Source organism: Amantichitinum ursilacus, assembly GCF_001294205.1.
Taxonomy (GTDB): domain Bacteria; phylum Pseudomonadota; class Gammaproteobacteria; order Burkholderiales; family Chitinibacteraceae; genus Amantichitinum; species Amantichitinum ursilacus.
This window is the reverse complement of the sequence record NZ_LAQT01000030.1, coordinates 1-87166: the sequence shown is the minus strand read 5'-3', so window position 1 is coordinate 87166 and position 87166 is coordinate 1. Positions and strand designations below refer to the sequence as shown.

The 87166-nt window shown below is 60.2% G+C and carries 75 protein-coding genes and 8 tRNA genes; 43 read left to right on the top strand and 40 right to left on the bottom strand.

Annotation, left to right across the window (positions count from 1 at the left end):
• Positions 1–45: 45 nt before the first annotated feature.
• Together WG78_RS17920 and WG78_RS17915 are read right to left on the bottom strand one after the other, a co-directional pair.
• Positions 46–122: transfer RNA gene (locus WG78_RS17920), tRNA-Asp, on the bottom strand.
• Between the two features lie 4 nt (positions 123–126).
• A tRNA-Val gene (locus tag WG78_RS17915) sits at positions 127–202 on the bottom strand.
• 220 nt (positions 203–422) lie between these two features.
• Between WG78_RS17915 and WG78_RS17910 the strand changes: the two genes are divergently transcribed.
• The 11 genes from WG78_RS17910 (at position 423) to WG78_RS17865 (ending at position 9398) form a co-directional block, all read left to right on the top strand.
• Complete coding sequence (locus tag WG78_RS17910; RefSeq protein ID WP_053939200.1) at positions 423–1313, top strand: type II secretion system protein N; 891 nt, start codon at positions 423–425, stop codon at positions 1311–1313.
• Between the two features lie 9 nt (positions 1314–1322).
• Positions 1323–3602, top strand: a complete 2280-nt coding sequence (gene gspD / locus WG78_RS17905) for a type II secretion system secretin GspD (RefSeq protein ID WP_083459330.1) — start codon at positions 1323–1325, stop codon at positions 3600–3602.
• Positions 3599–5068: a type II secretion system ATPase GspE gene (gene gspE, locus WG78_RS17900; RefSeq protein WP_053939198.1), complete on the top strand. Its 1470-nt coding sequence runs from the start codon at positions 3599–3601 to the stop codon at positions 5066–5068. The genes gspD and gspE overlap by 4 nt, the downstream gene beginning before the upstream one ends.
• An 82-nt stretch (positions 5069–5150) precedes the next feature.
• Positions 5151–5480 carry a PilZ domain-containing protein gene (locus tag WG78_RS17895; RefSeq protein WP_053939197.1) on the top strand — a complete coding sequence of 110 codons (330 nt, stop codon included), beginning with the start codon at positions 5151–5153 and terminating at the stop codon, positions 5478–5480.
• Complete coding sequence (locus WG78_RS17890; protein WP_053939196.1) at positions 5477–6058, top strand: SRPBCC family protein; 582 nt, start codon at positions 5477–5479, stop codon at positions 6056–6058. Before WG78_RS17895 ends, WG78_RS17890 begins: the two co-directional genes overlap by 4 nt.
• A gap of 32 nt (positions 6059–6090) precedes the next feature.
• Positions 6091–6999 carry a polysaccharide deacetylase family protein gene (locus tag WG78_RS17885; RefSeq protein ID WP_053939195.1) on the top strand — a complete coding sequence of 303 codons (909 nt, stop codon included), beginning with the start codon at positions 6091–6093 and terminating at the stop codon, positions 6997–6999.
• A gap of 138 nt (positions 7000–7137) precedes the next feature.
• The gene (locus tag WG78_RS17880) at positions 7138–7392 is read left to right on the top strand and encodes a FitA-like ribbon-helix-helix domain-containing protein (protein WP_053939212.1); all 255 of its coding nucleotides are present in this window, start codon (positions 7138–7140) and stop codon (positions 7390–7392) included.
• A 15-nt stretch (positions 7393–7407) separates the two neighbouring features.
• Positions 7408–7554 (top strand): PIN domain-containing protein, encoded by a 147-nt coding sequence (locus tag WG78_RS23180; RefSeq protein ID WP_236692073.1) that lies wholly within the window; start codon positions 7408–7410, stop codon positions 7552–7554.
• Positions 7555–7584: 30 nt separating this feature from the next.
• Positions 7585–7803, top strand: a complete 219-nt coding sequence (locus WG78_RS23175) for a PIN domain-containing protein (RefSeq protein ID WP_236692072.1) — start codon at positions 7585–7587, stop codon at positions 7801–7803.
• Between the two features lie 194 nt (positions 7804–7997).
• Positions 7998–9011 (top strand): acyltransferase, encoded by a 1014-nt coding sequence (locus WG78_RS17870; RefSeq protein WP_053939194.1) that lies wholly within the window; start codon positions 7998–8000, stop codon positions 9009–9011.
• A gap of 72 nt (positions 9012–9083) precedes the next feature.
• Positions 9084–9398, top strand: a complete 315-nt coding sequence (locus tag WG78_RS17865; protein ID WP_053939193.1) for a hypothetical protein — start codon at positions 9084–9086, stop codon at positions 9396–9398.
• Between the two features lie 10 nt (positions 9399–9408).
• Here the strand turns inward: WG78_RS17865 and thpR are convergent, their stop codons facing one another.
• The 10 genes from thpR to WG78_RS22960 form a co-directional block, all read right to left on the bottom strand.
• Positions 9409–9924, bottom strand: coding sequence for an RNA 2',3'-cyclic phosphodiesterase (gene thpR, locus WG78_RS17860; RefSeq protein ID WP_053939192.1), 516 nt, complete (start codon positions 9922–9924; stop codon positions 9409–9411).
• A gap of 68 nt (positions 9925–9992) precedes the next feature.
• Entirely contained in the window at positions 9993–13943 is a 3951-nt protein-coding gene (putA, locus tag WG78_RS17855; RefSeq protein ID WP_053939191.1) for a trifunctional transcriptional regulator/proline dehydrogenase/L-glutamate gamma-semialdehyde dehydrogenase, read from the bottom strand.
• A gap of 538 nt (positions 13944–14481) precedes the next feature.
• Entirely contained in the window at positions 14482–14709 is a 228-nt protein-coding gene (locus tag WG78_RS22855; RefSeq protein ID WP_053939190.1) for a hypothetical protein, read from the bottom strand.
• Between the two features lie 70 nt (positions 14710–14779).
• Complete coding sequence (gene recD / locus WG78_RS17845) at positions 14780–16804, bottom strand: exodeoxyribonuclease V subunit alpha (RefSeq protein WP_083459328.1); 2025 nt, start codon at positions 16802–16804, stop codon at positions 14780–14782.
• Positions 16791–20465, bottom strand: a complete 3675-nt coding sequence (gene recB / locus WG78_RS17840; RefSeq protein WP_053939189.1) for an exodeoxyribonuclease V subunit beta — start codon at positions 20463–20465, stop codon at positions 16791–16793. Before recB ends, recD begins: the two co-directional genes overlap by 14 nt.
• Entirely contained in the window at positions 20458–23886 is a 3429-nt protein-coding gene (recC, locus tag WG78_RS17835; RefSeq protein WP_053939188.1) for an exodeoxyribonuclease V subunit gamma, read from the bottom strand. Before recC ends, recB begins: the two co-directional genes overlap by 8 nt.
• Before the next feature lie 162 nt (positions 23887–24048).
• A complete protein-coding gene (locus WG78_RS17830; protein ID WP_152969282.1) occupies positions 24049–24342 on the bottom strand; it encodes a hypothetical protein in 294 nt (97 codons plus the stop codon).
• Complete coding sequence (locus WG78_RS17825; RefSeq protein WP_053939186.1) at positions 24339–25061, bottom strand: peptidoglycan recognition protein family protein; 723 nt, start codon at positions 25059–25061, stop codon at positions 24339–24341. Before WG78_RS17825 ends, WG78_RS17830 begins: the two co-directional genes overlap by 4 nt.
• Positions 25054–25629, bottom strand: coding sequence for a PAAR domain-containing protein (locus WG78_RS22220; protein WP_083459326.1), 576 nt, complete (start codon positions 25627–25629; stop codon positions 25054–25056). The genes WG78_RS17825 and WG78_RS22220 overlap by 8 nt, the downstream gene beginning before the upstream one ends.
• Before the next feature lie 249 nt (positions 25630–25878).
• Entirely contained in the window at positions 25879–26481 is a 603-nt protein-coding gene (locus WG78_RS22960) for a discoidin domain-containing protein (protein ID WP_053939183.1), read from the bottom strand.
• Positions 26482–26947: 466 nt separating this feature from the next.
• Between WG78_RS22960 and WG78_RS17805 the strand changes: the two genes are divergently transcribed.
• Both WG78_RS17805 and WG78_RS17800 read left to right on the top strand, forming a co-directional pair.
• Entirely contained in the window at positions 26948–27565 is a 618-nt protein-coding gene (locus WG78_RS17805; RefSeq protein WP_053939182.1) for a flavin reductase family protein, read from the top strand.
• 114 nt (positions 27566–27679) lie between these two features.
• Positions 27680–29092: a tetratricopeptide repeat protein gene (locus WG78_RS17800; protein WP_152969281.1), complete on the top strand. Its 1413-nt coding sequence runs from the start codon at positions 27680–27682 to the stop codon at positions 29090–29092.
• Positions 29093–29186: 94 nt separating this feature from the next.
• Here WG78_RS17800 and pulA read toward each other — a convergent pair whose 3' ends face one another.
• Positions 29187–32267, bottom strand: a complete 3081-nt coding sequence (gene pulA, locus WG78_RS17795) for a pullulanase-type alpha-1,6-glucosidase (protein WP_053939180.1) — start codon at positions 32265–32267, stop codon at positions 29187–29189.
• A 224-nt stretch (positions 32268–32491) separates the two neighbouring features.
• On the opposite strand from pulA, the gene WG78_RS17790 reads away from it, so the two are divergent.
• Both WG78_RS17790 and WG78_RS17785 read left to right on the top strand, forming a co-directional pair.
• A complete protein-coding gene (locus WG78_RS17790) occupies positions 32492–32800 on the top strand; it encodes a DUF1272 domain-containing protein (protein ID WP_053939179.1) in 309 nt (102 codons plus the stop codon).
• A gap of 313 nt (positions 32801–33113) precedes the next feature.
• Complete coding sequence (locus tag WG78_RS17785; RefSeq protein ID WP_053939178.1) at positions 33114–33659, top strand: glutathione peroxidase; 546 nt, start codon at positions 33114–33116, stop codon at positions 33657–33659.
• Between the two features lie 93 nt (positions 33660–33752).
• On the opposite strand, the gene WG78_RS17780 is transcribed toward WG78_RS17785, so the two are convergent.
• Both WG78_RS17780 and WG78_RS17775 read right to left on the bottom strand, forming a co-directional pair.
• Positions 33753–34958: an MFS transporter gene (locus WG78_RS17780; protein WP_053939177.1), complete on the bottom strand. Its 1206-nt coding sequence runs from the start codon at positions 34956–34958 to the stop codon at positions 33753–33755.
• Between the two features lie 123 nt (positions 34959–35081).
• Entirely contained in the window at positions 35082–35774 is a 693-nt protein-coding gene (locus tag WG78_RS17775) for an SOS response-associated peptidase (RefSeq protein ID WP_053939176.1), read from the bottom strand.
• Positions 35775–36038: 264 nt separating this feature from the next.
• Here WG78_RS17775 and WG78_RS17770 point away from each other — a divergent pair, with 264 nt between their 5' ends.
• Positions 36039–36374 (top strand): YnfA family protein, encoded by a 336-nt coding sequence (locus tag WG78_RS17770; protein WP_053939210.1) that lies wholly within the window; start codon positions 36039–36041, stop codon positions 36372–36374.
• A gap of 132 nt (positions 36375–36506) precedes the next feature.
• Here the strand turns inward: WG78_RS17770 and WG78_RS17765 are convergent, their stop codons facing one another.
• The gene (locus tag WG78_RS17765; RefSeq protein WP_161805146.1) at positions 36507–37247 is read right to left on the bottom strand and encodes a PEP-CTERM sorting domain-containing protein; all 741 of its coding nucleotides are present in this window, start codon (positions 37245–37247) and stop codon (positions 36507–36509) included.
• A 511-nt stretch (positions 37248–37758) separates the two neighbouring features.
• On the opposite strand from WG78_RS17765, the gene WG78_RS17760 reads away from it, so the two are divergent.
• Together WG78_RS17760 and pyk are read left to right on the top strand one after the other, a co-directional pair.
• Positions 37759–37833 (top strand) — tRNA-Arg (locus WG78_RS17760).
• Positions 37834–38036: 203 nt separating this feature from the next.
• Entirely contained in the window at positions 38037–39473 is a 1437-nt protein-coding gene (gene pyk, locus WG78_RS17755) for a pyruvate kinase (protein ID WP_053939174.1), read from the top strand.
• Between the two features lie 97 nt (positions 39474–39570).
• Here the strand turns inward: pyk and WG78_RS17750 are convergent, their stop codons facing one another.
• From WG78_RS17750 to flhB, 10 genes are all read right to left on the bottom strand, one after another.
• Positions 39571–41451, bottom strand: coding sequence for a methyl-accepting chemotaxis protein (locus WG78_RS17750; RefSeq protein ID WP_053939173.1), 1881 nt, complete (start codon positions 41449–41451; stop codon positions 39571–39573).
• Between the two features lie 437 nt (positions 41452–41888).
• Positions 41889–44087: a RelA/SpoT family protein gene (locus WG78_RS17745; RefSeq protein WP_053939172.1), complete on the bottom strand. Its 2199-nt coding sequence runs from the start codon at positions 44085–44087 to the stop codon at positions 41889–41891.
• A gap of 104 nt (positions 44088–44191) precedes the next feature.
• Positions 44192–44803 carry an ABC-type transport auxiliary lipoprotein family protein gene (locus WG78_RS17740; protein ID WP_152969280.1) on the bottom strand — a complete coding sequence of 204 codons (612 nt, stop codon included), beginning with the start codon at positions 44801–44803 and terminating at the stop codon, positions 44192–44194.
• Between the two features lie 5 nt (positions 44804–44808).
• Complete coding sequence (locus WG78_RS17735) at positions 44809–45855, bottom strand: MlaD family protein (protein ID WP_053939170.1); 1047 nt, start codon at positions 45853–45855, stop codon at positions 44809–44811.
• Complete coding sequence (locus WG78_RS17730; protein ID WP_083459320.1) at positions 45852–46664, bottom strand: ABC transporter ATP-binding protein; 813 nt, start codon at positions 46662–46664, stop codon at positions 45852–45854. Before WG78_RS17730 ends, WG78_RS17735 begins: the two co-directional genes overlap by 4 nt.
• A 4-nt stretch (positions 46665–46668) precedes the next feature.
• The gene (locus tag WG78_RS17725) at positions 46669–47781 is read right to left on the bottom strand and encodes an ABC transporter permease (protein ID WP_053939169.1); all 1113 of its coding nucleotides are present in this window, start codon (positions 47779–47781) and stop codon (positions 46669–46671) included.
• 19 nt (positions 47782–47800) lie between these two features.
• Positions 47801–48691, bottom strand: a complete 891-nt coding sequence (locus tag WG78_RS17720) for a MinD/ParA family ATP-binding protein (RefSeq protein ID WP_053939168.1) — start codon at positions 48689–48691, stop codon at positions 47801–47803.
• A complete protein-coding gene (gene flhF, locus WG78_RS17715) occupies positions 48684–50387 on the bottom strand; it encodes a flagellar biosynthesis GTPase FlhF (RefSeq protein ID WP_053939167.1) in 1704 nt (567 codons plus the stop codon). The genes WG78_RS17720 and flhF overlap by 8 nt, the downstream gene beginning before the upstream one ends.
• A gap of 149 nt (positions 50388–50536) precedes the next feature.
• Positions 50537–52669, bottom strand: a complete 2133-nt coding sequence (gene flhA / locus WG78_RS17710; RefSeq protein ID WP_053939166.1) for a flagellar biosynthesis protein FlhA — start codon at positions 52667–52669, stop codon at positions 50537–50539.
• A gap of 45 nt (positions 52670–52714) precedes the next feature.
• A complete protein-coding gene (flhB, locus tag WG78_RS17705; protein WP_053939165.1) occupies positions 52715–53854 on the bottom strand; it encodes a flagellar biosynthesis protein FlhB in 1140 nt (379 codons plus the stop codon).
• 150 nt (positions 53855–54004) lie between these two features.
• Here flhB and WG78_RS17700 point away from each other — a divergent pair, with 150 nt between their 5' ends.
• The 10 genes from WG78_RS17700 to WG78_RS17655 all read left to right on the top strand — a co-directional run bounded on the left by WG78_RS17700 (position 54005) and on the right by WG78_RS17655 (position 61470).
• On the top strand, positions 54005–55177 hold the full coding sequence (locus WG78_RS17700) for a flagellar hook-length control protein FliK (RefSeq protein ID WP_053939164.1): 1173 nt from the start codon (positions 54005–54007) through the stop codon (positions 55175–55177).
• A 473-nt stretch (positions 55178–55650) separates the two neighbouring features.
• Positions 55651–56181 carry a flagellar basal body-associated FliL family protein gene (locus WG78_RS17695; protein ID WP_053939163.1) on the top strand — a complete coding sequence of 177 codons (531 nt, stop codon included), beginning with the start codon at positions 55651–55653 and terminating at the stop codon, positions 56179–56181.
• A 220-nt stretch (positions 56182–56401) separates the two neighbouring features.
• A complete protein-coding gene (gene fliM / locus WG78_RS17690; RefSeq protein WP_053939162.1) occupies positions 56402–57418 on the top strand; it encodes a flagellar motor switch protein FliM in 1017 nt (338 codons plus the stop codon).
• Positions 57411–57857: a flagellar motor switch protein FliN gene (gene fliN / locus WG78_RS17685; RefSeq protein ID WP_053939208.1), complete on the top strand. Its 447-nt coding sequence runs from the start codon at positions 57411–57413 to the stop codon at positions 57855–57857. Before fliM ends, fliN begins: the two co-directional genes overlap by 8 nt.
• 5 nt (positions 57858–57862) lie before the next feature.
• Entirely contained in the window at positions 57863–58330 is a 468-nt protein-coding gene (gene fliO / locus WG78_RS17680) for a flagellar biosynthetic protein FliO (RefSeq protein ID WP_083459315.1), read from the top strand.
• 68 nt (positions 58331–58398) lie between these two features.
• Complete coding sequence (gene fliP, locus WG78_RS17675; RefSeq protein ID WP_053939206.1) at positions 58399–59130, top strand: flagellar type III secretion system pore protein FliP; 732 nt, start codon at positions 58399–58401, stop codon at positions 59128–59130.
• 13 nt (positions 59131–59143) lie between these two features.
• Positions 59144–59413, top strand: a complete 270-nt coding sequence (gene fliQ, locus WG78_RS17670) for a flagellar biosynthesis protein FliQ (RefSeq protein ID WP_053939161.1) — start codon at positions 59144–59146, stop codon at positions 59411–59413.
• 3 nt (positions 59414–59416) lie between these two features.
• Positions 59417–60211 carry a flagellar biosynthetic protein FliR gene (fliR, locus tag WG78_RS17665; RefSeq protein WP_053939160.1) on the top strand — a complete coding sequence of 265 codons (795 nt, stop codon included), beginning with the start codon at positions 59417–59419 and terminating at the stop codon, positions 60209–60211.
• Positions 60212–60354: 143 nt separating this feature from the next.
• Positions 60355–61161, top strand: coding sequence for a GTP cyclohydrolase FolE2 (gene folE2 / locus WG78_RS17660; protein WP_053939205.1), 807 nt, complete (start codon positions 60355–60357; stop codon positions 61159–61161).
• A gap of 117 nt (positions 61162–61278) precedes the next feature.
• Positions 61279–61470, top strand: coding sequence for a hypothetical protein (locus WG78_RS17655; protein ID WP_053939159.1), 192 nt, complete (start codon positions 61279–61281; stop codon positions 61468–61470).
• A 91-nt stretch (positions 61471–61561) separates the two neighbouring features.
• Here WG78_RS17655 and pgeF read toward each other — a convergent pair whose 3' ends face one another.
• Positions 61562–62326 carry a peptidoglycan editing factor PgeF gene (gene pgeF, locus WG78_RS17650; RefSeq protein WP_053939158.1) on the bottom strand — a complete coding sequence of 255 codons (765 nt, stop codon included), beginning with the start codon at positions 62324–62326 and terminating at the stop codon, positions 61562–61564.
• Between the two features lie 4 nt (positions 62327–62330).
• Positions 62331–63386 carry a 23S rRNA pseudouridine(1911/1915/1917) synthase RluD gene (gene rluD, locus WG78_RS17645; protein ID WP_053939157.1) on the bottom strand — a complete coding sequence of 352 codons (1056 nt, stop codon included), beginning with the start codon at positions 63384–63386 and terminating at the stop codon, positions 62331–62333.
• On the opposite strand from rluD, the gene WG78_RS17640 reads away from it, so the two are divergent.
• From WG78_RS17640 to WG78_RS17615, 6 genes are all read left to right on the top strand, one after another.
• Complete coding sequence (locus tag WG78_RS17640; RefSeq protein ID WP_083459314.1) at positions 63385–64185, top strand: outer membrane protein assembly factor BamD; 801 nt, start codon at positions 63385–63387, stop codon at positions 64183–64185. The two genes, rluD and WG78_RS17640, sit on opposite strands and share 2 nt — an antisense overlap.
• A gap of 88 nt (positions 64186–64273) precedes the next feature.
• Positions 64274–64349, top strand: a tRNA-Ala gene (locus WG78_RS17635).
• 139 nt (positions 64350–64488) lie between these two features.
• Positions 64489–64564: transfer RNA gene (locus tag WG78_RS17630), tRNA-Ala, on the top strand.
• 58 nt (positions 64565–64622) lie between these two features.
• Positions 64623–64698 (top strand) — tRNA-Glu (locus tag WG78_RS17625).
• Between the two features lie 48 nt (positions 64699–64746).
• Positions 64747–64823, top strand: a tRNA-Arg gene (locus tag WG78_RS17620).
• A gap of 38 nt (positions 64824–64861) precedes the next feature.
• A tRNA-Glu gene (locus WG78_RS17615) sits at positions 64862–64937 on the top strand.
• A 112-nt stretch (positions 64938–65049) separates the two neighbouring features.
• On the opposite strand, the gene egtD is transcribed toward WG78_RS17615, so the two are convergent.
• From egtD to WG78_RS17600, 3 genes are all read right to left on the bottom strand, one after another.
• Positions 65050–66060 carry an L-histidine N(alpha)-methyltransferase gene (gene egtD / locus WG78_RS17610; protein WP_053939156.1) on the bottom strand — a complete coding sequence of 337 codons (1011 nt, stop codon included), beginning with the start codon at positions 66058–66060 and terminating at the stop codon, positions 65050–65052.
• Between the two features lie 21 nt (positions 66061–66081).
• Complete coding sequence (gene egtB, locus WG78_RS17605; RefSeq protein WP_053939203.1) at positions 66082–67332, bottom strand: ergothioneine biosynthesis protein EgtB; 1251 nt, start codon at positions 67330–67332, stop codon at positions 66082–66084.
• 231 nt (positions 67333–67563) lie between these two features.
• The gene (locus tag WG78_RS17600; protein WP_053939155.1) at positions 67564–67989 is read right to left on the bottom strand and encodes a winged helix-turn-helix transcriptional regulator; all 426 of its coding nucleotides are present in this window, start codon (positions 67987–67989) and stop codon (positions 67564–67566) included.
• Positions 67990–68098: 109 nt separating this feature from the next.
• Here WG78_RS17600 and WG78_RS17595 point away from each other — a divergent pair, with 109 nt between their 5' ends.
• On the top strand, positions 68099–68974 hold the full coding sequence (locus tag WG78_RS17595; RefSeq protein WP_053939154.1) for an SDR family oxidoreductase: 876 nt from the start codon (positions 68099–68101) through the stop codon (positions 68972–68974).
• A 26-nt stretch (positions 68975–69000) separates the two neighbouring features.
• On the opposite strand, the gene WG78_RS17590 is transcribed toward WG78_RS17595, so the two are convergent.
• Genes WG78_RS17590 through WG78_RS17555 form a run of 8 tightly spaced genes read right to left on the bottom strand, consistent with a single transcriptional unit; the run spans position 69001 to position 77339 of the window.
• Entirely contained in the window at positions 69001–69954 is a 954-nt protein-coding gene (locus WG78_RS17590; RefSeq protein WP_053939153.1) for a LysR substrate-binding domain-containing protein, read from the bottom strand.
• Between the two features lie 27 nt (positions 69955–69981).
• Positions 69982–71214: a cytosine permease gene (locus WG78_RS17585; protein WP_152969279.1), complete on the bottom strand. Its 1233-nt coding sequence runs from the start codon at positions 71212–71214 to the stop codon at positions 69982–69984.
• Positions 71215–71256: 42 nt separating this feature from the next.
• On the bottom strand, positions 71257–71673 hold the full coding sequence (locus WG78_RS17580; RefSeq protein ID WP_053939151.1) for an allophanate hydrolase-related protein: 417 nt from the start codon (positions 71671–71673) through the stop codon (positions 71257–71259).
• A 40-nt stretch (positions 71674–71713) separates the two neighbouring features.
• A complete protein-coding gene (arcC, locus tag WG78_RS17575) occupies positions 71714–72673 on the bottom strand; it encodes a carbamate kinase (RefSeq protein WP_053939150.1) in 960 nt (319 codons plus the stop codon).
• A complete protein-coding gene (locus WG78_RS17570) occupies positions 72670–74106 on the bottom strand; it encodes a YlbE family protein (RefSeq protein WP_053939149.1) in 1437 nt (478 codons plus the stop codon). The genes arcC and WG78_RS17570 overlap by 4 nt, the downstream gene beginning before the upstream one ends.
• Positions 74103–75689 carry an acyl-CoA synthetase FdrA gene (gene fdrA, locus WG78_RS17565; protein WP_053939148.1) on the bottom strand — a complete coding sequence of 529 codons (1587 nt, stop codon included), beginning with the start codon at positions 75687–75689 and terminating at the stop codon, positions 74103–74105. Before fdrA ends, WG78_RS17570 begins: the two co-directional genes overlap by 4 nt.
• 50 nt (positions 75690–75739) lie before the next feature.
• Entirely contained in the window at positions 75740–76696 is a 957-nt protein-coding gene (locus WG78_RS23465) for an oxamate carbamoyltransferase subunit AllH family protein (protein ID WP_053939147.1), read from the bottom strand.
• Complete coding sequence (locus tag WG78_RS17555) at positions 76671–77339, bottom strand: cysteine hydrolase family protein (protein ID WP_053939146.1); 669 nt, start codon at positions 77337–77339, stop codon at positions 76671–76673. The genes WG78_RS23465 and WG78_RS17555 overlap by 26 nt, the downstream gene beginning before the upstream one ends.
• Positions 77340–77774: 435 nt before the next feature.
• Between WG78_RS17555 and WG78_RS17550 the strand changes: the two genes are divergently transcribed.
• From WG78_RS17550 to WG78_RS17525, 6 genes are all read left to right on the top strand, one after another.
• Entirely contained in the window at positions 77775–78857 is a 1083-nt protein-coding gene (locus WG78_RS17550) for an ABC transporter ATP-binding protein (RefSeq protein WP_053939145.1), read from the top strand.
• Positions 78858–78867: 10 nt separating this feature from the next.
• Complete coding sequence (locus WG78_RS17545) at positions 78868–79809, top strand: carbohydrate ABC transporter permease (protein ID WP_053939202.1); 942 nt, start codon at positions 78868–78870, stop codon at positions 79807–79809.
• Positions 79806–80648, top strand: a complete 843-nt coding sequence (locus tag WG78_RS17540) for a carbohydrate ABC transporter permease (RefSeq protein WP_053939144.1) — start codon at positions 79806–79808, stop codon at positions 80646–80648. Before WG78_RS17545 ends, WG78_RS17540 begins: the two co-directional genes overlap by 4 nt.
• Before the next feature lie 65 nt (positions 80649–80713).
• Entirely contained in the window at positions 80714–82030 is a 1317-nt protein-coding gene (locus WG78_RS17535; RefSeq protein WP_201782476.1) for an extracellular solute-binding protein, read from the top strand.
• A gap of 78 nt (positions 82031–82108) precedes the next feature.
• Positions 82109–83653, top strand: coding sequence for an arabinosylfuranosidase ArfA (gene arfA / locus WG78_RS17530; protein ID WP_053939142.1), 1545 nt, complete (start codon positions 82109–82111; stop codon positions 83651–83653).
• 41 nt (positions 83654–83694) lie between these two features.
• Positions 83695–84450, top strand: coding sequence for a FadR/GntR family transcriptional regulator (locus WG78_RS17525; RefSeq protein ID WP_053939201.1), 756 nt, complete (start codon positions 83695–83697; stop codon positions 84448–84450).
• On the opposite strand, the gene lepB is transcribed toward WG78_RS17525, so the two are convergent.
• On the bottom strand, positions 84440–85399 hold the full coding sequence (gene lepB, locus WG78_RS17520; RefSeq protein WP_053939141.1) for a signal peptidase I: 960 nt from the start codon (positions 85397–85399) through the stop codon (positions 84440–84442). The genes WG78_RS17525 and lepB overlap by 11 nt on opposite strands.
• Before the next feature lie 337 nt (positions 85400–85736).
• On the opposite strand from lepB, the gene WG78_RS17515 reads away from it, so the two are divergent.
• Both WG78_RS17515 and WG78_RS17510 read left to right on the top strand, forming a co-directional pair.
• The gene (locus tag WG78_RS17515; protein WP_053939140.1) at positions 85737–86180 is read left to right on the top strand and encodes a GNAT family N-acetyltransferase; all 444 of its coding nucleotides are present in this window, start codon (positions 85737–85739) and stop codon (positions 86178–86180) included.
• 33 nt (positions 86181–86213) lie between these two features.
• Positions 86214–86966: a helix-turn-helix domain-containing protein gene (locus WG78_RS17510; RefSeq protein ID WP_053939139.1), complete on the top strand. Its 753-nt coding sequence runs from the start codon at positions 86214–86216 to the stop codon at positions 86964–86966.
• Positions 86967–87166 lie beyond the last annotated feature (200 nt).

Genomic DNA, 87166 nt, shown 5'->3' with positions numbered 1-87166 from the left:
AAATAGAAAAAGCCGCTTTATAAAAAAGCGGCTTTCCTGGAATGCTGGCGGAGTGGACGGGACTCGAACCCGCGACCCCCGGCGTGACAGGCCGGTATTCTAACCAACTGAACTACCACTCCGCAGTGGTGGGCGATGACGGGGTCGAACCGCCGACATCCTGCTTGTAAGGCAGGCGCTCTACCAACTGAGCTAATCGCCCCTCGTCTTTCGAGAGGTGCGCATTAAAGCATACGCAAAAAGGGTGGTCAATTTTTTTTTGCAATCGGGCTGAAATATTTTTAGAGGGCGTTGCCTGATTGGCATGCGCCCAACTGCGTAACTCGGTGCGGGTAGCAACGAGCGCGCCCATTGCGGTATAAATGGCCCCTTATTCGCATAAAGATGTATTTCCGGTGAAAGCTTCAAGATTCCAATCCTTCATGGTGGCACGCGCTCCCTTATGGCTGGAGCTGGTGTTGCTGGTGGTGCTTGCATGGACGGGCGCAGGCCTGTTCTGGCAAATCTTTGCCCCGCATTCGCCGCAAGTGCGCCTGGCGCCACCGATCCAGCCTTTGCCGGCCCAGCAAATGGCGTGGAATAACGCGCCTGTATGGTTTGGCCAGGCCGCCGTCGCCACCGGCCCCACCACGCTGGCGGCGCAACTGATTGCGGTCATTGCAGGCGGCGATAGTTATAGCGCCGCCATCTTTACCGGGCTGGGCCCGGACCCCGTGGCCGCCAAGGTGGGCCAGGAACTGCAACCGGGCGTCAAATTGCTGAAGGTAACGCGCGACCACGTGGAAGTGGATAACGGCGGCCATACCGAGAATATTCCGCTGCAAGGCGCGGATGCCTCAGCGGCCGCAGCGGCGGGCGCGCAAACCGGCGACCCTGCGCAAATGCAGATGCAGCCGGTGATGACCAATGCGCCACCGGGCGGTGGCCCGGCCATCCCGCCGGGTATTCCAGGCGTTGAACCGGCCAAACCCACAGCGGCCGCCGCCTCCAGCGCTACGCAGGGCAGCAGCAGTACCGTCACACGCGGCCAGCTGGCTGCGGCCATGCAAAACGGCAATGTGGCCGATTGGGCCAAGGGCATCGGCAACGCCAATGGCGGCGGCATCCAGATTGATAACGCGGCCGCCCAGCCCTTTGCGGGCCCGCTCGGATTACAGAATGGCGATGTGCTGAAGTCGATTAATGGGCAGAACCTCAATACGACTTCGGATATCTCGACGCTTTACACGCAATTCAGTCAGCAATCGCAAGTTGCATTGGTGGTGGTGCGCCACGGCAGCAATTTGCGTTTGAGTTATCAGATTCAGCCTTGACGGACTTCCATGAAACCTCGTGTGCGCTCTTTGTTAATTGCTTGTTTGTTGGCCAGCCAGTTGGTCCAGGCGGCCGACAATACCGTGATGCTCAATTTCGTTAACGCCGATATTGAATCCACGATCAAGGCAATCGGCCTGATTTCGGGCAAAAACTTTGTCATCGATCCGCGCGTTAAAGGCACGGTCAATATCATTTCGTCAGAACCGGTGTCCAAAGACGCCGTGTATCCGATTCTGCTTTCCGCATTGCGCCAACAAGGCTTTACCGCGCTGGAATCCAATGGCGTGATCAAAGTCATGCCCGAAGCCGATGCCAAACAGCATTACAGCGCCACCGGCAGCGCGCATATGAAATTGAATGGCGACCGGATTGTCACCCAGGTGTATCCGCTTAAATATGAATCGGCATCGCAACTGGTGCCGATTTTGCGCCCGCTGGTCTCGCCCAATAATGCCGTGGCTGCATATGCCGCTGGCAATACGCTGGTGATTACGGATTACGCCGATAACGTGCGCCGGTTAAATCGCATTATCGAGAACATTGACCAGCCATCCTCATCGGACATTTTCCCGATTACCTTGAAGTACGCCTCGGCGCTGGATGTGGCACAAACGCTGGCCAAGCTGATGCCCGAAATCGCCATGCAAGGCGTTTCGCCCGCCAACCAGCTGGGCGAGGGCATACGTCGCAGCACGGTGGTGCCGGATTTGCGCAGCAATTCCTTGCTGGTGCGCAGCGAAAACACCGCCGTGGCCACGCAGATCAAACGCCTGGTGGCCACGCTGGATAGTCCCGGCGCGGCCGGTGGCAATATCCATGTGGTTTATTTGCGCAATGCCGAGGCCGTCAAACTGGCGGGCACGCTGCGCGGCATTCTGACCGGCCAGGATGGCGGCAACAGCAGCTCCAGCCAAGGCTTGTCCACCTCATCGACCAACAGCAGCGGCACCGCCGGCAGCACTTCCAGCACCAGCAGCACCGGTACGTCCGGCACGGGTAGCACCGGCGGTTTGTCGTCCAGCAACAACAGCAATAGCAATAACAGCAGCCAGAGCACCGGCACCAGCGTGCAGATTGGCGGCGCCACCGTATTGCTGCAGGCCGATCAAATGACCAACTCGTTGGTGATTACCGCGCCGGACAATATCTACAACAACCTGCGCAGCGTGATCGACAAGCTGGATGTGCGCCGCGCCCAGGTTTATGTCGAAGCCATCATCGCCGAAGTCAACGCCAGCAAGGCCAATGAACTGGGCGTGCAATGGGTGCTGGGCGGCTCCAGCTCATCGGCATCGGTAATTGGTTTGTCGTCGCTGTCGGGCGTGGGCACGCTGAGCAACGCGCTCGGCACCATCGTCACCGCCGCGGCCAGCAAGGATTACAGCTCGCTGCCAACCGGCTTTAACGTGGGCGTGGTCAATGGTTCGCTGACCGGCGACGGCAAGAGCCCCACCGTCGGCTTGTTGTTGTCGGCGCTGCAAAACCAGGGCGACGCCAATGTGTTGTCCACACCTAACCTGGTGACGCTGGACAACGAAGAAGCCAAGATCATGGTCGGCCAGAACATCCCGATCCTGACCGGCCAGACCGCCTCCAGCGGTTCCAATACCAACCCGTTTAATACCTATACGCGTCAGGACGTCGGTATCACGCTGGCGGTGCGGCCGCAGGTGTCGGAAGGCGGCGCGATCACCATGCAGGTGTACCAGGAAGTCTCGGGCGTGGATAGCACGGTCAATACGTCGGGCGGCGGCCTGGCCACCAAAAAGCGCACCATTGAATCGCGCGTATTGGTGGATAACGGCCAGACCATCGTGCTGGGCGGTTTGCTGGAAGATTCTTCGCAGAATGGCGAAAACAAAGTGCCGCTGCTGGGCGATCTGCCGTGGATAGGCGGCTTGTTCCGCTACCAGGCGCGCAACTGGTCCAAGACCAACCTGATGGTGTTTTTGCGCCCGGTGATCCTGTACGACAGCAAGGATACCGATTCGCTGACCAGCGACCGCTACGGCTATATCCGCGGCGTGCAGCAGAACTTCAAGATGTCGGATAGCGCCGCGCTGCCGGCCGTGCCGGATGTGGTGCTGCCTGATCTGAACGGCGCCGCACGCCTCAAAACCGGCAACACGCGTTACAACTCGCAAGATCTGACCGTGCCGGATACCACGCGGCCATCGCCGGATGATGCCTCGGGCGTTAACGCCACCACGCCATCGGCTGGCCCGATCCCGGCGCCCGCTGATGCGTCTAAACCGGCTGACATGACGGGGGCACCCGCCAAGTGAGCGCACGCCTGGTTCCTTATCACTTTGCCCGCGATAACGGCGTCGTCGACATCGCGCAGGAATTCGACTCGGTGCATGTGTTGATGCGCCGGGGTGCCGAATTGTCGGCGTTAAGCGAACTGCGCCGCGTGGCGCAACGCCCGCTGACCGTGGAGCTGGTGGATGCCGATGTTTACGACAGCCGCCTGACACAGCTGTTTTCCAATGCGGGCGGCGCTTCGGCGTCGGTGGCGTACGACCTGGAAAGCAATATCGATCTGTCGCGGCTGGCGCAAGAACTGCCTGAAATCGAAGATTTGCTGGAAACCGAAGACGACGCGCCCATCATCCGGCTGATTAACGCCTTGCTGACTGAAGCGCTGCGCGAAAACGCCTCCGACTTGCACCTGGAGCCGTTTGAAACGCGCTCGGTGGTGCGTTTTCGCGTCGATGGCAATCTGCGTGACATCCTTGAACCCAAGCGCGCGTTGCACTCGGCGCTGGTGTCGCGGATCAAGGTGATGGCGGGGCTGGATATCGCCGAAAAACGCTTGCCGCAAGATGGCCGCATTACGCTGCGCATTGCCGGTCGCCCGGTGGATGTGCGGGTGTCGACATTGCCCACCGGCCATGGCGAACGCGCGGTGCTGCGTTTGCTGGATAAAACCGCGGGCCGGCTTGATCTGGAAAAGCTGGGGATGGGGCGCGATACGCTCGATATCCTGCAAGGCATGCTCAACCAGCCGCACGGCATTGTGCTGGTGACGGGCCCGACGGGCTCGGGCAAAACCACTACGCTGTACGCCGCGCTGTCGCGCATGGATGCGCAAGTCGCCAACATCATGACGGTGGAAGACCCGATCGAGTACGACCTGGACGGCGTGGGCCAGACCCAGATCAACCCGCGCATCGACATGAGCTTTGCGCGCGCGCTGCGCGCCATTCTGCGGCAGGATCCGGACGTCATCATGATCGGCGAAATCCGCGATCTGGAAACCGCGCAGATTGCGGTGCAGGCCTCGCTGACCGGCCACCTGGTGCTGGCCACCCTGCACACCAACGACTCGGTCAGCGCCGTCACCCGGCTGGTGGATATGGGCATCGAACCGTTTCTGCTGGCCTCGTCCTTATTGGGGGTGCTGGCGCAACGACTGGCGCGCAAACTGTGCCCGGTCTGCCGCCGTCCGGATGAGCCCCTGCCGGACGAACGCATGGCCTTTGAAGGAACGGATGCGCCGGTGATCTACCGACCGGTGGGCTGTGCCGAATGCAATGGCGCCGGGTATCGTGGCCGTACCGGCATCTACGAGTTGTTTCAGGTGGACGAAGCCGTGCGCACCATGATCCACGCGCGCGCGGCCGAGCAAGACCTGAAAGCCTATGCCCAACAGCACGGCATGCTGACCATGCGCCAGGATGGCCTGCGTCGCGTTTTACGCGGCGAAACCAGTCTGGAAGAGGTCTGGCGCGTTACGCGCGAATCCTGAGCGTAATCCGCCGCCCACTGACATCCTCGCGCTGCACCAGCTGCCACAATCCGTACATTCGTCTTAAATAACAGCGGCGCACATGCATGCGCTGCGCGGGGGCAAGATGGGTCAGCGCGAGCAACGCACCGCACGGCGTATACCGATGAACTGCAAGGTCAAGCTGCGGTTCAAAAGTTCGAGTATGCCGGCTTATGGCATCTGCACCGACCTCAGCGTAGGGGGTCTGACCATACGCACCAGCTATGTGCCCCGTCCCGACGAAACCTTCGATGTATTGGTAATGCCGCCCGTCTCGGGCCCTGGCCCACGCACGCCGTTTGCGGCGCACGTGCAGGTCAAGCGCTGCCACGAAGTCGAGCGCGGCAAACTTTACGAACTGGGGCTGGCCATTATTGAGGTGCTGCAATGAAACTGCTGTCTTCCGCGCTGTGTATGTTGATGTTGTGCGCCCCCGTGGCGTTTGCCGCCGATGCCGGCGCCAGCCAACCCGAAGCGCACGTCACCAAAAATGGTGACACCGTTGAGCTGGACACCCAGTTCAGCGTGCCCGTCTCGCGTGAAATCGCCTGGGGCGTACTCACCGACTTTGAACACATGACCGCGTTTATTCCCAATCTGGCGTCCAGCAAGATTCTCGAAAAAAACGGCAATGTGTGGAAGGTAGAGCAAACCGGCAAGGTAGCCGCGGGTTTGTTCCACGTTAACTATGATTCGGTGCGTGAACTGACATTAACGCCGCAATCCGAAATCAAGGCGCACACCGTGGGCGGCGATTCCGGCGCGATGGAAAGCGTCAGTACGCTGAGCGAGAAAAACGGCGAGACCGTGGTAAGCTACCGCGCCCAATGGACGCCCAGCTCCTCGCTGGTCGGCAGCCTGGGCGCCGGTTCGGCCAAAAGCCAGCTGCAGCGCCAGTTTGCCGCCATGGAACACGAAATGCTCAAGCGCGCCGGCAAGGCCACGGCCTCTGAACCCGCCAGCCGCTGATCCAACCTGATCTGTTACCTGAATGCGGATGTATGCGTCTTCTTGCTCTCAAAATTGATGTCGATACCTATCGCGGCACGCGCGTAGGCATTCCCGCGCTGGTGGAAGCGCTAAAACGCCACGGCGCCAACGCCACGTTTTTGTGGAGCCTCGGGCCCGACCATACCGGCCGCGCCATCAAACGCGTGTTCCGCCCCGGCTTTATGAAAAAAGTGTCGCGTACCTCGGTGGTCGAACATTACGGCTTTAAAACCTTGATGTACGGCACGCTGCTGCCGGGCCCGGACATCGGCAAACGCTGCGCCGGCATCATGCGCGACGTGGCTGCCGCCGGCTTCGAGAACGGCATCCATACCTGGGACCATATCCGCTGGCAAGACGGCGTCGCCAACGCCGACGCCGCCTGGACGCAAGCCGAGATGAAAGTCGCGTTCGAACGTTTTCAGAGCATCTTTGGCGAACCCGCCCGCACCCACGGTGCCGCGGGCTGGCAAATGAACGAACACGCCTACCGCTTCGAGCAAAAACTGGGCATGCGCTACGCCTCCGACGTGCGCGGCACGCATCCGTTCTGGCCGGTGGTGAAAGGCGAACTGGTGCGCGTGCCACAACTGCCATCCACACTGCCCACGCTGGACGAACTGATCGGCGTGGACGGCCTGACGCCGGACAACGTGCACGAACACATCCTGCGCCTGACCGCCGAAGAAACCCCCTACGGCCACGTGTACACCCTGCACGCCGAACTGGAAGGCATGAAACTGCTGCCGGTGTTTGAACGCTTGCTGGAAGGCTGGAAAGCGCAAGGCTACCAGTTGGTCTCGACGGCCGAGTTGTGCGATTCGATCGACCTGGCGCGTTTGCCGTACCACCACGTGGAGATGGCCGAGATTGAAGGGCGCAGCGGGGTGCTGGCGGTGCAGGGGGCGGTGTTTCCGTAGCGGGGACTGCAGGTGCGGGATTGGATAAGGAAATCAGTCCCACACCTTGGTTGCCGGCGCACGTGAAGCTTCGCTTGCACCAATGCATTCAGCTCAATAAATTGCATGCGTGACATACATTTTAAGTGGGATGCAATCATGGCAATGCTGACTGTCCGAAACCTGCCTGACGACGTTCATCGCGCAATGCGAGTGCAGGCCGCGCAGCATGGGCGAAGTACTGAGGCGGAAGTCCGTGAGATTCTGGCAAGCGCGGTCAAGCCGCAACATCGGGTATGGCTTGGCGACGCCCTTGCGGCGTTGGGGCGAAAAATTGGCCTTACGAATGAAGATGTTGAGATCCTGAATCAGGTCCAGGATAAAACGCCGGCTGAGCCGCTGAGTTTTGAATGATCGTCCTCGATACGAATGTTGTCCGAGGCGATGAAGGCCACCCCTGACGTGGCCGTGCTGGCCTGGTTGAACGACCAGGCGGCAGAGACTTTATATCTTTCCAGTGTCACGCTCGCCGAATTATTGTTCGGCGTTGCCGCGCTGCCGACCGGCAAGCGCTAGGACAAGCTGATACTGGTGGTGGATGGCTTGATGGACCTGTTCAAAGGTCGCGTGCTGCCGTTTGATACAAACGCAGCGCGCTGCTATGCCGAACTGGCGGTGAAGGCTAAAGCGGCGGGCCGAGGTTTTCCGACTCCCGATGGCTACATTGCCGCCATCGCCGCTTCTCGGGGGTTTGCCGTTGCATCGCGCGACACTGCGCCCTACGAGGCCGCCCTCGTTACGGTTATAAGCCCTTGGGCTGTGTGACGCGAAAACCTGGCGAGCTGTGAACATGGCAGTCTTCAAGCACCCCCAATTCCACACTCGACTGTTTTAGTCGGTCGCCGGAATGCTGCAGCAGCAACCCCCACTTTAAGATCAGTCCGCAAAGGCGATGCCGCCTTTATGCGTATGATTTCGCCATTGCTTGAATGCAGCTATTTCGGGATTAATGGTGATCTATGCTCTGGATTGATAATGCAAAAATACTGGCGATTATCGCGGTGGTTATTCTGCATGTGGCAGGCGCGGGTCTGGTCACGCATGGCGATATTGCGACGACGCAATGGTGGATCGCCAATCTTTATGATTCCGCAATGCGCTGGGCGGTGCCGGTGTTTGTAATGGCCAGTGGCGCGGTATTGCTGGATCCTGCTAAAGACGAATCGCTGCGGGATTTTTATAACAAGCGTGCCCGGCGTATTCTGGTGCCTTTGTTATTCTGGACGACTTTTTATTTGGGCTGGTCCTTGCTTAAGGCGCAGATCAGAGGGCAGCCCATCACCGCTGCGGACATACTGATCGCGGTAATGCGTGGCTATCCGTATTACCACATGTGGTTTCTCTACATGATTGCCGGTATGTATTTGTTTACCCCGTTTTTCCGAATCGTGGCGCGCCATTCTTCGCCGCGGCAATTGGCGTTTCTTGCCGCGCTGCTGTTGGGTTTGGCCGCGGCCAATGCCTTATGGTCGCAAGGGGACGGGAATGCGCTGTTCAGCAATCGGTTTATTAGTTATATCCCTTACTTTTTTCTCGGCTACGTGCTGGCGATAATTCCGCTCGAATTAGTGCGGCGTCACAGGTCTGCGCTATTCGCCGGATTTATTGTGGGGTTTTTGATTACGGCGTTGGGGTATTGGAAAACCACATTCGATTTATCCGCGCTGGATGGCTATTTTTATAAAAATCTCAGCCTGAATGTGATGGCAATGGCGGTGTGCGTATTCATGTTAGTGCGGCTTGCCCAATTTCCATTCAAAAATCATCTCATGGCCAGGAAAGCAGCTAATTTGTCATTCGGTGTGTATCTGGTTCATCCCGCAATTCTGGATGTGCTGACGTTTAAACAGATTACCGGATCGCTATTCAATCCTGCGTTTGCCATTCCCTTACTCGCCGCAGTGGTTTTGTTAATTGCATTAGTGCTCACGTATATTGCAAAAAAAATCCCGCTGCTCAAATTAATATGCTGATCCTGGGTTGCCCCACGCGGCAATACGTTTTACTTTAGACACGACTTGCAACAAGTCCGGAGACCCAAACCGATGCGTGTGTTGCTCCTCAGCGAAATCCAGCAAGCGGTTGACGCGTTTGCGCGTCATGAAATTGGCCTTGCCAGTCTTACCCAACGCCTGGGCGAATTGCATCGCGCGTTACTGCACGATGGCGTGGAGTGGGGCCTCAATTTTGAAGAGATTCTGCTTGATCTCGATTCCATTTGTGAGCTGGCCGCCGTCAACGGCGCAGCGGAACTGGATGCCGAAGAACAATGCGAGGTGGCCGCGCATTTAAATGCCATCGTCAGCCAGGCGCGCGCCTTGCTGGAAGTAGCGCGATCAGTGCAGGCGGGCGGGGAATAGGCCGGTGGCGCTATACCGTCCGCCGATGCAGCACGTCATAGCGCACGCCTTCCGGCGTCGAAACCGATTCATACAAGCAGATCGTATCCGCCCGCCAGTGGATGGTTTCCACCGGTTCGGTCAGGCAGGTGGCTTTGCGCAGCAGCGTTACATGCGCATTAAATGGATGGTCTTCGGTGGGGAACTGGCCTGCGCGCAATTCGGCGCGTAGCGCTTGCACCAATGTATCCAGTGCCGTTTGATGGCGGCTTAAGCCGATCCATACCACGCGGGCGCGATCAAAACTGCCGATCTGGTCCAGCGTCAGGTCAAGCGGCGTGAAGGCCAGCGCGTCGATCAGCCGCACCAGCTCGGTGGTGCGGGCCGCGGGCGTCGCGCCCAGAAATGCCAGGGTTAAATGCAGATTGGCCGTCGTCACCACGCGGCCCCCAAAGCGGGTATGCACGTGGTGGCGCACTTGCGTTAGCGGCTGGCGCACGGCATCGGGCGGCGAAAGGCCAATAAAAAGACGGGGCGTGGCGGTCATGGGCTTCAGATTAGCCCATGCCGCTACGCCCCGTCTTGCTTGCGCCGTGTCGTCTGGCGGCCCGCGCTTTAGCTGATGGTCATCAGGCTGGCGTTGCCGCCGGCAGCGGCGGTGTTCACCGACAGTGAGCGTTCGATCAGCAGGCGTTCCAGTGCAAAGCCATCCTCGCCCGGCGCCAGGCCTTGCACGCTTACAATCGGGCCGCTGCGTTGCGCCATGGCGGCGGTCAGCGCCAATAGCTGGTCGGCATCGCCATGGTGCAACACGGCGTCGATGTTCAGCGTGGCCAGATCGCTGCCGGCGGGCTGCACATCAATGCGCGCTTGCACGGCTTTCGGTAACTCGCGCACCACGGCGGCATACGGGCCATCCAGCACTACGGCCTTGCTACCCACGGCCAGTACCGTGGCAATTTGCGCCAGCAGATCGTCGCGTGATCCGTTGGCGGGTAGTGCGCACAGCACGTGTTCGCGCGGCAGCAGCGTGTAGGTATTGCGTTCGCCGGTGGGGCCGGGCAGGGTGACCGCCGCGCCGACGGCGGTGGCGGCGCTCAGGCGTTCGCACAAGGCCACATGCTGCGGCGCGTGCTGGGCCGACCATTGCGCCAGCGCTTGCAACGGTTGCAGCAATTGCTCGCGGGCGGCGGTTTCAAACGGTGCGCCGTTGCCCGAGGTCAGCAGCACGGCGGCATGCAGCGTATCGCGCGGGCAACTGCTGAGCAGGCGATGCAGATACAGCGGGCCGCCCGCTTTGGGGCCGGTGCCCGACAGGCCTTCGCCGCCAAACGGCTGCACGCCCACCACGGCGCCCACGATATTGCGGTTAACGTACAGATTGCCCACCTGCGCGCGTTCGACAATGTGCGCGATGGTTTCGTCGATGCGGGTATGGATGCCCAGGGTCAGGCCATAGCCGGTGCCGTTGATGTCATCAATCAACGCATCCAGCCCCGCCTGGTCCGCCGTGCGTTGCCACCGCACCACGTGCAAGACCGGGCCGAAAATCTCGCGTTCCAGTTCGGCCAGGCTATCCAGCTCGATCAGCGTGGGCGGCACAAAACTGCCCTGATTGCAGGCCGCGCCGGTTTGCACCTGATGCACCTTGCGCCCGCGCGCGCGCATCGCATCGATATGGCTATTGATATTGCGTTGCGCCTCGGCGTCGATCACCGGGCCCACGTCGGTGGCCAGGCGGTCGGGGTTGCCCACCACCAGTTCGGCCAGACCGCCTTTGAGCATGGTCAACACACGATCGGCCACGTCTTCTTGCAAACACAGCACGCGCAGCGCCGAGCAGCGTTGGCCCGCGCTATCAAACGCCGAAGCCAGCACATCGCCCACCACCTGTTCGGCCAGCGCGGACGAATCAACAATCATCGCGTTCTGGCCGCCGGTTTCGGCAATCAGCGGTATCGGTTGGCCATGTGCATCCAGCCGGCCCGCCAGATTGCGTTGCAGAATGCGCGCCACTTCGGTCGAGCCGGTAAACATCACGCCTTTGACGCGCGCGTCGCCCACCAGCGCCGCGCCGACGGTTTCGCCCTGGCCCGGCAGCAATTGCACCGCGTCTTGCGGCACGCCGGCTTCGTGCAGAATGCGCACGGCCTGGGCGGCGATCAACGGCGTTTGCTCGGCTGGTTTGGCCAGCACGGTATTGCCGGCAGCCAGCGCGGCGGCCACCTGGCCAGTAAAGATGGCCAGCGGAAAATTCCATGGGCTGATGCAGACCACGGGGCCGAGCGGGCGATGCGTGTCGTTGCTAAAGCTGCCGCGCACTTGCGCCGCGTAATAACGCAAAAAGTCGACCGCTTCGCGCACTTCGGCAATCGCGTTGCTCAGCGTCTTGCCTGCTTCGCGCACGATCAGGCCCATCAGCGTTTGCATCTCGGCTTCCATCAGATCAGCAGCGCGTTCCAGCAAGGCAGCGCGGGTGACGGCGGGCGTGGCTTGCCAGATCGGGCCGGCGTTCTGCGCGCGGGTGAGGGCGGCGGCCACGTCGTCCAGCGCGGCCTCGACCACATAGCCCACCACATCCCGGTGATCGGCCGGATTGCGCACGGCTTGTTTCTCTCCTGCGGCGGCGTGGGGCGGCGTGGCCAGCCAGGCGTGGTCGGTTAACAAGGCGGCGGACAGCGACGCCAGACGTTGCTCGTTGGCCAGATCCAGCCCGGCGCTGTTGGCGCGCGCTTCGCCATACAAGGCGCGCGGCAGCGGAATGCTCGGGTGCGGCAGGCCTTGCGTGCCTTCCTGCCGGGCCATTTGTTCGACCACCACGACGGGGTCGGCCACCAGGTCTTCCAGCGCAATCGATTGATCGGCGATGCGGTTGACGAACGAGGTATTGGCGCCGTTTTCCAGCAAACGGCGCACCAGATAAGCCAGCAGCGTTTCGTGCGTGCCCACCGGCGCATAAATGCGGCAGGGACGGTTGAGTTTGCCCTCGGCCGCCTTGCCCACCACATGTTCGTATAGCGGCTCGCCCATGCCGTGCAGACACTGGAATTCATACTGGCCGGGGTAATAGTTCTGGCCCGCCATCTGATAAATCGCCGCCAGCGTGTGTGCATTGTGCGTGGCAAATTGCGGGTACACCGCTTCGGGCGCACCCAGCAGTTTGCGCGCGCAGGCCAGGTACGACACGTCGGTGTAAACCTTGCGCGTATACACCGGATAGCCTTCCAGGCCGTCGATTTGCGCGCGTTTGATTTCGCTATCCCAATACGCGCCTTTCACCAGCCGGATCATCAGGCGGTGGCCGCTACGTTTGGCCAGATCAATAATGTAATCAAGCACATAGGGGCAGCGTTTTTGATACGCCTGCACCACAAAACCAATGCCGTTCCAGCCGGCCAGTTCGGGCTCAAAACACAGGCGTTCGAGCAAATCGAGCGAGATTTCGAGGCGGTCGGCTTCTTCGGCATCGATATTGATGCCGATATCAAACTGGCGCGCCAGCACGGTCAGCGCCTTCACGCGCGGATACAGCTCGCTGATCACGCGTTCGTGCTGTGCGCGGCTATAGCGCGGATGCAGCGCCGACAACTTGATCGAAATACCCGGGCCTTCGTAAATACCGCGCCCGCCCGAGGCCTGGCCGATGGCGCGGATGGCTTGTTCGTACGACGCCATATAGGCGTGGGCATCGGCATCGGTCATGGCCGCTTCGCCCAGCATGTCGTACGAGTAACGGAAACCGTGGCCCTCAAAATTGCGCGCATTGGCCAATGCTTCGGAGATGGTTTCGCCCGTCACAAACTGTTCGCCCATCAAGCGCATCGCCATATCGACGCCCTTGCGGATAACCGGCTCGCCGCGCTTGCCGATGATGCGGGTCAGCGCCGTGGACAGGCCCGATTCGGTGTGTGTGGACACCAGCTTGCCGGTCAGCAACAAGCCCCAGGTGGCGGCGTTGACAAACAGCGACGGGCTTTGGCCGATATGCGAATGCCAGTTGCCGCGCGCGATCTTGTCGCGGATCAGCGAATCGCGCGTGGCTTTATCCGGGATGCGCAACAGCGCTTCAGCCAGACACATCAGCGCCACGCCTTCTTGCGACGACAGCGAGAATTCGTGAATCAAACCCTGCACCAGGCCTTCGCGGCTGGCGCCCGGGTTTTGCGCGCGCAATTTGCCCGCCAGTGTATGCGCCAGTTGCGTGGCGGCCTTGGCTTGCGCCTCGGGCATGCGCGCTTGTTGCAGCAATAGCGGAATGCATTCGGTTTCGGGGCGACGCCATGCGGCGGTGATGGCGGCGCGCAGCACCGATTGCGGCTGCACATTCTGGGCAAATTCAAGAAAAGGTTGCACCGAGCCATCGCGCTTGGGCGCTTCATCCGTTGCGGCCGCGTCGGCCTCGTCGGGCAGCGCCACCACGGGATGGCCGCGCTCGACCTGATCCAGCAGATTAAAAATTGCTTGTTTGATCAACCAGTGCGGCGTGCGCTCCAGTTGCTGCGCGGCGGTTTTAAGGCGATCCCGGGTGAGGTCATCCAGCTTGACCCCCAGCGTAGTGGTGCTCATAGACTCGGTTGCTCCAGTAGAAATCGAACGCGTTTTGAGCGGCTGGCGATACGCCAACGGCATAACGACTGTCATAAACGAGTGCGAGCATACAGAAGGTGCAACCCGCCATGCAATGCGGTTGCACCTTAGGGTGGCGGCGTGTGGATGGATGGTTACACCCGGCCTTGGTTGCGTTGGTGGCGTGCGGGCTTTGGGCAAAAAAATAGCCCGCCAGATTGCTCGGGCGGGCCAACAACAAACACAAACACGGAGATTCGCGCGCCGTGTGGCGCGCAGACCGTAGATTGCCTAAATGCACACGTGGCGATAACCAGGACGGCTCCTGGTGAGGGTGCTTACTGGGCGGGCGTGAACGGTGAGGCGGTTTGCGTTGCGGTGATGGTGTTGCACATGGGGGGGGCCAGACGTTTCCAGGCGTTTCTGTTTAGAACCGACTTCCGGGGGCCGGGAAGGGGGCGCGGGCGGTTGCGTGTTGCTGGGTGGCTTTGTGTGGTGGGTCTTGACCCACCCTATGCGTGGGCGGATTACGGGGCGTTCAGTGGGTTGCGGCAAAAACCAAAACGGGAGCGTTTGTTAAAAACGCTCCCGTTTTGGTTTTCGAACCCCCCTTTTTAAAATCCGCCTGGGCCAGTTCGCGTTTGAGGGCCTGGCGGGCGTCGCGGCGTTTGGTCTTTTCGGTTTTTTCATGGGCGCCTGCTTTGCGCAGGCTGGCGGCGACGGCAAACGGATTGCGCGGCACCAGCGTTTTATCACGCGTTTTCATGGTGTTACTCCGGGTTGATGGGGCAATAGATCGACAGCGCGACGGATTGTAGCACCGTCGCGCCCGGCCATTAATGGGGTCTCTGTAACGCTTGTTCAAGTCCGCTGGCGCGGCGCGTGCGATGGGTGACCGCGGCGCTGAAGACGCGGGCGTCCGCGCTCACCAGAGTAAAGTGCAGCCGCGCGCGGGTGATACCGGTATAGATCAGCTCGCGCGTCAGAATCTGGCTGCCTTCATCGGGCAGCGCCAGCACCGTGTGCTCAAATTCGGAGCCTTGCGATTTGTGCACCGTCATCGCAAACGCGGTTTCCACATCGGCCAGGCGGCTGGCCAGCACCGAGCGCACCAGGTCACCTTCCAGAAAATACACACGCAGCGCTTCGTTGCGGCCCGGCGCGGGCAGGGCGATGCCGATGTCGCCGTTAAACACGCCGGTGGCGTAATCGTTGCGCGTAATCATCACCGGCCGGCCGGCGTACCATTCGCCGCGTTTGCGCAACCAACCACGTTCCACCAAAGCGCCTTCGATGGCGCCATTGAGCCCGGACACGCCCCATTCACCATCGCGCAATGCACACAGCACTCGCATGCGGTCAAAGGCGGTGAGGATCTGGCGCGCCCATTCGTCGTGGCTGGCGTGGGCGGTGGGGCCCGCGTTCAGCACGTCCAGATAGCTGCGATAGCCACCCGGTGCGCCGTCGCGGCCTTGCAACGCCAGGTTGACTACGGCGGTGGGCCGGGCGTGGTTGGTCCAGCCGATTTCGCCTTCGTTAGGCGCTTGCAGAATATGCAGTGCGCCGCTGGCGTCGCCGGCATTCACCGCACGTGCCAGTTCACCAATCGGGCCGGAGAAACGGCGGCTGACGCGCAACATCGCCGTGTGTTGCGCCAGCGCGCTGCCGTGGCCTTGCCATTGCACATCCAGCTGCTGGCCGGTGGCGGCGGCAATCCATTGCATTGTTTGCGGCGTATAGGCGGCGGCTTCGGCTTCGCGGCACAAATCGCCCAGCACCGCACCGGCCTCGACCGATGCCAGCTGGTCTTTGTCGCCCAGCAAAATCAGCGTGGTATGCGGCTGTAGCGCATCAAGCAGCGCCGCCATCATTTCCAGGTGGATCATCGAGGCTTCGTCAACGATCAGCACATCGATATCGAGTGGATTGCCGGCGTGGTGTTGCAGCTTGCGCGTATCGGGCCGAGCGCCCAGCAAGGCATGCAAAGTGCGCGCCGCGCCCATGCGCGTGGCCAATTCAGTCAGCGCCAGACCGGGCAATTGTTGCTGCAGGCCAGCCAGGGCTTTGTCGATCGATTGCTTGAGCCGCGCCGCCGCCTTGCCGGTGGGAGCCGCCAGCGCGATACGCAGACGGTCGGCCGCGCCTTGTTGCGCGGCGTTGGCAAACAGCAGCGCCAACAGCCGCGCCACCGTATAGGTTTTGCCCGTGCCGGGGCCGCCGGTAATCACACTAAAACGGCCGCGCGCCGCCAGTGCGCAGGCGATTTTCTGCCAGTCTTGCGTATCGCTCTGGCCAAACAAACGGTCCAGCAAGGGCCGCAACGTCGCTGCATCTGCGGTTTCGTCGGCGCCACCCACGCGCGCCAGAATCTGGCTGGCCACGCGCTGTTCGTAATCAAAATAGCGCCGTAGATACAGGCGGCCATCCAGCAACACCAGGGGTGGCATGGCGTCGAGAGCCGCGCTGGCGGTGACCACGGCACTGGCGCGCAACGCGTGCAGCCAGTCGTGCGTGCTGCTGGCCAGTTGCCGCAGCGTCTGCAGCAGGGCAGTCAGGCCGTCGCTGGGCCAGTTCAGCAAGGTGTGCGGTTCGGTCAGCAAGTCCGCCAGCACCAGGCAACTGTGGCCGCGACCTTCCATATGCGCCACCAGCGCGCTGGCCAGTATCAGTTCGGGTGCGGCGCTGGGGTCTAGTTCGGCCATAAAGCGGGCGAAGGCCAGATCGAGCCGACGCAACCAGCCTGCTTCGGTCCAGCTTTGCAATTCGAGCAGTAGCGCGGGCACGGTCAGTTGCGGCGCGGGCGGCAAGCTGTCAAACAGATCGCCGCTTAAGGTATCGGCGTGTGATTTACGCTGGCTCATGGTCTTTAAGGCTGGCGTCCAGCGTGTTGATCAGTTGCGGATGCGCGGGCAACACATAACAGCCCGCTTCGGGGCCGTTGATGCCGCGCAAGAAAAAGTAGACCGCGCCGCCCAGATGCTGCGCGGGGTTGTAATGCTCGCCCAGGCGTTGTTGCAGCAGCCGATGTAGCGCCAGCAAATACAGCGTGCCTTGCACGTCGTAACGATGTTCGGCCATGGCGGCGGCCAGACGGCCCTCGCTGTAATCGGCATCGCGCACGCCCAGCGCATTGGATTTGTAATCCACCAGCCAATAGCGGCCTTCGTGTTCAAACACCAGATCGACATAGCCTTTCACCATGCCGCGTAAAGTACGCGCGGCCAGGATGGGGCGTGGTTGTTCCGGCAACAGATATTGGCGGCACAAGGCGTCGATGCGCGTGCTCAACAGTTCGGCGGTGGGAAACCAGAACTCCATTTCCGCCAGCGTTTGCTTTGGCGGCAATTGCGCCAGCGCAATGCCCAACGGTTGCAACGGCGTGAGCGCAATCGCTCGCAGCCATTCGATCACATCGGCTTCGCGGTTGCTCCAGCCCACGCGTTTGCAGCGCGCGGCCATGGCGGTGGCGAAATCCTCGGTGGCGGCATAGTCAAAACCCTGGCGCGCCAGCCATTCCAGCTGGTCGTGCAGCAAGGTGCCGGGCAGTGGGCCGCGCGGAAAGCGATGCCACGCGGCCTGGTCGGTGTGGCGGACCGGGGTTTCGTCGGGGGTTTCCTGCAGCGTATCGTCGCGCGCGCTGGTGGCGGCTTCGATGCCCTCGGCGCGCAGGTCGCGGATCAGCGAGGAGAAACTGGCGATGCTCCAGTCCTGATCAATAGTGCCGACATAATGCGGCGCGGGCGGCAGCGCGGGCGCTTGCTCACGTGCCTGCAACCGGGTAAACGGCGGTGGCTCGTCGGCAATCGGCAGCAGCGCCAGCGGCGGCGTTCCGGCTTGCAACGTGGCCAACGCAAGCGGCAAATCGGCTTCGGACACCGGGCTGCCGCCGCCCAGCAAATAGCCGAGCGCGCTTTTATCCAGCAAAGGTTTCGGGCTTTGGCCCGCATAGGTGACGGCCACGCCCAGCCACATGGCATGGCGCGCGCGGGTGACGGCCACATACAGCAGGCGCAAATCTTCTTGCAAACGCGCGGCATCGGCGCGGCGCAGGGCTTCGTCGCTCAGGTCAAACGACACCTGGCGCTGGCCTGCCTCATCCAGATATTCGATTACGCTGGCGCCACGGCGATCCACCGCGCGGTAGCTGTGCGCAAACGGCAGAAACACCAGCGGGTATTCCAGGCCTTTGGATTTATGCACGGTAACGATCTGCACCAGCTCGGCATCGCTTTCCAGCCGCACGATGCGCTCGTCGCCGCTGTCGCCGTCACCGGCAATCTGTTCGGCCAGCCAGCGGATCAGCGCTTGTTCGCCATCCAGGCGCTGGCTGGCGCTTTGCAACAATTCGGCCAGATGCAGCAGATTGGTCAGCGCACGTTCGCCGCCGGTTTGCGCCAGCAGGCGCGCGGGCAAATCCAGCAGGTGCAACCATTGCCGCAGCATGGCCAGCACGCCCTGGCGCTGCCAGGCCAGATGCAGCGATTTCATCTGTTCGATGCGCGCATCCCACGCCAGATCGTCTTGCGCCAAGGCTTCGAGTTCGGACAAAGCCAGTCCGGCGGTGGCTGTCGCCCACGCTGCGCGCGCGGCATGCGCATCCAGCGGCGCGGCAATGGCGGTAAGCCAGCGCAGGATATCGATGGATTGCTGGCTTTCGAACACCGAGTCCTTATCCGACAAATACACGCTGGGCACGCCGCGCCGTTGCAAGGCGCGCCGCACCAGCGCGGCCTCGTTGCCGTTGCGCACCAGCACCGCCAGATCAGCCGGTTGCAGGCGCTGGAACTGGCCGTCGGCGTGGGCGAAACCGACGGCGGGGTCATTCAGCAACGTCACCATTTGTTCGGCGCATAAATCAGCGTAGCGGCGCGGCGTTTCTTTGCTGCTTAACAGCGCGGTGCTGTAGGCAAAGGTCAGCGCGGGCAAGGCGCCGTCGCACCCGACCAGCACTTCGCTGCGGCCTTGCGCATCAACGCGATCAAACGGCAGCGGATTGTCGCTGAGCAAATCGGTGCGAAAGCGGAATGCGCCCGCAGGCCAGTTGCTTTCGGCGTAATGAAACAGCCGGTTAGCCGCAGCCACCAGGCCTTCGGCCGAGCGGAAATTGCGTGTCAGCACATAGTGGCGGCCCGCAGTGGCGCGCCGTGCCGACAGATAGCTGTGGATGTCCGCGCCGCGAAAACCGTAGATCGACTGTTTGGGATCGCCAATCAAGAACAAACCGGTCTGCGCATCGTTGTCGGCCACGCGATACAGCGCATCAAAAATGCGGTACTGCAGCGGCGAGGTATCCTGGAATTCATCGATCAACGCCACCGGATATTGCTTGATGATTTGCGCGCGCAAGGCCACGCCATTGCCGCCCCGCAATGCGGCATCCAGCCGCCGCAACATGTCTTCAAAACCAAAGGTGCCAGCCTGTTTCTTAAGCTGCTGCATGCGCTGTTCAATCCAGTCGGCGGCGTGTAGCAACCAGCCCGCTTGCAGGTCGGACAGGCGCGCGACGGCATCCAGCCAGCGTTCAATGGCGTGGCAGGCGGGATGATCGAGCGCGGAGGTATCCGCCGTCTGGCCCGCCTTGCTCAAGCTGCGATGCGTGGGCGTAAGTTTGCGCAGCCAGTCGCTGGTTTTTTCGTGGTTAAGCACGCCGGTTTCCGCCCAGACGCGGATGCTGTCCATGCGCATTTCAAACGGGGTGGTTTTGTGGTTGTACGACACGGTGGCCAGCCAGCCGTTTTCACGCGCGGCAAACCACGCGCGCGTTAACGCATCGGCATGGGCGCACCAGCTGTCGCGGGCGGCTTGCAGCAATTGCGCGACGTGCGCGGCCTGCGTGCTCAACGCATTAAAGAAATCAGCGTCGCCCTGGGCGCGATCATTCAGCCGCAATACCGACTGCATCTTGCGCGCCAGTTGCGCCGGGCTGCGCGCGATGTTGAGGATCATCTCCAGACCCGCGGCATCCAGCCGGTACACATGTTCGCGCCAGTAATCGCGCGTGGCGTCCAGCAGCAGCTCGGATTCGTCCTGCACCAGTTGTTCGTTGAACAGACTGCCGCTATCGAAAGCGTGCTCGCGCAGCATGCGCTGGCACCACGCGTCGATGGTAAACACGGCCGCTTCATCCATGCCTTGCGCGGCCAACGCCAGGCGCAAGGCGGCTTGTTTGCGCGCGTGCTCGTCAGGCCACGCGGCCAGCAAATCGCGCAAAAAGCCATCGTGCGCGGCCGGTTCGGCTTCACCGCGAAAACAACGCGCCGCTTCCACCAGCCGCGCGCGGATGCGGTCCGACAGTTCGCGCGTGGCGGCGCGGGTAAACGTCATCACCAGAATTTCGGCCGGGATCAACGGGCGCACAAAGCCGTTGTCGTCACCATGGCCCAGCACCAGCCGCACATACAAGGCAGCGATGGTCCAGGTTTTGCCGGTGCCCGCGCTGGCTTCGATCAAACGGCTGCCCCACAGCGGAAAGGTGCCGGGGTCCAGCGCCTGGGCGGTCGGTTGGGATGGCGCTTCAGACATCGGCGGTTTCCTCATCGTGGGCGCTGCTGTGCAGGGTGACTTGTACGCGTTCGCTCAGCCAGCGTTCCAGCGGGCCGTACAGAGCTTCGGCCAGCTCGGCAAAGCGGCCATCGGCGGTCAGCGCGGCGTAGTCGGGATAGGTGCGTGCCAGGCACGGTTCGGCGTTTTCGCCTTGCGTAACATGCGTGCCTTCGTACGCGCCGATGGCGTCGGCGGTGGCCTGGGTCAGAAACGCGAGCGCGGTGCGACACGCCACCGGCAACGGCGCATTCATGCCCGCCAGCCACAGTGTCAACAGGTCTTGTAATGCGGCTTGCGCGTCGGCGCGCTCGGGTTGGCCCAAGGTCAGCGTGGCATCACGCGCCACCACGATGCCCATCACTGGATGCCCGCATGCACTGGCGACCAGTTGGCGCAGCCAGGCCAACAGCAATTTATCGGCGCGCGGCTGGCCTTGCTTGTCGCATAACGTGCCCGACAACAGCTGCAGCCAGGCGCGTTGCTGGCCCTGTTGGCGCAGACCATCCAACCAGTCTTCCAGCGTCAAACCATCGTGTTCAAAGTGCAGCAATTGTTTGCTGCCGGCGTTGGGCCAGGCGGCGATCTGGCTTACCCATTGTTGCCACACCGGCGTGACTTGCGCGGCCAGTTGCGCGGTTTCGCGCTGGCCCAGCGGCCCGATTGGCAAACGGCCACTGCGCGCAATGCGGGCCGCGGCGGCGTCGATATTGTCGGCCAATGGCGCGGTGCTGGCGGGGTCGAGATGCGCCAGCAACTCGCTGACCAGCTGATATTGTTCCAGCCCATTCAGTGCAAACGGTTCTTCGTCTTCGCTGGCCAGATCGGCATCGGCAAACACCACGTCCAGCCGCTGCCGGAAAAAGCTTTTGACCGGGTTTTGCAGAAAGCGCGCCAGTAGCGTCAGCGCCAGGCGGAAATCGGCGGCGGGCAGCCAGTCGCTGCTGGCGCTGGCGGTGGCAACGGGGGCGATTGCTTCATGCGCGGCTCGCCATTCGCGCGCCCAGGTAAACAACGCGCCGCCCTCAAAATAGCGGCGGCTGAATGGCTGCAGCGGGTGTTCGATGGTGAGCGCGTGCAGCGTGGTTTCGCCCCAACCGGCGGCAATGTAATCGCGCAATTGCGCCACCAACACCGACGGTGGTTGTTCGCTGTTATCGCGTGGATTGCGCCCGGCGTAGCTGATGTACAACTGGTCGCGCGCGGCCAGCATGGCCTCCAGCAACAAATAGCGATCATCGTCGCGGCGCGAACGATCGCCGGGCCGGTACAAACCCGCCAGCAAATCAAAGTCGTTGCGATTGGCGCGGCGCGGATAGTCGCCGTCGTTCATGCCCAGCAAACACACAATCCGGAACGGAATGGCGCGCATCGGCATCAGCGTGCAAAACGTCACGCCACCGGCCATAAAGCGCTGGTTAAGCGTGGGTTCGTCCAGATGGCCCAGCCAGGCTTCACGCAATACCGGCAGCGTAACGGCTTCGTCGAAATCGGCGATGTCGCAGGCTTCCAGCCACTGTTGCAGCGCGGTTTCCAGCGCAATCACGGTCAGGCGTTCGGCTTCGGAGCGCGGATCAAACATTTGCTCCAGCAAGGCGCGGCCACGCTCGCTCCAGACGGCGGGGTTGGCAGGCTGGCGCAGTTGCTCGCTCCAGCTTTGCAGTTGCTCCACCACGGCCGCCAGCGAGCCCGCCAGCGCGGCGTCCAGCCCACCCACTTCGCCATACGGTTCGATGCCGGCAAAGGTGGCGCCATCGCCGCTGGCATAGCCCAGTAACATCCGGCGCAGGCCAAACAACCACGTGTTTTGCTCGCCACAGGCGGCCAGCTCCAGCTGCGCGCGTTGTTGCTGCGACAAGCCCCAGCGCACGCCCGCACCTTCCATCCATTGCGCCAATCGCGGCAGATCGGCCTCATGCAGACCAAAGCGGCGGGCGAGGGCGGGCACATCCAGCAGATCGCGCAGTTCGCTCAGGCGGCAACGTTGTTCGGGCAAGCGCAACAGCCATTCCATCGCCTTGAGCACCGGATTGACGTCGCGGTTTTTCTGGTCGGCAATGTGATACGGAATATGCCGCGCATCGCGTGCGCCGTATTGGCCGAACACGGCGCGAATGGCGGGGGCGAAGGTTTCGATATCGGGCACCATCACCACCACATCGCGCGGGGTTAGCGCGCTGCCTGACGCGGCAAAATGTTGTAGCAACTGGTCATGCAGAATCTCGACTTCGCGCTGCGCGCTGTGGCTGACCTGAAACACAATCGAGCGATCGCCAGCGGGCAGCGGTTCTGCGGCGGCGGGCAACGGTTCCAGATCGCGAATCTGGCCCTGAATGCGCGTCAGCAAGGGCAGCGGCGTGCCATGGGCGCGGGCGTCATCGGCTGGCTCGCTAAAGAAATCGATGCGGGTGTTAAAGCGTTCTTGCGCCGCCAACGCGTCGTCAAATTCATCGAGCATGCGCACAAAGTCGCGGCCCTGGCGGCCCCACGCCGCCAGCAGCGGATTGCTGTGCAAATGCATATCGGCCAGATCGACCTCGGCCAGGTTTTGCGCACCGCGCGCGGCATGGCGCTGGCGCGTGGCGCGCAGCAGATCGCGGCCTTCCATAATGTCGGCCCAATGAAACCGGCACGGATTGGGCACGGCCAGCATCACCTGCGCATGCCGGGCGAGCTCGGATAGCGCTTCCAGCGTTTGCTGCGGCAACGCCGAAATGCCAAACAACACCACGCGACGCGGCAACTCGCTCACAGGTTGCTCACCGGCCTGCATGGCGGCGACAAAACGCCGATGCACGCCGTCGCGGCCGGTGGCGCGCCACGGCGCCGGCACATCGTCCTGCAAAGTGCGCCACAGCGCGGCTTGCCAGCGCTGGCCTTCATCCAGCGCAATCACCGGGCCGGCGGCGGGGCGCATCACGTCGCGGCCCTGAGCCCAATCGGCCAGCCAATCGGCGCGATACACCTGGTACTGGTCGTACAAGTCGGCCAGCTTTTCCGCCAGTTGATAGCGGCGGCCGGGGTCGCCATCGGCCAGAAAATGCCGTAATGGCTCAAACCCCGGCTGTTGCAGCACGGTGGGCAACACGCGCATCAAACGCCACGCCAGCGGCGCTTTATCCAGTGGCGAAACCTGCGGCACCGCGCTGCGGCCCAACGCGGCGCGATAGCACTGCCATAAAAACTGCGACGGCAACTGCACGCGCGTGGCGGCGCAGATGCCGGTTTCCTGCGCCAACGACATCTTCAGCCATTCGGCGATGCTGTTGCTTTGCACCAGGAACACGGCTTCTTCCAGCGGCGCCAGCGGATAGCGCTTTAGCCACTCAAACACCGCGGCGCGCAGGTCTTCGAGACGGTTACCGTGCAAGACCAACAAGCCGGGCAGAATGGGGTTGGACATCGGGCGCTTTGGGTTCAGAAAAGTCAGAGCCGCAGTTTACCCGATCTGCCCGCGGGCACCGTGCGGGTTGGCAGGAAGAGGGTGGGGATAGTCCATAAAAAACAGCCGTGAAAGTCCGGCATACAAGTGATGCGCGTGGCACGTCTGCGCCAACCGGCGAGACTACATCGGCTGGCTGCCACAGCGCTGCAGGCTGGTATCGCTCGCGTCTTCAATACCCCATCGATATTTGCAGTATTCGATCAAATCACGCTTTTCTTTGGCATCCAGCAACGGCAGCGGCACGTCCTCGCCTTCATGCGCATAGGGATTGCGGAATTCGAGCTGGAATGTGGCGTGTTTCTTCCGGAAGAAGCGGGTCTTGAGTTCATCGTCAACGTATGCCTGGGTGTATCCGATAAACAGCACGCTGCCGATGATTGCAAGCAGCACGCAGATTGCTAAAAGTATTTTCATGATTGCGGTGCGGCCAGGCCCTTGGATTTTCTCAAGGATTTAATCAGAGATAGACCTGCGTTGCCGGGGCATATCTTCCCTTCTCCCAGCTGGCGAGGGAATTCACGGTGTCCTCCCAAAACCGAGATATGAAAAAATGTGGATAGAACATCAATCAGCATCGAAAGCGCTTTTCTCTGGTTTTCGGGGATTTCGATATTATCTTTATAACCCATTTTTTTTAAAAATACCCTCAGCCGTGAAATGCTATCTCCTCCCTCCTCCGGGGTGGACATGTTCTGCAAAAGGACGATGCCGATTACACCCGTATTATAATTATGCACGTGCTCGCCTTTGAATCTAATATCCCTACCCTCAAAAATATTTCCTGAACAATCAACCGCGTAATGATAGCCGATGTCATCCATGGAGTTTATGCTTTTATCCATCTGGAAGCGTTGAATCTCCTGGAGTTGCAGCGCCCCCGGACCGCACGCATAACTTCTTCCAGCATGATGAATAGCAATATTTTTATAATTCCAGTCGTCTTTCATCTTTTCCGACTTGTTTTTATGTGCTGCCCAATCAGATCGAGTTATAAAATTGCATCCATTGCGATTAAGCTGTTTGATGATCGCATCTCTTGTGGCTGCGCGATCGTTAACCGTAATTTCCAGAGGCGGAGATAACAAATAGTCCGTTGTAGCCTTGGCCACTGTCTTGATTTTTAAATCAGACATCGATCAGCCCCTTGGGCGACTGGAAAAGTACACGGATATCGATCATTTGACCTTCATCCACTTCCACGCATGCATAGCCGTCGATGTCACTAACGCCGAATTTCTCGACACCATCTATCGTTACGACATACGGGCGACGAACAAGCCTGGTTTTCGAAATGCTTTCGATCAGCAAAAACCTCAAACCTGAAGGTGGGTTCGACGGCGCTATGGGCATATCAGCATTTGCGCCGTCTAAATCGACGTGCACGGAAGAATAACCTTGCGCAATTAATTGCTCGGAAGTCATTTCATGCCACATGCTATTCATACTTGCAATAAGTTTATGAGGCTTTGGACAATTGCAGAAAACCAGATCGCCTTCCAATGCGTCTTGTCTGCCGTCGTAGATGCATTCGTGTCTCGGTCCGACGCAAACAATGCGGCCTATAGAATGGCAAGCAGGGCAAGTGCACGTGTCGCCTTCGCCAGCCAGAATTCGACCTTCATTTGTAAAGTTCAGACTGGCGCCAATTACCACTCCGCCGGACGTGGTCTTATCGCCTTGTACGATGTTATTTCTGATCATTCTTTTTCTCCAGAAATGCACATGAATAATCCGATTCCATGGCGCGCGATTTTTCTATTTCTGCGGAAGTAATGGGAACGGGCTTGAATCGATGGATTGGAGTGATATTAGATAATTCTGGCGAAAGTAGAATAGGTAATTTTTACTCTTATTTTAATTGGGTGTGTTTATGAATATCGAAATATCCGCAGAATTAAAAAAAAAAGGCCGCTTGCATAAGCGGCCGTTCGATTGCAGAGCTTGAAAACCTTAGCCTACGCTGCCATTGCGGCGGCGCATGCGGGCGGCCACCAGACCGACCAGGCCGAGGCCCATCAGCGCGTAGGTTTCGGGTTCCGGGATCGGTGCGGTGCCGCCGGTGCCGGTCTGGAAGGCCTGGAATTCCGAGACCGAGAAGTTGCCCAGGCCACCCGACGCGTAGATGCCGATGTAGCGCGCGGTAATCGAGTCGATGCTGCCCGAGTCCCACGTTTGCAGGCCGTTGCCGCCGGTGCCGTTGGCGACCCAGGCGGTGGTGAAGTTTAGCCCGCCGGTGGCGTATTTGATGGCGTAGTTGGCGTCGGCCGCGCCTTGCAGCACCAGATGGTTGAAGGTGGTGTTGGCGCCCAGGTCGATCACGATAAACGGATCGGTGGCGACGTTACCGGTCGATTTCCAGCTGGCGGCGTCGGCGTTCCACAGGGCGGGCGTGGACGAGAAAAAGCCGTCGGTGATGCTGCTGAGTGCAGCGCCGCCAAACTGGCCGATGCCGAATACCGATTTACCTTCTGCCACGTTGGTGGTGGCGGCCATGGCCGGTGCGGCGACGGCGGCGGTCAGGGCGGTGGCGATGAGCAGTTTCTTGATATGCATGTTTATGATCTCCGTTCGCTTTCAATTTATGAGGTTTGGCAAGTCTCATCCCGGGTGTGGGAGAAGCCCGTGAGTGCAGGCTTTGCGGCGATCATAACAGCGACTTAAGTCAGGCTTAAGAAAGTGGATGTCCTGCAAAATTGTAAGAGTTAATCAGTATTTTCTTATTTGCCTTTGCAATCCGTGTCGGACGGTTTCGCAATAAATTTTTATATAACAAGGGCTTGCAGGCGGCCATCTTTGTGGGAAATCCGGAACGCGGCGGCGTCGCGATGAACGGCAATATCAGCAGCTGCTTACGCGAATCAGTGAGGTGGGTCTCTAAGAAAGTGGCTGGCCCCGTGCTGTAACGGCCGCGCAAAAGCGGTAATGCGCGCTTGGGCGACGGGCAAATCAGCGGCCGCCGGGGTGGCCACGCAAGGCGGAGCGTGGTTTGATGCGGTTTTAAGAATTCCGGACCTTTGCCATGACCAACGCAGTGCATTTCTACGACCCGCGTGAGGGCCATAACCTGCCGCATGATCCGTTTAAAGCCATCCTTGCGCCGCGCGTGATTGGCTGGATTGCCAGCCGCAGCGCCAGCGGCCACGTCAACCTGGCGCCGTATAGTTTTTTTGGCGCATTCGCGACTTTTCCTCCGATTATTGGATTTTGTAGCGAAGGCTTTAAAGACAGCATTCGCAATATCGAAGAGACCGGCGAGTTTGTCTGGAACCTCACCAGCCGCGAGCTCGCTGCAGCGATGAACCAGACCTCAGCGCCGGTGGCGGCGGATGTGGATGAGTTCGAGCTGGCGGGCCTGGCCAAAGCGCCCGGGCGCAATGTCAACGTGCCGCATGTGGCGGCCGCGCCGGCCGCGCTGGAATGCAAACTGCTGCAGGTGGTGCGCTTGCATGATCTGGATGGCAAGCCGATGAATAACTGGCTGACGCTGGGTCAGGTGGTGGGCGTGCATATCCGCCAGGAGTATCTGAAAGACGGTTTGTTTGGCACGCACGCGGCGCAGCCGGTGATGCGCGCGGGCTATCAGGCGGACTACGCGCAGATCGGCGAAATGTTTCAGATGACCCGCCCTACCGCCTGAAACCCATACACGACCATACGTAAGACTTGGTGGAGTTGTCAGCTTTGTGATGGTATTGTAAGCCGCCTTGGCGTGGTCGGCCCTGATCACGCGGTCTGGAAAATCGGGATCATCATGCAACGCGCGCGATGGCTGTGGTCGGTGGGCTTTGCCAGCATGCTGCTGGCGACGCTGGCCTGCGCGCGTCCGCTGCCGCTGGTGATGGACCCGCCGCTGGATGCCGAGATGGCCGCCGCCGATGCGTTGCTGGCGCACGGCGATTATCCGCAAGCGTTAAATGCCTATCTGAGCCAGGCGGCGCGCGGCGACAACGTGGTGCGCGGTGCGGTGCTGAACCGGGTTGGCGAAATCTATGCGCATGGCCTGGGCGTGCGGCGCGATGATGGCGCGGCGATGGATTATTTTCAGAAAGCAGCCGTGCTGAACAATGTGTATGCGATGGCGCACCTGGGCCAGGCCTACTTTCTGGGCAATGGCACGCTGGTGGATCAGGACAAAGGCTATCTGTGGGCCGAGCGCGCCGCGCAGGCCGGCGTGCCGCTGGCGCTTAACCAGGTGGGCTGGCAAAACCTGTTTGGTGTGGGCATCCCCAAAGACACCGCAGTGGCGCGCAATGCGTATCTGATGAGCGCGCGCGCGGGCGATGCCACCGGCCAGCTGCAAACCGGCTGGATGTATACCCATATCGCACCGATTGATTATCGCCAGGCCATGGTCTGGTATCGCAAAGCGGCGGCGCAAGGCGATGCGCTGGCGATGGGCAATATCGGCTATCTGTATGAGCACGGCTTGGGCGTGCCGCAAGACGATGCGCAGGCGGTGCAATGGTATCGACCCGCTGCCCGCGCCGATAATGCGCGCGCGCAATTTCATCTGGGCAAATTGCTGTATCAGGGGCGGGGTGTGGCGCAGGCCGATGCGGTGGCGGGCGAGCGATTGATTAAACGTGCGGCGGCGCAAGGCGATGAAGAAGCGCAAGCGTGGCGCGCGCAACCGCAGATCGGCAGCGTGCGCGTGCTTGATTATGTGCAAGGCAAACTCAGCCCGACCGTGCGCGTGTTGTTATTGATATTGGCGCTGTTGCTGGCGTCGGTGGTGTATCGCACCGTGCGCGGCAAACCTTTATGGCCACGCAAACCACGTGGCGCTTTGTTTTTTGAGCGCATGGCCTCGGGCGGCAGCAACAGCAGCGTGCTTAGCCGGCTGGCGCGCGCGCACGGTTATTTATCAGTATCGGTTACGTGGGACGGCATCCGGGTGGAGCCGATGTTTCCGTTTAATTTGATGTTTGTGCCTGAATGCGGCGATCTCGAACATTTTGTGCCCAAGCGCGATGTGCAAAAGCTCAAGATCAAACGCGCGCGCCGCGGCAATAAAGTGGTGCTGATTTTTCGTGATGGCGCGCAAGAAGAACGTACGCTGGAACTGCGTTTGCGCCAGCCCGAACAATTTGCGCTGGCGGTGCGCGAAGCCTGGCGCGTGGAGCGCATCGAGCCGATGCAAGGTCCGCGCGGGGCAGTGGCTTAGCGCTTGCGGCGTCGCTGGTATTAAAAAAGCCGGCATCCCTTCATCAGGGATGCCGGCTTTGTTTTGCGCGCCAATCTAACCGCGCATTGCCACTTTACGGCGCGACAAACACCGCCACGCTGCGTGCCGGAATATTGATATTGCCACTGCCATCCAGCGTGGCCGCCTGCACCACCGTGTCCGCGCCGCTTTGCTGACGTGGGTGCAGCGTATAAGCGGGGCCCGCCAGTGTGGGGGCCGCGACGGTATGCGCTGCGATATCGGCGTTCACCGCGATCACCACATGGCTGTAGTTAGCGCCGCTATAACCGCTGCCATCGATATGCTCGATGATCACGCCGGGCACCTGGCTGGGGCCGGTGTTGACAAAGCTGACGCGCTGTTTGACGTCCGCGCCAGTGCGCAAACGGAACAACGTGGAGCTTTGGCGGATGGCCATAAAGTCGCGGAACACATCGCGCGCATTAACGATCTGCGCGTTGCCCATGCTGGCGGTGGCGTTGGTCAGGAACGGCTTCAGCGTATCCCAGCTGCCGCTGTTGTTGGCTGCGGGCGGCAGGCCTACGCCAAAGTTATTGGCCTGATAGCTCCAGTCCAGTTTGTTAAACCAGTCGCCCGAATCAAAGCTGTTACTGTCCAGCGATTTGGACCGCAGGATGTCTTGTCCGGCATGGATAAATGGAATGCCTTGCGACAGCAACAGCACGCCCGCGCCCAGGTTTTGCACCCGCACGCGCTGCGCGGCTGGGGTATCGGCCTTGAGCTTGAGCGTGTTGATGTCAAACAGCGTCTGGTTATCGTGCGCCTCGATGTAGTTGATGGTTTCCGGCGGATCTTGCGTATAGCCCGCGCCCATGCCGCTGTAATCCAGTGCATCGCCGCGTTTGCTGTTGCCGTCCTTGTCCACCAGCGTGTAATCGGCCAGCGTGGCGACCATGCCCAGGCGCACCAGATCGGCCAGATGCAGCAGATCATCTTTGCTCTGCGTGTTATTGCCGTTGGGGGCCAGATAGGCGCCATTGGCAAAACCCTGGTTCTGCGCCAATGCCGCGCCGCTGTCGCAACAACCACCGCCACGCACGGCATCGCGCATCCGGTCATTGAAGGAGCCGATGCCGGTGCCCGCCATATGCGCCTGACGTGCTTGCACAAAGAACGCGTCGTCTTGCACTTCACCAAAATTCCACGCTTCGCCGTAGTAATACAGCGGGCGCAGCGCGGCGGCGTCGACGGTAGCGCGCGCTTGTTGCATCACGGCCAGCGGAATATGGCCCATCAGATCGAAGCGAAAGCCATCCACCTTGTATTGCGCGGCCCAGGTGGCCAGCGAATCGATCATCAAGCGCGCCATCATGCGGTTTTCAGTGGCGGTATCGCTGCAGCACGTGGAGGTGTAGATCGCGCCGTTGCCATCCAGTCGATAGTAGTAACCGGGCACCACTTTATCGAGCACGGACGTGCTGTCTTGCCCCGCGGCGCTGGTGTGGTTGTACACCACGTCCATCACCACGCGCAGGCCGGCGGCATGCAACGCCTGCACCATCTGGCGGAACTCTTTAACCCGCACCGCGCCGTCGGCCGCGTTGCTGGCATAGCTGCCTTCAGGCGCGGTGTAGTGGTACGGATCGTAACCCCAGTTAAAGCAATCCTTGGCCGCGCTGGCGACCACGGCCGCTTGCTGGTCTTGCGAATCCGCAGCGGCGTTGGGGATGGTGGGATTGATACAACCGGCTTCGTCAATGCTGCTGATATCAAACAGCGGCAGCAAATGCACATGCGTGAGGCCAACCGCTTGCAGCGCGCGCAAATGCTGCATGCCATTGCTGTTGCTGTCGGTAAACGCCAGGTACTTGCCTTGATGCGCGGCGGGGACGGTGGCGTCGTTGATCGAGAAATCACGCAAATGCAGTTCGTACAGCGAGATATCGGCGTTGCTGGCCAGCGCGGGGATGGCTTGCGTATCCCAGTTGGCCGGTTTCAGCGCGGACGAGGCCAGATTGGCCACCATGCTGTGCTGGCTGTTGGTATCCAGCGAGAGCGAATACGGGTCTGTCACCGTATTGGTGATGCGCTTGTTGCCCGCGGCGCGGCTGAACACATTGACGTCGTAGGTGTAATACGCGGCGTTGGTCCATGCGGCCTGGCCGGTGGCTTGCCAGACACCGGAAGCGGCATCTTGCGTCATCGCCACCGTGGTGGCGCTGCCGCCCACCGGCGTGACATTGAGCGTGACCGACGTCGCGGTGGGGGCCCACAGCGCAAACGTCGGTGTGCCGTCACCCGCAAAGGTCAGGCCCAGTGGCGTTGCGGCGGCGGCATCGGCATACAGCGCGTCCAGTACCGGCGCAATCTGCACCGAAGTGGCTTGCACCACCTTGCCCGCGCTATCCAGCTGCACCGCCACCAGTTGGCCTTTGAGCCAGGTCTTGAGCGTGGCCGCATCCTGGCTGGCGAGCTTGAGTACCGTGGCCTTGCTCAGGTTGGGATGCGCGGCCAGCAACGTGGACGACAGCGCGCTGCCGTCGGCGGTCAGGTCAACGCTGGCGGACGCGCCGGTAACGCCATTGGCGTCGGCGCTGATGCCGCCATCGGCCGCGTAATACAACTTGTAGCTGGCGCTGGTGGGGGCGTCGGCCCAGACCAGCGTTTGCGCATCCAGCCAGATGGCGCTGGCTGCGCTGAGATTGCCTGGCGGGATGGCCGGTTGCGTGGCGTAGATGGTGCAGTCGCCTTGCAGCAACCAGATCTCCTGGCCTTTGCTGGCGATGGTGCTGGCCAGCTGCGCCACCTGGTCGCTGCCACAGTTTTTATCGCCGTTACCGTTGATGATCAGGAAATCCATCTCGGTATTGCTGGTGTCGAGCGCGACGTCGGCATAGCCGCCAAATGCATCGGTACTGGCAAACTTAATGCGGTCATCCGGGTATTTGGCGGTCGGGACTTTGGGGCCTTTCCAGCTATATACGCCCCAGTCGGCGGTGTCGTTCTGGGTGCGATGGTAGTGCACGCGCATCGTGGCTGCCGCAACCGGTGGCGTGGTGCTGCCTCCGCCTGTGCCGCCACCGGCGCTACCCCCACCATCCGTATCGTTGTCATTGCCGGTGCCACACGCTGCCAGCAGCGCTGTGGTACACAGCGCGGCAAGCAGGCCGCGCCATCCATGGCTGAATTGCATTGCAGAATCTCCTCAGTCGACTGTGTTTCCATCCGTGTTTATGGCCTGCGGTTGGGTATGTAGCTTTTTATGACAAACTACCAAACCGGTTTGGAACGTAGACCTGAGTAAGCAAGGTGTCAATCAACATCGATTTTGCAGGGCAGCATTTGACGCTAATCTGGCGCGAGCAGCGGGGCGGACCCGGCTATGCTGTGGCTTTTGCCCATTGTGAGAACGCACGCATGCTGGAACTGCGCCCCACCTGCGAACACTGCCGCAAAGCGTTACCCCCTGTGGCGACCGATGCGCTGATCTGTTCGTTTGAATGCACGTTCTGCGCAGATTGCGTGCGCGACGTATTGCATAACGTGTGCCCTAATTGCGGCGGCGGCTTTGCACCACGCCCGATCCGGCCGCAACGCGACTGGCATGACGGCAATAATCTGGCGCATCACCCCGCGAGCACGCGCGAGGTGTACCGCCCGGTAGATGCCACCGCGCACGCGCAGCTGGTGGCAACACAAGCAGGCCTACCCCCGGAGCAACGATGACGCATAGGGTGGGTCACGACCCACCACCCAAAGCCATAACTTGAAACACGGCACTCCGCGATCCCACTTGGGTTGGCGCGTTTAACTGCCGTTGAGCGCGAAGACTTGAACAGATGGTGCTTTGCGATGCCACTTTGAATGGCGATCAAGACGGCCCCACCCATTGCAGCCGAAAAGTCCATTTATATTGTGCGCAATATAATTGACGAAGCGGCCGGTACAGGCGCACCATGCGCAGCACCGATCCGCGTCCCTGCACCCCATAACCCACAGACGCGGACATCCTCCAACCTGCCTCAACCGGAGTATTGAAATGTCTGCATCCGTTTACCAGATCCCCGTCAACAAAGGCGATGGCACCGCCACCTCGCTGGCCGCTTATCAAGGCAAAGTGCTGCTGGTGGTTAACGTGGCGTCGCAATGCGGCCTGACCCCGCAATACGAAGGCCTGGAAAAGCTGTATGAAAACAAACGCGCCGACGGCCTGGAAGTGCTGGCTTTTCCCGCCAACAACTTTGGCGCGCAAGAGCCGGGCACGGATGCTGAAATCGCTTCGTTTTGCAGCACCAACTACAACGTGCAGTTTCCGCTGTTTGCCAAGATCAGCGTGAAAGGCGAAGACCAGCATCCGCTGTACAGCGCACTGGTAGAAGCGCAGCCGGCCGCCGTTAACGAAGGCCCGATGCGCGAAAAGCTGAAAGGCTATGGTTTTGAGAGCGACGACAAAACCGCCGTGCTGTGGAATTTCGAGAAATTCTTGATCAGCCGCGACGGTCAGGTGGTGGAGCGCTTTGCGCCGGACGTGACGCCGGACGACGCCCGCCTGGTGGCTGCCATCGAGCGCGAACTGGCGCGCTAAGCCGGACGTGATTGCGGCCGCAGTCGCAACAAAGACAAAAGGGCGCTACCCGAACGGGTAACGCCCTCTTTGTTGCAACCAGCGGGCAGACGATCAGCCCGCCGTTTGCGCCAGCGGTTCGCGTCGGCCCAGCAATTGCAGCGCTACGGCCGCCAGCGAGACCAAAATCCCCAGCGCGCAAATTCCTACCCAACCACCATGACGCCACGCCAGCGCGGCGGCCGCCGAACCCAGCGCGCCCCCCAGAAACATCGTGCCCATAAACAGCGTATTCAGCCGCGCGCGGGCTTCGGGTTTAAGTTGATACACCGAGTGCTGGTTAGAGATCAGCGCGGATTGCACGCCAAAATCGAGCACGATCACGCCCACCACCAGGCCCGCCACGCTGGTCCATGCAGCAAATATCAGCCACGACACGGCAGTGGCCGCGCACCCGACCAGCACGATCACGCGCGGGCCGACTTTATCGGCATAGCGCCCGGCCAGCGGCGCGGCAAAAATCCCCACCATGCCGACTATGCCGAACAGACCCGCCGCATCCGGGCCCAGGCCGAATTGCGGTTGCGCCAGCCGGAATGCCAGCGTGCTCCAGAACGCCGAAAAGCCGGCAAACAACAAGGCCTGACTAAATGCAGCGCGACGCAAGGCGGGCAGGCCCAGCCACAACGGCAGCAACGATTTTAAAAGGCTGGCGTAGGACGGACGGGCGTCGGCGCGGGCTTCGCGCGGCAACAGCCACGCCATGGTGCCCGAGGCAACCAACACCAGCGGCACCGCCAGCCAGAACATCTCGCGCCAACCGGCGTGGCTGGCGACAAAACCCGCCAGCGTGCGGCTGAGCAAAATACCAGTGAGGATGCCCGCCACCACATGCCCGATCACCGCACCCTGGCGCGCTTGCGGCGTCAGATGCGCGGCCAGCGGCACAATCTGCTGCGCCACCGTGGCGCTGATGCCCACCGCCAGCGACGCCAGCAACAACAGGCTTAATCCGGGCGCCAACGCGGCCGCCGCCAGCGCCACTGCCAGCACAATAAATTGCGTGGCGATCAGCTTGCGCCGGTCCATCGCATCGCCCAAGGGCAACAGCAAAATCAAACCGGCGGCATAACCCAACTGCGTGGCGGTGGCCACCAAAGTAATCGACTGCGGCACGCCCAGCTCGTGGCCCATCACCCCCAGCATCGGCTGGTTGTAATAGATATTGGCCACGGCAATGCCGGCCGCCGCCGCCATCGCCCACACCTTGCCCGTGGGCAAACCTGCGGGCGCGTTAGAACCTGGCGTTGCTGCACTCATTGCACACTCCGTTTATCCATGATCGTGGCCGCGCCACGTAATGCGCGCAGTGTGCCAAAGCCAGCCGCGTCGCACATACCCCGGACGGGTTAGACACGCGCGCATCGCTCGCCTGGCCGCGAGTCACAACGCAATCGGGTGGATGAGCGTGGCCGCCGTGTTGCGCACATTGCCCACCGCGCGCGACACAGGCCACCACTCAAAATCTTCGCTGGGGCGACGATGCCGGCTGATCAGCTCCGCCGCCAGCGGCAACGGCGCCATGCGGTCCAGCCACAAGGCGGCATCGCTGGCGGCTAACACCACCGGGCGGCGGTCGTGGATATCCACCATGCCACCCTCGGCATCGGCGGTAATGATGGCCATGCCGCGCGCGGGCGCATCGCTGGGCTGGCCCGGCTGCCACAAGGTAATGCCCGCCAGATACAACGGCCCGCCATCGCGCGGCACGATGTAATAAGGCTGCTTGCTGCCATCGGGCTGCGGCAGCCATTCGTACCAGCCGCTGGCCGGCACAATCACGCGCCGCGCGTTTTGCCAGGCGTCTTTGTAAAACGCGCTGCTGCTTACTTTTTCGATCCGCGCGTTGGGATAAGCACGGCCCTTGCTGGCGGCCCAGGCGGGCTGGTAATTCCAGAACAGCTCTTCCACACGCGGCTCGCCATCGTCATCCAGCCGATGCAACGCGGCGACCCGCGAGCCGGGCGGCACGTTGTAACGCGGCACCAGATCAAGCCGGAGCTGCGGATGCTGGGTGTAGCCCATTTCGATAACGACACGAATGCCGTCGATGACCTGGGTGAGTCGGCCGCACATGGGGTGGTTTCGCATAAGTGGTGTTGCGGTAATTGTAGAAAGCGAAACGCGGCTGCGATATCGGGTTGCAGCGTGCGAACGGGTGCCGTGTGCATGATCCCCGGCTTGAACGCACTGGTTTAGTCTTGCAGGACTTGCGCCATTGGATGGGAGATGGCGTGGATCCAATGCGGCGCAATGGCTTGCACTGAAGGGCTGCGGCATAAGTGACACCACCCGCCATGCACTGCATTATCTCGAGCACCCCACTGCTGGTTGCCATCCATCGTGCCTATCTTCAAAACCTTCGCCCTGTTTGCGCTGACCGCACTAGCCGAAATCATCGGCTGCTATCTGCCGTGGCTGTGGCTGAAGAAGGGCGCCACGCCGTGGTTGCTGATCCCGGCGGCGTTCAGCCTGGCGACGTTTGCATGGCTGCTGACCTTGCATCCCGCCGCAGCCGGGCGGGTTTATGCCGCGTATGGCGGCGTTTATATCGCGGTAGCGCTGGTGTGGTTATGGCTGGTGGACGGCATCCGGCCCACGCTGTGGGATGGCGTGGGCGCGGCAGTGTCGCTGGCGGGCATGGCGATCATCATGTTTGCGCCGCGTACGGCTTGAGCGATTGACCATCTCACGACTTATGCGGATGTTTGTTCGAACTTGATCGCGTCTCCGGCTGTGCGCTTGCAGCAATAAACAAACAGCCCTGCCACGCGGCACGGGCTGTATGCAAATCAAGGCGCGTCTTGCTCAGTTGTGTGTTTGCTTGCGTCGGCGCGCTGCGGCCGTCAACCCGACCAGGCCCATGCCCATCAGTGCCCAGGTTTCGGGTTCGGGTACCGGCGGGGGCAGCACCTGGTATTCCTCCAAAGTTTGTTCCAGCGTAAAGCTCAGCTGAAAGGTATAGGGCGTGCCATGTGCGGCAAACAGCAGGGTGGTAAAGCTGTTGTTGCTGACCACGTCGCCCGCGCCAGTCAGATCGCCCACTTTAGCGCCGTCGGTGGTGTATTTGCCGGTGACTGGATCGACCCACGCCCAGAACACGCCGCTGAATACGCTCTGGCTATCGAGTGGAGCAACGTTGGGATCAGTCGAGCCGGAGAGTGCGTAGGGCAGATACAGGCTGCCGCCGTCCGCGCCGATCGTGATGGTTTGCTTGAACGACGCGATCGAATAATTTGCATGCGAACCCGAGGCGGCGGCGGTATCGAGCGTGAGATGCTGCACGCCATCCACCACATCAACGCTGAACGCGCCGCTGCTGTCACCGCTTGTGTATTGATTTGGCGCGTTGGCGACCACGCCGCTGCCGTGGCTGCCCAACGCGTCGATCAGCGAAAATTGCGACTTGTAAAACGTGGCGCCCAGACTGACGTCGCCGGAGTACTGCAGACCAAAATCAAGATGCGCGGTTTGCACCACGGCGGCATAGCTGTTGAGCGAAAGGCAACTGAATAGCGCGGCAAGGGCAAGTCTGGTTTTACTGATCATGTTGGTTATCCTGGTGAGGGAGGAAGGTTGCCGCGCGACGATCTTTCTCATCGCCAAGCGCGGCGAGGGGGCCCCTGGAGCGGGGCGGACTAATGCCGGGCATGGCGTACTGCTTGCTCAGTGTCACCGGAATACGGCGGTGACAAGTGCCGGGCACCGCTCACCATTACTTAAATGCTTTCGTTAAACTGCTCTGAAAATGTCGTGATTCTGATATTCGGTCTGCTTGGTTGCAATGTGCAAGCTTTGCTGCGGCTGCAGCATGCTCAAAGCGCTGTTTAAAACGCGCCATCACACGCCATCTGTCAGCAATCTGTATAATGCCGTCCATTGCGCGGCGCCCCGGGTGGCCTGTGTGGTGTGGTGGCGTAGCGCCGCGGTAGCACTGCAAGGGCACAATCCTGGCCTGTAGCACATGAATAAAGAACAAGAACAGCACTGGATGGATGTGCCAACAATCCGGACATTGCTTGTGCAGTCAACGTGTCAGGCAACACGACCGGTTTTCAAGGCCCCTATAGTTAAATGGATATAACAGGCCCCTCCTAAGGGCCAGTTGCAGGTTCGATTCCTGCTGGGGGTACCACCCACGCAGCCCGCGCATTCGCAGGCGTGCACTGTGGCTTAGTCGATAAGACCGTTGTGATGATGGCTACCTATGCCTGGTTGCTGTTGACTGGCCTTCGCCTGGCAGGCGTGCCTTCCTGTCCCGCAAGGTATTTCCGCAAAGAGAGCACCGCAGCTAGCACAACAAGTCCGCGAATTCGAATAAAGACAGGAGTAATTTGCATGCAACGCAGCACTAAAATCGTGGCCACACTCGGCCCTGCCTCCAGCGACGTCGGTACGCTCGAACGCCTGGTTTCCGCCGGTGTAAACATGGTGCGACTGAACTTCTCGCACGGCACCGCGCAAGATCATCAAGACCGCGCCAGCCTGGTGCGCGAAGTGGCTGGCAAGCAGAATTCGCCGCTGGCCGTGATGGTCGATCTGCAAGGCCCCAAGATTCGTGTGGGCAAGTTTGAAGAAGGCAAGATCGAGCTGGTTAACGGTGAGCAGTTCATTCTTGATTCTGACTGCACCATGGGTAACAAAGAACGCGTGGGCCTCGATTACAAGGAGCTGCCCAACGACGTGTCCGCAGGCGTCATCCTGCTGCTGGACGACGGTCGCATCGTGCTTGAAGTGACCGAAGTGCTGGGCAACGAGATCTACACCAAGGTCAAAGTGGGCGGCGTGCTGTCCAACAACAAGGGCATCAACCGTCAGGGCGGTGGTTTGACGGCGCCGGCGCTGACTGCCAAAGACATGGAAGACATCAAGGTCGCCGCTGTCATCAAGGCGGACTATGTGGCCGTGTCTTTCCCCAAGTCGGGCGCGGATATGTACATGGCGCGCACGCTGTTGCGCGCTGCCGGCAGCAAGGCGCTGCTGATCGCCAAGATCGAACGCACCGAAGCCATTGGCAACCTCGAAGAAATCCTCGACGCGTCTGACGGCATCATGGTTGCCCGTGGCGATCTGGCCGTGGAAGTGGGCGATGCCGCCGTGCCTGCGCTGCAAAAGAAAATGATCAAGGCCGCGCGCCGCAAGAACAAGCTGACGATCACCGCCACCCAGATGATGGAATCGATGATCACCAGCCCGGTGCCGACCCGCGCCGAAGTGTCCGACGTGGCCAACGCCGTGCTGGATGGTACCGATGCGGTGATGTTGTCGGCCGAATCGGCCAGCGGCAAGTTCCCGGTGGAAACCGTGGAAGCGATGGCGCGGATCTGTGTCGAAGCAGAAAAATCGCAAGAAAACCGCATCAGCGACGAAGTGCTGAAGCAAGGCGATTTCACTCGCATCGATCAATCGATTGCAATGGCAGCGCTGTTTGCCGCCAGCCACCTGAAGGTTAAAGCCATTGCCGCACTCACCCAGTCGGGTTCGTCGGCGCTGTGGCTGTCGCGCTTTATCAGCGGCGTGCCGGTATACGCACTGACGCCCGAAGCCGAAACCTATGCCCGTCTGGCGCTGTTCCGCGATGTGTATCCGTTCATCATGGATTTCGAGAACGCCAAGCAACAAGACCTGCTGGCGCGCGCCGAAATGGAACTGATCCAGCGCGGCGTGGTGCAGCACGGTGATCTGGTGGTGTTTACCTATGGCGACATCGTCGGCCTGGGCGGCAGCACCAACAGCATCAAGATCGTTAAGGTCGGCGAACGCCGCAGCCGCTAAGGTCTGGCAGGGGCGCCCACATCGCTCTTGTTACCGCCGCGCACTAAAAAGGCGACCCTCGGGTCGCCTTTTTTTACGTCCGTCGCCAAGCGGGGCGTTACAGCCGGAACTTGCCAAACAGTTGCTTCAGAAAGCCCGCCAGTTCGGACAAGCGATGCACGCTGTCGGTGGCGCGATGTAGCGCCGCATCGGTTTGCAGCATCTGATTGGTGATGTTCTCCGCGCTTTGCGCCATCGCCGTGGTGGCTTGTTGCTGCTCTTTGGTCGACAGCGCAATTTCGCCCATCTTTTGCATCACCGCGTTCATGTTCTCGCGGATGGTGCTGATATTGCCGGCCGCATTGTCCGACAGATTGACGCCGCGCCGTACCACCTCATGGGTCTTCTGCATCGTGCTGACGGCGGCATCGGTTTCGGTGCGAATGCCATCAATCATGCCGGTGATCTGCAAGGTGGCCTGGCCGGTGCGTTCGGCCAGCTTGCGCACTTCGTCGGCCACCACGGCAAAGCCACGGCCTTGTTCGCCCGCGCGCGCCGCTTCGATGGCCGCGTTCAGCGCCAGCAAATTGGTCTGGTCGGCAATTTCTTTAATCACCTGAATAATGCCGCTGATGTCTTGCGAGCGACGATTGAGCCCATCCAGCAAGCTGGCGAGGGATTCCACTTCGCTGGCCGATTTGCCCACTTCGTTGGCCACTTCACGCACCGTGGCGGCGGACTCGCCCGACAAGGCGCCGGTATTGGTGACCAACTCATCAGCATCGCGCGCGTTTTCTGCGATATGCGAGATGCTGACGGTGATTTCTTCAATGGTCGCGGCGTTGGCGGCGGCCAGGTCGGACAGGTGTTTGCTGTCGTTCGACAACTCGCGCAACACGGTATTGATATCGGTGACGCCCGACGTCAGCCGGTCACTTTCTTTCTGGATATCGCCAAACATCGACCGCAGTTGATCGGTAAAGCGATTAAACGCCTGCGCGGTTTGTGCGATTTCGTCTTTGCCGCTGACTTCAATCTTGCGCGTCAAATCGCCACCGCCTTGCGCAATCTCCTGCATGCCATCGCGCACCTTGCGCAGACCCGCCAGCAGGTTGCCGATCAGCGCACCGGCAACGGGCAGCACCACCACCAGCACCAGGATCATTGCACCAATCGAAAGCAGCAGCATCTGATCAAGCGGCGCGAGCGCCTGACCTTTGTCGATTACCAGTGCCAACACCAGATCGGAGCCATCAATCGGCTGCAAATAAATGTATTTGTCTTTACCGCCGATGCCCACTTCGTGGGTCTGGCCGTCGGCCAGATCAGCCACTTTAACCTTGGCCAGATCGGGGCTCACGTCGGCCAGGGTTTTCTGAATCAGCGCGGTGTCGCGGTGCGCCAGAATCTGCCCGTTGGTATCCAGCAAAAATGCGTAGCCTTCGCCCCCCAGTTTGATGTTCAGCACGTCTTTCACCACGGCGCTGAGATAAACGTCGCCCGCCACAATGCCTTTGAGCGTGCCGGCGGTCTTGACCGGCGCGGCAAACGAAATGATCAGCTGCTTGGTCGACGCATCAATATAGGGCGCGGTGCGGATCAACTTGTCCGCCGCCAGCGCGTCCTTGTACCAGGGGCGCACGGTGGGGTCGTAGCCGGGTGGCAGATCCAGATTGTGGCCCTGGATCATCTTTTTATCGGGCGTACCCAGATAAATCGAATCGTAAGTGGAGCTTTTTTCGGACTGGGTGAGGATGGCGCTCACGTCACCATTGGCAGCCGCCAACGTCTCTTGCACGCCCGCCAGTACGTGCTGCTTGTCTTGCAGCCAGTTGGCCAGCACCACGTCGTAACCCTGCGCGGCGGCGCTCACCTCGCGCGTAATGCCGGTCAGGGTGGCGCTGCGCATACGTGTATAGGCGGCCCCGGTGAGGATAGCGGTGGCCAGGGCGGTAATAACCGCCACAAAAACAATGAGTTTGGTGCGAAGCGAGTGCATATGCCGAATCCCTGCGTTATTGCTTTGTAAGAAAACACTGTGATCCGCGACTTGTCGACTGCCAACCGGGAGAACTCCTGGGTCGACATTGGCGAAGTAACACAGCTGTCATCAAGCAATAACTGGGCCTGCTTGGTAGTCGGGGGCGATTTCTGGGTGTAGTTTGCTGACCAAATATGTAATTAAAGTAATGGCGCTAAATTGTGGTTTTCATGGGCGGCTTTGAGAGGTGGGTCTAGACCCACCCTATGTGCCGCCGGTTTCGACAGTGCTGTGATGGTGTGGCGCGCGTTTCATAGGGTGGGACTCGGCGTCCCCGTCTAGACCCACCACTTAAAGCCACAAAGAAGAACGCAAAGTTGCGGTTGGCATCTTCGCTTTTGAAGGGTGGGTCTAGACGGGGCTGGCGAATTTCATCCGATGAAACCCGCAGCTGATTAGACGCGGGTAATCCGCAGCACGCCTTGTACGTCATTCAGCCGGGCAAAAATGCGGGGCAGATCGTCCACGCCGCGGATTTCTACGGTAAAGCGCATGCGCGCCAGCGTATCGCGCGATAGCGTATTCACGCCGGTGACGTTGATTTTCTCGCGCGCCATGATGTCGGACAGGTCGCGCAGCAGGCTAGGGCGGTCGTGTGCTTCGATCATGATGTCGGTGGCGAAAGTGTTGCCGGTAACTTTGCCCCAATCGGCGGTAATCAGCCGTTCGGGCGAGGCCTCGGCCAGGCGTTTGAGCGTGCTGCAATCGCGGCGGTGGATCGAGATACCGCGGCCTTTGGTCACAAAGCCGATCACCGGATCAGGCGGCACCGGTTTGCAGCAGCGCGCCAGCAGCGTCATCAGCTTGTCGACGCCCTCAATCAGAATGCCTTCACCGTGTTGGTCGGCCTTGGCACGACGCACCACGTCTTCGGGATTAATCGTTTCTTCGGGCGCGGGCGGCTCCACAAAGAAAGCGTCGGCCAGCTGGCGCAACGACAACTCGTCCTGGCCCAGGGCGGCATACAACTCGTCGACGGTTTTGTAGCCGCAACGATGCGCCACTTCTTCTTGGTTAACGCGCGTGGCGCCATTACGCGACGCTTCTTTGTCGTACAGCGATTTGCCGCTATTTACCACGACGTCATGGTTTTGCTGGCGGATCCACTGGCGGATTTTTTGTTGCGCGCGATGGCTTTTAACCAACCCATCGTGCAGCCAGTCCAGGCTGGGCCCGCCTTCCTTGGCCGCGATAATCTCAACCCGCTGGCCGTTTTTAAGCGGCGTGGACAGCGGCACAATCTGCCCGTCCACCTTGGCGCCGCGGCAACGATGGCCCAGATCGGAATGCAGGTGGTAAGCAAAGTCGACCGGCGTGCTGTCTTTGGGCAGCGCAATCACGCGGCCAGCGGGCGTGAGTGCATAGATGGTGTCGTCAAACAGCTCGGCCTTGAAGGCATCAGCCAGATGCGCCTCGTGCGCCATGTCTTCGCGCCAGTCCAGCAACTGGCGCAACCAGGCGATTTTCTCTTCGTACTTGCTGTCGCCTTTGCCGCCTTCCTTGTAGCGCCAATGCGCGGCGACACCATATTCGGCATGTTCGTGCATATCGAAAGTGCGGATCTGCACCTCCACCGCTTTGTCGTTGGGGCCGATGACGGCGGTGTGCAGGCTGCGATAAAAATTGCCTTTGGGGTGGGCGATATAGTCGTCAAATTCGCCCGGTATGGGCTGGTACAGGTTATGGATAATGCCCAGCACCGTGTAGCAATCTTTCACGTCATCCACCAGCACGCGCACCGCGCGGATGTCGTATAGCTCGGAAAAATCGAGCTTCTTTTTCTGCATCTTTTTCCAGATGCTGTAGATGTGCTTGGGCCGGCCCATCAGATCAACGTGGACCACACCGGCCGCATTGATTTCGCGGCGTAAGGTGGCCAGCACATCATTGATAAAGCTTTCCCGATCCACGCGCCGCTCATCCAGCAGCTTGGCGATCTTCTTGTAAGTCTCGGGCTCCATATAGCGGAAACCGAGGTCCTCCAGTTCCCACTTGATCTGCCATACGCCCAGACGGTTGGCCAGCGGCGCGTAGATATCCAGCGTCTCGCGTGCCAGCTTGCGCCGTTGCTCATCCGGCACTTTGGCCAGGCTGTGCATGGTTTGCGTGCGCCATGCCAGGTTGATCAGCACCACGCGCATGTCTTCGACCATCGCCAACAGCATCTTGCGCAGCGCTTCGATCTGCGCGCCATTGTCGGCCGCGCGCGGCGCGCCTTGCGTTAGCGTATGAATCTTGCGTACGCGCCACACGCCATCCACCAGCCGCGCCACTTCGGCGCCAAAGCGCTCGGTCAGCGCTTCGTTCAGGTTCTCGATAAAGTCCGGGGCGGCGAATAACAGCGTGGCGATGACGGCGTCGACATCAAGATTCAGGTCGGCCACGATCGACGCTGCGGCAACGGCGTGCGGCAGCAGCGGCTCGTTGGTTTGTGGGTGCGGGCGATCGCCGTAATGTTGTTGCGCCCATTGCAGCGCATCGCGCAAACGATCGGTTTGCGTGGCGGGGTAGCGCTGCACCAGATGCTCCATCCAGCGCAAAGGGTCTGCGGCTTCGGCAATGGATTGAGCGAGCGGACGGGTTACAGCAACCATGAGAATCTCGACTTACAGGAAACAACAGCCATTCTAATGGATGTTGTCGGCGCTGGGGCGCACGCCAGGCAATGCGGCTGTCGCGGTGTCAGCGCGGCGCGTGCTTATTGCAACGTCAACAGCGCGGCCTCCAGGCCTTGCAGCGATTGCGCTAACGCTTCCGATTGCGCTGCGATCAGACTGGCGCCATCCAGCGGACTGGTCGCCACGCTCTGGCCCATAAACGTGCGATCAAGCAAATACGCGCCTGTCTGGGTATCGCGCAAGCGCGCATGCCATTGCACCTGCGCGGTATGCGGCACATCCGGCCGCACATCCACCACCACTTCGCGGATGTCGCTCTCCAGCACAAAACGCGCTTGCGTCGAAGCCATCGGCACTGCATGCGCAAACAGGCCGCTGCCGCCCAGCCAGATCACCAGTTGCTCTTGCAAGGCCTGCGGCAGTGTGGCGCTGTACAAGCGGAACGGGTCTTGCGCAAAGCGCTGCGGCCCTTCCTGGTACACAAAGTTGTTGCTGGCATACAGCGGCAGCGCGCGCGGCGGCGTAATCAGCACGGTGTCATTAAAGCGCACCGGGTAGGGCGGGCCTTTGCGTTGCGCTTGCAGATGATAGGTTTCGGGCGGCGGCGGGTTGGAGGCGCAGGCGGCCAGCGTCAGCAGCAAGGCCATCGCCCCCACGCGCGCCACGTTCAGCAAAGATAAAAGAGTACGCATGGGCATCATCGCGGCAATGGATAGGGGGTGGGCGGGCTGCTGAACAGCAGGCTGGACGGCTGCGCCTTGGCGCGCGCCAGCAAATCGCGCAAGTCGTCGCTGGCGGCGTGCAGATTGGTCAGCGTATCGGACAGCTCGCCTTCCTTGCCCGCGCTTAAACGGTCCAGCCGGCGCAGAGTGGCGTCCAGATGTTCCAGCGACGTCGCCAGTTCCGGCTTGTCCAGCAACTGGCGCATGCGCTCGGCGCTGGCGGCCAGATTGGCGGGCGCGCTGGCCACTTGCGGGTCGTTCAGCATGTTGCTCAAGCTTTGATTGGTGCTGCGCAACTCGTTGATCAGCGCCTGACCATCGCTGGCAATGCGCTCCACCGGAATGCGATCGATCTTGTCGGTAACGTGCTGCACCGATGAGCCGATCTGCGCCAGATTCAACTGCCCGGCCTGGTCGTCCAGCGTGCCCAGCAGATGGTTAAGCCGGTGCACGGTGGTTTCCAGATCCAGCTTCTGCAAGCGCGTCACCACATCTTGCGTCGCGTCCATCAACTGGCTGATCGAACCGTGCGCCGACGGAATATACAGTTCTTGCGGCGACCAGTTGATGGGCAGCGGCGGGTTGCGCGCCGGATCAAAATAATCGATTTCCATGTAGCTGGTGCCGGTCAAGCCCTGGGGCGTTAGCCGTACGCGCAGGCCACGCACAATTTCGTGGGTCAGATTGTCCTGGCTGGGAAATTGCATGGCCTTGCCGCCAAATAATTCGGGCCGCAGTTTCATTTCCACCAGCACATATTGCTGGCGTTGGATGGGGGCCAGATCCTGTTCGTATTTGTTATAGGTAAACGAAATCTTGCTGACCTGGCCCACGGTGACGCCGCGATAGCGCACCTTGCTGCCCAGATCGAGCCCCTGCACCGATTCGTCGAAATAGCTTTCCAGCGTTACGCTGGGCCGAAACCAGCGGCCCGCGCCAAACGCCACCAGCAATACGGCAGCGGTGAGCACGGCCACCAGCACAAACAGCCCTAGCCGAAAATAAACCCGCGGGTGTGTCATACGGCTCCACGATTAAAAAAGCGCGTTACGCGCGGATCAGTCGCATGGTCGCGCAGATCGGCCGGTTTGCCTTGCGCCAGGATGCCCTTCACCGATTTATCCAGCATGATGGCCCGATCCGCAATCGCGTAAATGCTGGCGAGTTCATGCGTGACCACCACAAACGTCAGCCCCAGCACGCGCGACAGCCGGATGATCAGCGCATCCAGCTCGCCCGAGGTGATCGGGTCCAGCCCCGCAGACGGCTCATCCAGAAACAGAATGCCGGGGTCGAGCGCCAACGCGCGGGCGATGGCGGCGCGTTTTTGCATGCCGCCCGAGAGTTCGGACGGCAGATAGTCGGCGTACTGTTCCAGATCCACCTGGCGCAGTTTAAGCCGCGCCACCAGCTCACGCGCGGGGGCATCCAGCGGTGTGTATTCCTGTAAAGGCAGCATCACGTTTTGCAAGACAGTCATCGAGCCGAACAGCGCGCCCGATTGATACGCCACGCCAAAGCCGGCCAGGATATTGCGTCGGGCCGCGCCCTGGGCATCGGTCAGGTTCTGCCCATCGATATACACTTTGCCGCTGCGTGGCGTTTCCAGACCAATGATGTGCTTGAGCAACGTGGATTTGCCGCAGCCCGAGCCGCCCAGGATGACCAGAATCTCGCCGGTTTGCACCGTCAGCGACACATCGCGCAACACCACATTGCGGCCGTAGGCGCAGGTGACGTTTTCCACGCGGATGGCCTCGCGCGGCGCAGGCGTTAGCGCGCTGGCGGGGTCGGGCAAGGCGGTGGCGGGATGCGGATTAGCGTCGGACATGGTGCTACCAGCCCAGGTAGAAGAAAGCGACGGCAAACAAGCCATCGGTGACCACCAGCATGACAATGGCGCTGACCACCGCACGCGTGGTGCTGTTGCCCACCGCGCTGGCCCCCGCGCCGGTGCTTAGGCCCCGCAAGCAGCCGATGGCGGCCACGCCAAAGCCAAAGAAAGTAGCTTTGGCCAAGCCGCCGATGTAATCGGTAAAGCCGACCGTATCCATCACCTGACCGGCCGAGGTCATCAACGGAATATTGAACGTGAGCAACACCAGCGCGGCGCCAAAAATGCCGATCACCTCGGCCAGCACGGTTAATAACGGGGCCATCAAGGTCACCGCCAATACGCGCGGCAGCACCAGAAAGCGCACCGGCTCCAGGCCCAGCGTAACCAGCGCGTTGATTTCTTCATTGACCTTCATGGTGCCGATCTCGGCGGCGAACGCGGCCCCGGTACGGCCCGCCAGCAGTACGGCGGTAATCAGCGGAGCGAGTTCTCGCACCAATGCCAGGCCCACCAGATTGGCCACAAACAATTCCGCGCCAAACTGCCGCATCGGGATCGCCGACTGGAACGCAAGAATGACGCCCAACAGGAAGGACACCAACGCCACAATCGGCAATGCATCCGCGCCCGCTTTGGCGCAATGCAGCAGCGTTTCGCCGAGGCGCAACTGGCGCGGATTGCGCAACACCAGCGCGACGGCGGCGCTGAGTTCACCGATAAACGCGATCGCCTGGTACAACTGTTGCCACGCGGCAAGCGCACGCTGCCCCAGACCAATCAGAAACGGCGGCGATACGACGGCAGGGGCAGTTTTTAGCGGGGTGGTGGGGTCAAGCTGTGCCAGCAACGTGGCGTAGCGATCCGGCAGGTGTTCGACGGTTGCGCCGCGCTGGATAACGTCATATAGCAGCGCCAGACCCGCGCCATCGCAATAAGTGACGGCGCTGGCATCCACACGGATCTCGCCGTGCACCAGTTGCCGTGCTTGCGGCCAGATTTGCGCGCTGCCCGGCGCATCCAGCCGGCCGCTGATATACAGCACAGCGCCCGCGTCATCGCGGCGGAGTTCCAGGCTGGCAATCGGCGGCAAGGCGGTGGAGGCTGCGGGCATTGTTGGCCGGTGGGTTGGACTAGCGTTGAAGTCGGTCGGTCAGAATGCGGCTGCTTTCAACCAGCCGGTAAACAAAATGGCCTGGCGTTTCCGTGTGATGGCCCGAGCGTTTCCAGCGCAGCATCGCATCGGCCAGTTGGCGAAAGGCATGGCTGGATTCGGCGTCCGGAAATGCTTCGATTACGCTGCGGCCCAGGCGGGTAGCGCGTTTCAGCAATTCGTCTTCGGGCACATAACCCACCAGGCGCAAGCGGATGCCATCGCCCAGATACTGGCGCGCCACACTGCTGATGCGTTCAAAAATCATCTCGGCATCGGACAAGCGCTCTACGCGATTAACCAGAATGCGGAATTCGCGCCGTGCGTATTCGGTATAGAGGATTTTGAGCGTGGCATAGGCATCGGTAATCGATTCGGCGTTTTGCGACACAATCACCAGCACATCATCGGCCGCCAGCGACAGGCTGGGCACGCCGGACAAGGTGGTGGGGCGCGTGTCGAGCAGCAGAAAATCGGTTTCGGCCGTCAGCATTTCAAATTCAGTCGCCAGCCAGGCCAGTTCGCGTTCGTTCAGGCCCGCCAGCATTTGCGGGCGCGCGCTAATGGGCAGAATGCCAAAGCCTGCGGCACTAAGCACCACCGCATCGGCCAGGGAGACTTCACGCCGTAAGACCGATTCGAAATCGTAGCCACCGGCCACGCGTAGCCGATGCATGCTGTTGCTCATGCCCTCAAACTCATCCAGCAACAGCACTTCGCGTTCGCGTTCGGCCAGCGCCGCGGCTAGATTGATGGCCAGCGTGGTAGCGCCACTGCCGCCGCGACCACCATTCAGACTGATGCTGCGACAAGGCCGGGGCCCGATCAGGGCGCGCAAGCCTGCCGCCTGATCGCGCCAGCCCTTAGCCACGACGCGGGCCTGGCGGGATATCCAGCGGCGCTTCGGTTACGCCGGGCTGGGCGCCCATATAGAGGGGATATTCGTCCTGACGCAACTGGTAGGCCGGGTTGTCGCCTTGCGAGCGGAATGCGCGGTCGATCAGATAATCGACATTGGCGCGATGCAGATCTTCCGGCACGCGCTGACCATTGGTGACGAACTGCAAGGCCAGTCGATGGCGGATAGCCACATCCAGACAACCGCCCAGGCTCATCGCCTCATCCAGTTTGGTGAGGATGCAACCTGCCAGCAGCGGATTTTTGTAACGGCGCGCCACGTCGTCCAGCGTGGCGGGCGCCGCATTGGCGGCCAGCAGCAGCACGGTGGCGACGCGGTCGTGTGAGAACATTGCCAGTTGTTCGCTGATGCGCTGGTCACGCTGGCCCATACCCACGGTATCGATCAGCACCAGATGACGGTCATGCAGGTCGGACAGCGTCAACGCCAGGTCGGTATCGTCTTTGACGTCGTGTACCGGCACGCCAATGATGCGGCCGTAAATGCGTAACTGATCTTGCGCGCCGATCCGGTAGCTATCGGTGGTCAGCAGCGCCACCGATTCGGGGCCGTGCTGCAAGGCGCAACGCGCGGCCAGCTTGGCCACGGTGGTGGTTTTGCCCACGCCGGTGGGGCCGATAAAGGCGTAGATGCCGCCGCGTGCAATCAGATCGTCTTCGTTGCCGATGGTGGGCAGATTGTGTGACAACGCGGCCTTGATCCAGCGCATGCCGGCGTCGAGCGTCAGATCGGGCATCTTGTCGACCAGTTGGCGCGACAAGGCGGGGCAGAAACCGGTGGCCAGCAACTGGCGCAGGGCTTCAAGTTTTTCCGGCGCATGGCGCGACAGTTCGCCCCAGGCCATGCCGGCAATCTGGCTTTCCAGCAAACCACGCAACATGCGGATTTCGCGCGCGATGTCTTCCATCGCTTCTTTATCTGCGCCATTGGGCGCATGGGCCTGGTTTTCTTCTTCGTAGCGGAAATTGCTGGCAGGCCGACCGCTGTCACGACGCGGCGCAGGCCGTGGCGCCACCGGTTCGGGTCGCGCGGCCAGCGGATTCAGGCCGGCTGCCGGGTTGGGCGTCGGGCGTGGCGCGGGTGCGGCTGGCGTTTGCCAATTGGCCGAGGCCAACGGCTCAGCCGGCATATGCACGCCATTGTGGCCATGCGCCGTTGCTGCGGGCATGGCGGCGGGAATAATCGGAGCAGGTGCGGCGATCGGCGCGGGCGCAGGTGCAGCAGCGCGATCCATATACGGTTCGCTGCGGGGTACCTCAGTCCGTGCGCCACGGTTGCTGCGCATGCCCACCGGAATCACATCGCTGGGCAGATCATCCAGCGACGGCTCGCTATCTTCATCGGGAATGGCGTAAGAGCGCGCCAGTGCCCGGTTGATGGGGGCCGGGGCGGCCGGGGTCGGTTCGTCTTGCGCCGAGCGCATCAGCCGCGCGCCATTCTGCGCCGCACGCGCGCTGGCGCGTGGCGAGGCGCTGACCGTTTGCACACTGGTCAGAGCGGCGACGTCTGCATCGGCAACGGCCATGATCTCTACGCCGCCGCCTGCTACCTGTCGGTTGGACAGGATCAGAGCGTCGGGGCCGAGTTCATCCCGAACTTGCCGCAAGGCATCGCGTGTGGTGGCGCCGTAGAATTTTTTTACGACCATCGCAGTCAGTCGCTGATCTTCATGTGATGCTTTAACAAGGGGCCATTATGCGGGCGCAGGGGGTTATCGCCAAGCGGCGTACGCGGGCGTTGTGCTTTCGCACTCGCCCATGCGGGTTTTGCCAGCGGATTGCGCGCCAGAGCCAACGTTTATGCCGCGCCCAGCACGCCGACGATACGGATGGACTTGGTGTCCGGAATCTCGTTGTGTGCAATCACGCGCAGATTGGGAATCGAGCGGCGCAAAAAGCGGCTCAGCATCGGGCGCAACTGGCCCGGCGTAATCAGCACCGGGTTAAAGCCTTGCGCTTCGAGTTCTTCGGTGACGGTAGAGGCCTGCTTGAGCAAACGCTCGGCCAGGCCCGGTTCCAGTCCGCCTTGCGATTTACCGCTGGCGGCGGCCACCAGAATGTTTTCGAGTTGCGGTTCCAGCGTGATGACGGGCAGTTCCTGTTCGCCCGGAAACAACTGATGAATGATGGCGCGACCGAGCGCAACCCGCACCGCGGCGGTCAGATCATCTACGTCTTGCGTGCGGCCGACATGCTCGCCCAGCGTTTCCAGGATCGTGCGCAGATCGCGGATGTGCATGCCTTCTTCCAGCAGGTTCTGCAGCACTTTCTGCACGATGCCCACCGGGATGATCTTGGGCACCAGGTCTTCGATCAGCTTGGGCGCTTCGCGGGCAAAGTGGTCGATCAGTGCCTGCACTTCTTCGCGGCCGAGCAACTCGGCGGCGTGGCTTTGCAGCACATTCGAGATATGCGTACCCACCACAGTGGAGGCGTCCACCACCGTATAACCCATGGATTGCGCCGGATCACGCAGGCTGGCGTCGATCCAGACCGCGGGCAGGCCGAAGGTGGGGTCTTTAGTGGGCGTGCCAGACAACTGGCCTGCGGCGTTGCCGGGGTTGATGGCCAGCCACTGGCCGACATAGGCCTCGCCTGCGCCCACATCCACCCCCTTGAGCTGAATACGGTACTGGTTGGGTTTGAGTTCGAGGTTGTCGCGGATATGCACCGCGGGCACCAGAAAACCCAGATCTTGCGCAATCTTTTTGCGGATGCCGCGGATTCGACGCAGCAGTTCGCCATCTTGATTACGGTCCACCAGCGGAATCAGGCGGTAGCCGACTTCCAGCCCGATCGGATCAACCGGCTGCACGTCGTTCCAGCTGACTTCTTGCAACGGCTGTTCGGCCGGAGCCGCTGCGCCGGGTTGGCCTGGCGGGGCGCCCGGCGCACCGGGTTGTTGTGGTACGCCGGGCTGACCCGGCGGCACCACCGCGCCACCGGGGCCCGCGACGGCCAGGCCTTGGCGTTCCAGCCGTTGCGCAGTGTTATAGGCCAGGCCGCCCGCCATGGCCGCCATGCTGAGAAACGCCACGTGCGGCATGCCGGGAATCACGCCCAGCAGCGCCATCACGCCCGCGGTGATGTACATCACCTGCGGTCGGCCATACAACTGGCCCAGCAATTGCGATGACAAATCTTCGTCGGTGCCAACCCGCGACACGACGATACCGGCCGCGACCGAGATGATCAGCGAAGGAATCTGCGCCACCAGGCCATCACCGATGGTCAGCAGCGTGTAGGTGCGGCCCGCGTCGGCAAAGGCCATATCGTGCTGCACCATGCCGACGATCAAGCCGCCGACAATGTTGATCACCATAACCAGAATACCGGCGACGGCATCGCCGCGAACAAACTTGGACGCACCATCCATGGAGCCGAAAAAGTCGGCCTCTTGCGCGATGATGGAGCGACGACGGCGCGCATCTTCTTCGCCGATCAGGCCGGCGTTCAAATCGGCGTCGATGGCCATCTGTTTGCCGGGCATGGCATCCAGCGTAAAGCGCGCGCTCACTTCGGCGATCCGGCCCGCACCTTTGGTCACCACCACGAAGTTGATGATGGTCAGGATGACAAAAGAGACGATCCCGACGGTGAGGTTGCCGCCAATCAGCACGTGGCCGAACGCATCAATGACCTGGCCGGCCGCGCCTTCGCCAGTGTGGCCTTGTGTCAGCACCAGCTTGGTGGACGCCACGTTCAGCGACAGCCGCAGCAGCGTGGTAAACAGCAATACGGTGGGGAAGGCCGAAAACTCCAGCGGCTCGCGCGTGTACAGGCCCACCATCAACACCACCACCGACATCGCGATGTTGAAGGTAAAGAACATATCAAGGGCAAACGGCGGCAGCGGCAAAATCATCATGCCCAGCACCATCAGCACCAGCGCAGGGCCGGCCAGTCGGGTGAGGTTGATGTTACGCCACATGGTAAGACCGGAATTTCATGGTTCGGGTGATCTCGTTTGATCGTGTCAGGCAGTGGTCGCTTCGGGGTCCAGCTCGGTGGGCACCGGCAAATCGTCGTTGAGCGTGGGTTCGGTACCGCCCTCGCGCTTCCAGTTTTTAAGCTGATAGATATAAGCCAGCACTTCGGCTGCGGCAGTATACAGGGCAGCCGGGATTTCCTCGTCCAGATCGGTATGGTGGTACAAGGCGCGGGCAAAGGGCGGCGTGCGGATGACGGTGACGTTGCTTTCGCGCGCCAGATCAATAATGCGTTCGGCCAGCAGATACGAGCCTTTCGCCACCACCTTGGGCGCGCGCATGCGCTCGTTGTATTGCAAGGCCACGGCATAGTGCGTCGGGTTGGTGACCACCACATCCGCCTTGGGGATTTGCTGCATCATGCGCCGTCGCGCGGCCTGACGTTGCATCTGGCGGATACGCGCCTTGATTTGCGGGTCGCCGTCGGATTCTTTGGATTCCTGCTTGGCCTCTTCTTTGGTCATGCGCAGTTTTTTGTAGTAGTCCCATAGCTGGTAGGGCACGTCGATGGCGGCGATCAGGCCCATCGAGCCAATTACCAGCAGCAAGGTGTAGCGCACCATTTCCAGCACATAGGCCATGCTGACTTCGGTGGGCATCACAATCAGCTGCAAAAACTGATCTTTCTCGCGCCACAGTACCGTCACCGCCACGCCGCCGATCAGGCCTGTCTTGAGGATGGCTTTGCCCGCCTCGACCAACGCACGGACCGAGAACATGCGGCCGATGCCGCTGGCCGGATTAAGGCGACCAAAGTTGGGGGCAAACGCGGTACCGGTAAACAAAAAACCGCCAATCGCCATCGGGCTGATCAGCGCGACCGCCACGCAGGCACCGGCAATCGGCAGAAACGCAAACAGCGCCTGCTGACCAGCGGCCATAAAATGAATGAACATTTGTTGCGGATCAGACACCGTGGCGTGGTTAAACGTCAGTTCGCGCCGGCAGATCTGTTCGATGGCGATGGCCAGCTTGGGGCCGAGCGCCACCATCGCCAGCATGCCGGTGATCATGATGGCAAACGAGCCGAGCTCTTGCGAACGCGGTACCTGACCTTTCTGTCGCGCCTCTTCCAGGCGCTTGCCAGAGGCGGGTTCTGTTTTTTCTGCATCTGAATCTTCAGCCATGGCGCCTCCTTCCCGCGTAATGCTCCGCAGTCTATCACGCGGTTTTCAGCGCTCAGAATAGTCCTGGGCGATGGGCGCGACGGGCATGGCGCAGCCGCTGGCATTGCTTTTGCTTCTACCAGTGCAAAACCATGTTTCAGGAAGATTCCGATGGCCGCCGCCAATGCGATCAACACGTTTGCCGCTACCCCCAGCCCCAGTAGCTCGTCCTCGTCCAGCAAGTCGGGCAGCAGTGACCAAAGCTTTAGCGCTTCGCTGGCCGACGCCAAACAGATCGTGCATATGCAACATGCGCAACAGCAAAGCAACGCGCAGGACAGTAACAAGCAAAACGCCTCCAGCGATGATGGCAAGGCGGCCGCCACCAGCAGCGGCCCGATCAACGACGCCAGCAAGGATGCGGGCGGCGCGGCGGATACAGCGCAAACGGTAGCGCCATGGCTGGCACTGTTGCAGGCGCAACTGGCGCAACAAGCGGCCCCGCAGGATCCGACCGCCGATACCTCGGCCAGCGCGCAGCAAATCACCGATGTTCTGGACGCCAGCAAGACCGGCAGCAGTAGCGCCACCAGCGCCAAAACATTGAGCGCCTTGCTGGCTTCGCAAAAGGATGACACGGCCAAGGCCGACCCCAAAGAAAAGGCCTCCGATCTGTTAAAAGCGTTGCAAGCCGATAGCGGCAAGCAGGCGGCAAAGGCGGATGATCTTGCCGCCGACGGCAAGGATTTGCCGCTGACGCTGGGCGTGACCGACAAAGACGGGGATGCCGCGCAGGGCGAGGATCAGGCCAACGCCAGCGCTTTGTCGGCGCTGACCGGTGGCACATCGGCTCGCGCCCACGCCGCCACCGCAGCGCAAGCCACGCCGACCACGCGCACTGTGGCCGAGCCGGTAGGTTCGGATAAATGGGGTGCGGCTGTGGCGCAGCAGGTGTCCATCATGGTGGGCAAGCAGGAACAGCATATGGAAATGCAACTGAACCCGCCGAATCTGGGCCCGATGGAAGTGAAATTATCGATGGCGCAAGATCAGGCCAGCGTGATCTTCACTTCGCAGCACGCCAATGTGCGCGAAGCACTGGCCGCCGCGACGCCCAGGCTGACAGCTTTGCTGGCCGATCAGGGCATCACGCTGACCAATGTGCAGGTGGCTTCGGATTCGCTGAACCAGCAAGCGCAGCAACAAGCGCAGCAACAACAGCAATCCGGCAGCCAGCGCCGTAATAGCGGTGTGTTTGGCAATAGCGACGACACGACCACGGTGACGCGGCTGACCGACGTCAAAATCCCGGTCGCGCGCTCGGGGCTGAACCTGTTTGTTTAAACAGGCATAGGGTGGGTCGAGACCCACCATTCAAAGTGCCTGGCTAATAGCGTTGCAATGGGGTATCGCCTGGCAGGTGGGGTTCAGAACATAAGACCCGTCGCCTGCAACGGTATTCCGACGCCGCGGCACGGGTCAGTAGCTTTGACGGGTGGGTCTTGACCCGCCCTATATCTGGCGGCTGTGGTTAATTGCTGACAAAACCGCACGCATATTCTCAAATAACTATCCTTATCCTTTGTTTTGCTTGAGTTTGTGATATATAAACCAAGCGAATGCATGCCGATTTTGCGCCGCCCATCGTCACCTGACCCCTTGCTCAGGTATGATGGCGCCCCGACGCCCAGGAGCACGCCTGGCTTGGCTTTACAGCGGGTGGGCAAGATAATCTGGCGCAAAGGTCGTAATGACCCATTCGCCCCGGTTAGCCCCGGGGCGTTTGTATGTCACCGTCATTCTCGTGCGAGGGATTTATGTCAGATGCAGCGCCCGCCAAGGGCAAAAGCAAGGTCATGTTGTTTGTGATCATTGGTGTGGTTTTACTGATCGTGCTGATTGGCGGTGGTGTAGCTGCATTCTTGATGATGCATAACAGCGATAGCGCCGATGGTGCGGATGGCGCGGGTACTGAGACGCAAGTGAAAGAGGCCAAGGCCAAGAAAGAGAAATCGAAGAAGAAAGACGATGCACCGCCGATCTTCGAAAAGCTGTCGCAATTTACGGTTAACCTGAATTCCGGCGATACCGACGTCATGCTGCAGACCGACATTACGGTGCAGGTGGCGGACGCCGAAACGCAAGAAAAGCTGAAAAGTTATTTGCCGCAAATCCAGGGCGATGTAAACAAGCTGTTACGCAGCAAAACGCCCGAAGATGTGCGCGCGCCGGATGGCACCGACAAGCTGGGCCGCGAAATTCGTGGTGTCATCAACAAGATTCTGGGCATTACCAGTGACGACGAAGGCGTACTGTCGGTTAACTTTACGACCTTTATCGTGCAGTAAAGCTTTGCAACAACCGGCGTGGGCCATGGCCAGCGCTTTGCTTTAAGCGCCAGCGCAAACAAGAATTGCGCGGCGACAAAAATTAATACAATGAATTACACGGCCTGGAGCCCGGCGCATTTTCCGGGTATCCTGGCCGTCAGATTCAAACTTTTTCCGTTGCCGCCATGGCGCGGAAAAATCCAGCCCACAAGCATCAGAGAACATGTAATTCCAGGCGATGGCAGACGATATTCTTTCCCAGGAAGAAGTCGATGCGCTGCTACGCGGCGTAACCGGCGAGGAAGAAAGCGTTGAGGAAAACCTCGACGCGGGCGCCGTACGTGCGTACGACATTGGTCGCCAGGAACGCATTGTGCGCGGGCGCATGCCCACGCTGGAAATCATCAATGAACGCTTTGCGCGTAATTTGCGCGTGGCGTTATTCAACTTTATGCGCCGCAACGCCGAGATCTCGGTGGGGCCGGTACGCGTACAAAAATATTCCGAATTCATCCGCAATCTGGTGGTGCCCACCAACCTGAACCTGATCCACATGAAGCCGTTGCGCGGCACGGGGCTGTTTATTTTTGACCCCGATTTTGTGTTTCTGGTGGTGGATAACCTGTTTGGCTCGGATGGCCGCTACCACGTGCGCGTGGAAGGGCGTGACTTTACCCCGACCGAACAGCGCATTATCCAGCGCTTGCTGGAAGTGGTGTTCGAGGAATACCAGAAAGCCTGGAAGCCCGTGTTCGAATGCGAGTTTGCCTATGTGCGCTCCGAGATGAACACGCAGTTTGCCAATATCGCCACGCCCACCGAGGTGGTGGTGGCGTATACCTTCAAGATCGAACTGGGCGCAGGCGGCGGTGATTTCCACGTGTGCCTGCCGTACTCGATGATCGAGCCGATCCGCGATTTGCTGTACAGCTCGATGCAGGCCGACCGCATCGAAGCCGATAACCGCTGGCTTAATCTGATGCAGAAGCAGGTGCAGAACGCGGAGGTGGATCTGGTGGCAACGCTCGGCAATACCGATGTGACACTGGGCGAAATCCTTAACCTGAAAGCCGGTGACGTGATCTCGCTGGAGATTCCGCAAGCGATCATGGCCGAGGTGGATGGCGTGCCGGTGCTGGAATGCAACTATGGTATTCTCAACGGCCAATACGCCCTCAAGGTCAACAAGATATTAAACGGGCCTGAATCCGCCGCCGCGGCGGAAGATGCAAACCGTGGAGACGCCAATGGCTGACGAGCCGCAAGAAGAAGGCCTGGACGACTGGGCCGCCGCCCTGGCTGAGCAAGCCGAGGCTGATGCCCGCGCCGCCGCGCAAGAACAAGCGGCCGCCGCTGCCGCGCCTGCACCCAATGTGCAGGCTGCCGATATTTTCCAGCGTTTTGATACTGGCGCCGTGCCGCCGGGTGCGCCCAACAATATCGATATGATTCTCGATATTCCGGTGACGCTGACCGTGGAGCTGGGCCGTACCAAAATCGCCATCCGCAGCTTGCTGCAACTGGCGCAAGGTTCGGTGGTGGAGCTCGACGGCCTGGCGGGCGAACCGATGGATGTGCTGGTCAACGGTTGTCTGATCGCGCAAGGCGAAGTGGTGGTGGTCAACGACAAGTTCGGTATCCGCCTCACCGACATCATTACTCCGGCGGAACGCATCCGCCGCCTGCACAAGTAACCTGCATGCTCCGCCGACTGCAGCCAGCCACCGCGCTGGCTTTTGTGTTTATCACGGCCAGCCCGCTGGGCCACGCACTGGGTTCGGCTTCGGCCAGCGCCCGCGCCAGTGCTGCGGCCGCCGCGCCCGTGGTGTCTTCGTCCTCGTTCTTCCAGTTGTTGCAAGTGGTGCTGGCGCTGGCGTTTGTGCTGGCGCTGATCTTCGGCGCCGCCTGGCTGATGCGCCGCTTTTCGCTGGTGCCAGGCGGGGTTAATAACCGCTTGCGCGTGGTGTCTGGCGTGATGGTCGGCCCCAAAGAACGTGTGGTGATTGTCGAGATGGACGACACCTGGCTGGTGGTGGGCGTTACGCCGCAAAACGTAAGCCTGCTGCACACGCGGCCGCGCCCCGCAGACGCGCCGCTGGTACAGCCGGTGGCCGCGCCGTTTGCCGGCAAGCTGGCCGAGCTGATGAAAAAGAGACGTGCTCCATGAAGGCTTTTGTTGCCGTGCTGGCGCGTGCGTGCAAGCGCCATCTGCCGGGCCAGCGCGCATTGCTGGCGATGTTTGCCCTGGCGGGTCTAAGCCTGAGCGGCGCGCTGTGGGCGGCCGATGCCGGCATCCCGTTTATGACCGCCACGCCAGGTGGGGCAGGCGGCACCGCGTATAGCTTGCCACTGCAAACGCTGTTGTTTTTGACGGCGCTGACGTTTTTGCCTGCGGTATTGCTGATGATGACGGCGTTTACGCGCATCGTGATCGTGCTGTCTTTGCTGCGCCAGGCATTGGGCACCGTGCAAAGCCCGCCTAATCAGGTGATTGTGGGTCTATCGTTGTTTCTGACGTTTTTTGTGATGTCGCCGGTGCTGGACAAGATCTACACCCAGGCCTATCTGCCGTATAACGAGCAAAAAATCACCTTTAATGAAGGCCTCGACCGCGCCGCCGTGCCGCTGAAGGACTTTATGCTCAAGCAGACGCGCCAGCGCGATCTGGCGTTCTTTATCGAGGTGTCAGGCGCTAAACAGCCCAATGGCCCCGAAGACGTCAGCCTGCGTGTGCTGGTGCCCGCGTATGTCACCAGCGAGCTTAAAACCGCGTTCCAGATCGGCTTTATGGTGTTTATCCCGTTCTTGATCATCGACCTGGTGGTGGCCAGCATCTTGATGGCGATGGGCATGATGATGGTGTCGCCCGTTACGCTGGCGTTGCCGTTCAAACTGATGTTGTTTGTGCTGGTGGACGGTTGGACGCTGTTGATGGGTTCGCTGGTGCAAAGCTTCTATACCGGTTAGCGAGGAGACGCAGATGACGCCAGAAACAGTCATTACGCTCGTGCAACGGGCGATGGAAGTACTGGTGCTGCTGGGCGGCCCGGTGCTGATCACCGTTTTGCTGGTGGGTTTGGTCGTGAGTATTTTTCAGGCCGCCACGCAGATCAACGAATCCACCTTGTCGTTTATCCCCAAACTGCTGGCCGCTTTTCTGGTGTTTATCCTGGCCGGTCCGTGGATGATCGGGCAGATTACCGACTACACCGTACGCCTGTTCCAGAGCATTCCGTCGATGATTGGCTAACGCATGCTGACCATTACCGATGCCCAGATCAACGCATGGATGGCACTGTTGCTGTGGCCGTTCATGCGCATCTTCGGGCTGTTTCTGGCTGATCCGTTTTTTAGCAGTGGTTCGATTTCGGTAACGGTGCGCGTGGGCTTTACGCTGCTGCTTACCGTGTTGATTGCGCCGGTGCTGCCCGCCATGCCCAATGTGCCGGTGTTGTCGGCCGTGGGCATCATGATCGCGGTTAACCAGATGATCATCGGCTTGATGATCGGCATGGCTATGCGGCTGGTGTTTTCCGCCGTCGAAATGGCGGGCCATGTGGCGGGCTTGCAGATGGGCTTGGGCTTCGCTTCGTTTTTTGATCCGCAGCACAACACCAGCGTGCCGGTACTGGCGCAGTTTTTAAGCTTGATGACCACGCTGCTGTTTCTGGCCATGAACGGCCATCTGATCGTACTGCGCACACTGATCGAAAGCTTTACCCAGATGCCACCCACCGCCGAACCACTTAGCGCCAGACCACTGATGCTGCTGGTTAACCAGGGTGCGATTATCTTCACCGTGGGTTTGCAATTGTCGATGCCGGTGGTGGGTTCGTTGCTGGTGACCAACCTGGCCGTGGGCGTGATGACGCGCGCGTCGCCGCAGCTGAATATCTTTGCGATCGGCTTTCCCATCATGTTGATGATCGGCATGGGTTCGCTGTATCTGACGCTGCCCGCCATGCCGCATCAGGTGCAATTGCTGATCGATGGCTACACCCGCTTTGTTAACGCCATGATGCTGGGCCTGCCGCCCGGCGCGCGTTAGCGTCCTTTTAAATTCCGCTTACGTCTATATAACGTGGCTATCGATTTTTATTAAGCGATAGCCCGAAAAAACCTGAGAAGTTTACTCGGGTATTCGACCGCGTTATAATGCCGCCTTTGCGTAAGACCGATCTGGAGCAGGCCATGAATGCGCCGCACAACAACGTCCAGCCATTAACGGACGTGCAGAGTTCTGAAGACACCCGCAACATCGCCATCAACAAGGTGGGGATCAAGTCGATTCGCCATCCGGTGCGTGTAGCCGACCGCGCCGATGGCATCCAGCACACCATCGCCACGTTCGATATGTATGTGTTTCTGCCGCAGCACTTCAAAGGCACGCACATGTCGCGCTTTGTGCAGATTCTGAACAGCCACGAAAAAGAAATTTCGGTGGAATCGTTCGAGACCATCCTGCGCGAAATGTGCACCGCGCTGGAGGCCGAAGCCGGCTATATCGAAATGCGTTTCCCGTATTTCATCAACAAGACTGCGCCGGTGTCGGGCGTGCAAAGTTTGCTGGATTACGATGTCACGCTGATTGGCGAAATCCGTAACGGCGAATACGAAATGAAGCTGAAAGTGCTGGTGCCGGTGACCAGCCTGTGCCCATGCTCCAAGCAGATTTCGCAATATGGCGCGCACAACCAGCGCTCGCACGTCACCGTCACCGCCACGCTGGGCGACCATCTGTGGATTGAAGAGCTGGTGGAACTGGTCGAAGCGCAAGCGTCATGCGAACTGTGGGGCTTGCTGAAGCGCCCGGACGAGAAGTACGTGACCGAACGCGCTTATGACAACCCGAAATTCGTGGAAGACATGGTGCGTGATGTGGCGGCGCAACTGAACACCGAGCAGCGCGTGGTGGCCTATGTGGTGGAATCGGAGAACTTTGAATCGATTCATAACCACTCGGCTTATGCGCTGATCGAAGCCGACAAGCGCGGCTGAACGTAGACGTCGCAATGCGGCCCTCCGCGCCGCATTGACCCCAGCGTGAACCGCAGCCTGCCTGCCGTTCACGCTTTGTTTTTGCGCTGGCCGCAGGTGCCAGACCGGATATTTGCGATGTACATCGTTCTGATCGGTTATCTGTACGTGATCTTCATGATCGCGGTGACCATGGGCAGCGTGCTCAAGGGCGTGATCTTCTTTTTCTTTCTGGGATTCTTGCCGGCGTGGCTGATTTTCTGGCTGAAACGCCGGGGCCAATTAAAGCGCCAGGAAATGGCGGCGGAAAAGCAAAAGGGCCCGCAATAGGGTGGGTCAAGACCCACCACTCAAAGCCGCAACCCGTATTGCTTAGCTGGCAAACGGCATTGGGTGGTGGGTCTGGACCCACCCTGTGTGCTTAGTCCAGCCAGATCAGTGCGGCCATGCGGCCGGTCTGTTTGTCGCGGCGATACGAGAAGAAGCGCGCGGCGTCGCTGACGGTGCACAGATCGCCGCCATAGACGGCCGTGACGCCCACGGCAGCCAGGCGAAGCCGCGCCAGTTGGTAGATATCCGCCAACCATTTGCCGGGTTGCGCGCCGGGGACAAACGCGGTGGTCGCCTGGGCGTTACGTTCAACAAACGCCGCGCGCACTTCGTCTCCCACTTCAAATTGCTGCGGGCCAATCGCGGCGCCCAGCCAGACCAGTATCTGATCCGGTGCAACGCCCATGCTGGCCAAGGTGGCCTCCAGCACACCGTCGCACAAGCCTCGCCACCCGGCATGTGCTGCGGCCACCACCGTTCCGGCGCGATCGCAAAACAAGGCGGGCAAGCAATCAGCAGTCATGATCACCGAGACCTCGCCCGGCACGCGGCTGATGCTGGCATCGGCAGCACAACCGCCCGTTTCTGCGACCACCGTACCGTGCACCTGCGTCAGCCACTTGGGCTCGGCGGGCAGCCAGCTGCGCACCAGCGCGCGGTTATGCGCGACTGCGGCGGGGTCATCGCCGACATGATCGCCGAGGTTGAGGCTGGCAAATGGTGCAACGCTGATGCCACCCGCGCGCGTGGTCATCAAGGCGCGCACGTGGGCGGGGGCGGGCCAGTCCGGCGTAATGAGGTCGGCCTTGGCCGGCGCGGAGGCGGGCAGGGGGCCGGCGAGGGTATTGATATCCATGCCGTCACTCGCGGACATAAATCACCTCGACGTCATCATCGTCGTCACCCCAGCCTTCTTCATCGTCATCCCAGACTTCATCGATGCCGGCTTGTGCGCGCATTGCTGCCAGCAACGATTCAAAATCAACCGGAATCGGCGAGCGCCACATCATGGTTTTACCGGTCACCGGATGCGTCAGGCTTAGCTTGCGCGCGTGCAACGCCTGGCGATCAAAGTCTTCCAGCGCCAACAGCAGTTCGGGCTCCAGCCGTTTGGGGCGGCCGCTATAGACTGGGTCGGCCGCCAGCGGATGGCCGATGTGCGCCATATGCACCCGGATCTGATGGGTGCGGCCGGTTTCCAGGCGGCATTCCACCAGCGTGTGTTGCGAAAATTTTTCCAGCACGCAGTAGTGCGTAACCGCGTGTTTGCCGGTACCCACCACGGCCATCTTGATGCGCTCGCGCGGGTGGCGGCCGATCGGCGCGTCGACGGTGCCATCGCGCTCGACCATGCCCTGAGCAATCGCCAGATAATGCCGCGCCACGGTATGGCTTTGTAACTGCCGTACCAGATGGTTTTGCGCGGCCAGCGTGCGCGCGACTACCATCAGGCCGCTCGTATCTTTGTCCAGCCGGTGTACGATGCCGGCGCGCGGTATTTGTTTGAGCTCGGGATAGGCAAACAGCAGGCCGTTGAGCAGCGTGCCGCTCCAGTTGCCGCTGCCCGGGTGCACCACCAGACCGGCTGGTTTGTCGATGACCAGGATGGCGTCATCCTGGTAAATCACATCCAGCGGCAGGTCTTCGGCGGTAAAAGCCACCTCGTGCGGATCGGGTTGTATGGTTACACTCATGCTCTCGCCGCCCCACAGCTTGGTCTTGGGGCTGGCGGCGGCGCCATCCACCGTCACCAGGCCGTCTTTGACCCAGGTGGCGAGGCGGTTGCGGGAGTAATCGGGCAGCAATTTAGCCAAAGCGGCGTCCAGACGCATGCCGGCACAATCGGCCGGCACGATCAAGACACGGGGCTCAGCGAAATCGCTATAATCGTCGGGTTCTAATTCGGGATTCATCATGAACAAGATTTTACCGCGAATCCTCGCGTTTACTGTGGCCGGTATTTTACTGGCTGGTTGTGCGTCCAACCCCGAGGGTGAGGACGAAACCAAAGGCTGGTCCGCGGAAAAGATTTATTCCGAAGCCAAGGCTGATCAGAACGACCATAACTGGGATGCCTCGACCAAGTTGTTCGAGAAGCTGGAAGCCCGCTATCCGTACGGCCGCTATGCGCAACAGGCCGTGCTGGAAACCGCGTTCAACCAGTACAAGAACAGTGATCCCGCATTGGCGCTGGCCTCGATCGACCGGTTTATCAAAACCTTCCCGGCGCATCCTTCAATGGATTACGCACTGTATCTGAAGGGCCTGGTCAACTTTAACGATAGCCAGGGCTTTTTGTCGGTGCTGGCCAAGCAGGATATGTCGGAGCGCGATCCCAAGTCCGCGCTGGACTCCTACGATGCCTTCAAAGAGCTGGTTACACGCTTTCCGGATAGCAAGTACGCCGAAGATGCCCGCACGCGTATGGGTTATCTGATTGGCGCGCTGGCTAACCACGAGCTGCATGTGGCCAAGTATTACTACAAGCGCGGCGCTTATCTGGCCGCGGCCAACCGTGGTAAATCGCTGCTCGAAACCTATAGCAATACCAAGCAGGTTGAGCCGGCGCTGGGCATTATGGTGCGCTCGTATGACAAGCTGCAGCTCGTGCAATTGCGTGACGACGCCAAACGCGTGCTGTTGCAGAACTACCCCAACACCAAGGTGCTGGAAGACAGTTACTGGAACACCGAGCGTTGGTGGTCGCTGTGGTAAGCCACGGCGGATCACACAAATAAAGTGGATCGCGTTAAAAAGGGGTTTACAGCCGTGCGTAAATCCCGTTTAATGCGCTCCTCTTTGGGGGGCTATAGCTCAGCTGGGAGAGCGCTTGCATGGCATGCAAGAGGTCAGCGGTTCGATCCCGCTTAGCTCCACCAAACAGACGTTTTTAAAGTTTTTTTGCAAAACATCGCAAACAGGGGTTTACAGGCTTTAAGTTCTCTCCTAGAATGCGTGTCTCTTTCGGTGGCGAGCCACCAGAAAGCAGAAAAACGGCAATACCCAGACCAGAATATCGGGGCTATAGCTCAGCTGGGAGAGCGCTTGCATGGCATGCAAGAGGTCAGCGGTTCGATCCCGCTTAGCTCCACCAGAACAGATGCGGCTACTCAAGCTTGCAACACACCTTGGGTAGCCGTTTCAGTTTACAGGTCCCCATCGTCTAGAGGCCTAGGACACCGCCCTTTCACGGCGATAACCGGGGTTCGAATCCCCGTGGGGACGCCACTCTTCCAGTGGCATCAAGAGCAGTAAATGTGTAGTGAAGTTAGCAGTGCGCCCGTAGCTCAGTTGGATAGAGTATCTGGCTACGAACCAGAGGGTCGGGCGTTCGAATCGCTCCGGGCGCACCACTTCTTCTTTATGCATATCCCAGCAGTACCGTTGCCAGGTCCCCATCGTCTAGAGGCCTAGGACACCGCCCTTTCACGGCGATAACCGGGGTTCGAATCCCCGTGGGGACGCCATCAAACAGTGATTAAACCTGCTTGATGCGCCCACCCGGCAACCGATCCTTTCTGCAGTACCTCACGCAGTATCCCCCAAAAAAATCCTGAGTACCGCAATAGCCTCGTTCTTTCAGGCCGCTGGCGCATGCAGCCAATGCACGCTGAACAGATTTTCCGCGTCCGTCCACGTCGGCCCGGCGCGGAAACCCGCCTGCACCGCCAGATTGCGAAAGCCATCGATGGTGTATTTATGCGAATTTTCGGTATGGATGGTTTCGCCTTCGCGGAAGCTGAAGCGCTGGCCCATCACCGACACGGTCTGATCTCGTTTGCTGATCAGATGCATTTCGATGCGCTGCAAGATCGGGTTGTAGTAGGCGTAGTGATTAAAGCCCGCCGGGTTAAACGAGGCGTCCAGTTCCAGATTGGCCCGCCGCAACATATTCAGGTTAAACGCCGCCGTCACGCCTTGCGCATCGTTATACGCCGCATGGAGCCGTGCCGGGTCTTTGACCAGATCCACCCCGATCAATAAACCACCGCCGCGCAGCATTTCGGCGGCGGAATGCAGAAAGCTCAGCGCTTCGTCCGGTTCCATATTGCCGATGGTGGAGCCCGGGAAGAACCCGACGCGCCGGCCGCGCGGTGACTCGGTGGCGGGTAATGACATCGGCTGCATATAGTCGGCCACCACCGGCTTTACGTTCAAACGCGGGTACAAAGTGCGCAAACGCTGAGCCGCGTTTTCCAGATGCTCGCCCGAGATATCAATCGGCAGGTAACACGTCGGCGCATTGATCGTCTCAAACGCATCCAGCAACAAGCGCACTTTGGTCAGCGAGCCCGCGCCAAACTCGATCAGCTCGGCATCCGGCCCGATTTGCGCGGCCATTTGCGGTGCGAAATCGGCCAGGATTTTAAGCTCCGTGCGCGTCGGGTAGTACTCCGGCAGTTCACAGATCTGATCAAACAGCGCCGAACCGGCCGCATCATAAAAATATTTGGCGGGCACCGTGCGGGGCGTGCGTTTCAGGCCGCTTAGCAAATCCTGGGCGAAAGCGGCCCGGGCGGATTGGCTATCCAGCTCGGTGGAATCAAAGAGCGGTGCAGCGTCAGCTTGGGCAGGAATATAAGAGCGCATGTCTGTTTTTCCGGAGTCGGTTCAAAGATCACGTGCAAGGCGCACGCCAGAGAATTGCCACCGTGCGGCGGGCGGAAAGAAATTGCGATAAGTCGGCCGCGTGTGGCCCGCCGGCGTGGCGACACTGCCGCCGCGCAACACCACCTGGCTGACCATAAACTTGCCGTTGTATTCGGCGGCGATGCCTTCCAGCGGCTCAAAGCGCGGGTACGGGTCGTAGGAAGAGCGGGTCCATTGCCAGACCTGATCGTCCCACTGGGTGATGCCGGCAGCGTTGCACGCGGCTTCCCATTCAAATTCGGTCGGCAAGCGCGCGTCGGCCCATGCGGCATACGCAGCCGCTTCATAAAAACTAAGCTGCGCGACCGGCGCGTCGGCTTGCAGCGCCTGCACGCCATCCAGACCAAATACCCACCAGCGATCGGCAGGCAGATCGTCACGTTGCTGAAATGGGCGCCGTGGGTCATCGGGCGCCAACCAATAGGCCGGATGGCGCCAGTCTTGCGCGCGCACCGTGGCCCAGCCGTCCGACAACCACAGGTCGGCGCGTTGGTAGCCGCCATCGGCGATAAAGGCGGCGAATTCGCCACAGGTGACCAGGCGGTTGGCAATGGCATACGGCTGCAGCAGAACCTGATGACGCGGCGTTTCGTTATCAAAACAGAATTGGCCGCTGTCAGCTGGCATGCCGATATCGACCACACCACCCGGCTGCGCCAGCCAGCGCAAAGGCGCCGAAGTGACCGGCTGGCGTTTGACCAGATAGGCGGGCAGCAGCGGGTTGCAAGAAAACGCATGCAGGATGTCGGTGAGCAACAGCTCTTGATGTTGCTGCTCGTGGTTCAGGCCAAGCTCGATAATCGGTGTGATTTGCGCCAGCAGCGCGTCATCGGCGTGTTGCAGCAATTGCTCGACCGCAGCGTCAACGTGCTGTCTGAATGCCATGACTTCATCCAGACCGGGCCGTGTAATCAAGCCGCGCAAGGGGCGCGGATGCCGCGGGCCCAGCGCTTCGTAATACGAATTGAACAGATAGTGCAGACGCTCATCGCGCAACACATAGCCGGGCGCGTGGCGTTGTAGCAGCACCGTTTCAAAGAACCAGGTGGTATGTGCCAGATGCCATTTGGTCGGACTGGCATCGGGCATGGACTGGATGCACTGGTCTTCCGCCGAAAGCGGCGCGGCCAGAGCCAGCGTATGCGCGCGCACCTGGCGGTAGCGTTCGTGCAACGCCTGAGCGGCGGCGTCGCTGGATGGGGCAAAACTCATGGCATCTCCTTGCTGGGTCTCGCCGACGCCGCGCCGCGACAGACGCGACGGGTGGGTCATGATGCCCCGCGTGCGTGGCTGCGCCTATTCGTAGACGGCGCATGCGCGTGTCAGACGATGCCCTATGGTCGCGGGCGGGCGCGCTGGCGTGACCCTGTTTATGGTTTCGTTTGTTATAGAAACAAATGATGACCACGCCATGACAACAGGAAGAGTGGCGGGGTGGCGCGCTTAAGCGTTGACAGGCAGCGCGGAGGCAGGGTTGGCGCTGTCGTATTCAGCGCGCGCGCTGAGAATCTGGTCGTAGCTGCGATTGGCCCAGTCAATCAGATGGCCTAGCGGCTCCAGGACCGACACACCCAACGGCGACAGTTGATATTGCACAGCGGGCGGTTTGGTCGGAAACACCTGGCGGGTGATCAGGCCATCGCGCTCCAGCTGGCGCAGCGTTTGCGTCAGCATGCGCTTGGAAATATCGGGCGCGGCGCGTTGCAGTTCGCTAAAACGATGCGGCCGATCAGCCAGCGCCACCAGCACCAACGATGTCCATTTATCGCCAATGCGATCGAGAATATTGCGCACCGGGCATTGGGTTGCATCGAAAGTGTCGCTCTGCATGGCGCCAAACAGGCTGTCTACGGTGCTGCGGGAATTCATGGTGGGTTCCTTTTGGGTAACCTTGAGCGGAAAAACTGCCTCCTTGTGGCCTTGGAAGGCGGTCTCTATTATAGACCTGTCCTCTTTTTAAAACCTACAAGGAAGCAACATGTCTGCAACTCAACAACGCATTCTGGTCACTGGCGCCAGCGGTCAACTGGGCCGTCTGACCATCGCCGAATTGCTCAAGCGCGTGCCCGCCAGCCAGATCATCGCACTGGTGCGCAAGCCGGAAGCCGCTGAGGACTTCAAGGCGCAAGGTGTGGAAACCCGCATCGGCGATTACACCGACAGCGCCAGTCTGGAAAAAGCATTCGCCGGTGTGGACCGCGTACTGCTGATTTCCTCCAACGAGCTGGGCCAACGCGCCACGCAACATAAAAACGTGGTTAATGCAGCCAAGGCAGCCGGCGTAAAACTGGTGGCCTATACCAGCGTGCTGCATGCCGATACCTCGCTGCTGGGCCTGGCCGAAGAACATCGTCAGACCGAAGCTGCGCTCAAGGCGTCGGGCGTGCCCTATGTATTCTTGCGTAATGGCTGGTATCTGGAAAATCAGGTTGGCGGGGCGGCCAATGCGGTGGCACACGGCGCGGTACTGGGCGTGGCGGGCGAGGGCAAGATTTCTGCTGCAGCGCGCGCCGACTATGCGGCGGCTGCGGCCGTGGTGCTGACGTCCAGCGATGACCAGGCGGGCAAGGTATACGAACTGGCGGGAGACTCTAGCTATACCGGCCCGCAACTGGCGGCCGAAATTGCGCGCCAGTCCGGCAAGCCGGTCAACTATGTGCATCTGGATGAAGCAGGCTACAAAAAAGCGCTGATCGATGTGGGCTTGCCGGAGGTGGTGGCCGATTTGCTGGCCGATAGCGATAACGGGGCTAGCAAAAACACCCTGTTTAATGAAGACAAGCAGTTGAGCAAACTGATTGGCCGACCGACTGCCACGCTGAGCGATGCAGTGGCTGCTGCACTCGGCCAATAAACCCAGTGAGTTGATCGCTGCAGGCGTTAAACCGTGCTGCCCTGTACCGGCAGCACGGCTGCGCTTTCGGGGGCGTTCTGGCCGCAGAGCAGCGGCCGGATTTCCGGCTGCAACAGCCAATCCACCGCCCAACGTCGCGCCCGGCCCATGCCTTCAGTGCGATGCGCCAGGAACAGATGCGTGGCGTGTTTGTGTTCCTGCAATTCTTTTTTGATCAGCAAACCTTGCGCAATCAGCGGCGCGGCCAGATGCCGCGGCACGTAGCCGATGCCTGCGTTGTACTGGATCAGCGCCATCGCGGTCGCAAAGTCGGGCACGTATACCGGTTTTTGCCCGTTCAGCAGCCAGGCTTGTTGCGGATGAAAATTGATGGCGGTGTCGCGAATGCAGATGGCGGCAAACTGACGTAGATCGTTGGTGGGCAGCGGTTCGGGCTGCTGGCACAACGGATGGTCGGCGCCGACGACAAAATCCCAGTCCAGTTCACCCAGACTATGGCTGATCACGCCTTCCGAACTGGGCACCACATGCGGGCCGCCGATCACCAGATCGACGCGACGGCTGTACAGCGCCTCCCAGCACCCGTTGTAGACCTCGCGGGCCATGCTGATCTGGGTGGAAGGAAACAGCGTTTCGAACTGGCAGATCATGTTGATCAGCACCGCCTGCGGCACGATGTTGTTGGCGGCAATTTTAAGTTCGCGCTCAATGCCTTCATGCACCAGCGCGGTATTGCGCTTGAGGGCTTCCAGATCGTCCAGCACGCTTTTGCTATGCCCGACAAAATACTCGCCCGCTGGAGTGAGCTCGATATACGAGCCCTTGCGTACGAACAAATCAACGCCCAGTTGTTCTTCGAGCTTTTTGACGGTGTAACTGATGGCCGACGGCACTTTGTGGATCTGTACCGCCGCCGCGGTGATGCTTTGATAACGGGCGACCAGGCGCACGATGCGTATCGTTTCACTCGATATGAACATGCTGCGACTCCTGATCGCCTGTGTTGATTACGCGGTTTGCAGTTTGCGGCGCGGGGCCAGGCGGCTGAGCACGGCGTAGCACACGCTGGCCACCAGAATTGAGTCAACCGACGGAATCGTGGTCAACACAAAATAGCCCTTCACTGTCATGAAACCCGTTAGCGAGGCAATAAGCCAGGCCAGGAACGTCAACAGCTTGATGGGCGGTTCGGCCTGCAGGCTGTCCTGGTCATAACCGTTGCGGCGATACAGGAAGAAATCGGCCACATAAATACCTGCAACCGGCGGTGTAGCGATGCCAAGGAACAGCAGGAAGGGAATGAACCACGCCATGATGTCCATGCTGCCGACAATAAAGGACAGTACGCCCAGCGCGACGGTGATCTGCCACTTGGGGAAACGCGTCAGCAGTGTCGACACCACCAGCGTGCCCTGGAACATATTGCCGGCGTTACCGGTTACCGTTGCAAAGATCAGCAGCAGCGCGGTGGGCAGCACCAGGCCCATCAATGCCATCGCACCCAGCAACGAACTCTGCCCCGTCAGCGCGCTCGGGGTAGCCCCGGCCCAGTACAGCAGCGGATAGGCAATCAAAAACGAACTGATGGCAGCGATCAACGCATGTTTGCGATCGTGCACAAAGCAACCAAAGTCGGGCAGCGTGGCCACCAGTACGATGATGGTGCCGACCACCGAGGACACCGCCACGCCGGGCGACATCGTGGCATTGACGACTACCGGCGGCAGTTGGGCGTGGGTGGCGCGATACACGATGTAGCACAGCATCAACGCAATCACTGGCACGGCAAACTGGGCCACCTTCCCGAGGATGGCAAAGCCAAACGCGGTAGACGCCACAAAAATGATGCAACCGATTGCCACCAGCAGCGGGGTGGGAATCTCCAGCCCGTGTTGCGCCAGCAAGTCGTGCACTGAATGCCCAAACATATTGGCGGTAACCGCAATCCAGCCAAACAGGCTGATGGCCAACAGCACATTGATGGCGATGGCGCCCTTTTCGCCAAATGCAAATTTGACGATGCCGTAGGTAGGCAGACGCGCTTTTTCGCCCACGCAAATGGTGATGGCCGAAATAATGGCCAGGATCAGGCCGCCCAGGCCCACCACGCGCAACAAGTCGCCATTGGCCAACTGGCTGCCAATGCTGGAAGAAGAAAGCAGAACCGGGGTAACGGCAATGCCAAGCAAGATCATCGCAATGCGATAACCAGGTGCAGTATCAGAACGGGATGAACGCATGATCATCTCCTGGAAAGTAATAAACAGTGATTGAACAGACCGTCAGATGCGGAAAGTCGCCTCGGTGCTGGCGCGACTGAGCTGGTCGACATAAGCGCGCCAGCCGCCAAAGCGGGTGATCTCGGTCTGGCCTTCCACGCGCCACGGTTCCGCCAGCACGCCCAGCACTTGCTGGCCGTCGCGCAGCTGCAATTTGCCGATGCACAGGCCAGCGGGTTCGGACAGTAACAGCGACGCGAATGACGCCATCGGCAGTTCCCAGATTTCCAGCGCGACGCTGGTGCCGCCTTCGCCCACGCGCATCATGCCGGGGTGGTCATCGTTGACACTCCAGATGCGGTAATAGGCGTCGGTCTGGTCTTCGCGCACAAAGCGCCCGCCCGCGGCCAACATGTTTGGATTGAGTTTGAGCCCGCGCATTAACGTGCCGTTGACGGCGAGCAGAGTGGTTTCAGACATTGTTGCGGCTTCCATTCAGTAAAAAATCGGTAAGTGCAAATCAGGCGTTGATCCAGGTGCCGGTCTCGCGCGACAAGGCGCGGCCAATCGCGGCGGGGCTGGTAATCAACCCGCTGGCGGCCTTGCCTTGCTGACGCGATTGCTCGACAAAACCCAGAATCGCTTCGACTTTGGGCAGCATGCTGCCCGCGCCAAACTGGCCTTGTTCGATCAGCGCCTGCGCTTCTTCCAGGCTGAGCTGGTTAAGCCATTGCTGGTCTGGCTTGCCAAAATTGATCGCTACTTGCTCGACGCCAGTCGGGATCAACAGCAGATCCGCGCCCAGTTGCGTAGCCAGCAGCGCCGAGGCCAGGTCTTTGTCGATAACCGCTTCCACGCCTTGCAATTGCTGGTGCTCATCGCGCACCACCGGGATGCCGCCACCACCACACGCAATCACCACGCAGCCTTGCTCGACCAGCTGGCCGATCAGGCCGCTTTCAAGAATTTCTTGCGGTTGCGGGGATGCCACGGTGCGACGCCAGCCGCGGCCCGCGTCTTCCATCACGGTCCAGCCCAGCTCACGCTGGCGGATACGCGCAGTGTCTTCGTCAAGGAAGGCGCCGACCGGTTTGGCGGGGTTGCGGAACGCCGGATCGCTGAGGCTGACGCGGGTTTGCGTAACCAGCGTAATCACCGGCTTGATCAGGCCGCGCCGTTGCAATTCGTTGGTGAGCGCTTTCTGGAACATGTAGCCAATGGCGCCTTGGGTATCGCCCACGGCGTAATCGAGCGGCACGGGGGCCACTTCAAGCGCGGCCAGTTCTGAGCGGCGCAGGATAAAACCCACTTGCGGGCCATTGCCGTGCGTGAGCACCACGTTCCAGCCCGCTTCGATCAGCGGGACGATATGGCTGACGCTTTCGATCACGGCTTCGTATTGATCGGGAATGCTGGTGTGCTGATCATCACGGATCAGTGCGTTGCCCCCCACGGCAACGACGGCGAGACGCGGCTTCATGCTGCACCTCCATCGGCCAGTCGGACTTGCTCGGCCAGGGCACGGATGGCCTCGATAAAGCCGGGCATCGGTGCGGTGGTGATGCCCGCGCCGATCTGGCCAACGCCAGCCAGCTTGTGCGCGATGCCGGTATTGATGATGGGCAGCGTGCCGCTGTCGACTACTTTGCGGATATCGACACCGGCCGCAGTGGGCGCGAAATCAAGCGCAGGCAGGGTAAACGCAGGATTGGAGCCCAGCGTAATGCTTTGCATGCGACGGCTGTTTTGCGTGGCGTCCGCGGGCGTGCCGCCCACAAATTTGACGATCGCCGGGGATGAGGCCATGGCAAAGCCACCGACGCCCGCAGTTTCGGTAATCGCGCTATCGCCTAGATCCGCCGTGGCATCTGCTGCGCTGTAGCCCGGAAAATACAAACCGTTAATGGGGTTAGCGGGCGCCTGATACCAGCGCTTGCCAGTGCCGGAAACCTGAATGCCAAAGTTGACGCCATTGCGCGCCATCACCGTCACCATGGAACTGCACGGCACGCCGCTGGCGGCATCGGTCATCGCTTTGCACGCAGCCATCGACAGGTTGAGGAAGAAATGGTCGTTGCTATAGATAAACTCGATCGCACGTTGCACGTGGTCGGCGGGCTGGCCGCAGCGCAGTAGTGCGGGCACCAGGCGTTTGAGCAGCAGGCCGGTGGCGGCGGCATTGCGGTTGTGGACTTCGTCGCCCATGTGCAGCGCTTGCGCCATGATGGGCTTCAGCTCCAGCGGGCCGAGTACCTTGAGCGCCGCTTGCAGCGTGGGCGCCAGTTCTTGCGTCATCCAGTGCAGGCGTTCCAGCACTTCCGGCCCATTCGCGCCAAAGCGCAGCACCTTGCCGAGACCTTCGTTGAAGTTGCAGTAGGCAAAGCTGCCATTGGTGGTGTTCTGGATAACCCACAGCGGCATGGACGGACTGACAATGCCGGCCATCGGGCCCACCACATTGTGGTGATGGCACGGTTCCACGTCGATCTGGCCCGCTTCCACCAGCGCGGTAGCGGCTTCGACGCTATCAGCCCAGCCTTCAAAAATGGCCGCGCCGACAATGGCACCTTGCATCGGGCCACACATATCGGCCCAGGCAATAGGCGGACCAGCGTGCAGAATCAGCTTGCGCTGCGCCATCGCAGGAAGCGTGTCACGAGCAAATTGCACATCGATCAGCGCGGGCTGTGCGGCCAGATAGCGCTCAAATGCAATCTGGTTGGCGGCTTCGACACGCGGATGGTTGATCAGCCAGGCCAGATCGAGGCCAGCGGCCACGTCGCCGAGTGCGGGCGGTTGCCAATCCAGTTGGGTGGCGGCGCCGCCAGCCAGGACAAGGTTGTCTGCAAACGACGCCAGACCCAGGTTGATTACATCCAGCGGTTGTTCAAACAGTGAGGTACGGATATTCATTGTGCGGCTCCGGCAACACCCGCTGTGCGGCGGGCGGCTTGTTGAAGGGCGACGTGGCTGGCCCATTGCGCGGCTTGTGCGTTGCAGTCGGCCACCAGTACGCCCGCCTGACGCAAGCGGGTAATCTGGCGGGCGCGGTCTTGCGGATCAGCCGCGGTGCCGCAGACGTGGGCGACCAGCACGGGCAGGGCGGCGGCGGCGGCTTGCTGGCGCGCCTTGCTGCAGACTTCAAGCAGTTCGGCCACCGGGTCAGCCGCGGCGCCATAACCCAGCACCACGTCAAACAGCACGACGGCGGTGGCAGGGTCGGTCAGCTCGGCCAGGATGCGTTGATTACGCAGGGTGGGGTCGATCATTGGATGCGGGCGGCCGCGCGTGTATTCGTCATCGCCCATGTCGACCAGCGTGTGGCCATGACTTTGCCAACGATCCGCGATCATGCTGTTGCCTTTGACTGGCGTATTGGACGCCGCCACGAAACCGGCGCGTTGGCACAGTAGTTGGGCTTCAAAGCAGAACGTGCCGCCGGCAAATACGCCACGGATGTCGCTGCGTTGGGCGGCCAGGCTGGCAGCAGCGGCATTCAGCAGCTGCGCGTCTTGCGCTGACAGGGCGCTCGCGACTGCAGGCGCTGCTTGCGCCCGTTCCAGCGCGACGGCCACTTCGGCGGTATGAGCCAGTGTGTGGGCGACCGTAATCCCGGGGCGCGCCACGCTGGCGGGATCTGCGCCGAGGAAATGCACCACCACCGGTTTGCCGGCTTTTTGCGCTTGCGCCAGGATACGGTCGGCCACTTCGCGTGCCGGCGGCTTGGAGACCAGTACGATCACCTGGGTGGCCGGGTCTTCGGCCAACGCTTCCAGGCCGGCTTGCATCGACAGACCACCGATGTCGTCATGCAGATCATGACCACCAGTGCCCAGTGCCTGCGAAATGCCCGAGCCCAATTGGTCGATGCGGCAGGTCACTTCTTGCACACCGGTGCCTGATGCGCCAACCACGCCGATGGCGCCGCGTTTGACCACATTGGCAAAACCCAGCGGCATGCCATTGATAATGGCGGTGCCACAATCCGGCCCCATCACCAGGCGCTTTTGCTGCTGGGCGAACGTCTTGATCCGCTTTTCCAGCGCCAGGCTGATGTTGTCGCTGAACAGCATCACGTGCATGCCCAGGCGCAAGGCCTTGATGGCCTCGGCCGCGGCATAATCGCCGGGCACCGAGATCAGCGCCAGATTGGCCTCGGCATGCAATGCCTGTGCGCGCGCCAGGTTGTTGGGCGCCGCCTCGACGACGCTGGATTCGCCGCCGCTGGCGGGTTTGCTGTCCAGCGCCGTCGCGGCCAATGCCAAGGCTTCGTCGCACGCCGCGGCACTGCCGCGCACGGCGATGATCAGGTCGTTGGGGCCCGCGCTTTCGCTACACGCCAGGCCTGCTTCTACCAGTTGCGCCTGGTTGGTGGGCGTGCCCATCACCACCGACGCCTGCGCGATATCGGCCAGTGCAGAAATCCGGGCGGAAATCTGCATCAGCGACACGGAGTCCTGATAGCGGTTACGAAAAATCTGATGTTTGATCTGCATGATCAACCCTTTATTCGGTGATAGATCGCTACGTTGTCCGCCGACGGCGGTCACGCTTGTATTGATGTGTGTTGCTTGATGCGCTTGCTGTCCCATTGCGCTACGGCCAGCGCGATGGTTCTTGATCCGTGCAAAAAGCCGGCTAATACATCAATGCCGGAACTGGCGCCGTATTGCATGACGGATTGAGCCGCGTCTTTCAGGATTTCGGGCTGCGGATTAGTCGCAATTGAATCAATCAGAATCAAAATTGATTGTGAAAAATGGCCCTGAATCGCTAATTGCAAATAATGTTGACTAATTTCGGTGGTACGTAATAAACCCTGCTTGATCGCATTCGCCATGACACGAAAATGCGCCGTCAGTCGATGGCAGTGATGCAATGCGGCCAGATAACCCAACAAGTAATCGTCACCATCGGGCGTCAAACCACGGCCGAGGCCGAGTAGTGCGTTGACGTGACGTTGCAGTTCCAGCGTGCTGGTCTGGCTATGCCACTGCGCGATCGGTAACCCCGTGGTCGCGACCGGCAAAAGCTGGAGCACGCTGTGTCCGGACTGTTGCGCCGCGTAGGCCTGCAATTGAGCGGCCAGCAAGTCATGCACCTGTTGCAACCGGGCTGCGGGCAATGCATCAAGTAGAGCCCGCGCACGCGATGGTTCCCAGACAGGAGCGGCGGTCAGATCGATATGCCAGTGCCGGGGCGCAAACAGCGTGCCTTGCCGATAGATCAACCACTGGCCGGGGTCGCAATGCTGGCGCCAATCCCAATCATCCGGCACCGCGACAGCAACAGCCCGGGGCTGGGCGGCGGCGGGGGCCGACAGCAATGTGCACAGGCGACCGTCGTGCCAGACCAGATTCAGCGCATGCCTAAAGCAACTGTGCACGCGTAGAAGCTGGTCTTCGTGCCAGCGCCGTCGCAACAGGTAGCCCGCCGACAGCGCGGGCAACCGTGTGGTGAGGCGCAACGCGCAAGCATCAGGCAGCGAGTGCAGCGATAACATTGCTGGCATTGCTGACCCAACCAAAGATAGCGCCCTGCGCTTTGATCATTTCCAGCGACGCTTTCTGGAATTCCGGGAAGTACGAACCCACGCAATCGGCCGGCACCAGGCATTCAAAGCCGCGATCATTGGCTTCGCGCACGGTGGTGGTGACGCACACTTCGGTGGTTACGCCGCACACAATCAGCGTTTTGATGCCGCGGTTTTGCAGGATCAGATGCAGGTCGGTCTGATAAAACGCGCCTTTGCCCGGTTTATCGATCACCGGCTCGCCTGCAATCGGGTACAGCTCGGGGATCAGGTCGTGGCCGGCTTCACCGCGTACCAGGATGCGACCCATCGGGCCCTTGCTGCCAATAAAGGTTTTGCCGCCGCGAGTCAGTTTGGCAGGCGGGCAATCGGTGAGGTCAGGGCGATGGCCTTCGCGTGTATGGACCACCAGCAAGCCAGCCTTGCGGGCGGCTTCCAGCACTTGCTTGCAAGGCTGGATGGCAACGCGCACCAGCGAAACATCATTACCCAATGCTTCACCAAAACCGGCGGGTTCAACGAAATCGCGTTGCATATCAATCATGACCAATGCGGTTGTCTTTTTATCAAAAGGCAATGCAAACGGTTCGGCAATAAAAGCGGATTGCGACATTTGAGAATTCCTTGATAAGAAACGAAAAACGATTGAATTGAAAACTTCTGCAGCTATTATAAAGAAGCATACGAATTGACACAGCGGAATGATTTTTTCCTTGGCGTCAAAATATTTGATGGCGTGCAAATGCAATTGTTTGAGTTGAATCAAATCACAACGGAAATTATCGAATTAACTAGTACTATTCCTATATCTCTGAATGGATTGGATTCGGGTTTTATTTGATAAAAATGAGAATTTGATGGCCGTGGCAATGGCCAATCCGCAAGGCGGGTACGGCACACGCAGGGATCAAAAATGTAGTGCTGCAGCGCACACTACAATCCAGCCGGTTCGTCCACAAAGCCAGCAAAAACCGCCATGTTGGCGGCTGTCAGCGCGCCCCTATGATGCGATTCATCATACGAAAGCACCAAAGCGGCGGAGTGAACCATGGCAGGCATACAGCTGGTGGGCGTCAACAAACGCTATGGCGGCACCGAGATTATTCCGGAGTTCAATCTGGAGATTGAATCGGGCGAGTTCCTGGTTTTCCTGGGGCCATCGGGCTGTGGCAAATCCACGCTGTTGCGCATGATTGCAGGGCTGGAGCCAGTCAGCGCCGGCCAGATCAGGATTGGTGGCCAGGACGTGACGGCCAGCGCGCCCGGCGAGCGGGATCTTGCAATGGTGTTTCAGCATTACGCGCTTTATCCGCATATGACGGTGCGCGAGAACATGGCCTTTGGCCTGCGCAACGTGAACGTGCCTGCCGCGGAAATCGACCGGCGCATTACCGAGGCGGCGCGCATGCTTGAACTGGAAGGCATGCTGGCGCGCAAGCCGATCCAGCTGTCGGGCGGGCAGCGCCAGCGCGTGGCGATCGGGCGCGCGGTGGTCAAGGAACCGGGCGCATTCCTGTTTGACGAGCCGTTATCAAATCTGGATGCCGCATTACGCAACCGTACCCGGGTTGAATTGGCGCGGCTGCATCAACGCCTGAAAACCACCATGGTTTTTGTGACGCATGACCAGGTTGAGGCGATGACGCTGGCCAGCCGCATCGTGGTGATGAATCGCGGTCGCATCGAACAGATGGGCACGCCAATTGAGATTTATCGCAAACCCGCCACGCGCTTTGTGGCCGGTTTTATTGGCTCGCCTGCCATGAATTTTATTGATGCCATCCCGGTGGCGGCCGAAGCGGATTGCATCAAGGTACGGCTGGCCGATGGCACCGAATTGCAGACCGGCGTTCCCACGCAGGCAGCGCGCAAGGACGCAAAACTGGTGGCCGGTGTGCGGGCCGAATCGCTGACGCTGGATGATGCCTCGCCGGTGCGCGGTCGTGCCGATGTGATTGAGCGGCTGGGCGAGCGCACGCTGGTGTACGTCACGCTCAGCAATGGTCACAGCGTGGTGGCGCAAGCGCATCGTGAATCGCCAGTAGCCAGCGGCGATCTGGTCGGCCTGCACTTCGAGCCCGAGCATGTGCATCTGTTTGATGAAGCCGGGCTTGCCTGGCATGCCGCATAAGGGCGCCGCCATGACAACAACGCTCTCTGCGCTGCCGGCGGCCGCGCGCGCCTCCAGTCAGCCTAAGGTCAAAGGCGTGCAGCACTGGAGTAACGCCTTGTTTGTGCTGCCTTTTGTGCTGGTTTATATCGCGCTGCTGGTAGTACCGGTCGTCACTGGTTTGTGGCTTAGTCTTAACGATGTTGACGTGCTGTCGGGCGACCGCGCCTTTATCGGCCTGGCCAACTTTGCCCGGCTATGGCACGACGATATTTTTCGTGGCGCCATCCGCAATACCTTTCTGTTTGTGCTGATGACCACGCCCGCGTTTGTGGCGCTAGGGCTGGCGCTGGCCCTGGCGCTCAACCGGCAAGATCGTGTCGGCACCGCCTTGCGCACCATTTTCTTCGGCTCGTCGGTGCTGTCGGTCACCATCGTCACGTTGGTCTGGCGGCTGGTGTTCATGACCGACAAAGGCCTGCTGGCCAATGTGATGCACAGCCTGGGCCTGGCGAGTATCAATCCGCTGACCAGCAGTGCGCTGGCTTTGCCCGCCATTGCGCTGGTTACGGTGTGGTGGATTATCGGATTGCCGATGATGTTGTTTCTGGCCGCGCTCCAGCAAATTCCCGAAGAGATCTATGAAGCCGCCGCCATGGACAACGCCGGCCGCTGGCGCACGTTCTGGTCGATTACCTTGCCGCAATTACGCAAAACCGTGGCCTTGGTGGCAATTATCGAAGTGATCCTGCAATTCCAGTTATTTGGTCAGGCGCAATTGATGACTAATGGCGGCCCCAACAATAGCTCGCGCCCCTTGGTGCAGTTCATTTACGAGGCCGGCTTTCAGCAATGGGCCTTGGGCTACAGCGCGGCGGCGGCGCAAGTGTTGTTCGGCCTGATGTTGATCGGCGTGGCCCTTCAGATGTGGATCAGCAAACGCGGCCAGACCCAATCCGGAGAATCCACATGAGCGCACGTCAACACGCTGGCCGCCGCATGGGCGACCACCTGATTCTGGCCGCGGTGATGGTGCTGGCCTTGTTGTGGATCGCGCCGCTGGCCTGGGTTTTTGCGCTGTCGTTTAAACCCAATGCCTTTCTGGCGCAGCACACCGATGTGGTGCTGGGCGCGCCGTACACGCTCAAGAATTACACCGATATCCTGGGCACCTCGTCGGTGTTTCGCTGGATTGCCAATAGCTGCATCGTGTCGGTAACGCAAACGCTGCTGACCTTGGTGTTGTGCTCGCTGGCTGGCTATGGTTTTGCCCGCACCGCATTTCCGGGGCAGAAAGCGTTATATGTATTTGTGCTGGCCGGGCTGGCAGTGCCCGAGCAAGCAGTGGTTATCCCCTTGCACCGTCTGTTTGCCGATCTGGATTTGCACAACACCTATAGCGGGCTGATTCTGCCGCGGCTAGCCGCCCCGTTTGGCGTGTTCTTGATGACGCAGTATTTCAAGGCCATTCCCAAAGACATTGAAGAAGCCGCGCTCCTCGATAGCACGCCGCGCTGGAAAATCTTTTTGCGCATCGTCTTGCCGCTGTCGATTCCGGCGCAGGCCACGCTGGGCATCTTCACCTTTCTGACGGCCTGGAACGACTATCTGTGGCCGCTGATTTCGGCGTCCAAACCCGATATGTACACGCTGACTTTGGGTCTGGCGGCCACCCAGAGCAATTTTGCCCAGTCGGAAGGCATCGGTTATCTGATGGCGCAAGCGGTGTTTGCCGGCTTGCCGATCTTTGTCATCTACCTGTTTTTCCAGAAACACATCGTTTCTGCGGTGGCCGGAACCACCGTGCGCTAGCCGTGGTGCGGCGCACTGCCGCGCTGCGTTTATATCCTCAGGAGACAACAACAATGCAAGCCGGTATGACGACTCGATCCCTGTTGGCTTTGTGTCTGGGCGCTGCGCTCGGCACTGGCCATGCCGCCACCGAAATCACGCTGGCCCGCTTTTTTGGCGCCTGCGAAGCCGATTACGGCAAGGTGACGGATGTCAGCAAAGCCACGGGTGAATGCGGCACGATTACTTCTTTGGTCAATCAGTACAACGCCACCAACAAGGAGGGTGTGGTGGTGAAAGCCGAAGTGGCAGAGTGGGGCCCGTATTACGATCAGCTCACCTCCCGCATCGTGGCGCATAACGTGCCGACCATTGCCGTCATGCATCAATCGGTGCTGGGCGATTTTGTCAGCCGCAAACTGGTGGAGCCGCTCGATGATGGCTTCAAAAGCGTAGGTATCAACACGGCCGACTTTACCCCGCATGCCAAACGCGGCGTGGTCATCGGCGGCAAAACCTATGCGCTGCCGTTCGATACGTGGTCGTGGCTGTGGCATATCAATGTTAACTATTTCAAGAAAGCGGGCCTGACCACGCCGGATGGTCAGCCCATCCTGCCCAAATCGCCGGACGAGTTGCTGGCGCAGGCCAAAAAGATCAAGGACGCAACCGGCAAACCGTATTTCTCGTGGACCACCGCCAACGAAACCGCCGCGCCCACCCGTACCTTTCTCACGCTGATGTACCAACAGAATGCGCAGGTGTTCGGCGCGGATGGTCGCAAGATCAGCGTGCATACCCCGGCGGCCACCAACGCGCTCACGCTGATGAACAAGCTGTGGACCGAGGGCTATATCAAGAAAGGCCTGGACTATGGCGCTACCCAGCAAGCCTTTACCAGTGGCGATGTGGCGGTGGACGTAGTCGGCAACTGGACCATCAATGATTTTCTGGTCGCCGCAGCCAAGGCCGATTCGCCATTACATGACGGTTACGACGTGGTGCCGTTTGCCAATCTCTACGGCAAGAAAGCGATTTTTGCCGATGGCCATAGCTGGGTGCTGATCAAAGGCGGCACGCATAACGATGCCGAGAAGAAAGCGGCGCTGAGTTTTCTCAAATTTTTATGGGACCACGATTACGACTGGTCCCGCACCGGCCATTTGCCCGCCAACAACAAGGTGGTGCAGAGCGCGCAGTACCAAGGCCTGCCTTATCGCAAAAACATCCTGGAGATTACGCAGATTGGCGTAACCACCCCCAGCAATGTGCCACGCCAACGCGCCATCGAAGCCATTATTGGTGAGGAAATCTCCAGCATGATGCTGTCGGGCAAAGCCATCCCGGCGGTCGAGGATGCCATCGAAAGCCGCGTGAATACCTTGCTGGCAAGCGTGCATTAAGCCGCTGCCAACCGCTCTGGCCGTGGCCTTGCAGCGCCACGGCAACTTCTTCTTGGACTTTTTGCAGGAACGTTCGCCATGATCAGTGCGCGCCTTATTGTTGACCGCGACTTTGCCATTGCCGATCTCGACCGCCGCTTGTTTGGCACTTTTGTCGAGCATATGGGCCGTTGCGTCTACACCGGCATTTATGAACCGGACCATCCCAGCGCCGATGAAGACGGCTTCCGGCAAGACGTGCTGGATCTGACCCGCGAACTGGGCCCGACCATCGTGCGTTATCCGGGCGGCAATTTCATGTCGGGCTACAACTGGGAAGATGGCGTTGGGCCCAAAGACCAGCGCCCGGTGCGGCTGGATCTGGCGTGGTATTCCACCGAGACCAACCAGTTTGGCACCAATGAATTTATGCGCTGGGCTGACAAGGCGGGAGTGGAACCCATGTTTGGCGTCAACCTGGGCACGCGCGGCCCCGATGAAGCGCGCCATTTCGTCGAATATTGCAATCATCCGGGCGGCACCGCGCTTAGTGATCTGCGTCGCGAACATGGCGTGGAAAAGCCGCACGATATCAAGTTCTGGTGCCTGGGCAATGAAATGGATGGCCCGTGGCAAATCTGCCGCAAAACGCCGCAGGAATACGGCCGCATTGCATTAGAGACCGCCAAGGTGATGCGCCAGGTAGATCCCACGATTACCTTGGCCGCTTGCGGTTCTTCGCAATGGGATATGCCCACTTATGGCGAATGGGAACATACAGTGCTCGACCATTGTTTTGATGAGGTCGATTTTATTTCGCTGCATACGTATTTCACCAATCGCTACGATTCGACCGAAGAGTTTTTTGGCAATATCGAACAGACCGATCAATTCATCAAAGAAATTGTCGCGGTGGCGGATGGGGTTGCTGCGCGTAAACATTCGCGCAAACGCATCATGCTGTCGTTTGATGAATGGAACGTTTGGTACAAGGCGCGCAGCATCGACGATCTGCGCAAGCCAGGCTGGCCGCAGGCGCCGCGGCTGATTGAAGAGGTTTATAACTTTGAAGACGCGCTGGTCAATGGCGGCGCGTTGATCGTGATGATGAACAATTGCGATCGCGTTAAAACGGCGTGCCTGGCGCAACTGGTTAATGTGATTGGGCCGATCATGACTGAGCCGGGCGGCGCGGCGTGGCGGCAAACCATTTTTTATCCGTTTGCCCAAGCCTCGCAATTTGCTCACGGCCGCGTGCTGCGCCCGGTGATTGATTCGCCGTCTTATAGCGCTAAATCATTCGCCGAGATCCCCTATTTGTGCGCCAGCGTAGTGGACGATGAAACCACCGGCCAGAGCGTGATTTTTGCGCTGAATCGGCATTTAACCGAAGAGATGGAATTGCGCATTGAATTGCGCGGGCTGGGCCGTGAGCGTCAGATTACGCAGGCGCTGGAATTGCATCACACCAATATGAAAGCCACCAATACGCGCGAAGCGCCCGAGACCGTTACGCCGGGTTTTAACCACGACGTGCGTGCCGATGGCGAAACCATTATTGCGCGGCTAAAGCCCGGCTCCTGGAACGTGATCGTAACGCAAGCCAATGACCGGCGCGGCCAAGGCAACGGTGAAACCCGCTAGCGCCGCGCCATGGTGGCGTAATGAGCGCGGAGGCCCACTCAGTGTTTGAACGGGAACCGCTGGTTGGCACCATGAGCGCGCAGGTGGCGCGCATTCTGGGGATGCGCGTAGTCAGCGGCGAATTTCGGCCCGGCGATTTGCTACCGATCGAGCCGGAATTGTGTGCGGCTTATGGCGTTAGCCGTACCACGATCCGCGAGGCGATCAAACATCTGGCGGGCAAGCGGCTGCTGGAGGTGTCGCCCAAGATCGGCACGCGCGTGCTGCCCTTTACCGACTGGAATCTGCTGGATCGCGACGTATTGGCGTGGCGGCTGGAGGCACAGTTTGATCGCGCCATCGTGCAAGACATCTTCGAGATGCGCTTGTGCTTTGAGCCGCGCGCCAGCCAGTTGGCCGCGCTACATGGCACCGATGAAGACTTGCGCCAGATTGGCCGGCGTTATACCGAGCTGGCCAACGCGGGCAACGATGTGCGCATGGCGGCGCAGGCCGATCTGGATTTCCATCTGGCGATTATCAATGCGTCGCGTAATGGCATGTTTATTACGATCGGTGGCGCCATTAAGGCGGCTTTGCGTGTGTCATCGGGCATGTTGCACCGGCACGGCTCCAACCCGGGCGAAGATCTGATGTATTACTCGGCCGTGCACGAGGCGATTGCCACGCGCGCCGTGCCCGCGGCAGGGGCTGCGATGACCACCTTGTTAACGGTCTCGCACGCCCGGGTTTTGCCGTTGGCGGTGATCGGCGACCCGGACGTCGGCGCAGGCAGGGCGGGCGGCCTTAGTGAATAACCGTGCCGATCCGGTTGAGGTGGCCCAGGTTAAACCAGACAAAGAACGCTTTGCCGACCAGGTATTTATCAGGCACAAAACCGAAGTATCGGCCGTCGCCAGAGTGATCGCGGTTATCGCCCATCATGAAGTAATGGCCTTCGGGTACTTTGCAGGTAAACGCATTGGTGTCGTACTGACAGTTTTCGCGATACTGAAAGTCTTCGACTGCCGCCAGGTTAACCGCGGGCGGGTTATCGATGGCTTGCAGGGTGTTATACAGGTGCTCGCCATGTTTCTCGGCAAATTGCAGGTTGCGGACCTGCATATCGCCGCCCTCTATATAGTCGTGCTCACCTGCAGGCTGGGTGGGCAGGGCAACGCCATTTATATATAACTGCTTGTTGCGATATTCGACCGTGTCCCCCGGTACACCAATCACGCGCTTGATCAGATTGATCTCGGGTTTGTCCGGATGGTTGAACACCATCACATCGCCATGCTGCGGGCTGCCAATATGGGCAAACACCGTGTTCAGAATCGGCACGCGCAGACCATAAGTAAATTTGTTCACCAGAATAAAGTCGCCCACCACCAGACCGGGTCGCATCGATGACGAAGGAATCTGGTAGGGCTCGACCACAAACGCGCGCAGCACAAACACCACCAGCAATACGGGAAAGAAGCCACGGCCGTATTCAGCCCAATCCGGGCGGAGTTTGTCGGCGCGCGCCTTGTGCATCCATTTATCAAACGCCCAGATGACACCAGTGCCCAGCAAAAAGATCAGCATGGCGGCGCTGATGGACATCCACTGCACCAGCAAAATAAACAGACCAATAATGCCGGCCAGATAGCCGTATTGCACCAGTTGCGGCGCCTCCGCGCCTTCACGCGGTTGCCGGTTACCGATGATGACCAGGAACGGCGCCGCAATCAGGGCGACGATACCTACCAGGAGCCAATTCATGCCTGACCTCGTTGTTATTAAAAATGCGCGATATACGTCAACGCGAAGGCGCCTGGCTATCGAGTGCCAACGCGGCCTACGGGTTCCCCAAGCGCCGGGGTATGCCTTTATAAGAGCTGAGCCGGGGCGGCGCAAGACGTCACTAATTACTGTCAACGCGCTCGCAGCGATGCTGGACGACCTGGTCTGTGCATTCGTGCGCCGTAGCAGGCGAGGGCGGTTGTTACGTTGAAGAAACAATTGCAGCACTGATCACCCATGCTGTTAGCGTGCGGCGTTGGCCCGCGACTAGAATGCAGGCGCACCGTCCTCTCCTATATATAAGAGCGCATTACCGATGTTGATCCGACCTTTGCAAAGTGCTGACCACAGTGGCTGGCTGACGTTGTGGCAAGACTATTGCGCGTTCTATTCGGCGGCGGTTGATCCGGCCGTTTGTGCCGCCACCTGGCAGCGCATCTTGGACGCTGACTCGTCGATCTACGGCCTGGGTGCGTTCAATCCGGCAGGCGAGCTGGTCGGCTTTTGTCACTACGTGTGCCATCCGCATACGTGGAGCGCGCGCACCATCGCATACCTGGAAGACCTGTTTGTGGCGCCCGCGGGCCGCAGGATGGGCGTGGCATCCGCATTGATTGCGCAGCTACGAGCATTGGCGCAAGCGCAAGACTGGGCACGCATCTACTGGATTACCAATACCGACAATCTGGCGGCGCGTGCGGCGTACGACAAACTGGCCACGCGGACCGACCATGTGCGCTACGAAATCGCGCTGACGTGATCTCTACATATATATAAGAAAAGCAAACCGACTATGGCTGAACTCGATCAACTGGTTTCCACGCTTAAACGCCATCTTAAAAGTCAGGGTTATACCTATCGCACGCTGGGCGAGGCGCTCAAACTATCCGAGCCCAGCGTTAAACGCATGTTTGCCTCGCGCCGCTTGGGCGTTGACCGGTTAATCGAAATCAGCAATCTGTTGGGCTTTACGCTGGCCGAGCTGACGCAAGAAGCGGTCGTGGGCGAAAACCAGTTGCATCTGTTAAGCGAAGCGCAAGAACGCGAACTGGTGTCCGAGGTGCCGCTGTTACTGGTTGCAGTGTGTGCGCTCAATCATTGGGAGCTGGCCGACATCGTTAACGTTTATAAGCTGAGCGAGCACGAGTGTGTTCGCCTGCTGGTGCGACTGGACCGGCTGCGGCTGATCCATTTTCTGCCGGGTAACCGCATCCGGTTGAATGTAGCGCGCAACTTCGACTGGCTGCCTGACGGGCCGATCCGCACGTTTTTCCGCCAGAAAGGCATGCCGGATTTTCTACGTGGCGATTTTGGCGGCGCTGATGAAGTGCTGGCGTTCTCACATGGCATGTTGTCGGCAGATGCCTTGACGCGGATGCATGCCGAAATCCGCAAACTGCGGCAGCGCTTTGCCGAGTTGCATCAGGAAAGCCTTGAAACACCACTGGCCAGGCGGCATGGAACGGGGCTTTTATTGGCGATGCGAGGGTGGGAACTGGCGGCATTTAGCCAATTGCGTCGATTTGGCGACGACACCAGCAAATAGAACCCCGCATTGCGTAGGACAAAGCGAAAAAAGGCGTAAGAAAATTCTCTTTGTTTTTAGTGGTTTAGTTACTTTGCCCGATTTTGTTTGCAGCAAGGTGTTGACGGTCCGGCGGCCTGGCCGTATATTTCGCCTCCCTGCTGCAGCAAACACAGCGAAACGCAGAGACAGCGGTACCGTACCGATGTCAGTAACTAGTT

Bases quoted from the DNA above. Each gene is read 5' to 3' on its own strand.
- WG78_RS17910 (WP_053939200.1), top strand. From the start codon at position 423: ATGGTGGCACGCGCTCCCTTATGGCTGGAGCTGGTGTTGCTGGTGGTG.
- gspD (WP_083459330.1), top strand. From the start codon at position 1,323: ATGAAACCTCGTGTGCGCTCTTTGTTAATTGCTTGTTTGTTGGCCAGC.
- WG78_RS17895 (WP_053939197.1), top strand. From the start codon at position 5,151: ATGCATGCGCTGCGCGGGGGCAAGATGGGTCAGCGCGAGCAACGCACC.
- WG78_RS17890 (WP_053939196.1), top strand. From the start codon at position 5,477: ATGAAACTGCTGTCTTCCGCGCTGTGTATGTTGATGTTGTGCGCCCCC.
- WG78_RS17885 (WP_053939195.1), top strand. From the start codon at position 6,091: ATGCGTCTTCTTGCTCTCAAAATTGATGTCGATACCTATCGCGGCACG.
- WG78_RS17880 (WP_053939212.1), top strand. From the start codon at position 7,138: ATGGCAATGCTGACTGTCCGAAACCTGCCTGACGACGTTCATCGCGCA.
- WG78_RS23180 (WP_236692073.1), top strand. From the start codon at position 7,408: ATGTTGTCCGAGGCGATGAAGGCCACCCCTGACGTGGCCGTGCTGGCC.
- WG78_RS23175 (WP_236692072.1), top strand. From the start codon at position 7,585: ATGGACCTGTTCAAAGGTCGCGTGCTGCCGTTTGATACAAACGCAGCG.
- WG78_RS17870 (WP_053939194.1), top strand. From the start codon at position 7,998: ATGCTCTGGATTGATAATGCAAAAATACTGGCGATTATCGCGGTGGTT.
- WG78_RS17865 (WP_053939193.1), top strand. From the start codon at position 9,084: ATGCGTGTGTTGCTCCTCAGCGAAATCCAGCAAGCGGTTGACGCGTTT.
- thpR (WP_053939192.1), bottom strand. From the start codon at position 9,924: ATGACCGCCACGCCCCGTCTTTTTATTGGCCTTTCGCCGCCCGATGCC.
- putA (WP_053939191.1), bottom strand. From the start codon at position 13,943: ATGAGCACCACTACGCTGGGGGTCAAGCTGGATGACCTCACCCGGGAT.
- WG78_RS22855 (WP_053939190.1), bottom strand. From the start codon at position 14,709: ATGAAAACGCGTGATAAAACGCTGGTGCCGCGCAATCCGTTTGCCGTC.
- recD (WP_083459328.1), bottom strand. From the start codon at position 16,804: ATGAGCCAGCGTAAATCACACGCCGATACCTTAAGCGGCGATCTGTTT.
- recB (WP_053939189.1), bottom strand. From the start codon at position 20,465: ATGTCTGAAGCGCCATCCCAACCGACCGCCCAGGCGCTGGACCCCGGC.
- recC (WP_053939188.1), bottom strand. From the start codon at position 23,886: ATGTCCAACCCCATTCTGCCCGGCTTGTTGGTCTTGCACGGTAACCGT.
- WG78_RS17830 (WP_152969282.1), bottom strand. From the start codon at position 24,342: ATGAAAATACTTTTAGCAATCTGCGTGCTGCTTGCAATCATCGGCAGC.
- WG78_RS17825 (WP_053939186.1), bottom strand. From the start codon at position 25,061: ATGTCTGATTTAAAAATCAAGACAGTGGCCAAGGCTACAACGGACTAT.
- WG78_RS22220 (WP_083459326.1), bottom strand. From the start codon at position 25,629: ATGATCAGAAATAACATCGTACAAGGCGATAAGACCACGTCCGGCGGA.
- WG78_RS22960 (WP_053939183.1), bottom strand. From the start codon at position 26,481: ATGCATATCAAGAAACTGCTCATCGCCACCGCCCTGACCGCCGCCGTC.
- WG78_RS17805 (WP_053939182.1), top strand. From the start codon at position 26,948: ATGACCAACGCAGTGCATTTCTACGACCCGCGTGAGGGCCATAACCTG.
- WG78_RS17800 (WP_152969281.1), top strand. From the start codon at position 27,680: ATGCAACGCGCGCGATGGCTGTGGTCGGTGGGCTTTGCCAGCATGCTG.
- pulA (WP_053939180.1), bottom strand. From the start codon at position 32,267: ATGCAATTCAGCCATGGATGGCGCGGCCTGCTTGCCGCGCTGTGTACC.
- WG78_RS17790 (WP_053939179.1), top strand. From the start codon at position 32,492: ATGCTGGAACTGCGCCCCACCTGCGAACACTGCCGCAAAGCGTTACCC.
- WG78_RS17785 (WP_053939178.1), top strand. From the start codon at position 33,114: ATGTCTGCATCCGTTTACCAGATCCCCGTCAACAAAGGCGATGGCACC.
- WG78_RS17780 (WP_053939177.1), bottom strand. From the start codon at position 34,958: ATGAGTGCAGCAACGCCAGGTTCTAACGCGCCCGCAGGTTTGCCCACG.
- WG78_RS17775 (WP_053939176.1), bottom strand. From the start codon at position 35,774: ATGTGCGGCCGACTCACCCAGGTCATCGACGGCATTCGTGTCGTTATC.
- WG78_RS17765 (WP_161805146.1), bottom strand. From the start codon at position 37,247: ATGATCAGTAAAACCAGACTTGCCCTTGCCGCGCTATTCAGTTGCCTT.
- pyk (WP_053939174.1), top strand. From the start codon at position 38,037: ATGCAACGCAGCACTAAAATCGTGGCCACACTCGGCCCTGCCTCCAGC.
- WG78_RS17750 (WP_053939173.1), bottom strand. From the start codon at position 41,451: ATGCACTCGCTTCGCACCAAACTCATTGTTTTTGTGGCGGTTATTACC.
- WG78_RS17745 (WP_053939172.1), bottom strand. From the start codon at position 44,087: ATGGTTGCTGTAACCCGTCCGCTCGCTCAATCCATTGCCGAAGCCGCA.
- WG78_RS17740 (WP_152969280.1), bottom strand. From the start codon at position 44,803: ATGCGTACTCTTTTATCTTTGCTGAACGTGGCGCGCGTGGGGGCGATG.
- WG78_RS17735 (WP_053939170.1), bottom strand. From the start codon at position 45,855: ATGACACACCCGCGGGTTTATTTTCGGCTAGGGCTGTTTGTGCTGGTG.
- WG78_RS17730 (WP_083459320.1), bottom strand. From the start codon at position 46,664: ATGTCCGACGCTAATCCGCATCCCGCCACCGCCTTGCCCGACCCCGCC.
- WG78_RS17725 (WP_053939169.1), bottom strand. From the start codon at position 47,781: ATGCCCGCAGCCTCCACCGCCTTGCCGCCGATTGCCAGCCTGGAACTC.
- flhF (WP_053939167.1), bottom strand. From the start codon at position 50,387: ATGGTCGTAAAAAAATTCTACGGCGCCACCACACGCGATGCCTTGCGG.
- flhA (WP_053939166.1), bottom strand. From the start codon at position 52,669: ATGTGGCGTAACATCAACCTCACCCGACTGGCCGGCCCTGCGCTGGTG.
- flhB (WP_053939165.1), bottom strand. From the start codon at position 53,854: ATGGCTGAAGATTCAGATGCAGAAAAAACAGAACCCGCCTCTGGCAAG.
- WG78_RS17700 (WP_053939164.1), top strand. From the start codon at position 54,005: ATGGCCGCCGCCAATGCGATCAACACGTTTGCCGCTACCCCCAGCCCC.
- WG78_RS17695 (WP_053939163.1), top strand. From the start codon at position 55,651: ATGTCAGATGCAGCGCCCGCCAAGGGCAAAAGCAAGGTCATGTTGTTT.
- fliM (WP_053939162.1), top strand. From the start codon at position 56,402: ATGGCAGACGATATTCTTTCCCAGGAAGAAGTCGATGCGCTGCTACGC.
- fliN (WP_053939208.1), top strand. From the start codon at position 57,411: ATGGCTGACGAGCCGCAAGAAGAAGGCCTGGACGACTGGGCCGCCGCC.
- fliO (WP_083459315.1), top strand. From the start codon at position 57,863: ATGCTCCGCCGACTGCAGCCAGCCACCGCGCTGGCTTTTGTGTTTATC.
- fliP (WP_053939206.1), top strand. From the start codon at position 58,399: ATGTTTGCCCTGGCGGGTCTAAGCCTGAGCGGCGCGCTGTGGGCGGCC.
- fliQ (WP_053939161.1), top strand. From the start codon at position 59,144: ATGACGCCAGAAACAGTCATTACGCTCGTGCAACGGGCGATGGAAGTA.
- fliR (WP_053939160.1), top strand. From the start codon at position 59,417: ATGCTGACCATTACCGATGCCCAGATCAACGCATGGATGGCACTGTTG.
- folE2 (WP_053939205.1), top strand. From the start codon at position 60,355: ATGAATGCGCCGCACAACAACGTCCAGCCATTAACGGACGTGCAGAGT.
- WG78_RS17655 (WP_053939159.1), top strand. From the start codon at position 61,279: ATGTACATCGTTCTGATCGGTTATCTGTACGTGATCTTCATGATCGCG.
- pgeF (WP_053939158.1), bottom strand. From the start codon at position 62,326: ATGGATATCAATACCCTCGCCGGCCCCCTGCCCGCCTCCGCGCCGGCC.
- WG78_RS17640 (WP_083459314.1), top strand. From the start codon at position 63,385: ATGAACAAGATTTTACCGCGAATCCTCGCGTTTACTGTGGCCGGTATT.
- rluD (WP_053939157.1), bottom strand. From the start codon at position 63,386: ATGATGAATCCCGAATTAGAACCCGACGATTATAGCGATTTCGCTGAG.
- egtD (WP_053939156.1), bottom strand. From the start codon at position 66,060: ATGCGCTCTTATATTCCTGCCCAAGCTGACGCTGCACCGCTCTTTGAT.
- egtB (WP_053939203.1), bottom strand. From the start codon at position 67,332: ATGAGTTTTGCCCCATCCAGCGACGCCGCCGCTCAGGCGTTGCACGAA.
- WG78_RS17600 (WP_053939155.1), bottom strand. From the start codon at position 67,989: ATGAATTCCCGCAGCACCGTAGACAGCCTGTTTGGCGCCATGCAGAGC.
- WG78_RS17595 (WP_053939154.1), top strand. From the start codon at position 68,099: ATGTCTGCAACTCAACAACGCATTCTGGTCACTGGCGCCAGCGGTCAA.
- WG78_RS17590 (WP_053939153.1), bottom strand. From the start codon at position 69,954: ATGTTCATATCGAGTGAAACGATACGCATCGTGCGCCTGGTCGCCCGT.
- WG78_RS17585 (WP_152969279.1), bottom strand. From the start codon at position 71,214: ATGCGTTCATCCCGTTCTGATACTGCACCTGGTTATCGCATTGCGATG.
- WG78_RS17580 (WP_053939151.1), bottom strand. From the start codon at position 71,673: ATGTCTGAAACCACTCTGCTCGCCGTCAACGGCACGTTAATGCGCGGG.
- arcC (WP_053939150.1), bottom strand. From the start codon at position 72,673: ATGAAGCCGCGTCTCGCCGTCGTTGCCGTGGGGGGCAACGCACTGATC.
- WG78_RS17570 (WP_053939149.1), bottom strand. From the start codon at position 74,106: ATGAATATCCGTACCTCACTGTTTGAACAACCGCTGGATGTAATCAAC.
- fdrA (WP_053939148.1), bottom strand. From the start codon at position 75,689: ATGCAGATCAAACATCAGATTTTTCGTAACCGCTATCAGGACTCCGTG.
- WG78_RS23465 (WP_053939147.1), bottom strand. From the start codon at position 76,696: ATGTTATCGCTGCACTCGCTGCCTGATGCTTGCGCGTTGCGCCTCACC.
- WG78_RS17555 (WP_053939146.1), bottom strand. From the start codon at position 77,339: ATGTCGCAATCCGCTTTTATTGCCGAACCGTTTGCATTGCCTTTTGAT.
- WG78_RS17550 (WP_053939145.1), top strand. From the start codon at position 77,775: ATGGCAGGCATACAGCTGGTGGGCGTCAACAAACGCTATGGCGGCACC.
- WG78_RS17545 (WP_053939202.1), top strand. From the start codon at position 78,868: ATGACAACAACGCTCTCTGCGCTGCCGGCGGCCGCGCGCGCCTCCAGT.
- WG78_RS17540 (WP_053939144.1), top strand. From the start codon at position 79,806: ATGAGCGCACGTCAACACGCTGGCCGCCGCATGGGCGACCACCTGATT.
- WG78_RS17535 (WP_201782476.1), top strand. From the start codon at position 80,714: ATGACGACTCGATCCCTGTTGGCTTTGTGTCTGGGCGCTGCGCTCGGC.
- arfA (WP_053939142.1), top strand. From the start codon at position 82,109: ATGATCAGTGCGCGCCTTATTGTTGACCGCGACTTTGCCATTGCCGAT.
- lepB (WP_053939141.1), bottom strand. From the start codon at position 85,399: ATGAATTGGCTCCTGGTAGGTATCGTCGCCCTGATTGCGGCGCCGTTC.
- WG78_RS17515 (WP_053939140.1), top strand. From the start codon at position 85,737: ATGTTGATCCGACCTTTGCAAAGTGCTGACCACAGTGGCTGGCTGACG.
- WG78_RS17510 (WP_053939139.1), top strand. From the start codon at position 86,214: ATGGCTGAACTCGATCAACTGGTTTCCACGCTTAAACGCCATCTTAAA.